We start from the raw sequence: 114,513 nt of genomic DNA, 5'->3' as shown, positions 1-114,513 counted from the left end.
GCTGCTCGCACTGGTGCTGCTGCCGGTGTTCGTGCTGCCCGCGCGGGCCATGGGGCGCCGGCTGGCCGGAATCCAGCGGGAGGCGGCCGGACTCAATGCCGCCATGAGCACGCAGATGACCGAACGGTTCTCCGCCCCCGGCGCGACCCTGGTGAAGCTGTTCGGGCGACCGACGCAGGAGTCCTCGGAGTTCGCGCTGCGGGCGGGTCGGGTGCGCGATATCGGCGTGCGCACGGCCATGTTGCAGACCGTGTTCATCACCGCGCTGACCCTGGTGTCGGCGCTGGCCATCGCGCTGGTGTACGGCCTGGGCGGGTTCTACGCCCTGCGCGGACAGCTGGAAGCCGGTGCGGTGGTGTCGCTTTCGCTGCTGCTGACCCGGCTGTACTCGCCGCTCACGGCGCTGGCCAGCGCCCGGGTGGACATCATGTCGGCGCTGGTGAGCTTCGAGCGGGTCTTCGAGGTGCTGGATCTGAAGCCGCTCATCGAGGATGCGCCCGATGCGCGGGCGGTGCCGGACGGACCGGTGTCGGTGGAACTGGACGCGGTGGACTTCGGCTATCCGTCGGCGGACAAGGTGTCGTTGGCCTCGCTGGAGGAGGTGGCGACGCTGGACACCCGCGGCGGCGAACAGGTGCTGCACGAGGTGTCGCTGCGCGCCGAGCCGGGTCAGATGGTGGCGCTGGTCGGCTCCTCGGGGGCCGGGAAATCCACCATCGCGCAACTGGTTTCGCGGCTCTACGACGTGGACTCCGGAGCGGTGCGGCTGGGCGGGGTGGATGTGCGGGAGCTGAAGGGCAGCTCCATCCAGGCCACCGTCGGGCTGGTCACCCAGGACGGGCACCTGTTCCACGACACCATTCGCAACAATCTGCTGCTGGCCCGGCCCGAGGCCGACGACGAGGAACTGTGGGACGCGCTGCGCCGGGCGCGCCTGAGCGAGCTGATCGCATCGCTGCCCGACGGCCTGGACACCGTGGTCGGCGAGCGCGGTTACCGGCTCTCGGGCGGTGAACGGCAGCGGCTGACCATTGCCCGGCTGCTGTTGCGGCAGCCGCGCGTGGTGATCCTGGACGAGGCCACCGCCTCGCTGGACTCGACCTCGGAGGCGGCGGTGCAGGCGGCGCTGGCCGAGGCGCTCGACGGGCGGACGGCCCTGGTCATCGCGCACCGGCTGTCGACGATTCGCCATGCCGATCAGATCGTGGTGCTCGAGCACGGGCGGATCGTGGAGCGCGGCACGCACACTCAGTTGCTGGCGGAGCAGGGGCGGTACGCGGAGCTGTACCGGACCCAGTTCGCGGACGACAGCCAACCGGCGGCGGCCTGAATTCGGCTGCGCGACGCCACTTCTCCTCCGGGCGCGGTGCCTTTCGGCACCGCGCCCGTGCTGTTCGGGGGGTTGCGGGCGTCCTTCTCGGCATTTATTATGACTGAACAGTCAGTCATAATAGGAGTGATCATGTCCCCCAAACGGGTCGACAAGACCGCGCGGCGACAGGAGATACTCGACGCCGCCGTGCGGGTCTTCGCACGGAAAGGGTTCGCCGCCTCCCGGATCGACGATGTCGCCGCCGCGGCGGGCATCGCCAAGGGCAGCGTCTACCTGTACTTCGACAGCCGCGACGCGCTACTCGAGGCAGCCTTCGAGCAGTACAGCGCCGAGGCACTGGCCGCCGTCCAGCGTGCCGTCGACGGCGATGCCCCGGCGCTGGACCGGCTCGCCGACTTGGTGCGCGGCGTCTTCGAAGTCTTGGCGGGCGCACCCGACCACGCCCGCATCCTCTTCGACCTGTGGGCCACCGACTACATGAAGGACGTGTACCGCGAGCAGCGGCGCGTCATCGCCGGACTGCTCGCCGACATCCGGCCGGACCTGGGGGAGGCGCATGCGACGGTGATCGTCGGCGTCATCGAGGGGGTGCTGTTGCAGTGGCTCGTCGATCCCGACGTGCCCATCGGAAAGCTGGCCCAGCCGATGCTGGATATCGTGCTCGACGGATTGCGAGAACGCCCATGACCTCCCGCTCCATCTCCGACTACCTCATCGCACCCGACGCCACCCGCGCCGAGCGCGTCCTCGGCTACGGCGCGGCCACGCTCGGCGCCGCCGGGGCCGCCGCACTCGCGGTGCACGCGGAATTGTCCGCGCTGGCCGTCGGGGTCATCGCCGTCATCGCCTTCGACCTGTTCGGCGGGTCGGTGGTCAATGCCACCGCCTCGGCCAAACGGCATTTCCACCGGCCCGGCCGCACCGCGCGGCACCACCTCGGATTCGTGGCCATCCATGTGCAGCCGTTCCTGCTCGCCCTGGTGGTGCCCGACTTCGCCTGGTACAGCGCGGCATTCGTGTACCTGCTGGCGCTGGGCGGCGCACTGGCCGTCCTGGCCGCACCCGCCGAGTCGCGCCGACCGCTCGGTTTCGCGTGGGTGACGCTCGCGCTGCTGATACCCCTCGACATTCCGGCCGTGCTGCTCTGGCTCACACCGGTGCTGCTGATCAAGCTGCTGCTGGCGCATCTGCAACCCGATGAGGTGCGCGGCACGGTCGCGCCGTCGGCCCGGTAGCCGCGTGTTGCCGAAACAGCAAGGAAAATTGCCATACCGGCGGAGGCGATTAGCGTCGTAGCCATGGGCGCACAGACACACGGACATACCCACGAACACGCGCACGGTGGCCACGACCACGGACACGGCGGCCACGGCCACCTGACCCACGACGGCATCGACTGGTCGACCCGCATCGGACACCTGCGGCGGGAGGACGCGGTGGCGGCCGAGGCCAGTGCCGGTATCGCGGCGCGCCTGGTCGGCGGCCTGCCCGCCGGGGCCACCATTGTCGATATCGGCTCCGGCGCGGGCGGTCAGGCGGCGGCCTTCGCGACCGCCCTCGCGGCCCGCGGCGGCGGGCGCATCGTGCTGGTGGACGCCGTCCCGGAGCTGCTGACCGCCGCCGAGGAGGCCGTGCACACCGCACTGGGCGGAGGCGTCGCGGCGGAATCGGTGCACGTGGACAAGGTGCACGCCGACGCGGCCGCCGATGAACTGCTGGACCGCGTACCCGCGGCCGACCTGGTCTGGGCGGCCCGTGCGGTCCACCATCTCCCCGACGAGCAGGCCGGTGTGCACCGACTCGCCCGGCTGGTGCGCGACGGCGGCTACCTGGCGCTGGCCGAGGGCGGATTGGCCACCCGCTATCTGCCCTGGGATCTGGGTCTGGGTGAGCCCGGCCTGCAGGACCGCCTCAATGCCGCTCGCGATATCTGGTTCGCGCGGATGCGCGCGGATATGCCCGGATCGGTGCGCATGCCGTACGGGTGGGGCGTCGCGCTGGCGAAAGCCGGTATGGCGGAGGTGACCTCGTTCAGCGTGCTCACCGACCATCCCGCGCCCGCCGCCCCGGCGGTGCGCGAGGCCGTGGTGGAGTGGCTGAGCATGATGAGCGAGCGCATGGACGAGGAGCTGTCCGAAACGGATCGGGACGCGCTGCGGGCGCTGCTCGACCCGGCGGCCGACACCTACGTCGGTCGCCGCGACGACATCTTCCTGCTCAGCGCCGCCACCGTGCACGTGGGCCGCCGCGGCTGAACCTCCGACGGCACTCGACGCGAGCGACCGCAGACCGTTGCGAGCGCCGTGCTCAGAACTCTCCGGCCACACCGAGGACGGTGCGCCCGGAGTGGGTGCCGTCCAGGATCGAGCGCAGCACCCGCGGGGCGTCGGTGACCGGCGCGTAGTTCTCCAGCAGCGAAAGATGGCGCGGTTTCAGGTCTTTCGCCAGTCGCGCCCAGAGTTCCCGCCGGGGTTCGATGGGCAGGTTCACCGAGTCCACCCCCAGCAGGGACACGCCGCGCAGGATGAAGGGCAGCACCGTGGTGGGCAGGTCCGGACCGCCGGTCAGCCCGGACACCGCCACGGAGCCGCCGTAGTTCACGGTGGAGAGAATGTGGGCGAGCGAGCGGCCGCCCACGCTGTCGACCACACCGGCCCACCGCGACTTGCCGAGCGGACGGATCTTGGCATCGGGATCCTCGGGCAGGCGGCCGATCACCGATGCCGCGCCGAGGGTGCCGAGCAGCTCACCGGCGTCGGTCTTGCCGGTGGAGGCCACCACCTCGAAACCGAGACCGGCCAGGATGTCCACCGCGACACTGCCGACCCCGCCGGTCGCGCCGGTGACCAGCACCGGCCCGGACTCGGGGGTGAGTCCGCGGTCCAGCAGGGCCTGCACGCTCAGGGCGGCGGTGAAACCGGCGGTGCCGAGTGCGGCGGCCTCGCGGGGGGTGAGGCCCTCCAGCGGTACCACCCACTCCGCCGGAACGCGGGCGTACTCGGCGAATCCACCATTGCGTGAAACACCGATCTCGTAGCCGTGGGCCAGCACCGGATCGCCGGGCGCGAAGGCCGGGTCCTCGGACGACAACACCTCACCGGTCAGGTCGATACCCGGAATGATCGGGTATTCGCGAACCACCCCGCCGCGCGGCGTAATGGCCAGACCGTCCTTGTAATTCGCACTGGAGAAGTGCACCTTGATCGTGACCGTGCCCGCGCCGAGGAAGTCGTCGCCGACCTCCTCGCGGGCCAGCACCACGGTGCCGTCGGATTCGCGTGCCACCATCGCCGAGAACGCCATGCAGCCGAGCATAGGCCGTCCGTCGAGTCGTGACGGAGTGGTAGCGGCGGTAGCGTCTGGTCCGTTATGCGCATTTCGAGGAAGTTCATCACGGTGGTCGCCGTGGGGCTGGCCGGGCTCGGACTCGGCACGGCACCCGCCCACGCGGAACCGGAAACGCCCTACGCACCGACCATGATCATTCTCGACGCCTCGGGATCCATGCGGCGTCCCGACCCGGCGGGCACCATGATGGACGCCGCCAGAAACGCCGTACGCACCTTCGTCGACAGCGCACCCGCCACGGCCCGCGTGGGGCTGGCCACCTACGGCACCGGCACCGGAAACGACGAGGCGGAGAAGGCGGCCGGATGTCGGGACGTCCGGATCCTGCGGCAGGCGGACACGCTCGACCGCGCGGCCCTCACCGATGCGGTGAACGGTATCGAAGCCCGCGGCTGGACGCCGATGGGCACCGCGCTGCGCGAGGCCGCCGCCGCGCTGCCGGCGGACGAACCGAGATCCATCGTGCTCGTCTCCGACGGCGAGGACACCTGTGCACCACCCGATCCCTGCGATGTGGCACGGGAATTGAAGCAGCAGGGCGTCGATCTGACGGTGCACACCATCGGCTTCGCCGTCGACGACGCCGCCCGCACGCAACTGACCTGCATGGCCGAGGCCACCGGCGGCAGCTACAGCGACGCCGCGGACGGGGCCGCGCTGGAACGGATGCTGCCGAAGGTCACCACTGCCGCACTGCGCGACTATCAGGCGGCGGGCACACCCATCACGGGCACCGCCGACTACACCGATGCGCCCGTGGCGCGACCGGGACATCATCTCGATACCCTGGGCCAGCACGAGAAACGGTTCTACGCCGTCGACGTGCCGCAGGGTGCGACCGCCTACTTCAGCGGCATCATGTCCTACCCCCGCGTATCGGACGTCTCGATCGTCGACGACTACAACACCCTCGAAACACGGGTCTACGGGCACGACGGCACCGACTGCCGGGAACGGGAGCGAGAACAGGCCGGACGCTCCAGCGATGGCGTGACGCTGACCGTCAGCGAGACGTGGCGCGGAGCCGCCGAGGAGGGCCGGGACGCCACCGACCAGTGTGCGGGCGCGGGCCGGTACTACTTCTCGGTGGAATGGGACAACGTCTCCGAGGGCGTGCCCGCCCGGCTGCCACTGGAGATCCTCGTCGGAATCGAACCCGCCGCGATCGATCCCGGACCCGTCGCGGTGCTCCCCGCCATCACCTTCGTGCCTCCGACCACCGCGGCGCAGCCGGTGACCGGCGGCGGCTCCTTCAATTCGGCTACCGCACTGGATGGTTCGGGCCGCTACAGCGACATCCTCCGACCGGGTGAGTACGTCTTCTACCGGGTGCGGCTGGGCTGGGGGCAGGGGCTGGCATATCGGGTGAACTTCGAGGCCAACGACGCCCGTGGGCTGTCGGCCATCTCGAATATCACCACCACCCTGTACTCGCCGCTGGCCGAGGAGATCGACTCGGACTCACACGTCTACACCGGGAGCGCCGGGGTGCTGCCCACCGGCGATTCGGCCATCGCGACGGTGCCGATCCGGTACAACAACCGGGCCGCCGACCAAGCCGACGTGCGCGAACAGTCGGTGGCGGGCTGGTATTACATCGCGGTCAAACTGGGTTCGGCCGCAGCGGACGGACAGACGCCGGTACCGGTCCACCTCGACCTGACCGTCGCCGGGACCGCGGAGAGCGGACCGACCTATGCCGACGACACCGGGAACGGCGTGCTCGGGGAGGGCAAGGCCCCGGTGACGAGCGCGCCGACCGCGACCGGCGCCGAAGCCGAGCCGCGGCGCGGCCTCGTGCTGGCGGCGGTCGGCGGGGTCGGCGCGGCCGTGCTTCTCGGCGGCGCGCTGCTGATCGCGCTGCGCAGGCGACGCGGCTGAGGTCCGAGCGGTCAGGAGAACTTCGGGGCGCGCTTGCCCAGGAAGGCGGCGATACCCTCCTGACCGTCCGCGGAACCGGCGGCTGCGGAGATGAAATCCGCCTCGGTGTTCATCTGCTCCTCCAGGGTGTGGCCATGCGTGACCAGGAGCAGCTTCTTGACGTGGGCGTTGGCGGTCCTCGGGCCCGCGGCGAACTGTTCGGCCAGGTCGTCGACGGTGGCGGCGAGGTCGGCGTCGGGGACCACGCGGTGCAGCAGGCCCCACTCCAGCGCCTCGGCGGCCCGCAGGGTGCGGTTGGTGAGCATGAGTTCCTGGGTGCGGCGCAGGCCGATCAGGCGGGGCAGGTAATAGGAGGAACCGCCGTCGGGGCTCAGGCCCGCGCGGGTGTAGGCCATGGCGAAGGCGGCCGATTCGGCCGCGACCACCAGGTCACCGGCAATGGCCAGGCTGAAGCCCGCGCCCGCCGCGGTGCCGTTGACGGCCACCAGGAGCAGGGCGTCCATCCGGGCGAACGAGGACATGGCCTGATGCAGATCCTCGGCGAGGGATTTCACGTACGCGCCCGGACCCTCCTCGGCGGTGGCCATCCCCTTGAGATCGCCGCCGGCGGAGAAGAAGCGGCCCGCGCCGGTGAGGATCACGACCTTCAGCGTCGGATCGTCGACGCACTGTCCGGCCGCGGCGGCCAACTCCCGGCCGAGGGCGGCGTTGATGCCGTTGGCGGCCTCGGGACGATTCAGCGTGATGCGGGCGATATCGCCGGTCCGCTCGAACCGGATCGTCTCGAACTCGGCCGTGATCTCAGGTCGCTCGCTGCGCTCGCTCATGGATGATCCCTTTCGTCGCTTGCGGACAGCATGGCAAATCCGGCTGCCGGAGGTGCTGCCGAGGCCCCGTTTCGCATTCGGTATCGGGGGCATAACAGTTCGTGTCCGATGGGTTCGGGCCGTCGTATGCTCGAGCGCAGTTTTTCGTGGAGGAGCATCGGTGAGCGGTTCCAATATGCAGCGGCACGCGTCGGCAGTGAAAACCTCCGAGTTGGAGCTGAGTTCGACCGGTAGTAGGCGAAAAGTCAACGGCGAGTGGGCCGTTCCTACCCATATTCGCGCGGAATCGCCGAAAGGCACTGTGACAGTGGACTTCACCCGCGCGTTCTGTCCACACCGCGAGATCGATATGCGAGTCGACGTCGGTTCCGGATCGGTGGTGCTGGTGGTGCCGCGCGGATGGCGGGTACACCTCGACGAGGTTCGCACCGACGCCGGACGCGTGGTGAACCGGGTCAAGCGCAAGCCGTTCCCGGGGGCCCGCGTGGTGCGGGTGAGCGGACATGTCGAGTCCGGCGTGGTGAAGGCCCGCTATCCGTACCGGTACCTCGGGACCTGGTTCAAGGGTCGCACTCCGCACTGAGCGGCGGCCGTGCGAGAGTGGGCCTTCCGGCCCATCCGACCCGAGGACCCGCATGCCGCACACTCTCGACCTGGACCTCGCCCGCAAAGTCCTGGACGCCCAGGCCTTCAGCCGACTCGTCGGCGCGCGGATCACCGCCTTCGGCGATGGGTCCGCCACGCTGGAGATACCCATCCGGCCGGAACTGAGCCAACAGTTCGGACTGGTCCACGGGGGCGTACTGGCCTACGCCGCCGACAATGCCCTCACCTTCGCGGCCGGAACGGTACTGGGCGCCAATGTGCTCACGGGCGGGTTCACCATCACCTACCTGCGTCCGGCCGCCGGGGTACTGCTGCGCGCGGTCGCCGAGGTCACCGGAGCAACCAGACGGCAAGCCGTATGCCACTGTGAGATCTACGCCGAGGACGAGAACGGTGAATCGGTGCTGTGCGCGGTCGCGCAGGGCACCACCCGGTCGGTCGAGCGAGAGCTCGACGGCAACGAGGGGTCCTGAGCGGCGGCGATAGCCGAAACGCATTCGGGCCGCGACTGTTTCATGTGAAACAGGCGCGGCCCGAATTATTCGCCGGGTGGTTGCCGTCAGGCGGTTCTGGCGAACCTGCGGTCGTCCAGCGCCGGTTCGGCTACCGGTTCGATGGCGTAGGCCAGGATGTCGGCCACATCGGCGACGGGCCGGACGTCCAGGGCCGCCAGCACTTCGGCCGGAACCTCGTCCAGATCCGGCTCGTTGCGGGCCGGAATGAAGACGGTCTTCAGGCCCGCGCGCTGGGCCGCCATCAGCTTCTGCTTGACGCCGCCGATGGGCAGCACCCGGCCGTTGAGGGTGACCTCGCCGGTCATGCCGACATCGGCGCGCACCTTGCGGTCCAGGGCCAGCGAGACCAGGGCCGTGACCATGGTGACGCCCGCCGACGGGCCGTCCTTCGGCACCGCGCCCGCCGGGAAGTGGATGTGGATATTGCGATCCAGCACCGACGGTTCGATACCGATCTCCTCCAGGTGGGAGCGCACGTAGGTGAGGGCGATCTGCGCCGACTCCTTCATGACGTCACCCAGCTGGCCGGTGAGCGTGAGCGAACGCTCACCCTCGGCGGCATTGGCCTCGATGTAGAGCACGTCGCCGCCCAGGCCGGTGACCGCCAGCCCGGTCGCCACACCCGGGACCGCGGTGCGTTCCACCGAATCCGGGGTGAAGCGGGGACGACCCAGGTAGTCCTTCAGGTTGGGCAGGTCGATGGTCAGCGACGGCGCCTCGGCGGCGTCCTCGTAGCCCAGTGACGTGTCGTAACCCAGTCCGGCGCCGACGACCTGCTCGACACCGTCTCCGGACAGCTTGGTCGCGGCCTTGCGCAGCGCCTTCGCGATCAGCCGTTCCAGCTGCCGCACACCGGCTTCCCGGGTGTAATCGGCCGCGATCTCGCGCAGGGCCGCGTCGGTGATCGAGACCTCCTGCGGGGTCAGGGCATTGCGCTCCAACTGCCGCGGGATGAGGAAGTCCCGGGCGATGGCCACCTTGTCGTCCTCGGTGTAGCCGTCGACCGTGATCAGCTCCATGCGGTCCAGCAGCGGGCCGGGAATGGTCTCCATGACATTCGCGGTCGCGATGAACAGCACGTCGGACAGGTCCAGATCCAGGTCCAGGTAGTGGTCGCGGAAGGTGTGGTTCTGCGCCGGATCCAGCACCTCCAGCAGCGCCGCCGCCGGATCGCCGCGGAAGTCGGAGCCGACCTTGTCGATCTCGTCCAACAGGACCACCGGGTTCATCGAACCCGCCTCCTTCATGGCGCGCACGATCCGGCCGGGCAGCGCACCCACATAGGTGCGGCGGTGACCGCGGATCTCGGCCTCGTCGCGCACCCCGCCCAGGGCGACGCGCACGAACTTGCGGCCCAGCGCCCGCGCCACGGACTCACCCAGCGAGGTTTTGCCCACGCCGGGCGGACCGACCAGCACCAGCACCGCGCCGGAACCGCGCCCGCCCACGACCTCCAGCCCGCGCGCGGCCCGCCGGGCGCGCACCGCCAGGTACTCGACCATGCGGTCCTTCACCTCGTCCAAGCCGTGGTGGTCGGCGTCCAGTACGGCCCGCGCGGCCGCCACATCGGTGCTGTCCGTGGTCTTCTCGTTCCAGGGCAGCTCCAGGACGGTGTCCAGCCAGGTGCGGATCCAGCCCGATTCGGGGCTCTGGTCGCTGGCGCGCTCCAGGCGGCCCACCTCGCGCAGTGCGGCCTCGCGCACGTCGTCGGGCAGGTCGGCGTTCTCCAACCGGGTGCGGTAGTCGTCCGCGCCGTCGGGCTCGTCCTCACCCAGCTCCTTGCGAATGGCGTTGAGCTGCTGGCGCAGCAGGAATTCGCGCTGGGTCTTCTCGACGCCCTCGCGCACATCCTCGCTGATCTTCTCGCTGACCTCGGTTTCGGCGATGTGCGCCTTGGTCCAGGCGATCAGGCTGGTCAGACGGGTTGCGGTATCCGGTGTTTCGAGCAGTTCGCGTTTCTGCTCATTGCTCAGCCACGACGCCCACCCGGCCGCGTCGGCCAGGGCGGACGGATCGGTCAGCTGGTTGACCGCGTCGATGACCTGCCACGCCTCACGACGTTGCAGCACGGCGACGACCAGCTTCTTGTACTCGTCGGCCAGTTCGGTGGTGCGACCGTCGGCGGCGGGCGTCTCGACCTCCTCGGCCTCCACCCACAGCGCCGCCCCCGGCCCGGTCACGCCGTGTCCGATCTTGGCGCGCCGCTCGGCCTTCAGCACCGCGGCGGGCGCACCCCCACGCATCCGGCCGACCTGTTCGATGGTCGCGACCACACCGTAGGTGGCGTACCCCTCCTCCAGCCGAGGCGCGAGCAGCACCTGTTCGACCTTGCCGGCCCGCGCGGCATCGATGGCGGCCTGCGCGGATTCGTCCAGCTCGATCGGCACGACCATGCCGGGCAGCACGATCGGATCGGTCAGGAACAGGACCGGCAGGTTCTGTGCAGTACTCACGTCTTCGACCCCTTCCAAGGTTGAGCGTTACCTACTCAACCCCGCACCCCACGGTCTTGTTCCGACCGACCGGTTCGCCCCTGGCGAACACGCGACGAGCTAGGAAACAGACGCCGAGCGCCCGGTCCGCAGCCGGGCAGTCCGATCCCGGTCGCTCCGGCCACCGGGTCCGTCGAATCCGCCTGGTCCACCGCACCGATTGTCTGGTTCGCCCAGCCGAAATGGGGGGATTCGTGGCAGCATGGCTTGGCATCCACGTCCTCCACCGTTCGGGGAGATCGACTATGAGCAACAGTCCCAATACTTCCGGTGAAGTGGTGTTCGATTACACCGCTTCGGCCGCTTATACCGCTGCCGCCGCCCAGGCTGCCGAGCTGCTGTCCGCGGCGTCCGGTGGGGCCGCGCGGGCTGCCGCGTTCGACCTGTCCGGGTTGGGTGCGCTCGGTGAGGATTTCGCTGTGGCGTGGGCGGCGGCCTGGGGGAATCTCGGGAAGACCGTGGGGACGGCGGCGGTGCTCACCGATGCCTACGGGCAGGCCGTCAAGGCTTGGGGGGAGGTCATGGCGGCCACGGACGCGCACAATGCCGGAGCGATCGGGGCCGCGGTGGCCGATACGACGGTGCGAGAGGTGTAGTCGTGGTCAGGAGCGACGCGGACACCACCACGGTGGTCACCGAGCCCACCATCGTCTCCACGCTGGTCGGACCGCTGCTGCGACTACGGGCGGCGCTCGGTGACGGCGCGCGGCCGGACGCGGCCACCCTGGCGGCGCTCGGGGCCGTGCCCGCCGCCATTCGGGATTCCGACGAACCGCATCGAGTGGGGGCCACCGGACTGGAATCGGCGCGGACGGCGGTGGCGGCGGTGCCCGCCATCACCCGCACGCGCGACGAGGTGGCGGCGCTGGCGGACACCTCGACGGGGCTGGGGGCGACCCTGGCCGCCGCCTACGCCACCCGCGACACCGCCGCGGCCGAACTCGATCAGCTCATCGCCGACTTCCGTTCCAAGGCAACGGTGTTGGCGAACAACGCGCGCTCGCAGGCCGACGCCGACCAGATCGTGGAACTCGCCACCGACTACATCCGCGACGGGGTGCGGGTGGTGCGGACCGCCAACGGCGAGATGGACTCGCACACCGCCACCGTCAACGCGCTCGGGCTGGGTGAGCACGCGCCCCGGGTCAGCGTGCCCACCGGTTTCCATCCCGGCGCGCCCACCTGGAACGGCGTCGGCGGCACCGGCGGCGGTTACTACGGCGCCCCGACGCTGACCTACCGCCCGGACACCGCCACGAACACCGATCCCGTATTGGCCGCGCAGCACGCGCTGCAACTGGCACTGATCAACGGCGGAGTCACCCTGGGCTCCAGCCTCATCGACGCCGGCGTCTCGGTCGGCACCCACCTGATCGACACCGTGGCCGGCGTGATCACCCACGCCATGGACAAGGGCGTGGAGGTGGCGACCACCGGCATCGACGCCCTCGCCACGGTCGGCACCACCGCCGTCACCCAGGCCGTCAACCCCGCCACCGCCAACCAGAACAACAACGGCACCGGCACCACGCCCGGCGGCGAACTGTTCCCCGGCCTGGCACCCGCGGAGCCCGAGATACCCGACGACACACCGGATCTGAGCTTCAACCTCGGCGACGAACCGGTGGAACTCGCCCCGTACCCGACCGCGCCGGATACCGGAAACAGTGCGCCGCAGCAGGATTCGGCCCCGTCGGCGGGACTGCCGGAGGAAGACGCCGGTCCCGGCCCCGGCGGGGTGCTGCCGCCCCCGATCGTCGCCCAACCCGCACCCCAGGAGGAACGCCCACCCCGGCGCGACGGCCAGCTCGGCGTGACACCGGCGGCCCGCACCAGCTGAACCGCCCGCGGACCCCAGGGGGAATCACGTGACCAAGGATCAGACCCCGAACCCATTCGTCCTGGGCGGCGGAACGGGCCTGCCCGCCTACGCCGGAATGCCCGACCTCGCACCGGCTCCCGCACCCGAACCGGAGCCCGCGAAATCCGAGGAGCCGGAACCGGATTACGGCGGCCCCGCCGCCAGCGTCACCGACAACGGCGACAACTGGGGGCAACCCACCAACGCCCACTACGCGGACCACGACCACGAGGACGGTCCCGCCGCGAGCGTGACCGACCGGGGTGAGAGCTGGAACGTGCCCACCGGCCGCGGACGGCACGCCCTACCCGACCCCGAGGACGAGGAATTCGTCTACGGCGCACCGAACCGCGCCGTCGATCCCGTGCTCGGAGCCGACACCACCGGCGTGGACCCGCCCGCGCCGATCCCGGCCAAAGTCGCCGCCCACACCGGCAATTGGGATGAATGGCTCGCCGGACCCGCCCGGGGCCGCGGCGCGGAACACCTGGCGCGTGACACCACCGCGCGCGCCGACGACGACGAGCAGGCCACCCCCGACGACGACACCGGCTACTCCGGTTACAGCGCCACCGCGCGCCGCAGCGTCGTCGACCGGACCGGTCGCATCAAACCGGTACTCGGCCGCCTGACCCCCCGCCGCGACCACGACGACTACGAGGGCACCCGGACGCGCGGCACCCTGGTGGCCGTCGCCACGGTGGGCGCCGCCGCCCTGCTGATCGGTGTCATCGTGGCGGTCAACGTGAACCTCCGCGACACCGCCGACACCGCGGCCGTCACCAGCACGGTCACGCTGGTCCCCGCCACCACCGACAGCGTCGCGCCCGTACCGGAGAACTATCCGCACGCCACCGCCAACTGCTTCGCCACCCGCACCGAGACCACCGTCGTCGGTGCGGGACCCGGCGACCCCGCCACCGCGCCCGGCGCGATCCTGGCCTTCGAATGGGCGTACTACGTCGATCGCAATGCCGCCCGCGCCCGCGAACACGTGGCCGCCGACGCCACCGTGCCCGACGCCGCCACCATCCAGGCCGGAATCGACGAGGTGCCCGACGGCACCCGCTACTGCGTATTCCTCACCCGCGCCGACGCCGACGGCAACACCTGGCAGGTCGAACTGCACGAGCAGTACCCCACCGATCCCAGCCCGCAGAAGTTCGCGCAGATCGTCACCACCCGCACCGACGGGGAACGGGCCCTGATCACCGCCATCTCGAAGCGCTGACCGGGCGAATCTCACTCCCAGACGGCGGTTTCCGGGTCGATGCCGTGCGCCCGGGCATTGCTCTCGACGATGGCGCGCAGCCAGGCGGCCAGACCGGGCGCCATGGCGTCGTAGTAGGCCGCGAAGCCCGGATCCTCGGTGTAGCCGCGCGCCAGCAGCACGTGCATGGAGTGGGTGCAGTGGAAGTACGCGCACAGGGAATCGCGATGGCGTTCGGCAAGTTCGGCGGCCGCGGCGCTGCCGGGGGCGACGCCCGCGCGGAACGCTTCGGCCAACTCGGCGTGCAGCGCCTCCACGGACGCGACTATGTTTCGCCACTGTTCGGGCGAGCGTTGCGCCGACTGTTCGGCGTACTGCGCCCACTGCGGCGTGTCGCCCCAGCGTTCCCGCGCCTCGCCCACCCAGGCCGGTTTCCAGTCACCGCCGAATATCGCCACCTGCTCTTCCGGGGAGAGCAGCAGCCCGGACTCGCGGGCTTCGATCAGCCGATCCAGGGCCGTGCTCATGCGCTGTAGTTCGGCAATGCGCTCACGCAGATGATCCCGTTGGCGCAGGAGCGATTCCAGGGCGTCGTCGGCGTCGGCCTCCAGTAGCGCCGCGATCTCGGTGAGGGGCACGCCGAGCTCCCGGTAGACCAGCACCCGGTGCAGACGGGCCAGATCGGCGGACGTGTAGAGGCGGTAGCCGGAGCCGCTGCGCTCGGAGGGGCTGACCAGGCCGATGGAATCCCAGTGGTGCAGGGTGCGGACGGTGACGCCGACCAGGGCGGCGACGGCACCGACCGTGAGAGCCCGCTGGGGTTCGGTCACTCGGATGGCCCTTCGATTCCGACGGAGCGCAGATATTCGGCGGAGGCGCTGTTCGGATCGTACGGACGTGCGGCGGTCATGATCACACGGGCGCGCTCGGGGGTGACGACCTCGAGTTCGACCGAGTTCCAGGGCATGACGCGCGGCCCCGTGGTGCAGCCGGGCAGCAGCCGCTCACACGCCTGGGCGATCCCGTCGAGCTGCCCGAGCACACAGGAGAACGTGACGCTCTGCACCGGTGCCGCGGCCGGTGGTTCGCCCGGAACCAGCAGCACGTCCTGGAACATCCAGCGCCGCAGGTGGGTGACCTGCCCGGGCACGGTGAACAGGTCGAAGAAGCCGAGGCCACGCTCCCAGAAGTCCACCGACGCGGACAGGTCCGAGGTCGGCAGGGTGACGAACATGGGCATGCCGTAGATACCGCGGAACAGTTCCGGCGGCTGGGCGTCCGGACCGGGCATGGGCACGGGGCTGACGTCGAAGGCGGGGTAGGTGTCTGTCATGACCACAGCGTCGGGCCTGACGTCGCGTGAGGGTCAAATCACGTCGTTTCCTGAGAGAAACCGTAGGAAACGCACAGGCTATGTCCAGACGCGCCGGGCACCCTGGGCAGTGATGGAACGTGCCGATGTGAGCTAGGGGTGCCGAATGGTCGAGCTGGAGATCGAGGGAACCACCGCGACGGTGCATGTCACCGGTACCCACCGGGTGCTGGCCCTGCGCGAACACGTGCGCTTCGACCTGGCCCACGTCACCGGGATCGGTCCCGCGCCGGTGGATATGCGGCCGCCGTGGCTGCGCGCGCCCGGCACCTTCTTCCCGGGTGTGATCGCCGCGGGCATCTTCCGGGGCAAGGGCCGCAAGGAATTCTGGGACACCCGCTTCGACGGCCGCGCCGTGCTCGTCGAACTGGCGGGCACCGACTTCACCCGCCTGGTCGTGGACGTGGAGGATCCGGAGGCGACCCTGCGCACGCTGACCCGCGCCGCCCGGGCCGCCTGAGGCCCGCCGGTGCCGATCAGATCGGATCGGATCAGGCCGGTGCGGCCCGGTGCAGCTCCAAGGTGCAGCATTTGACGCTGCCCCCGGCCTTGAGCAGCTCCGACAGGTCGATGCCGACCGGGTGGTAGCCGCGCTCGCGCAGCTGATCCGGCAGCGTCGTGGCGCGATCGGTCAGGAATACGTGGTAGCCGTCGCAGACTCCGTTGAGCCCCAGCACATTCGCGTCGGCCTCGGTGGCGATCAGGGCGTCGGGGAACATGGCGTGCAGCAGGCGCGCACTGTCCGCCGAGAAGGCCGGGGGATGGAAGGCGATGGTGTCGCCGAGTGGCATGAGCGCGGTATCCAGGTGATAGAAGCGGGGATCCACCAACTCCAGCGAAATCACCGGACGACCGAAGAACCGCTCGGCCTCGCGATGCGCGGCCGGTGCCGTGCGGAAACCCGTGCCCGCCAGGATGCGCCCGCCGACGACCGCGAAATCGCCTTCGCCCTCGTTGATTTCGGTCGCGGCGCGCACCCGGGTCAAGCCGCGGGCGCTGAACCAGCGGTGATAGGCCGGGCCCTCGGGCACCCGTTCGGCATTGGCGAAGCGGGCCGAGAGCGCCGCGCCGCCGACCACCAGGCCGCCATTGGCGGCGAAGACCATATCGGGCAGCCCCGGTTCCGCGGCGATGACGTCCACCCGATGGCCGCACCGCTCGTAGGCGGCGCGCAGGGCGTCCCACTGGGCCAGAGCCAGTGCCCGGTCCACGGGGGCGGAGACGTCCATCCACGGGTTGATGGCGTAGGTGACGTCGAAATGCTCGGGGCGGCACATCAGGTAGTGCCGGGAGATCGGGCGACGCGCGCCGGGGGGTTCGGGGGCGCGCAGCGTGGCTATCGAGGTCATCGACACTCCGTCCGAATCGGTGACACAGCAGTGATCACGACGGTATTGGGCGTATCGTTGCGTGGAAAACACTGATCTGTTGCGCAGATTCGGACAAGAACAGCGAATCATTGCGCACCGACGAAACGGACGGCGCCCGTGGACGAGATCGACCGCCGCATCCTCGCCCATCTGCTGCGGCACGCCCGCGCGTCCTTCCAGGAGATCGGCGCGACCGTCGGACTCTCGGCCCCGGCGGTGAAGCGGCGGGTGGACAAGCTGGTGGCGGGCGGCCAGATCACCGGATTCACCGCCCTGGTCAACCCGTCGGTACTGGGTTGGCGCACCGAGGCGTACGTCGAGGTCTACTACCGCGACAACATCACCCCGGCCGAACTCAAACGCAGTCTCGAACCCATCCCGCAGGTGGTGGGCGTGTGGACCATCGCGGGCGAGGCCGACGCGCTGGTGCACGTCATGGCGACCGATATGGCCGAGATCGAGCGGACCGTGGAACGCATCCGGGAGAACACCCGCGTCGGACGCACCCGCAGCAGCATCGTCATGTCCCGCATCCTGGAACGACCGCGCACCTGACCGCGTCGCGCATACGCTGGGCCCGGCGGGGGACGACCGTCGGAAGGAGCCGATGACCATGCTGGCCGCGCGACTACACCTGGGACCGCAGCGACGACTGGAACTCGACGAGGTGCCGGTTCCGGAGCCGGGCCCCGATCACGTGCTGATCAAGGTGGAGGCCGCGGGCGTATGCCTGTCCGACGTGCATCTCATCGACGGCACGCTGACCCCGCTGTTCCTGCAGGGCGACGTGGTGACCCTCGGGCACGAGGTCGCGGGCACCGTGCACGCGCTCGGCCCCGGCGTCACCACCGCCCGGGTCGGTGACCGAGTGGTGTTGCAGGCCGGGGAACTTCGCGACGGAGCCACCTTCACGCGGGGCGTGGACTACGACGGCGGCTGGGCCGAGTACACCCTCGCCCGCATCGACACGCTGGTGCCGATCCCGGACGATCTGCCGTTCGAGCAGGCGTGCTTCATCCCCGATGCGGTCTCCACGCCGTGGGCCGCCATCACCGCCACCGCCGAGGTGAAACCGGCCGAGCCGGTGGGTGTCTGGGGTGTGGGCGGGCTGGGCGTGCACGGGGTGCAGCTGCTGCGCATGATCGGTGCCGCGCCCATCATCGCCGTCGATCCGCTGCCCGCGGCGCGGGAACGGGCGCTCGAACTCGGTGCGGACCTGGCTCTCGACCCCGCCGATCCGGAACTGCGGCAGCGGATCTGGGCGGCGAGCGAGACCGGACTGGCGGCCGCCTTCGACTTCGCCGGGGTCGCGGCGGTGCGCGAACAGGCCGTGACCTGCCTGGCGCCGCAGGGGCGGCTGGTGCTGGTCGGGCTCACCGACAAGCCGATCACCATCAAGGGCGGCACCGCGTTCAGCTTCTTCCAACAGCAGTTGCGCGGGCATTACGGTTCCCGGCCGGAGCATGTGACCGAGCTGGTGCGGTTGCGGCGACTGCACCGGATCGACTTCGCGCGCTCGGTCAGCGCGGTGCTGCCGCTCGCGGACGCCCCGAAGGCCGTGCACGCGCTGGAGGCCAAGGAGGGCAATCCGATTCGGCTCGTCCTGAAGCCGTGATCGGGCCGGGCTAGGACAGGCGGCGCTGGAAGGCGGTGGTGCCCGCACCCGTGGCGAGGTCCACCGTCACCACGCTCAGGTCGGCGGCGGCGCGGTTCAGGTCCAGCACCATGAAGCCCAGGTCGTCGTAGTTCTCGTAGAGCGCGGGCGTCGGCTGCTGTCCACGCGCGCGGTCGCCGTGCACGGATTTGGCGGCCGCGCCGGAGATGAGCTGGCGGGTGCCCTTCGAGCCCGTGGTCGGGTCGAGGACCTGGAGCGAATGATCGTGGCCGGACAGGATGAACTGGCAGCGGCCCAGCACATGGTTCTCGAAGAAGCGCTGAACGTGGATCCCGTTGATGGGATCGATATTCAGGCCCTCGTAGTTCCCGGCGTTCCCGTGCGGGCCGTTGTTCAGGTACGGGTGATGCGTGCAGGCGATCTTCCACGTGGCCGGTGAGGCGGCGAGGGCGCTGTCCAGCCACGCGGCCTGCTCGGTCATGAACTGGCCGTCGGCCGCCCAGTAGGGCGCGAACAGCGGCGGCAGGTAGGCCGCGATGGGATTCAGATCCAGCACGAAGAATTCGACGACCGGATTCTCTTCGGGGACGCGCACCGAGTAGTAGCGGGCGGGCATGTACCAGCGGGCCGATCGCGCGTGATAGGCCACCTCGTGGTCGCCGCGCAGCAGCCAGCCGCCGTCGCCGGGCAGAATCGAACTGTTGTCGTGATTGCCCTGCACCATGAGCCAGGGGAAGTCGAGCCCGTGATTGGGATCCTCGAATTTCGCGGCGAACTGGGCGTCCTCATCCGACCAGGGGCCGTTCTCGTACACATTGTCGCCGAGCGCCAGGGCCAGCGAGAACGGAGTGCGGGCGTGCAGGACGCGAGCGGCGTCGGCGACCTGCCACTGCGGGCGGGCACCCGTGCCCGCGTCGCCGGTGACCAGAACGCGCAGCGAATCGCCGGTGGGGAAGGCGGCCTTGGTCACCACGGGAACCGGTGCGGCCTGCGCGGTCGCGGTTCCGGCCAATGTGGCGATTCCGGCGGCTGCGGTGGCTCCGGTGAGGAAGCCGCGGCGGTCCAGACTCATCCTGTTCACCCCTACCTCTCATAGCTTTGACACCACCCCGGCCCGGTGAGAGTGTTATGCGCACTATTTCTCACCCACCGGCACCGTAGGGGGACGCTGCGATGACCATACTGGCCTCGGGGCTCTTCATCGATTGGGAGCACCTCACCGGCCAGTCCAAACTCGTCGTCGACCTGGTGAGCTTCCCCCTGTTCAGTGCGGTGGCCGGCTGGCTCACCAACTGGACCGGCGTGCTCATGCTCTTCTGGCCGGTCTACTTCCGCGGCTTCCGGGTGCCGGGCCTGGATGTGCTCTATCCCTACTTCCCGCGCCGGGTGCAGGTGCTGCCCACCTTCTCCGGTGACGGCAGACAGCTCGGCTTCCAGGGCTTCATTCCCGCCCGCGCCGAGAAGATGGCCAGTATCTGCGTGGACAAGGCGCTCATGCGGATCGGCAGTCCGCGCGACTTCATCCACGAACTCGATCTGGACGGCATCGCCGACTACATCGCCGAGATCGCCCGCAAACAGGTGCAGCCCATCGTGGACGAGATCATGATGCGGGAGAACCCGGATCTGTGGGCCACCGTGCCGCGCGCGGTGAAGCAGATCATCTATCAACGGGTGGAACGCGAGCTGCCGCTGCTGTCCCGGCGGGCCTTCGATCACCTCGGTGACAATGTCGAACAGCTCATCGACATCAAGGATTTCGTCATCCGCTACCTGCGGGACAATCCGACCATCCTCAAGGATCTGACCACCACCATCGCCGCGCCGGAACTGCGCTTCATGGTGCGGATCGGCCTGCTCGGCGCCCCCTTCGGCCTGCTGCTGGCGCTGTACCTGCATGTGCACCACGACATTCCGGTCATCGGCTGGCTGCCCGGCTGGTTCGTGGTGCTGGTCGCCACGGCGGCCATCGGCGTGATCGTCAACGTGATCGCGGTGAAGATGGTCTTCGAACCCGGCGATCCGCAGCCGCGCTACAAGTACGTGTGGAAACAGGCGCTGCTGGCCAAGCGGCAGCCCGAGGCGGCGCAGGATCTCGCCAAGATCCTGGCCTACCAGGTGCTGACCCTGCCGAATCTGGCGAAGGAGCTGCTGGACGGACCCAATGGGGACAAGACCCGGCGGCTGCTGGAGCGGCTCATCTCCGATTCCATCCATCGACAGCTGGGGCCCACCCGGTCGGTGGTGCGGGCGGCCTTCGGACGGCGGCAGTTCGACAATCTGAAGGTCGGGGCGGTCGGCGCGGCGGTGGGGCTGGCCCCGAGCCTGGTCGAGGACGAAGCCTTCGCGGCCGAACAGGCCGAGAAGATCGACGAGTTCGCGGCCCGCAAACTCCAGCAGCTCACCCCCGGCGAGTTCATGGAGATGTTCTACGCCTCGGTGGAACAGGACGCCTGGTTGCTGTACCTGCACGGCGCGGTGCTCGGCCTGGGCGTCGGTGCGATCCACCTGATTCTGTTCGGCTGGTAGGGGCGGCCACACAAATACAAGCACGCATGCTTGCATTTTTCTCGGCGCACTGCGATGCTGACCGACATGGCCGACGTGGAGGCGCTGCTCGACGATTTCGCCGCCGAGTGCGCGGAGCTGGATGCACTGGTGGCGGATCTCGATCCCGCCGAGTGGGAGCGGGACACGCCCGCGCCCGGGTGGAGTATCGCGCATCAGATCGCGCATCTGACCTGGACCGACGAGGTGGCAGCAGTCGCCGCCACCGACCCCGAGCGGTTCGGGAAGCTGGTCGAGGAGGCCGGACCCCGCGCGCTGACCTTCGTGGACGAGGCGGCGGCGGAGAAGGCCCGCACTCCGGCGCCGGAACTGCTGGCCGAATGGCGTTCGCGCCGAACGGCACTGATCGACGCCCTGCGACAAGTGCCCGCGGGAACGAAGCTGCCCTGGTTCGGGCCGCCCATGAGTCCGGCGTCCATGGTGACCGCGCGCCTCATGGAGACCTGGGCGCACGGGCAGGACGTGGCCGATGCGCTCGGCGCGGTGCGCACCCCCACCGCCCGGCTGCGGCACATCGCCCACCTCGGCGTGCGCACCCGGAATTACGCGTACCTGGTGCACGGTCGCACCGCACCCGCCGAGGAGTTCCGGGTGGAGCTGACCGCGCCCGACGGCAGCCGGTGGGCCTGGGGTCCGGCGGACGCGACGCAGCGAATCAGTGGTTCGGCATTGGATTTCTGCCAGCTGGTGACCCAGCGCCGCCATCTCGACGATCTGGATCTCGCGGTGGTCGGTGACGATGCGGCCGAATGGCTGAGCCTCGCACAGGCTTTCGCCGGTCCTCCCGGAGCCGGTCGTACGGCGGGCCAGTTCGCCTGACCCGCCCTACGTTTCGACCTCCGACCGCGGCGTAGACGAGAGCGGGCGAGCGTCACTGTAGATGCGCCGTGCCTGGTGCCGACCGGACGCCGTTGGCCGGAGGTCTTCGTGGCAGTCGAGATGACGCTCGCCAGCTACCCGAATATTTACCCCGCCGTCAGACGGCGGAAACGCACTAATGCGTTCAGTTGTCGAGCTGTGATCCTGCTCTCACGAGGGACATGTGTAACCCGACGGCACCGTAACCTGGACGGGCGTACGACTTTCAACGGTGCGGGTCGTACGCCGCAGGGGAGCAGGGGGACGAGGGGAGATGGAAAGGACCGCACCAGATGTCGCACGATCCGGCGACGCGGGGCGCGGCTACCAGTAACACTCGGCGCGCCGCACAGATCCTCCGCCACACCGCCGTCGTCGGCGCGGGCATGGCCAGCATCGGCCTCACCGTCGCCGCGGGCACCTATATCGCCAACGAGCTACCCGGGGCACAGCGTCCCGACCCCGTCATCGCCGCACCACCCGCACCGCCGCACCCGCGCGGGGGCACCGGGACCGTCCCGGGACTGCCGGAACGCCCGGTCGTCACACCCATTGCCGAAAAGATCGAACTCGCTTCGCTTTTCGGTCCGCTGACCGACTCGCCGACCCAGTCGGCGGTGACGGCCGCGCGCCCCAGCATCCTGACCTCCGGCCAGCAGCCCGCGGATGGGCCCGGCCTGGCCGGACGCATTCGCGTGGGCGACACCTTCGTGGGTGCGCAGGTCGTCCCGGACCCACGCAATTCGGTCGCCATCACGGTGGACACCAATGTCTTCGGCACCGTCGCCGATCTGGTGCTGCCCGCCACCCGCGGCGATGGGATCGACCTCGGACCGGCCGGTACCACCCGACTGCACACCGAGCTCGACACCAAGAGCGGTGAGCTCACCCTCACGCTCTCCGACACCGAACTCGGCGAGGTCGGTGTGCGGCTGACCCGCTATCCGGCACCCGCCGCGGCGACCGCACCGGAACCGGCCGCGCCCCCGGGCACGGCGAACGCATCGGCCCCGCCGGAGCCGAACACCGCACCCGGCGGTGGGCCCGAGCCGGACACCGCGCCCGGCAGTGCGCCCCAGCCGGACACCGCGCTCGGGCACACCGGCGCACCCCAGCAACCCGTCACGGCCGAGGCTCCCGCCCCGGCCCCGGTCGCGCCCTTGGAAACCCGAGCCGAGCGGCCGCGCACCCCTGTCGCACCGGAGGTCGGCGACCTCACCACTGTGTGACACTTGCTGCGTGTACGACTACTGCGTGATCGGTGGCGGCATCGTCGGCGTGGCCACGGCCCACCGGCTGCTGTCCCGCCACCCCGGGGCGAGTCTGCTGCTGGTGGAGAAGGCCGCCGCGCTGGGCACCCATCAGACCGGGCACAACAGCGGCGTCATCCACTCCGGCATCTACTACGCGCCGGGCAGCCTGAAGGCGCGGCTGTGCCGGGAGGGGGCGCGGCGCACCAAGGAATTCGCGGCGGCACACGACATTCCGTTCCAGGTGTGCGGAAAACTGCTGGTGGCGACCGATTCCGCCGAGCATGCCCGGATGCTGGCGCTGTACGAGCGGGCGGTCACCAATGGCGTGGACGTGGAACTGCTCGACGCCGCCGAACTGCGGCGGCGCGAGCCCCGGGTGACCGGGGTGGGCGCGCTGTTCGTCCCCGACACCGGGATCATCGACTACTCCCGGGTGACGGCCGCGCTGGCGGCGCAGGTGCGGGCCGCGGGCGGCACCGTGATACTCGGCGCGGAGATCACCGCCATCGACGAAACCGGCGACGCGGTCACCGTTTCCGGCCCGGCCGGAAGTTGGCGGGCCCGGCGGCTGGTGGTGTGCGCGGGTCTGCAGGCAGATCGGCTGGCACGGCTGGCGGGCCTGCGGACCCAGCTGCGCATCGTGCCGTTCCGGGGCGAGTACTACCAGCTGCCGCCGGCCCGCAAAGATCTGGTGCGCACCCTCATCTATCCCATCCCGGACCCCGAATTGCCCTTCCTGGGTGTGCATTTGAGCCCCACCATCGACGGCGACCTGACCGTCGGGCCGAACGCGGTACTGGGCCTGGCCCGCGAGGGCTACCGCAAGGGCAGCGTCGATCTGCGTGATGTGCGGGAGATCCTGGGATTCCGGGGTTTTCACCGGGTGGCGGCGGCCAATGTGCGGACCGGCGTTCGGGAGCTGCGCAATTCGCTGTTCAAGCGCGGCTACCTGGCCGAATGTCGGCGCTACTGCCCGGAGCTCACGCTCGACGACCTGCTGCCGCGCGAGGCGGGCATCCGGGCGCAGGCGGTGCTGCGCGACGGCACGCTCGTCCACGACTTTCTGCTCGAGAAGACGGAGCGGTCGGTTCACGTCCTGAACGCCCCCTCACCCGCCGCGACATCGGCGCTGCCCATCGCGGCTCACATCGTCAATGAATTGGACGGTTGATCACATATCGGGAATGCGGCAAAGGCTCGGTAACCCTGACAATAAAGAGGACGGATGTAGTACTTTTAACCGCAGCCGTGGGACAGGGAGCACCTATGGGCCATATCAAACTCGCGAGCGACGTCGGAGCGCCCGTGGAGGTCGCGTTCAGATACACGGACAACCATCAGTTCGTGCCGGACTGGGCCTTCGCCGTCGCCGCCTTCGAACCCGTCGGGGAGACCGACCACGGTGCGGGGGCGACCTTCGCGTGCACCCTCCGGGTGGGCCCGTGGCATCCGACGGTCGAGTGTGAGATCACCGAGTACCGCCGCAACGCGGTCATCGAGTACACACTCCGCAGGCGCCGACCGGGGAAGGCGGCGCCTGCGGACTCCCCGCTCGCGGTGATCAGCCTGCGATTCGATCCACTGGGCTACGGTCGTTCGGTGATCACCTCCGAGGCGGAGTATTTCAAACCGCCAGGTCTTCTAGGCCGCCTGTGCTCGCGAATGCTGCATCCGGCCGTACAATCGGCGGTGCGACGGACCGAATCGCAATTGCGAAGGGAGATAGAGGGATTCCACGGAACGGATCTTGTCGGCCGGATTGCGTAGGGTGCCAAGCATGATCATCGTGAGCACCGACGGATCGTGCCTGCGTAACCCGGGTGGCGCCATCGGGTGGGCCTGGGTCAATCACGCGGGCGGATCGGCCAGTGGCGGGGCTCCCACCGGCACCAATCAGATCGCCGAGCTACGCGCGCTACTCGAGGCGGTACGCGCCCATCACGGATCCGAACCCCTGCTCATCGAGAGCGATTCCCTCTACGCCATCAAATGCGCCTCGGAGTGGATCAACGGCTGGCGACGCAATGGCTGGCGCACCTCCACCGGTGGCGCGGTCAAGAATGTCGAACTCATCCGCCTGATCGACGAGGCCATCTCCACCCGCCCCGGGCCCGTGCGCTTCCGCTGGGTCCGCGGACATGTGGGCAACTACTTCAACGAACAGGCCGACACGCTGGCGGGCCAGGCCGCGCGCAAGGTGGCCGCGGGCGCGCTGCCCGATCCGGACCTCCCCGAACCGGACCTCGCCGAACCCGCCGCGGCGGAGTCCGCGACACCGCCCCAGACCCGCGCCGCCGACGCCACCCCGCCGACCACCCCGATTCCGGTGGTGCCCGCCCATGCGGCGACCACGGCCGCGACCGTGGCCGATCCGGCCGCATTGCAGGACACCATTCCCGCCCCGCCGCCGATGCGCCGCCGACCGGCCACCGCGGCACCCGACCCGGACGCCCTGACGCTGTTCTGAGGCGACCGCCCCCGGACGACAGACGCCCCACCCGCCTGGTTGCGAGTGGGGCGTCCGCTTTCGGGTGTGGTCAGTTACCGGGTGCCGGGGTCTCGGCGTCGGGGGCGGGCTGCTCGGGCTCGGTCTGGTCGGGCTGCGGGCCGGTGGGGGCGACCGGGTTCAGGCCCTTGAGCGTGGGGGAGTCGAAGTTGGCCACCAGCCACTTGCCGTCCTTCTTCTCCATCTCCGCCACACCGGGCACGGTCAGCATGTCCGGCTGCGGCACCACCGAATTGGAGCGGACCTGGGTGATGATCAGCACGATGGACGCCTTGTTCTCGTCGCCGGACTCGTAGGCGCAGTGGATCTCGTCCAGGGTGGAGCGGGCGTTGACGCTCTTCATGGCCGTTTCGAGGGTGTCGGCCGCACCGCTGAAGAACTGGCCCCACTGTCCGGTGGACCGCGACTTCACATTGTCGAAGTAGTCGCCCAGATTCGCGGCGTCATAGCTGGAGACCGCCTTGCCGAATTCGCAGGCGGCCGCGGTGGCCTCGTCGCGGGCGGCGAGTTCGTTCTCGTGCGTGCGGTTCTGCAGGAAGAACCACACGCCGGTGGCGATGGCCGCGACCAGCAGCACACCCGCGGTGAACGCGGCGATGAGCGGTAGCGACCCACCACCCGATCCGGCACCGGCGGCGGGGGCCTGCGGAGCCCGCGGCGGGGGCGGCGGAGTCGGCTGGGCGCTCTTGGCTGTCGAGACCTTCGCCTCGGCGGCCTTGGGCTCGCCCGCATCGGCCTTGCTCAGATCGGCCTTCGGCTCGGCGGCGGGCTCGGCGGCGGCCTCGATCTTCTCCGTAGCAGCAGTGTCGGCGCTGCCCACGGCATCGGCCCCGGCCGTCGAATCGTCTTCGTTTGTCTTCTTCTGGGCAGCGTCATCCGACATGGAAATTGCTCTCACTTTTCCCGGTGCGCTGCGGACGCACCGTCTAGGTTCTGCTCGGCGAGTAAGCCCGGCCCGGTGACCCACACCACCGTACCGGGATACCCGCGCTCACTTCACAGGCGGCAGGGTGCGCTCGTTCAGGTCGATATCCGTGGGCGGATTGGCGCCGTTGTTCGGCACATCCGGCCGCGGTGCGTTGGCGGAACCGCGAATCTGCTGATCCGCCGGGGGGTTCAGGCAGGTGCCCGTCCACCGGGGGAAGGTGTTGTCGGTGGCGACCTCGGGCCGCACCGTCTTGGCCGGGTACTGGCAGTACGGGCGCGGCCAGATATCCACGATGGTATAGAACTCGCCGTCGTGCGCGGGTACGCCCATGGCCGAGGTGCCCACCACGAGCGAGGGGAACAGTGCCCGCAACGCGGGAACCCGCAACTGCGCGGCCTTGGTGATGGCCGCGAAGTTCTGGGCCAGGCTGGTCATCGGATCGGCGGTCTTGTCGAGCACCGCACCGAGGGTTTCCATCTGGCCCGGCGCCTGCTCCAGGATCCGCTGGAGTTCGGCGTTGGCATCGTTGAACTGCTGGAACAGCACACTCGAATTCGCGGTCAGCGTACCCAGATCCGGCTGGGCGAGCGACGTGGTCTGGGTGATGGTGCGCAGATTCGCGATGAGATTCGTGGTCTGCGGCAGCAGTCCATCCAGACCGGCGGCGGCCAGGCTGATGCCGTTGATCATGGCGCGCAGCTGGTCCTGGCCACCGGACAGGGCGATGTCCAGCTCGTTGAGGATGACGCTGAACTTGTCCGGATCGACCTGGGCGATCAGCTCGCTGGAGTTGTCCAGCACCGCCCACACGGGCGTGGGGGTCCGCACGGCCTCCGGATCGAAGGCCACCACCGAGCCGTCGTGCAGGTACGGGCCCTGATCGGTATTCGGCCGGAAGTCGATGTACTGCTCACCGGCGCCCGAGAGCGCCTGCACGGCGATCCGGGTGTCGGAGGAGATCTTGTACTTGGTGTCGATCTCCGCGATGGCGGCGATGCCCGCGCCATTGTCGACCAGCGAGATCTCGGCGACCTTGCCGACGCGGTAGCCGCGCAGGGTCACGTCGTTGCCCGGTTGCAGACCGCCGGAGCGGTCCAGGTTGACCGTCACCCGGTAGGTATCGCGCAGCGGGTTCACCCGCATGACGCTCACCGCCAGGTAGGACGCGCCCACCAGCAGAATGAGCACCAGCGCGGCGTTCGACACCAGATTCTTGTGCGCCTTCACCCAGCTCATCGGTGGCCCCCCGAGATCCGGCCCTGGACGATCTGCAACACCTGGATGAGGCTGCCCGCGAAATCGCTGAAGTCCTTCAGATCCGGGAACTTGCTGTTGGCCGGATCGGTGAGCAGGCCGATGTCGAGCATGGTCAGGGTGGCGGCCACCGCGAGGGTGTTGCCCTTGAAGGACGCGTCGGCCATGGGCCGGATCTCGCGCAGGGCGTCGAGCGCCGGGCCGAGATTCGGTTCCGTCTGCGCCAGTGCGTCCATGAGCTGCTGCACGTTGTCGAGCAGGCTGGCCAGTTCGGCGGAGGTGGTGTTGGCGTAGTCGCCCAGGGCCGCACTGGTTGTCGAGACCTTGGTGAGCAGTTCGCCGAGGGCCTGGTTGTTCTCGGCGATGGCGCCGATCATGTTCGGCAGGCTGTCGGCCACCTGGCCCAGTTCGTTGTGATTGGCCTCGAGGGTGGTGGCCAGCGCGCTGAATCCCGCGAGGGTCTGGTCCACCCGGGCGCTGTTGTCGTTGAGGCTGGCGGTGATGCCGGTCATCTGGGTGATGAGGTGGGCCAGCTGCGGACCCCGCCCGCCCACAATGGATTCCAGCTCGTTGGTGATCTTGGTCAGGCTGGCGATGCCGCCGCCGTTGAACAGCAGCGAGACCGACAGCAGCAGTTCCTCGACCGTCGCGCCCGCGGAGGTCTGCTCGCGGCTGAGGGTGTCGCCGTCCTCCAGGACCTGCTGCCCCGGTTCGTCCTTGGGCTTGGACACCGCCACGAAGACATCGCCGAGCGGAGTGGCCTGGCGGAGTTCGGCGGTGCTGTTGGCCGGAAGTTCGATATCGGTGCGGATGGCCAGATCCACATGCGCCTCGAAGTTCTTGGTCTCGATCTTGGTGACCACGCCGACGTCGGAGCCGCCGATCTTGACCTTGGCCTGATCCGGCAGATTCAGCGCATTGTCGAAGACCGCGTGGATCGTGTAGGTGTCGCGCCCAGCGCCGGGTTTCGGCAGCGGCAGGTTCTCGACCGTGACGCCGCAGCCGGAGACCGCCAGGGTGGAGACGGTCGCGGCCAGTGCGACCACGCCGCGGCGGATCCGCTTGGCGCGCCGGGTGTCCCGGCTGAATCGGTTGCTCATCGTGTCAGTCCCAACATTGCCGCGGTGAGCCCGAGATCGGGTCCGAAATCTTCTATCTTGCCGGTGCGGCAGCCGTCCGCCCGCATCTGGATGCGCTCGCAGAACAGGCTGACGATCTCACCGGAGAGCGCGGTGCCGAGCACGGCGTGCAGGCGGATGAACCGGCCCTGACGGTTGACCGAGCGGTCCAGGTTCTGCATGAGCAGCGGTGCCACGTCCACGATCTCGACCACGCCGGCCGCATTGTCGCGCAGCTGCTGGGTGACATTGGTGAGACCGGTGAGCGTGCCGTTGAGTTCGTTCTGGTACTCCGCGAACGCACCGCTGGTATTGGCCAGGAAGGCGTTGAGCTGATCCAGCGTGGCCTGCAGGCCGGGCGCCTGCTCGGCCAGCAGCGTGGACATCTGGGTCATCTTGTCGCTGAAATCCCGGACCGCCTGGTCGTTCTCAGCCAGCATGGTGGTCAGCTCATTGAGCTTGATGATGATGCTGGAGACCGCGTCCTTGTTGTCCACACCCACCTTCAGCGCACCGGAGAGGGCGTTGAGGGTGTCGCGCATCTTCTCGCCCTGGCCGTTGAGCATCGGGTAGAGCACCCGACCGGACAGCGGGCCGATGCCCTCCTGTCCCTCCTGCGGTTTGAGCGCCTCGGCGAAGGCGTCGATGGTCTTGATCATCTGGTCCAGCTCGACCGGCGTCCGGGTCTGCTGGGTGGTCAGGTGCGCGTCCTCGGGCAGGGTCTCACCGCCGGTGTACACCGGGGTCAGCTCGATGTGCCGGTCGGTGACGATGGAGGGCGAGATGAGCGCCGCCGTCACGTCCTTCGGGATCTTGATGCCCTTGTCCACGGTCATGTGGACCTCGACGTACTCACCCTTGGGCACGATCTTGTCGACCTTGCCGACCTCGAGGCCGAGCACGGTGATCGGGTTGCCCTCGAACATGCCCGCGATATTCAGGAAGTCGGCGGTGAAATGCTGGGTCTGCCCGACGGCGTCCTTCACCCCGATGGGCACGACGGAGCAGCTGCCGACGGCCAGGGTCGCCGCGCCGATCATGACGGCCTTGGCGATTCGCGTGAACTTGGTCATTACTGGCACCCCTCTGCCACATGCGCGAAGCACAGCCAGTTGTCCGGGAACAGCCACGGCAGACCGACCTCGCCGTAATTGCCGTTGCCGAACACATTGTTGAACTGCCGAACCGACGGCGGCATGATCGACAGCAGCCGGTCCAGGTTGTCCTTGTTCTTCTGCAGACCCTCGGCCATGGTGTTGAGCTGCTGGAGTGTCGGGCCGAACTGGTTGTCGTTCTGCGCGCCGATCTCCTGCAGCTGGCGGCTGAGGGTGGCGATGTTGTCCAGCAACGAGCGCAGCAGGCCCTGTCGCTCCATCACCCGATTGGCGATGGCCTCACCCTGGGTGATCACCAGCAGCACGCTGTTGCGGTTGTCGGCCAGAATCCTGGTGACCTTGTCCAGATCCTTGAGCAGCTGGTCGACGTCGTTCTTGCGGTCGTTCATGGTCTTGGCCAGCGCGCCGACCGCGTCCAGGGCCTGCACCGTGAGCTGCGGGGTGTCGCCGAGCTGCTGGTTGATCAGGTTCAGCGATTCGGCCAGCTTCTGGGTGTCGAGGGCCGCGAACTTGGGCGTGCCCTCCTGCACCACGTCGGCCAGGTTGTAGGGGACATCGGTGTTGTTCACGGGAATCCGGTCGCCCGGCAGTCCGGAGCCGTCGCCCGGATCGAGGTCGATGTAGCGCGCGCCCAGCAGGGTGGCCATCTTGATGGCCGCCCGCGCGTCGGGCCCGAGCTTCACGTCATCGCTGATCTGGAGGGTGATCAGCACGTGGTCACCCTCGAGTTCCATACCGGCCACCCGGCCGACCGGAACGCCGGAGACGTCCACCTTGTCGCCGACCTTCACACCGGCGGTCTGGGCGAACTCGGCCTCGATGGACTGCTCGCCCACGCCGATCAGGCGATAGGCATTGGAGGCCAGCAGCAGCGCCACGATGACCAGCGCGCCGATCAGGCCGAGCCAGAAGTTGCGATTGCTGTTGAAGCGGTTCTTGATTGTCTCGATCATGGCCGGCACACCGCCGAGTGGGAGTTGCCGCCGATCTGGTTGAACAGACCGCGCGGGAAGAGCACGCCGTACAGGGACACGTCCAGGGAGCACACGTACGCGTTGGCGTAGGTGCCGTTCTGGGTGAACTTGCCGACGTTGGACAGGATGGCGGGCAGGTCGATCGCGGCCTGGTCCAACTTCGCGCCATTGGCGAGCAGCAGGGTCAGGGCGTCGCGCGTGGAGCTCTGCGCCAGCGCCAGTTTCGGCTGGATCACGCCGAGCATGTTCACCAGCGAGCCGGTGGCGTCGGCGATCTGCACCGTGGACGCCTGCAGCGACTGACCCTGCGCGTACAGCCCGCCGATCAGCGCCCGGGTCTGGGCGACCAGGGTCTCCAGTTCGCCGCCGCGCCGGGCCAGGCCGGACATCACGCCGGACAGATTCGTGATCACGTCCGACAGGATGGCGTCGCGGCGCTGGAAGTCGGTGGCCAGGGCCGCGGCCTGGGTGATGAAGGCGCTCAACGAGACTCCGTCACCCTGCAACGCCAGGATGAAGGTCTCCGACAGGTTGTTCACCTGTTCCGGGGACAGCACCTGGAACAGTGGCTGGAAACCGTTGAGCAGACCCGAGATGTCGAAGGACGGCTCGGTGCGCTCGATCGGGATGGACCCGTTGTTCTTCAGCTGCGAGGTGTCGCCGCCCTCGCCCGGGGCCAGCGCGATGTAGCGCTGGCCGATCAGGTTCTGGTAGCGCACCAGTGCCTTGGTGTTGTTGAACAGCGACTGGTCGCGCTGCACGATGAAGCTCACCCGGGCGTTGTTGTCGGAGTCCAGCTCGATCGACTCGACCTTGCCGACCCGCACGCCCGCCATGCGCACGTCGTCCCCTTCGCGCAGCCCGAGGACATCGGAGAAGGTGGCGTTGTAGGTGTTGGTGGAGCCTTCCACGGTGCGCGCGAGGGTGTTCCAGATGACCGTGGTCACCAGGATCGCGACGACCGCGAAGAGACTGAACCCGATCAGCGGTTTGCGAATGCTCATCGGCCGCCTCCGGTTTCGGTCACTTGCAAGGTTCCACCCCTCAGGATCGAGCTCAACAGCAGGTACTCGGCGATGGTCGGCTTGCGACCCAGCAGGGCCACGATGGCGTCGTCACCGGCGTAGGAGATCGGCCCGGCCGCGGCCGGCGTCGTCTGCGGCTGCGCTGCGGGATCCGGCGCGGGCGCGGGCGCGGGGGCCGGTGCGGCGCCGAACAGGTTCGGGAACAGCCCTTCCAGCGGCGTGCCACTCAGCGGGTTGCCCGGCTGCGCGCCCGGCGCACCGGGCACACCCGGCTCGGTGGTCTCGGCGGTGGTCAGCCCCGGAATGCCCGGGAAACCCTCCGGCAGCTGCACCGGCGGCAGTCCGGCCGCCGACTCCAGGGCCCTGGGCCGCAACGACTCCGGCAGCTCGCCCGGACTCGACTCCACCGGCGCGGTGGCGCAGCTGGGCGCGGCCAGCTCGCCGTAGCGCGGGCAGTCGGCCTGGGTGTAGGGCTTGTACGGCGTGAAGGTGAGGCCCATGTTCCACACCATCTGCCGCTGCGGACCCCAGTGGAAGGTGCTGGCCAGCGCGCGCACCGAGTTGTTCAGATTCTCGATGGCCTGCGGAATGGCGCCGGGATCGTCGGACATCGCGCCGAACAGCGCACTGGTGCCGACGGTGACCTCCTTGCCCACATCGGGGTTGCGGGCGAACAGGTCGTTGACCTTGTCGACGGTGCCACCCGTGCCCGTGATGAGCGCGGCCAGTTCGCTGCGCCGGTCGGAGATGGTCTGCGCGGTCTGCACCGAGTCCGCCAGGACGTTCATGAGTTCGGGCGCCGACTGGTTCAGTGCCCGGAACGACTGCGAGAAGTCGTCCAGCATGACGCCGAGGTCCGGAATGGACTCGTCCACCGCCAGCAGCCAGCGGTCCACCCGTTCGACGGTGGAGCCGGGTACACGCCCGCTGCCGTCCAGGGCGTAGGACAGGGTGCCCAGCACTCGGCCGAACTGGATCGGATCGATCTTGCTGAGGATGTCGCGCACCGTGGTGAGGGTGTCCTGCAGCGCGATGGTGCCCTTGGAGCGGTCCTCCGGGATCTCCGAACCCTCCTTCAGGTGCGCATTGGCGGGATCGGGTCCGTTGTAGACCAATTCGACCGAGGTCACGGCGAACAGGTTGGAGGGCACCACCCGGGCGGTCACATTGGCCGGGATGCCGGAGACGTACTCCGGCTTCATCTCGATGTGCACCTTCTGCAGCTCGCCCTTGGCGGCCACCGACACCTCGTCGACCACGCCGACCAGCACACCGCGGAACTTCACGTCGGCGTTCTGCGGCAGGCCGTCACCGGTGGTGGTGAGATTGGCCGTGACATTGACCTTCTCGACGAAATAGCCCTGATAGCGCGCCATCAGGAAGCCCAGGATCAAGGCGAAGACGGCCAGCCCGCAGATACCCGCGATGAGCAGCTGGCGCATGGTCGGTCCACGCCCACTCGGATCGATGATCATGCTCGCCCCCTATCCCGAGATCCGAATGCCGGGGTCGACGCCCCAGATGGCCAATGTCATGAACAGGTCGGCGAATACCACCGCGATGATGCAGAGCTTGATCGCGCGACCGGCCGCCACGCCCACGCCCTCGGGACCGCCGGAGGCGAAGAAGCCGTAGTAGCACTGGATGAAGGTGGTGATGGCGACGAACAGGATCGCCTTCAGCATCGAATACAGTACGTCCTGCGGTACCAGGAACTGGTAGAAGTAGTGCTGGAACGTGCCCGCGGCGGTGCCACCGATCAGCTGCACGGTGATCGAGCAGGAGATGTAGGCCACCGGCAGCGCCAGGCAGTACAGCGGCACGATGGCGATCATGGCCGCGATCATGCGCGTGCTGACCAGATACGGCAGCGGCCGAATGGCGACCGATTCCAGTGCGTCGATCTCCTCGGAGATGCGCATGGCGCCCAGTTGCGCGGTGAAGCGGCAGCCCGCCTGGGCCGCGAAGGCCAGCGCCGCCAGCAGCGGCCCCAGCTCGCGGGTGGTGGCGAAGGCCGAGATCGCGCCCGTGATCGGGCTCAGGCCCAGCAGGTTCAGGGAGGTGTGCCCCTGGATGCCGACGGTCATACCGCCGAAGGCCGACAGGATGATCACCACGCCGATGGTGCCGCCGCCCACGACGAGATTGCCGTTGCCCCAGGTGACGTCGGACAGCAGCCGCCAAACCTCCTTGGGGTACTGCTTGAAGGCCAACGGGATGGAGGCGAGCGAGCGCAGGAAGAAGAAGACCTGGTGGCCCACCCGCGCGATGAAGTCGACCGGGGCCCGCCCGGTGCTCCTGATCTTCTGGAACGGCCGCAGCAGCGGCGGAACATACGTTGCTGACACGACTCAGACCATCTGTGGGGGGAAGAGGGTGTTGTAGACCTGGGTGAGGATCAGGTTCACGCCGAAGAGCATCACCGCGGACATGACGACCGCGGTGTTCACCGAGTTCGCGACACCGCCCGGGCCGCCCCGGGTGTTCAGGCCGGTGTCGCAGGCGATGATAGCCGCGAGCAGGCCGAAGATGAGCGACTTGATCAGCGCGACAAGCAGATCCAGGGTCACCGCGAAGGACGAGAAGGTGCCGACGTAGGAACCCGGCGTACCGCCCTGGGCGAAGATGTTGAACACGTAGCCGGTGAGGAAGCCGACGAAGACCACGAAACCGCACAGCAGCACCGACACCAGCATGGCCGCGCCCAGGCGCGGGGCGACCAGGCGGCGCATGGGGTCGACCCCCATCACCTTCATGGCGTCGATCTCCTCGCGGATGGTGCGCGAACCGAGATCGGCGGTGATGGCCGAGCCGACCGCGCCCGCGATCATGAGCGAGGTGACCAGTGGCGCGCCCTGTTGAATGATGCCGAGGCCGTTGGCCGCGCCGATGAACGAGGTCGCACCGACCTGTCCGGCCACCGAACCGACCTGGATCGACACGATGACGCCGATGGGAATGGCGACCAGCAGGGTGGGTGCCGCGGCGACATTGGCCATGAAGGCGCACTGCCGGACGAACTCACCGAACGGAAAACGTTTGCGGAAGATGGCGATGAAGAGTTCGGCGACGGCCGAGACCCCCATGGCCATCATGCGGCCGCCGGTCTCCAGGGACCGCTTCGGATGGTCTTCCCAGTACCTCTTGGTCCAGTCAACCGCTGTGTTCAGACGTGATTCCGTTGATGACCCCGCCCCGCCCGGACTCTTGGTCAACTGCACCACTGGCTACCCCTCTCGACGCCGGTGACCTGCCTCCGGCGACTGTTGCTTGACGCACCTTACTACGGAGTTAGGAAAAACACATCACGCTCTTGTGCCGTCCGTCATAGAGCCGGATCACTTTCCGTGAACTGATGTGAACAGCGACAACATGGTTGGGAAATATCACAAAGAACCAGGCAGCAGTCTGGAACCGGTTCTAGTTTCTGAATAATTGTTCACCGATCTCAACACAATCACGAACCCCGCCCTGCAATTAATCGGAAAGAATTTATCTGAAATCCACCCGGTGTGCGTAATGATTCCGCGCGTTGATGTCGAGTCGGCAACATCCGACCGGTCCGCAGCGATGAGTCAGGACACGGCTACGCAACATGTGGCAGTACAAGCGGCGATCGGGGACGAATACTGACAGGATGTGCTGACACCGTTGACAGATCGGCATCCGACGTCTGGAGGGACATGATCAGGAAACTCGCCAAGGTGGCCCAGGCCACCTTCGCCGTCGCCATGAGCGCGGCGCTGCTCGGGTCGGGAGCCGGGACCGCACTAGCAGACCCCGCGCCCCCCGTGTTGGGCGGCGGCTCCGGAATCGTCATCGACAACGAGTACGAATGCACCCTCACGACGATCGGGCACGACGCCGCCGGCCGACTGGTCGGACTGACCGCCGGACACTGCGGTGACCCGGGCGCGCAGGTGTACGCCGAGGCGGCCCGCGGCTACGGCGTGATCGGGAAGTTCGTGTACTCCAATCACGCGCTCGACTACGCCGTCATCGAATTCCAGCCCGGTCGGGTCATCCCGGTCAACCGGATCGGAAACGTGACCATCACCGGTCTCGGCGCACCGCCGCAGTTCCCGATGATCGTCTGCAAGGAGGGCCGGACCACCGGCAACACCTGCGGTGTCGCCTGGGGCGACGTCTTCGCCACCAACTACGAGACCTGGACCCAGATGTGCGTGGTCGAGGGCGATTCCGGTGCGCCCGTCGTGGTGGGCAGCACCCTCGTGGGCATGGTGAACGCCTACCTGGCCATCGCCTGCTTCGGCCCCGAGGTGGGCACCAACATGGACGCCATCATGGCGGATATCAATGCCCGCGGCGGCGCGGGCGCGGGCTACCACCCGATCTGAGCGGCGGGCGGCAGTACCGACGAAAGCCGAGCGGGGCGGTGATCCATCCGGATCACCGCCCCGCTGCTGTGCGGACCCATCCGGCCCGACGCAAGCCTGTCTCAGAGCGGCGTCACGCAGACGACGAAGCGCCGCTCGTCGTAGACGTAGCCCTGGTCGCCCTGGGTGCAGTCGTCGACGCTGGTGGTGTTGCGCTCGATGGCCAGCACCTGCACGCCCTCGATGGCGGTGGTGGTGGAGCAGTCGATGCGCTCGGGATCCTCACCGCCGAGTTCCAGGCAGCCGCCGATGACCCAGTCGATGTCCAGGCACAGCGCGCCGGTCTCGATGCCGTTCAGCGTCTCGTAGTACGCCTGGTCGACGTCGGTGGGGCACTGGTCGTTGGTGCGGGCCTTGCCGACCACCTTGTAGTTGGAGCTCTGCGAACCGCAGGACGCCCGCTCGATGGTGGCGTTGTCGGTGGTGCCGCCCAACTGCACGCAATCACCGATATTGGCCTGGAAGTCGGTGGACCCGCCCTTGTTCACACCGGTGGTGGGCGCGGCACTGGTGGTGGTCGGAGAACCGGCCGAGGTGGTGGGCGCGGTGCTGGCGGGTCCGGCGTTGTCGGCCGCCAGCGGAGTGCCGGTCACGGTGGACCCACAGCCCGCGAGGACCAGGGCGGCCGCTGCTGCGAACGCGGAAACGGCGACCCGGAGAGAGAACGACTGTCGCGACACGATGAGTCCTGTATTTCCTTAGTAACGTCAAGGTTCTGCTTCCTGGAATGCATACACCACTTGCCGGGGAACCGTCACCCCGAGAATCTCGGGGCAGGTGAGCATCCCGCGACCGGTGGCGGACCCGCGGTTCTCGATCGAGAACCGCGGACCACTCGGTAATCGGGCGCGGCCGGGCGGATGTGAACACCGCGGCGGAGAACGTGCCCGGCGTGGTCCGGATTCGAACCCGCGCGGGGCCCACAACGTAGTGGAGGACATGAGCGCTGGAGCCGGGATCCGAGGGACCCCGTCGGTCGCACCGTTGCGGGGGCCGCGGCCGGTGCTGTGGCACGCGCTGCGGGCCGGTGTGGATTTCGAGGGGTACTTCCGGTGGCGGCGCGGGCGCGACGGAGATCCGTTCGCGGTGGGGTTTCCCGGCTTCGGGACGGCACTGTTCACCGGGACGGCGGCGGGGGCGCGGGAGCTGTTCCGGGCCCCCGCGGACTCGGTCGAACCGCCGCTGCCGAATCCGATCGAGCCGATGGTGGGGACGGGCTCCCTGATACTGACGGCGGGAGCGCGCCACCGGCGGGATCGCACCATGCTCGCGCCCGCCTTCCACGGCAGCCGAATTCGCGCCTGGGGCACCGTCATCCAGGATGCGACGGTGGCGGAGCTGACCGGCGAGCGCACCGGCGCGCCATGGCGGGCGGGCGCCCGGGTGGATGCGCGGGCGGCCGCGCGCGCCATCACCCTGCGGGTGGTGCTGGCCGCCGCCCTGGGCGTGCACGATGCTCGCGCGCGCGATGAATATACGAGCGCGACAACGGAATTCCTCAACGCCTACGGCGGGCCGCTGATGCTGCTGCCCGCGCTGCGGCGCGGCGCGTTCGGGCTGTCGCCGTGGGATCGGTTCATGGCCGCGCGCGAGCGGCTCGACGCCCTGATCGACACCGAGCTCGCCGCTCGCCCCGTCGATGCACCGGGTGCGGACGTGCTCGGCACGATTCTCGCCGCCCGGTGCGCGGACGGCGGCCGCCTCGGTGCGGCCGAGGTGCGTGATCAGGTGCGCACCCTGCTGGTGGCCGGACACGAGACCACGGCGACCGTCCTGGTGTGGGCGCTGTACCGACTGCACCGGCATCCGCCCGTCCTGGCGCGGCTGCGGGCCGAACTGGCGGCACATGCGGGAGCCGAACCCGCCGAGCTGGCGCGGCTGCCGTACCTGGACGCGGTGTGCCAGGAGACGCTGCGACTGCATCCCCCGGTGCCGATCGTGCTGCGCCGATTGCGGACGGGGTACACGCTGCGCGGCCGGGAATTGGCGGCGGGCGACACCATGGGCCTCGCGGTGCCGCTGCTGCACTCCGATCCTCAGGTGTGGGAGCGACCGGAGCGGTTCCGGCCCGAGCGGTTCCTGGAACGGCGGTACGGCCCGTTCGAGTTCGCGCCGTTCGGGGGCGGGCATCGACGCTGCATCGGTGCCGCGCTGGCGGATTACGAACTGCGCATCGTGCTCGCGACACTGCTGAGCCGGGTGCGGCTGCGGCTGTCGCCGCGGTTCGACACGGGCCGCGTCCCCATCTCGGTGCCGCACAATATCGCCACCGGCCCGCGGGCGGCCATCACCTTCGATGTGCTCGAATCCGACGGCGCTAGCGGTGATTTCGATCACATGGAGGTTTGAGATCACATCGGTGGGGTTCATGCCCGCCACCCGGGACGTGACGGCGAATCGCCGGGGCGAACAGCGTGTCGCCTCACGGTGAGTCACCCACCTCCGTGAGTGTGTCGCGATTCACACCAGTTGGTCGGTATGCATAACCGCCAGAACGTGATTGGAATGCCGGTGATCGCACGGTAGGAATGAATGCGGGGTTGGGGCCTGCCGCGAGATACCTGCTCGCGCTCTGCGCGCGTGGCGCACATCCGCGCGCGAACCGAAAGACCGGAGAGGACACCGCCTTGCGCACGACCACGTACCGGAGAACGGGACTGCTTTCCCTCGCCGCCACCGCGGCCGCCGGACTGGTGCTCGCCGCCCCCGCACAGGCCGCCCCGCTGTGGCCGGGCGGACCCGACATCCCGGGCGTTCCCTCGGCCGTCATGCCGCAGCCGGAACCCGGTGACACCCCGAACTCACCCAATGCCAAGGCTCCGGTGCCGCCGGCCAACTTCGCCGCGCCGAACATCAGCCCCGGCGACGGTGAGGTGGTGGGCGTCGCCCAGCCGATCATCATCAACTTCAAGGAACCGGTCACCGATCACGAGACCGCCGAGAAGGCCATCCGCATCACCTCCACCAACAAGGTGAGCGGCCACTTCTACTGGTTCGGCGACAAGCAGGTGCGGTGGCGGCCCGAGTCGTTCTGGCCCGCCGGTTCCCAGATCACCGTGGAGGCGGGCGGCACGCACGTCGCCTACGAGATCGGTGACGAGTTCATCGCCACCGCCGACGACAGCACCCACGAGATCACCGTGACCCGCAATGGCGAGGTGGTGCGGGTGATGCCGACCTCGATGGGCAAGCCGGGTCACGAGACCCCGAACGGGACCTACATCACCAGCGAGCGCAATCGCAAGATGATCATGGATTCCTCCACCTACGGGGTGCCGGTCACCGATCCGGAGGGCTACAAACTCGAGGTCGAGTACGCGGTGCGCATGTCCAACAGCGGCATCTTCGTGCACTCCGCCCCGTGGTCGGTGGCGCAGCAGGGCGTATCGAACGCCTCGCACGGATGCCTGAACGTCAGCCCCGCCGATGCCCAGTGGTTCTTCGAGAACGTGAAGAAGGGCGACCCGGTGGTCGTGGTGAACACCAACGGCGGCACCCTCAACCCGGGTGACGGCTACGGCGACTGGAACTAGTTCCGGAGCGACTGCGGCGCTGAGATTTTCGTGCCCCCTGCCCTGTCGGGCAGGGGGCACTTTCATGGCGGGGCCGCGGTCTTCCCGCCCTGACCGGCAGGTACCCGTGTTGTTCGCGGTCCGTACATTTCAGATTCCGGGCATCGAGTGGTAACCGCGCGTTTGCCCGCACCCGTCAGGCTGCGCCGGTGCGATCGAGGCCCGAGCGAGTACTGCCGCAACCGAAGGTCCGCGGCTGGCGGGGTCGGCCGTGGTCGGACTACGCGCTATTCGTCGTGCTGGTCGCGCCGAATCTGATCCTGCTGTCGGTCTTCGTGTATCGGCCGCTGCTGGACAATATCCGGCTGTCCTTCTTCGACTGGAACATCTCCGACACCACCGCTACCTTCATCGGTTTCGACAACTACCGGGAGTGGTGGGGCCGCGCCGATTCGTGGGAGGTGGTCACCAATACGGTGATCTTCACCCTCGCCGCGGTGGTCGGCAGCATGGCCCTCGGCCTCGCGCTGGCGCTGCTGCTGGACCGGAAGCTGTTCGGCCGCAATGTGGTCCGTTCCGCGGTGTTCGCGCCGTTCGTCATCTCCGGCGCGGCCATCGGCGTCGCCTTCCAGTTCGTCTTCGATCCGGGATTCGGCCTGGTGCAGGACCTACTGCACAAGGTCGGGCTGCCGGTGCCCGACTTCTACCAGGACCCGGACTGGGCCCTGTTCATGGTGACCGTCACCTACCTGTGGAAGAACCTGGGCTACACCTTCGTCATCTATCTGGCGGCGCTGCAAGGGGTTCGGCAGGATCTCATGGAGGCCGCAGAGATCGACGGCGCGAGCCGCCGGACCACCTTCACCCGCGTGCTCATGCCGCAGCTGCGGCCCACCACCTTCTTCCTGTCCATCACCGTGCTGCTCAACTCGCTGCAGGTGTTCGACATCATCTACACGATGACCCGCGGCGGGCCGCTGGGCACCGGCACCACCACCATGGTGGTCCAGGTCTATCGCGAATCCTTCGTCAACTTCCGTGCCGGATACGGCGCGACCGTGGCCACCATCATGTTCGTGGTGCTGCTGATCGTGACGCTGGTCCAGGTGCGCATCATGGATCGGGACGAGCGATGAAGCGGCTCGGCAGCACAGGGCGGGCCATCGACAGGGCCCGGTGGGCAACGATTTTCGGCTATTGCGCCATGGCGTGCGTGCTGATCGTCATCGGGGTGCCGCTGCTGTGGATTCTGATCACCTCGTTCAAGGACCGCGGCGACATCTACGTGCAACCCGCCGTGTACTGGCCGAACACCTGGCATCCGGAGAACTACTCCTACTCCACCACCACGCTGCCCTTCTGGACCTTCCTGAAGAACTCGATCATCGTGACCGCCGTGGTGTCGGCGGTGAAGTTCGCGCTCGGCGTCTTCAGCGCGTACGGGCTGGTGTTCCTGCGCTTCCCGGGCAAGAACGTGGTCTTCCTGGTGATCATCGCGGCGCTCATGGTGCCCAACCAGATCACCGTCATCTCCAACTACGCGCTGGTCTCCCAGCTGGGTTGGCGAAACACGTTGACCGGCATCATGGTTCCGCTGTTCGGCGTCGCCTTCGGCACCTTCCTCATGCGCAACCACTTCCTGTCGCTGCCCGGCGAGATCATCGAGGCGGCGCGCATGGACGGGGCGGGCTGGTGGCGGCTGCTGACCCGGGTGGTGCTGCCCATGTCCGGGCCGACCATGGTGGCCTTCGCGGTGATCACGCTGGTCAACGAGTGGAACGAATATCTGTGGCCGTTCCTCATGGCCGACGGTCCCGAGGTGGCCACGCTGCCGGTGGGCCTCACCCTGCTGCAGAACACCGAGAACCCCAGCGTCACCAACTGGGGTCCGGTCATGGCCGGAACGGTCATGACCATGCTGCCGATCCTCGTCATCTTCCTCGCCCTGCAACGTCACATGATCAAGGGCCTCACCTCCGGTGCGGTCAAAGGCTGAGTTCCACAAGGAGATTCCCGTGTCCGATCCACGTTTGCCGTCCCTGTCGCGGCGCGGCTTCCTCGGCCTGGCCGGTGCCACCGCGGCCGGTCTCGCCCTGACCGCGTGTGCGGGCACCGGAGGCGGCGGCTCCCAGGGCGGTGACCCCAACCAGCTCACCTTCTGGTCCAACCACCCGGGCACCTCCAAGGACCTGGAGGCCGACCTGATCGGCCGCTTCCAGCAGCAGTTCCCGGAGATCACCGTGAACCTGGTCGACGCGGGCAAGAACTACGAGGAGGTGTCGCAGAAGTTCAATGCGGCGCTGTCCGGCGGTGAACTGCCCGATATCGTGGTGCTTTCCGATGTCTGGTGGTTCAACTACGCCCTGAACGGCACCATCGAACCGCTGGACCACCTCTTCGCCGACGCCGGGGTGGACTCCTCGGACTACGTCACCTCGCTGCTCGAGGACTACAGGTTCGACGGCAAGTACTGGGCGCTGCCGTACGCCCGCTCGACCCCGCTGTTCTATTACAACAAGGACGTCTGGGCGCGGGCCGGACTGCCGGACCGGGGCCCGGAGACCTGGCAGGAGTTCGACGAATGGGGTCCGAAGCTCCAGGAGGTCGTCGGCGAGGGCAAGCTCGCGCACGGCTGGGGCAATGCCACCGACTATCTGGCGTGGACCTTCCAGGGGCCGAACTGGACCTTCGGCGGTGCGTACTCCGACGAATGGCAGCTCACCTTCAACGAACCGGATTCGCTGACCGCCGGAAACTTCCTGCGCGACATGATCTATGCCAAGAAGTACGCGGGGGTACGCAAGCAGATCGCTCCCGACTTCAGCGCGGGTCTGATCGCCTCCACGCTGGCCTCCACCGGCAGCCTGAGCAGCATCGTCAAGGACTCGAAGTTCGAGCTGGGCACGGCGTTCCTGCCGCATCCGAACGGCCCCGGCTGCACCACCGGTGGTGCGGGGCTGGCGATTCCGTCGCGCATCTCCGATGAGCGGAAGGTGAACGCGCTCAAGTTCATCAACTTCCTCACCGGTACCGAGGGCACGGTCGCCTTCTCTCAGGGCACCGGTTACATGCCGGTGCGCAAGTCCGCCCTCGCGGATCCGAGCGAGCAGCGGTACCTGGCGCAGAACCCGCACGCCAAGACCGCGATCGACCAGCTGCCGCTGACCAGGTCGCAGGATTACGCACGGGTGTTCGTGCCCGGCGCGGACCAGATCATCGGCGCGGGTTTCGAGAAGATCTGCCTGCAGAACGCCGACGTCACCACCACCTACGCCGACGTCACCAACCAGCTGCAAGCCATCCTCGACCGGCAGATCCTGCCGAAACTGCCCAAGTAACACTCTCTTTCGGAAGAAGGTCCGGCCACTATGGCGACTGTGCGGTTCGACGGTGTCACCCACCGGTACCCGGGAGCACCCCATCCGGCGGTCGAGGAATTGGAACTCGATATCGCCGACGGGGAATTCCTGGTGCTGGTGGGGCCGTCCGGCTGTGGGAAATCCACCAGTCTGCGCATGCTGGCCGGACTCGAATCCGTGGAGAGCGGGCGGATTCTCATCGGCGACCGGGATGTGACGGCGCTGCCGCCGCGCGCCCGCGATGTCGCCATGGTGTTCCAGAGCTACGCGCTCTACCCGAATATGACCGTGGCCGAGAACATGGGCTTCGCGCTGCGCAATGCGGGAATGAGCAAGGCAGACACCAGGGCTCGGGTGGCGGAGGCCGCGGCCATGCTGGAGCTGGAACCGCTGCTGGACCGCAAGCCCGCGCGGCTGTCCGGAGGTCAGCGCCAGCGCGTCGCCATGGGGCGCGCCATCGTGCGGCGGCCCCAGGTGTTCTGCATGGACGAGCCGCTGTCCAATCTGGACGCCAAGCTGCGGGTGAGCACCCGCTCCCAGATCGCCGCGCTGCAACAGCGTTTGGGCACCACCACCGTGTACGTCACCCACGACCAGGTCGAGGCCATGACCATGGGACACCGGGTGGCGGTGCTGCGCGACGGCGTCCTGCAGCAGGTGGCCGCGCCACGCGAACTGTACGACGACCCGGTCAACACCTTCGTGGCCGGATTCATCGGCTCACCGGGGATGAACCTGCTCACCGCGCCGATTCGCGACGGCCACGCGGTGCTGAACGGACTCTCGATCCCGGTGCCGCGCAACGCGATCACCGGTGAGCGGATCGTGGTGGGTATCCGGCCCGAGTCCTGGGAGGTCACCACCGATCCGGCCAACGCGCTGGCCGTGGAGGTGGAACTGCTCGAGGAACTCGGCGCCGAATCCTTCCTCTACTCGCACGGCGTCACCGACGCATGGTCCAGCCGCTCGGGCAAGGTCGTGGCGCGGGTGGACCGCCACTTCCAGGTGGCCCTGGGTGACCGCCTCCGGCTGACGCCGAAGCCGGACGAGGTGTTCTTCTTCGACGCCGAGACCGAGGCGCGGCTGCGCTAGGACCGGACTTACCAGATCTTCACGCGCTGTGCGGGTTCCAGGTAGAGGGCATCGCCCGGCTCGACGCCGAAGGCTTCGTGGAAGCTGTCGAGATTGCGGATGACGCCATTGCAGCGGAACTCCGGCGGCGAGTGCGGATCCACCGCGAGGCGGCGGATCGCCTCCTCGGGGCGCGCCTTGGTGCGCCACACCTGCGCCCAGCCGAAGAACACCCGCTGCAACCCGGTGAGCCCGTCGATGACCGGCGGCTCCGTGCCCTCGAGCGAGATCTTGTACGCCTCCAGGGCGATCGAGAGGCCGCCCAGGTCACCGATGTTCTCGCCGATGGTGAACTCGCCGTTGACCTTGTGATCGTCGGAGAGGTCCTTGGGGGAGAGGGCGTTGTACTGGTCGATCAGCGCCCTGGTGCGCTTGCCGAATTCGGTGCGATCCGATTCGGTCCACCAGTCGACCATATTGCCGTCGCCGTCGTATTTGGAACCCTGATCGTCGAAGCCGTGCCCGATCTCGTGGCCGATGACCGCGCCGATGCCGCCGTAGTTGGCGGCGTCGTCGGCGTTCATGTCGAAGAACGGCGGCTGGAGAATGGCGGCAGGGAAGACGATCTCGTTCATGCCCGGGTTGTAGTAGGCGTTCACGGTCTGCGGGGTCATGAACCATTCGCCGCGGTCCACCGGGCCGCCGAGCTTGTTCAGGTCGCGGTCGTGTTCGGCGGCGTAGCCGCGGCGGAAGTTGCCCACCAGGTCGGTCGGGTCGATGGCGACGGCCGAGTAGTCACGCCAGGTGTCCGGATAGCCGATCTTGGGGGTGAATTTCTCCAGCTTGGCCAGCGCGGCCTTGCGGGTCTCCGGACTCATCCAGTCCAGCTGGGCGATATTGCGGCGGTATGCCTCCTGGAGGTTGCCGACCAGCTCCACCATGCGGGCCTTGGCCTCGGGCGGGAAGTGCTCGGCCACATAGAGTTTGCCGACCGCCTCGCCCAGCAGCTCCTGCACCAGCGAGACGCCGCGCTTCCAGCGCTCGCGGTTCTCCTGCGCGCCGGTGAGGGTGCGGCCGTAGAAATCGAAGTTCTCCTCGACCAGATCGGCGGTCAGGTAGGCGGCACGGCCCTTCAGCACCCGCCAGGTCGCCCACGCCTGCCAGTCGGCCAGCGGCTCGGACGCCCACAGCCGGGCGAAGGTGCGCACGAAATCCGGCTGGCGCACCACGATTTCGGCGAACAGCTCCGGACCCGAGCGGTCCAGGCCCTCGGCCAGCGCGGACGTCCATGCCGCCCAGTCGAATTCCGGATGCTCGGCGGCGAGGGCGTCGAAGGTGGTGAGGTTGTAGGACAGTTCGGCATCGCGGCGGCGCACCACATCCCAGTGCCCGGCGGCCAACTTCCGCTCCAGTTCGAACACCCGCTCGGCGTCGACCTCCAGGCCCGCCAGCTCGAACATGCGGCGGATATGGGCGACATACTTGTCGCGGATCTCCGCGTAGTCGTCCTGGCGGTAGTAGGACTCGTCGGGTAGCCCGATCCCGGACTGGGTGGCGTGCACCAGGTAGCGGGTCGAATCCTTGTCGTCGGTGTCGACGTAGTACGCCAGCGCGCCGCCCACACCGGTGCGCTGCAGTCGGCCGAGCAGGGCCGCGAACTCACCGCGGTCGGTGACCGCGCGCACGGCCTCGAGCTCCTCGGCGATCGGGGTCAGTCCCGCGGCGGCCACGGCCGTCTCGTCCATGAACGACGAGTACAGGTCGCCGATCTTGCGCTCCTCGGTGCCCGGTTCGGCATTCGAGGCCGCGGCGTTCTGGATGATCCGCTGCACATCCAGCTCGGCCTGGTCGTAGAGGGTGCGGAAGGCGCCGTCCACCGCCCGGTCGGCCGGTATCTCGTAACTGTCCAGCCATTGGCCGTTGACATGCGCGAACAGGTCGTCCTGCACCCGCACGCTCGCGTCGACATGGGAAAGATCGATACCGGAGGGAGCCTGCTGCGTAGTCACGATCTCCAGTATGCCCAGGGCGGGCCGAGTCGGCCGTTCGCGCTCAGGCGACGAGGGCGATCCGGTCGAATTCGCCGTCTCGGGCTCCGGCGGTGAATGCCGCCCATTCGCCAGGGGTGTAGACGAGGGTGATCTCGCCGTCGGTGAGGGTGGTCGAGCCGTCCGCGGCGGTGTGGTGGGTGAGGGTCGAGGGGGCGGACGGTCGGCCGGTCACGGCGGCGAGGAAGCGCATCCATTCGGTCGCGGTGACGGTGATGATGGGCTCGTCGTCGAGGCGGTGCGCCGGATCGCGGCGGTACTTGCTGTCCCGAATGAGCACCGCAGCACCGTCGAAACGGACCTCGACGCATTGATTGCCGTTGTTGGTTCGAGACGATGTGAACCATCCGGTGGATTCCGGATGAAGCCTCGCTGTGGTGGACATGGGCTGCATTTTACGGTACGAAATGCTCTCATTCCCCTTTCGCATAAATTCTGATCATCTCCAAAGATTCTGCGCGATCGAGAGATTGGTCGAGCGCACGCACATAGGCGAACGACAGATCCCGCACCTGGTCGGGATCGTCCACCGCACCGCCGAACACCGCGCTCTCCACCCAGCCGAAAGTGGGCAGGGCCGCGGCGGTGAAATCGAGCAGATGGAAACTCGAGCCGCCCAGCACCGCACCCGCCGTGGCGGTGAACGGAATGACCCGCACGGTCACCGCGTCATTGTCGTCCAGCAGCCGGGCCAGATGTTCGAGCTGGCCGCGCAGCACCTTCGGACCGCCGATCTGCTGACGCAGCGTCGCCTCGCCGACCACCGCGGTGACCTCCGGCCGGTCGTCGTCGAACAACCGCTGCTGGCGGCGCATCCGCACGGCAACCAGCTGTTCCACCTGCACCGGACGAATCATGACGTCGGCGCTGATCAGTGCCCGGGCGTACTCCTCGGTTTGCAGCAGGCCCGGAATCACCAGGCTGTCGTAGCTGCGGATGGCCTCCGCGCCGTACTCCATGCCGTAGTAGCGCTGCAGTTCGGTGCCGATCAGGGCCGAGGACTTGGCCCACCAGCCGCGCTCCTTGCTGGCGGCCAGCAGGGCCAGCAGTTCCTCGCGTTCCTCACCCTCCACCTCGAGCAGTTCCAGTACCGGACCGATGGTGTTGACGGTGAGGACGCGGCGGCCCTTCTCCACGTGGGACCAGTTGGCCGGGGTGAAGCCGACCCGCTTGGCGAAGGTGGCGGAATCGAACCCGTGCTGCTCGCGTAGTTCGCGCAGACGCAGGACCAGTTCCCAGCGGGCGACGGTCGGAGACACGGGTGCCATGACTGCCGATGCTACGCCTGGCAACTCCCCAGCGTGTGACTATTGTCATTTCGATTGCCGGGGGTTACGGTCTGATAACCCATCCCGACGAGTGGTCCGCACCGAGACGAGTTCGCCCATGAGCACGCTCGACCCCACCTTCCATACGGACACCGAGGACGCCTTCGCCCGCTGCCGCGGCTACCGCGCCGAGCACGGTCTCTACGGCGTCGTCGACCCCGGCCTGGGCCGGATCATGCTGGAGGTCGGCGCGGTCGGAGCCGTCACCATGCCCGCCGAACTGGGGCATCGTGTCCGCGCTCGACTGCGCGCCCGCTGCGGGCCGGTCATCGCGCATCCGCGCTCGGCGCGCTGGACCTTCCTCACCGGCCCCACCGACAACTCGTATCTGGATATGACGCTGGTGGCCGACCTGTTCCGGGACTGCGCGGGCGTGGCGCTGCCCGGCAGCCGCATCGTGCTGCCCTCACCCGCCGACGAGCGCGGCGGCTACCGCCGCTGGATCTGTCCGCCGGAAGGGGACTTCCGGCCCGAACTGGCGGAGGTGCTCGACGCGACGCGGGCCTGCCGCATCACCAACGCCGACCGCGAGGGTTCGGCCTGACCGTCAGCGGGTCGGCTCCGGGGTGATGGTGATGCCGAACCGGTCGTCGAGATTCTGCTCGAAGTCCCGCTGGCACTGCTCGATCTTGGCCTGATCATTGCCCGCGGCATTCATGCAGTCGAGGAAGTTGTCGAAGCCCGCCTCCTTGGCGACGCCCCAGAAGAACAGACCCACGACCAGGGAGACAACCACGCCGATCAGACCGAGGACGATACCGGTCACGGCCATTCCGGTGCCGCCGGACTTCTTGCTCAGCAGGGCGATGAGGCCGAAGATCACGGCCAACGGGCCGAAGAGGAAACCGAGCAGGATGAAACCCGTCGGAATGGCGATGATGCCGAGCACCAGCGCGGTAATGGCCAGGCCCTTACCCTTCGGGGGCTCCTGCCAATACTGCTGGCCGGGCTGGGGCTGATAACCGCCCGGCGGCGGATAGTCACCAGGGGGCGGGTATTGGCCGGGCGGCGGATACTGCGACATGGTGGCATCCTTCCATCGGTGCTCGCTCCCGGTATCGCGCGGCCGCGCGGAGACCGTTAACGCAGGTGACGCACACCGACCATGGTATTGGCGCGACCGCCCCGACGACGGCTACTGCCCGCCGAGCCGCGCGTGCATTTCCCAGACCAGCACCTCAGCGGGCATATTCGCGGTGATGCGCTGACCGCCGCTGCGTGTCATGCGCACGGCGTCGCCCTCGTAGAGGGTGCCGACGCCCTCCACCTCCACCTCGCCCCGCGCCACGAAGACATGCAGGTACGGGGCCTCCGGTAGGCGCACCTCGGTGCTCGGTTCGGCCACCGTGCTCGGTTCGGCCATCCGCGCGACATGCAGCGCGGAATGACTGCTGGCGATGGCGATGGCGGTGCGGTCGCGGTAGCGCGGCAGTCCGGAGGCCACGGTCACCAGACCGCCGCCCGCCAATTCGTCGTCGATCTCCAACTGCTGATAGCCCGGTTCGATGCCGGGTTCGTCGGGCACCACCCACATCTGGACGAAGTGCACCGGTTCCTCGTGTTCGGCGGCATTGCTGATCCGCCACGCGTCGTTCTTCTCCGAATGCAGGATGCCGGTGCCCGCACTCATGCGCTGGGCCAGGCCGGGATAGATGACACCGGCGTGCCCGAGCGAATCCTGATGCACCAGGCTGCCGCTCAACACCCAGGTCACGATCTCCATATCCCGATGCGGGTGGGTGTCGAAACCCTCGCCGGGCAGCACGATGTCCTCGTTGTTGACCAGCAGCAGGCCGTGGTGGGTGTTGTCCGGATCGTAGTGTTCGCCGAAGGAGAAGGAATGCTTCGAATCCAGCCACGCCACACGCGTTTTCATGCGGTCGCCGCCCCGATGGACATCGATGTGTGGTGTCGTGAGCGTGGACACCGCCGTCTCCTCTCACCGGCGAGCACCGATCGACTTCCAGGGTAGAAGCCCGTTCGGAACCCCTGCCTGAATTCCCGGTAAATTCTATCGTGCGGGCAGCAATCATCCGCACGGCCCCGACCAGGCATTACCGAACGGCGCATCCGGCCGGCGAATTGTCGCCCTGCGGGCGCGCCGGAAAGCCGCCCGCCGTGCCGCACCGGGGCGGCGACCGTAACATGATGTGCCGCAAGCAGAACCGGAGGGAGGGGGACGGATGAGACCTGAGGTACTCGCGGGTATCGAACGCGAACTCCGGCAGCAGGCGGGCAGCGAGGGCATCACCCATTTCGTGGTCGGCGTCGCCGTGTTCCGCAATGGCAAACTACTGGTCGTACGGCGTGTCGCCGATGACTGGCACGGTGGAATGTATGAACTGCCGGGCGGCGGCGTGGAATCCGGGGAAACATTCGCCGAATGCGTGGAACGCGAACTTTTCGAGGAAACCGGACTTCGCCTGGTGCGAATCACCGACGTACTCGGCGGATTCGACTACGCCACCCGCACGAAATCCCGCGTCCGCAAATACAGCTTTGTGGTGGAAGCCGAATACGGTGAGATCGCACTCGATCCGAGCGAACACGATCAATACCAGTGGGTCGACGCCGACGGACTGGACAACCTGCCGATGGCCCCCGATATGCGCGCCGCCGTCTACGCCCTCGTGACCACGCATCCCGCCCGGTGAACGTCCCGGCGACGGGGCGAGGATTCGGATCGGGGCAGGGTTTCGGCGCACTCGCGCGCACGGTCCGCGCGGCGCTGCGCGGCAACCCGGGGGTACTGCGACTGGCGGTCGTCCGACTGGCCGGTCCGTTCGGCGACGGCATGTTCCAGGCGGCGCTGTCGGGGGCGATCCTGTTCAACCCGGAACGGCAGACCGATCCGGCGGATATCGCGGCCGGATTCGCGGCCCTGCTGCTGCCGTACTCGATCATCGGCCCCTACGCGGGCGCGCTGCTGGACCGCTGGGACCGGCGCACCGTCCTGCTGCTGGCCAATGTGCTGCGGGCCGGGCTGATCGCGGTGACGGCCGCACTGCTGGCGGGCGGGATCGCCGCCACGCCACTACTGCTGTTCGCGCTCGCCGTGGTCGGCATCGGACGGTTCGTGGGCGCGGGCTGCGCGGCGGCGCTGCCCAAGGTGCTGGAACAGCGCTGGCTGGTGCCGATGAACTCGATCATGGCGACGATGGCGGCCGGCTGCGCCATCGTGGGCGCGAGTCTCGGCTTCGGGATCATCGGGCTGATCGGGCCGGGCGACACCGGATCGGCGGTCGCGGTCGCGGGCAGCGCCGTCGGATCGGTGCTCGGCGTCGCCGCGGCAGCCGGATTCCGGGGCCGAATACTCGGACCCGACCGGGCCGAACGCGACGCCCGCAGCTCGGTGCGCGCCATCGCGGGCGGGCTGCGCGGCGGCGCGGTGGCGGCCGGACGGTCCCGCCAGGTCACCACCGCCATGATCGGCATCGGCGCGCACCGCATGGTGTTCGGGGCGGACACGCTGCTCATGGTGCTGGTGTTGCGGCGCGGCGTCGAGGACGGCTCCGGGGTCGCCGAGCGGCTCGCCGGTTTCGGTGTCGCCATCACCAGCACCGGGGCGGGCATGCTGAGCGCGGCCGTGCTGGCGCCGCTGCTCATCCCGCGCCTGGGCCGCATCCGCACCGTCGTGGCGGGGCTGGTCACCGCCATCGTCGTGCAGCTGACGCTGGTCACGCCGATCACCGTGGCCACCGGTGACGACGAGGCACGCGCCCGGCTGGCGCTGCTGGCCGCCGCCTTCCTGCTCGGCCTGGCCGGACAGACCATCAAACTCACCGGTGATGCCGCCATGCAGATCGAGATCGACGACGCGCACCGCGGGCAGGTGTTCGCCCTCCAGGACACCGTCTTCAACATCGCCTTCGTGCTGGCGCTGGCGGCCACCGCGACGGTGATACCGGCCGATGGGCGTGCACCCGCGGTGGTGGTGGCCGCGGCCGGGATCTACGCCTGCGGACTCGCCGCCATCGCGTTCGACACGCGGTGGCGGGGCGGGGGCTCGTGCTAGACCGGTCTCGTTTCGGTCGCAAATCGGTTGACGGCGCGGACGACTCGCGCGTAACCGCACGCGGACCGATACTGTGACACGGTTGTCGATCTCGAGTGACGCGGTACGCCGCGCCCCCGGACAGGAGACGCACAGAGCAATGGGATTTCCGCAGCGCGCGCCGATCCCGACCCCGCTCCGCACCGCATCCGTACTGACCGGCGTCGTCGCGGTCGGTCTGGCGCTCACCCCGCCGGCGGCCGCGGCCCCCGCGCCGTGGGCGCCCGCCCCCGTGAACAGTTGCGGTGAGGTGGGATTCGACCCGCTGGCCCGCGAACCCCAACCGGATACCACGCCGTGGAGCCCGCCGCCGACCATCCGAATCCCGGTCCCGGTACCGGAGTTCGTGCCGGTGCCGATACCCGGGCCCGCGCCGGACGACACCCGGATCGACCCGGCCCCGCTGCCGCCGGACCCGTGCGCCTCACCGTGCCCGGACCTGCGGCACAATCCCAGTGCCACAGGGACTCCCGCCACCCCGAGCGGTACGCCGCCGGAGCTTCCCGACAGCGAGCGCCCGCCGGAACCGACACCGACGCCCACCGCGCCGCCGGAACCGGCACCCGAACCGCAGACCTCGCAACCGCCCGTACCGGCCCTGCCGCGGCTGCCCGAGATCGAGATCGTCCCGGAGACCGAGCCGATTCCCATCCCGGTCCCCGGCGGGGAGCCGCCGGAGCCGCAGCCCGCGCCGACGCCGACACACGTCCCGCCCGCACCCGGGCCGCTCGCCGCACCCGTCGCACCGCCGCGCGTCACCGACGTCCGGTTGGTCGAGCAGCTCACCGGTCCGGGCTCGGAGAACCGCACCGATATCCGCTGGCAGGTGGACGGCACCGACCTCGGCCTCATGTGGGAGAACCGGCCCGGCGAGGTGGCCGTGGTCTTCGGCGACACCTTCGGCGAGGGCTGGGTCCCCGACAGCGTGGGAGGCCCGGACTGGCGCAGCAATGTGCTCGCCTACAGCACCGACCGCGACCTCTCCGACGGCCTCACCCTGGACTCCTTCGTCCAGGACAGTCGCTGCCACGCGGCCGAACTGCTGGGCAGCCGCAAGATCAAGAACTTCGAGACCACCACCATTCCCACCTCCGGATTCGCGCTCGGCGACCGGCAGTACCTGACCTACATGTCGGTGAACCGGTGGAGCCGGATACCGGGCATGTGGTGGACCAACCACGGCGGCCTCGCCTGGTCCGACGACAACGGCCGCACCTGGGTGAAGTCCCAGCATGCGCAGTGGGACAACCTCTTCGGCATCGGACGCTTCCAGGTGGCCACCATGGTGCCGCACGGCGACTGGGTGTACATGTTCGGAACTCCCAACGGGCGCATGGGCGTTATCGGCCTGGCCCGGGTGCCCGCCGCCGAGGTGCTGAACAAGACCGCCTACCAGTACTGGGTGGGCGGCAACTGGGTGCCCGCCGACGGACCCAACGAATTGCTCGCCACCCCACTGGTTCTCGGCACCGCCAGTGAACTGTCCATCCGCTACGACCAGGGCAGCGGGCAGTGGCAGATGGTGTACCTGGACGCGCCCGCGCACCAACTCGTGCTGCGCACCGCCGCCGAACCCCAGGGCACGTGGAGCGATCCGATCCCGCTGGTGAGCACCCGGGACTATCCGGCCACCTACGGCGGATTCATCCATCCGTGGTCTACCGCCGAGGATCTGTACTTCACGCTGTCGGCGTGGGGGAGCTACAACGTGTATCTCATGCACGCGAAGCTGGAGCACTGACGGGGTTCCGCCGCGTGCGAGCCGACCACCGCTCGACGGAAATCAGCACCGCCGGAATCGGATTCGGCTGCCGGGGCGCGCCTGCGCCAGCGCGTCGACGTCGGCGTCGACCACCACCGCGATCACCGGGTAGCCGCCGGTGATCGGATGATCGGCGAGGAACACCACCGGCTGGCCACTGGGCGGCACCTGGATGGAGCCCAACGCGACGCCCTCCGTGGGCAATTCGCGGTCGTCGCGGCGGCGCAGCGGTGGGCCGGTGCGACGGTCCAGCCGCGCGCCGATGCGGTCGGTGTCGGCGGACACCGTCCACTCCCCGGCGCACAGATCGCCGGGGGCGGTGAACCAGTCGTCGCGGGGTCCGAGCAGCACCCGGACGGTCAGCGGGTCGTCGCCGGGCGGTGCGACGGGGGCGACATCGACGATCGGATGGGTGCGCGGGGGAGCGCCGACCGGCAGCACATCTCCGGGCCGCAGCGGTTCCGGGCCGATGCCCGCCATGGTGTCGCGACTGCGCGACCCCAGCACCGGCGGCACGTCGATACCGCCCCGCACGGCCACATAACCGCGCAGTCCGGTGCGCGCCAAGCCGAGCCGAAGACACTGGCCCTCATCGATTTCCAGCACACTGGCAATGCCGACGGGGCGGTCGTCCACGAAGGTGGGTACGGGCGCACCCGTGACCGCCACGGTCAGGTGGCGCTGCGCACGCAGTTCCACACCGCCGAGCAACACCTCGATTCCGGCCGCGCCCTCCGGATTGCCGACCAGCCGGTTGGCCAGGCGCAGCGCGGCGCGGTCCGCCGCACCGGCCGTGCCCACGCCGGAGCCGAACCAGCCGGGACGGCCCAGATCCTGAATGGTCGCGAGCGGTCCGACCCGCTCCACCCGGATCATCGGTCCACCGCCGCGAACCGCACCCGGGTACCGGCGCGGATGAGGGCGGGCGGATCGCGATCGACATCCCACATGCGCGATTCCGTGGTGCCGATGAGCTGCCAGCCGCCCGGACTGCGGCGCGGATACACCGCCGAGTAGCCGCCCGCCAGCGCCACCGCACCCGGCGGAATGGCGGTGCGCGACTGGGCGCGGCGCGGCACGGCCAGTCGGTCGTCCGGGGCTTCCAGGTAGCCGAACCCGGGCGCGAAACCGACGAAGGCGCACTGCCATTCGATACCGGTGTGCTGGGTGATCACCTCGTCGACGGTCAGCCCCAGCAGCTCCGCCACCTGCGGCAGATCCGCGCCGTCGTAGCGCACCGGGACCACCAGCGGTTCGGTGCCGGCATCGGTACCGCCCACCACGTCGGTATCGCCCACCGCGTCCGCACCCGGCTCGGCGGGATGGGGTGGCGTCGGTTCACCGGCCGCGCCACCGGCGGAAGCGGCGAGATCGGCCAGCACGCCGGACAACCGACGGCGCACCGGTTCGGCGGCGGCGGGCGCGGTCAGCGTCACCAAAACCGTCTCGGCGGCGGGCAGCACATCCACCATTCCCGGGGGCCGTGCCCCGAGCGCCGCGAGCAGACGCGGGATGAGGGCGCGCGAAGGCGGAATCACCAGCAGCGCCCGGTCGCCCGCCGCACGGATCTCCCCGGCGGATGCCTCCCGCGCGAGCGCGGCGCGGTGCGTACCCGGCCGGGCCGACGCTGCGGCGCCGCTACCGGAGGCGGTGGGACTCGGACGCGGGATCCGACGATCGACGTTGTCGCCTGCCGCCTCGCGTGGGGCATCGTCGCCGGGCATGTGCGTGGGATCGTGCCGGGGCACTACGACGCACCTCCGCGAAACGCCGTCGTCGGTCCGGAAGGAGGTCGGGGGAGCGGTGGTACAGCCGTCATGGGTGGTCTCCCACTCAGCAGAACGCGCCGACGGGGATGCCCGCGTCGTCCAGGGTCGAGCGGATCCGGCGCGCCATCTCCACCGCGGCCGGGGAATCGCCGTGGACGCAGATGCTCGTGGCGCGCACCGCCACCGCGCCGCCGTCCACCGTGACGGCCTTGCTGTCGCGGGCGATCGACAGCGCCTGGGTCACCGCGTCGTCGGGCCACAGCACCGCGCCCGGCTGGCTGCGCGGCGCCAGCCTGCCGGAGGACAGGTAGGCGCGATCGGCGAAACCCTCACCGACGAACGCGATTCCGCGCGCCCGGGCCGCCGCCTCCAACTCGGTCCCGGCCGGTCCGAGCAGCGACAGCTCCCCGCCGAATTCCGCCATGGCCGACAATACGGCCTCGGCCAGCTCCCGATCCGCGGCCGCGGCGTGATACAGCGCGCCGTGCGGCTTCACATATCGCACCCGGTCACCCGCGCTGCGGGCGAAGACATCCAGACTGCCGACCTGATACAGGGTTTCGTCGCGCAATTCGTCCGCGGTCACCGCCACATGTCGCCGCCCGAAACCCACCAGGTCCCGGTAACCGATGTGCGCGCCGATCCGCACACCCTTGGCAACCGCCAGCTCACAGGTGCGCCGCATGATCGACGGATCACCGGCATGGAAGCCACAGGCGATGTTCGCGCTGGTCACGATGTCCAGCATGGCCGCGTCGTCGCCCATGCTGTACGCACCGAAACCCTCACCGAGGTCGCTGTTCAGATCGAACGCCATGGCTCCAGCATGGCACCGCGGCGGCCACCGACACACCCCACGACCGAATCCGCGCCACTACCGCCGCCCCGACCTCGCCGCACGCCACCGACACTGCCTGAATCGTCGCACCGCCACCGCTACCCGATCTCGCGCCGCCACCACCCGATCTCGACACGCCTCAGCAGGGGTACACCTGTACCTCGGCAGCTTTGACCGAGAAGTAGACCTCCGTATCGGGGGCCAGCCTCAGGTCCGCCACCGCGCCCGGCGTCAGGTCCGCTGTCAATGCGACGGGGCCGCTCGCGGCGACACCGTTCGCCGCCGCGTCGCCGCGCTTCCGGCCGCTTCGGCCGGTTCCGGTCAGATCGGCCCGGATCCGGATGATTCCGCCGCGATCGGTCAGCTCGGCGATCCGCACCGGAAACACATTGCGGGGGCTGCCTTCCGGTTGTGCGCGGTACACCGCCACCGCCGTGGGCGCGAAGACGGCGGCCGCCCGGCCGGTGGGCGTCCACCCCGCATCCGCGCACCCGTGGACGCGCATCCCGTCGGCATCGACGGCGTGCACCGGGTCGGCGGCATCGGCCGCCGCGACCGCCTCTCCCACCACCAGGTTCATACCGGCGATCCGGGCCGCGAAGGCGCTGCGCGGGCGGGCCAGCACGGCGGCCACCGGACCCGACTCCACCACCCGGCCGGATTCGATCACCACCAGGCGATCCGCCAGGGTGAGCGCGTCGATCATGTCGTGGGTGACCAGCACCGTGCCGGTCGGGGCGTGCGGGCTGTCGCGCAGCACCCGGCGCAGCAGGGCGCGCATGGCGGGAGCCACGGTCACGTCCAGCGCCGCCATGGGTTCATCCAGCAGCAGCACCCGCGGTCGCACCGCCAGCGCCCGCGCCAGCGCCACCCGCTGGGCTTGCCCACCCGACAGCGAACCCGGTGCGCGATCGGCGAATTCCTCGGCGTCGACGGCGCGCAGCCAGTCGCGCGCCACCCGTTCGGCCGCCCGACCCCGCAGTCCCTTGCTGCGCGGCCCGAATGCCACATTGGCCAGCACCGACAGGTGTGGGAACAGCAGCGCTTCCTGCGCGAGCAGGCCGATATCGCGCCGGTGCGGTGGCACCGCGATGCCACGCGCGGTATCGGTCAGCACCCGCCCGTCGAGCCGAACCGTGCCCGCGTCCGGCGGCAGCATTCCCGCGATCACGTCCAGCAGTGTGGACTTCCCCGCACCGTTCGGTCCGAGCACCGCCAGCACCTCACCCGGTGCGACCTCGAACTCCACATCCAAGGCGCGGTCGGCCACCCGCGCCGATACGTGCAGGCCGCTCATGAATCCTCCGCCAAGTCCCGGGCGTGCGGTTGCACGATGACGTCGCGCTGTTTCCCGCGCGCACAACCACCCATACGGTGTTCTCTCCCGTGCGATCGGGGCCGCTGCGCAGTGGTCCCGCGCTGCCTGCCGCGTACCCGCCCGCTCATGCGGTGCCCTGTCCGGCACGAGCGGCCACCCGCGCCGCCACATACAGCCCACGCGCTGTGCCCTTTCGGCGCGAGCAGGGACGCTGCGCGGTGTCGCCGTGCTGCCTCGTCCGTACCCAACCACTCACACGGTGTCCGTTCGCGTGCGAGCGGGATCGTTGCGCGGTGGTCCCGCGCTGCGTGGCGACGCCGCGCTGCCTCCTCCGCGCCCGACCGCTCATGCTGTCCGCCCGTTCGCCGCGGCACCCACGCGCCGGTAGGCGATGAGCACGATGAGCACCGCGACCAGTACCAGTAGCAGCGAGAGCGCCACCGCGGCGTCGGCGTCGGTCTCGCGTTGCAGGTAGATCTCCAGGGGCAGGGTGCGGGTGCGGCCCTGGAGGCTGCCCGCGAAGGTGAGCGTCGCACCGAATTCCCCCAGGGCACGGGCGAAGGCCAGCACCGAACCCGAGATCAGGGCCGGGCGCAGCAGGGGCAGGGTCACCCGCCACCACACCACGGTGGGGCGCGCGCCGAGGGTGGCGGCGATGCGCTCGAAGCGGTCACCGGCGGTGCGCATGGCCCCCTCCAGGGTGATGACCAGAAACGGGAGGGCGACGAAGGTCTGTGCCAGCACCACCGCCGTCGTGCTGAAGGCGATGCGGATGCCCGCCGCCTCCAGTTCCCGACCCAGCAGACCGTTGCGGCCGAACAGGTACAGCAGCGCCAGACCGCCGACCACCGGCGGAATCACCAGGGGCAGCAGCACCAGCGAGCGCAGTACGGGCAGCGCCCGCCAGCGGGCGCGGGCCAGCAGCACCGCCATCGGCACACCGAGAGCGATGCACAGCAGCGTCGCGGCCGCCGCCGTCCGCACGCTCAGCGTCAAGGCGTCCCGCGACGCGGGCGAGGTGATGAGGCCGAAGAAGTTCGCCCAGTCCACGGCCGTGGTCAGGGCCAGCAGCGGGCCGATGACCAGTGCGAAACCGATGACGGCGGGCAGCAGCAGCCACGCGGGCACCCCCGGCCCGGGGGAGACCGAACCGGACAGGCCGCGCGGTCGCATCGAATGTTTCACGGGGAACCGAACCCGGCCTCCGCCAGCAGCTTCCGGCCCTCCGGCCCGGTGACCAGGTCGAGGAACTCGCGTGCGCCCTCGGGGTTCGGCGCATCCGCGACCACCGCGATCGGATAGCTGTTGACCGCCGCCGCGGCCTCCGGGAAGGGCACCGTCACCACCCGGTCCCCGGCCGAGGCCGCATCGGTGACGTACACCAGACCGGCGTCGGCCTGCCCGGTGGTGACCTTGGCCAACACATCGGTCACCGCGGACTCCTCGCTCACCGGGGTGATGGCGACGCCCGCGGCGGCGGTCACCGTCCGTGTCGCCGCACCGCACGGCACCTGGGGGGCGCAGACGACGAGCCGCAGGTCGGGGCGGGACAGGTCCGCCAGCGTCGCGATACCGGCCGGATTGCCGGGCGGGGTGACGATGGTGAGCGTATTGGTGGCGAAGGTGGTCGGCGTCTCGGTGATCCGGCCACCGCGCACCGCCTTGTCCATATTGGCCGGATTCGCGCTGGCGAAGACGTCGGCCGGGGCGCCCTGCTCGAGTTGTGCTGCGAGCGTGGACGATCCGGCGAAGGAGAATTCCACCGCGGTGCCCGGGTGCGCGGATTCGTACCGCGCACCGAGTTCGGTGAAGACGTGCTGCAGCGAGGCCGCCGCGAAGACGGTCACGGTCGTGCTGGACGTGGAATCGGAAGTGCCACAGCCGGACAGCGCCGCGACCCCGAGCACCGCCAGCGCGGCCGCTCCCGCTCCGGAGCGAAAACCTATGCGGCCCCGCCGGAATCGGCGTCGGTCTCGACCACCACGGTGGTCGCCTTCACACTCGCCACCGCCACGCTGCCGGGCCGCAACCCCAGCTCCCGCACCGATTCGCTGCTCATCAACGACACCACCGTGAACGGCCCGCATTGCATCTCCACCTGTGCCATCACCGTATCGGTCACCACCCTGGTGACCAGCCCGGGAAACCGATTGCGTGCCGAGGAGGCACTGCCCAGTCGCGCCCGCGGGGTCCGGGCGTGCTCGACGGCCAGGGCCGCCAACTGCTCACCGTCGACCACCAGGCGGCCCGATCCGTCCTTGTGGGCCGCGAGCGATCCGGCGTCGATCCAGCGGCGGACGGTGTCGTCACTGACACCGAGCAGCTGGGCGGCGTCGCGGATGCGAATATCGGGCATACGAGCACCATAGCTCCGCATATGCGGGTGCAACAAGGAGAAAGTCCCGCATCTGCGGATACTTTCCGGTCTGATGCGACCGGCGTCACAGCGTTCGACCTGGTGCTGTCACCTGCTGCCGGTACGCTCGGGGCAATCATGGCCACGTATTTCGATCCGAAGGCCTGGTCACCTCTGCGGGCGGTGGACCTCGGCATGGACCTGGGACGACGCCTGTTCGACCAGAGCTGGCTGGATCAGTGGACCACCTTCACCACCGCCTGGCTGGATCCGGTCGCCGACTTCGGTGCGGGCACCGTCACCGCGCTCATGCCCGATGTACTCATGACGCTGCTGTCCGAGGGCATCCTCAGCCAGTTCGGCGGGCAGGAGGTGAGCGCCACCGTCCTCGGCCACGACCTGCGCGCCACCCTGCACACCCTCAAGGTGCGACGGCGCGGGGCGCACTTCCAGTCGAAAACCGTGCTGACCGATCTGTATTGGAACGAGCAGCCGATCAAGGAACTCACCGTCATCGCGCACGGCGTGCGGCTCATCCCGGGGGTGCCCACCAAAATCCGCTCCGCCCAATTGGATCTGCGCGGCACCATCCACATCGAGGCGCTGGTGCGGTGGATCAACAGCTGGCAGCCGGACTGGCTGCTACGAACCGCGCCGGACGGAATGATCCTGGCGCGGCATCGAAAACGAAGATTGCGGGCCCTGGCCACCGCGGAGATCAAGGACAATGTCCTCACCATCACGCTGCACCGGGCCAACTGGTGGGGCATCCGGATGCCGCGGCGCGCGGTGCGGTTACAGCCGATCCCGCTGACCGATCTGCCGAATCACGCGCGCATCACCCGCGCCGAGAGAATCGGCGACGACGTACTTTTCGAGGCCGATCTGCCCGGCCTCACCGGTTCCTTCGACCTGGCGCAGATCCGCGCCGCCATCGTGGCGGGCACCACGCTCATCGTCTTTTGACAGCGGCGATCAGGACGCGGACTGCTGGCCCTTCCACCACTTCAGCAATTCCGTCTCGGCTTCCTCGCGGGTGAGTGGGCCGCGGTCGAGCCGCAACTCCTTCAGGAACTTCCACGCCTTGCCCACCTCGGGGCCGGGCTGGATGCCGAGCAGTTCCATGATGGCGTTGCCGTCCAGGTCCGGGCGCACCCGCGCCAGATCCTCCTGCTCCTGAATGCGGGCGATCCGCACTTCCAGATCGTCGTAGGTGGATTGCAGCATGGCCGCGCGACGCTTGTTGCGGGTGGTGCAGTCGGCGCGCACCAGTTTGTGCAGACGCGGCAGCAGCTCACCGGCATCGGTGACATAGCGGCGCACCGCCGAATCGGTCCACTGCCCCTTGCCGTAGCCGTGAAAGCGCAGGTGCAGATACACCAGACGCGCCACATCCTCGGTGAACTGCTTGGGGTACTTCAAGGCGCGCATGCGCTTTCGCACCATCTTCGCGCCCACCACCTCGTGATGGTGGAAGCTCACCCCGCCGCCCGGCTCGTTCTTCTTGGTGGGCGGCTTGCCGATATCGTGCAGCAGCGCGGCCCAGCGCAGGATCAGGTCCGGGTCGCCCTCCTCCTGATCGATGGCCTGGCGCAGCACCGTCAGCGAATGCTGGTAGACGTCCTTGTGCTGGTGGTGCTCGTCGATCTCCAATTTCATGGCCGGCACCTCCGGCAGCACCCGCTCGGCCAGGCCCGTCTCGCACATGAGGTCGATGCCGTCGGTCGGGTACTCGCCGCCGATGAGCTTGTCGAGTTCGGTACGCACCCGCTCGGCGGTGATGCGGTCGAGCTCCGGGGCCATGGCGACAATGGCCTCCCGCACCCGCGGCGCCGGGGTGAAACCGAGCTGTGCGACGAAGCGCGCCGCACGCAGCATGCGCAGCGGATCGTCGTGGAACGAATCCTGCGGCGCCGCAGGGGTATCCAGCACCCCCCGGAGCAGGGCCGACATCCCGTCGAGCGGATCGACGAATTCCAGTTCGCCCAGCGCCCCGATGCGCACCGCCATGGCGTTCACCGTGAAGTCGCGACGCACCAGATCGCCCTCGAGGGAGTCGCCGAAGGTGACCTGCGGATTGCGGGACACCCGGTCGTAGCTGTCGGCGCGGAACGTGGTGATCTCCAACTGCTGCCCGCCCTTGGCCGCGCTCACCGTGCCGAAGACCAGGCCGCCGGTATCCCACAGGTGGTCGGCCCAGCCGCGCATCAGCTCCTGCACCTGCTCGGGGCGGGCGTCGGTGGTGAAGTCCAGATCCGTGCCCAGCCGGCCCAGCACCGCGTCGCGCACACTGCCGCCCACCAGGTACAGGTGATGGCCGTGCGCGGCGAAGAGCTCGCCGAGCGGGGTCAGAACCTCGGACAGCCGTCCCAGTGTGATCGCCGCCGCCGCGAGCAATCGGGTACGGCGTTCCTCGTTTGCTGCGTCGGACTCAGGCGAAACCACGAAAACGCAGCTTAGTGGAGTGGCGCAATCCGGTAGTCGCCCCGTCGGGCCGAAGCCCGGCGCGACGCGCCGCCGAACCCGGTGGGCTGCCCGCGAAGGTGCTTCCGGACGGCGCGGGGGAGCGGTCGCGACACCCCGGCCGAGGGGTGTTTACAGCGGCGTTCCGGCAGCTCGACGCAGCGAGGCGGCACCTGCGCCCGTGCCCGCTAGACTGACGCAGTGTCTCCTCCGGCCGATCGCGCGAACAGTCGACGCCGCCAGCCCCGGCGCCGCGGTTCGGCCGGTAATGCGGCGAAACCCCGCATGCGTACCGTCCGGGAAACCTCGGCGGGCGGACTCGTGGTCGACGGCCTCGACGGCCCCCGCGACAAAGCCTCCGCCGCCCTCATCGGACGCACCGATCGGCGCGGCCGCCTACTGTGGTCGCTACCGAAAGGACATATCGAAGAGGGGGAGACGGCCGAACAAACCGCGATCCGCGAGGTCGCGGAGGAGACCGGTATCCACGGCACGGTGGTCGCCGAACTGGGCAGCATCGACTACTGGTTCGTCACCGAGGGCCGCCGGGTACACAAGACGGTGCATCACTACCTCATGCGGTCGATCGGCGGGGAACTGTCCGACGCCGACGTGGAGGTCACCAAGGTGGCCTGGGTTCCCTTGAGCGAACTCGATTCCCGGCTCGCGTATGCCGACGAACGCAGGCTGGCGGAGGTGGCGAACCGGCTGATCGATCGGATGGAGAACGGCAGACAATGACGCGTGCGGGGTCCCTGCGTCCGAACAGGCCGCTGCACCGCTGGCTGCTGTCGCTCGTCACGGTGATTCTGGCCGTCGTGGCGACCGGCGTCTGCGCCGTGCCCGCCGTCGGCCAGCCCGACGGCAACGGCTACGGCAGCAGTACCGGCCCGAAATTCCTGAAGCTGTCCCTGGATTCGGTGACGCCCACGGTCATCACCACCACCAGCGACCCCTACTTCGTGGTCTCGGGCACCGTCACCAATATCGGCGACCGCGTGGTCGACGACATCAGCATCCGCGTCCAGCGGGCCCGGCCCGTGACCGCGGCCGGCGAACTGCGCACCGCGCTGCAACTGGATCAGATCAACTACGACGTCACCGGTGCCTTCCAAGCGGTGTCCGACCGGCTCAGCCCGGGCGACCACCAACAGTTCAGCTTCACGGTGGCCCTGCGCGGCGGCGGCGATATGCCCAGCGACGTCACCGACCTCCAGATCACCGAGCCCGGCGTCTACCCGCTGCTGCTGAACGTCAACGGCGAACCCGCCTACGGCAATCAGGCCCGCCTCGACGACGCGCGCTTCCTGCTGCCCGTACTCGGCGTTCCCGCCACCGCCGACACCTCGGTCGACGCGCCGCCGCCGGTTCCGGCCACCCCCGCCGCGCCGCCGGTGGCCACCACCATGCTGTGGCCGCTGGCCGACCGGCCCCGGCTGATGGCCGGCATCCCCGGCTCGGTGGACGGTCAGGCGCTGCTCACCGACGACGAGCTGGCCTCCTCGCTGAGCGCCGGCGGGCGTCTCGACCAGCTGCTCTCGGCCCTGGAATCGGCGCTGCGCAACGACAGCCGCTCCGGCGGCGGGCTGGCCTCGGCGCTGTGTCTGGCCATCGACCCGGACCTGCTGGTCACGGTATCGGCGATGATCACCGGCTACCGCGTGCTGGCCAGTCCCTCGGATCCGGACGGACCCACCCGCGTGGGCTCCGGCGCGCAGGCCGCCAAGACCTGGCTGGACCGGCTGCGCACCATCGCCTCCGGATTGTGCACGGTGGCACTGCCGTTCGCGCAGGTCGACGAGACCGCGCTGGCCGCCGTCAACGATCCGGCCCTCACTCATCGGGCGCTGGTCGCCCCCGCCGACGTGGTCGACTCCCTGCTCTCGGTCACCTCGCTGCGCGGGGTGAATCTGCCCGACGCGGGCACCATCGACGCCGAGGCGGCGAATCTGCTGGCCGCGCACGGCGTCACCACCGCCGTCCTCGCCGACAACGCGGTCGTCCCCACCGACGGCCGGTCCACCGCCACCGCCGACGACACCATCGACGCACCCGCCCCGGCCGGGAATCCGGACATGGTGCGGCTGCCCGACATCCCGCTGAATCCGGTGGCGGGCGCGCCGCCGCCGATCGATCCCGGACTGCGGGTGGCCACCTTCGACATCTGGTCGGCCACCGCGCTGGCCGCCATCGGCTCCCATCCGCCGACGCCGTCGTTCACCCCGCAGTCGGTGCGCTACGACGTCAACGCCGACTCCCGCCCCGCGCGACTCCAGGACGCTCTCGGCGCCATCTCCTGGTCGGCGTTGAACCCGCGGCCGGACCGGCCGGGGGCGGCGCTGTTCATGCCGCCGCAGCAGTGGGGCGCGAATCGGGAGGAGGCCACCGCGCTGCTCGAGCAGCTGCAACTGCTCTTCCGCGACAATCTCGCCGTCCCGCGCCCGTTCACCGATCTGCTGGCCCAGCCCGCCGACCCGCAGCCCTACGAGCTCGACTATCTGAGCCAGGCCGCCGACGAATCGGTGCCGCGGCATTTCGTGGACCCGGTGCGGGCGCAGGCGCATCGCATTACCGAACTGATGAACGCGCTGGTGGAGGTGCCGCAGCAGGAGCTGAGCCCGCGCGCCTTCCTCACCCCGCTGCGCGACGATCTGATCCGGACGCTGACCCTGTCGGATCGGCGCAGCGGCGGCCAGCCCGACACCGTCGCCCAGCGCCGCCTCGACCAGACCACCGGCACCCTCGACGAACTGTTCGGATCGGTGACCGTGCTGCCGCCGGGCGGCGTCTACACCCTCGCCTCCGAACAGAGTCCGCTGCTGCTGGTGGCGCGCAACGACCTGCCGGTCGCCATCCGCATCAAGTTCCGCATCGACGCGCCCGCCGAGACGAAGATCACCGATGTCGGCGAGGAGGTATTGCCCGCCAAGGGCACCCGCTCCTTCCAGATCCCCACCGAGGTGAGTGACAGCCGAAACCTGGTGATACCCATCGCACTCACCACGTCGGACGGGGTGCCGCTCGGCAATGCCGTAACGGTATCGGTGCGTTCCAACGCCTATGGTCAGGCGTTGGCGATAATTACCGGGTGCGCGGGCGCGCTGCTGTTCCTGCTGGCCGGACGCCGCCTGTGGCACCGCTTCCGCGGGCAGGCCGATCCGGCCGATGAGGGGTTCGATCCGGAGACCCGACGTCGGGTGAATCGGTTCCGGCGTGCCCGCAAGCGGGAGATGCAACGACAGGAGGACCGATGAGCGAACACGGTGAACCGCGCTCATCGGGCCGCGAACCCGAGGGGCCGCCGTCGCGGCGCGCCCCCTCCGCACCCTGGGAGCGAGGCGTGGGACGACAACCCGGTGGACCCGGAATGCCGCCGGGCCGACCGCAACCGCGGCAAGGACAGCCGGGGCAGCCACAGCCCAGACCGGAGCAACCCGCACATCCGCAACCGAGACCGGGACAGCCCGGCCACCCGCAACTCCGGCCCGGCCAGCCCGGTCAGCCGCAGCCACGGCAGGGGCAGCCGGGGCGACCGCAGCCGCGCCCCGGCCCGCCACCGGGTCAACCGTCCGGTCCCCCTTCGGGACCGGGATACCCCGCGCCCGAACCGCCCATCATGCGGCGACCGGCCGGCGTACCGCCCCGGCCGCAACCACCCCAGCGCCCGGAATCCCAGCACCCGGAACGCCCGCGCCCCGAACCCCAGCGCCCCGAACCCCAGCGCCCGCGCCACGCCGCCCACGGGCAGGTGCCGCCGGAGGAGCGCTACCACTGGGGACACGTCACCCCGCCGCCGCAGCGGCCCGTGCAACCCCAGCGCTACCCGACGCCGCCTTCGGACCGCCAGCCGCTACCGCGCACCACCGTGGTGAAAACGGCCGAGCAGGCCGAGAGCTCGAACGCCCGCCTGGTCAAGGAGTCCGGGTCCATCGCGTTCGCCACGCTGATCAGCCGCATCACCGGATTCGGCAAACAGCTGCTGCTGCTCACCGTGCTCGGCCCGGCCATCGCCAGCGCCTACACCGTCGCGGCCACCATCCCGACCATGATCTCCGAACTGCTGGTCGGCGCGGTGCTCACCGCCATCGTGGTGCCGACCCTGGTGCGTGCGGAGAAAGAGGACCCCGACGGCGGCGCGGCCTTCGTCCGGCGGCTGTACACCGCCGCCCTCACGGTGCTGGGCATCGGCACCCTGCTGGTGACGGCCGCCGCGCCGGTGCTGGTCACGCATGTCTTCCTGTCCGACGACGGTGAGGTGAACGTCGCCCTCACCACCGCGCTGACCTTCCTGCTGCTGCCCGCCATCGTCTTCTACGGCATGACGGCGCTGCTCACGGCCATCCTCAATACCCACCAGGTGTTCAAACCCGGTGCCTGGGCTCCGGTGCTGAACAACGTCGTGGTGCTCGTCGTCCTGGTGCTGTACGCCGTGACGCCGGGGGAGATCACCCTCGACCCGGTGCGCATGGGCGAGCCGAAACTGCTGCTGCTCGGACTCGGCGTCACCATCGGCGTGATCGTGCAGGCGATGAGCCTGCTGCCCGCCATCCGCCGCGAGGGCATCAGCCTGAGACCGCTGTGGGGTGTGGACGACCGGCTCAAGATGTTCGCCGGCATGGGAGCGGCCATCATCCTGTACGTCCTGATCAGCCAGGCCGGATGGGTGATCGCCACCCGCATCTCCTCGCATGTGGACGCCGCGGGTCCGGCCATCTACCAGAATGCCTGGCTGCTGCTGCAACTCCCGTACGGCGTGCTCGGCGTGACCGTGCTGACCGCGATCATGCCGCGGCTGTCCCGCAATGCCGCCGCCGACGACACCCCCGCCGTGGTGGACGATCTCGGCGCGGCGACCCGGCTCACCATGATCGCGCTGCTGCCGGTGGTCGTCTTCATGACGCTGGCCGGACCGCAGATCGGTCAGGCGCTCTACGGCTACGGCAACTTCGGCGGCGACGCCCGACGGCTCGGCGAGGCCGTGGCCTGGTCGGCGTTCACGCTGATTCCCTACGCGCTGGTGCTGATTCATCTGCGCGTGTTCTACGCCCGCGAACAGGCGTGGACGCCCACCTGGATCATTCTCGGCATCACCACGGTCAAGGTCGTGTTCTCCGCCATCATGCCGATGGTGCTGGGACCCGACCAGGTGGTGGTCGGCCTGAGCCTGGCCAATGGTCTGGGCTTCGTGGCGGGTGCGGTGATCGGCGGCTTCCTGCTGCACCGCAGCCTCGGCGACCTGCGCATGACCAATGTCGGCCGCACCATCACGCGGGTGCTGCTGGCGTCGCTGGCCGGTGGCGCTGTGATGTGGATCGTGGACCAGGTGCTGGGGCTGCACCGGCTGACGGACTCCTTCGGCGGGCTGGGCTCGCTGGTGCGGGTCGGGCTCACCGCCATCGTCATGTTCGCGGTGGCCTTCGGTCTGATGCGACTGGCCGGCATTCCGGAGATCGTGGCCATCACCGTCGCCATCTCGCGCCGCCTGGGCTTCGCGCCGCCCGCACCCGATCTGGATCTGGAAGGTCCGGCGGACGGCGTCGACGCCACCATGGTGCTGCCCATGGCCGATCTGCGGGCCGCGCCGTACTACTACCGGTACGACCCATACCTGGACGCGCAGACCATGGTGCTGCCGGTCGTTCGACCCGAGGCGGTTGACAACACTGGAAAGGGTCAATTCCCGTACCCTGTTCCGGAGAGAAACGCAACCGCCGGATCCGGCGTTCGCGGCGAGACCGGTTCGGGTACTCGCGCAGTGTCGGGCGGCGACGCCCGCGCGGCGTCGGAGGCCGACGATCGCGCCGTCGGCGACCCGATCCAGGAGCGGACTTCGACATTTTACGGCGAAGGAGGAACGAGGGTGAGCGACGACGCGGCGGGCGGCGCCCCGGCCGCCGAATCTGCGACGGCCGCGGGAGGCGGGCTCTCGACCGACGTTCCTCCGGGTTCGCAGACCGGAGCAGCGCCGGAGAGAGCCGAGGCGGCGGACACCGCCGACGCCCCGGCCCAGCAAGAGCGGCAAGCGGATTCGGGCCACGAGGCACCGGCCGATCCCACGCAGACCGGTGTCATGCCCATGCCGCCGCTACGTGTGGAGGCACCGTCCAAACGAGTTCAGCGCGGCCCCAAGCTGATCGCGGGCGCATCCGTGGCGGGTGGCCGCTACCGGCTGCTCGCCGGACACGGCGGCGCGCGCGGACTGCGGTTCTGGCAGGCCCTGGACGTGAAGCTGGACCGCGAGGTCGCGCTGACCTTCGTGGACGCCGACCAGAAGGCCGCCGACAACTCCGGACACGATGGGCCGCAAGCCATTCTGTCGCGCACCCTGCGCCTGGGCCGGATCAACTCACCGGGTCTGGCGCGCGTGCTCGACGTGGTGCGCGGTTCCTCCGGCGGCATCGTGGTGGCGGAATGGACACCGGGCCGGTCGCTGCGCGAGATGGCCGAGACACAGCCCTCGCCCATCGGCGCGGCCCGCGCCATCCGGGCACTGGCCGCGGCGGCCGAACTCGCCCACCGCGGCGGCGGCTCGCTGTCCATCGATCATCCGGACCGGATTCGCATCAGCGCCTCCGGTGACGCGGTGCTCGCCTTCCCCGGCACCCTCGCCGACTCCGACGCGCAGTCGGACGTGCGCGGACTCGGCGCCATGCTCTACGCCCTCACCGTCGCCCGCTGGCCCATCCGCACCGGCGGGATGACGGGCAGCGCGGCCACCGTGGGCGGGCTCCGGCTGGCCGATTTCGGACCCGACGGCACGCCCGTGGAACCCCGCCAGATCCGCCCGGAGGTGCCGTTCGAGATCTCGGCGGTGGCGGTGCGCTCGCTGGAGTCGAACAAGGGCGTACGCACCGCCGCGACCGTGCAGCACGTGCTGGAGCAGGCGTCGGTGGTCGATCAGAAGACCGACTTCATTCCGGTGCTGCGACTCGGACAGCGCGCCCCCAGCGCACCCGACGAGACGCTCGCCGATCCGGAGCTGCTCGCCGCCGAGAAGGAACGCTCGCAGCGGATGATGTGGATCCTGGTCGGACTCGGCGTGCTCGCGGCGCTGGTGGTCGGCGTGGTGATCTGGTGGCTGCTGAGCATCTTCGCGCCGGGGGCGTCCGATCAGCCGCTCAACGAGCAGCGCAATATCGGCCTCACCACGGCCACCTCGGCACCGGCCGTCCCCGGCGGCCCCGCGCCGGAGCCCACTCCGGCCGCGCCGACGGGCGGGGTGCCGATGCCCATCACGGGCGTCTCGGTGTACTCCCCGGAGGGCACGCCCGACAATATCGGCGGTGTGTCGGCGGTGCTGGACAATGATCCGGCCACCTTCTGGCGCACCGACCAGTACTTCCAGCAGTTCCCGGCCCTGAAGAACGGGGTCGGGGTGCTGGCCACCCTGGGCAGTCCGGGCAAGCTCACCAAGGTGGTGATCGACTCGCAGACCCCGGGGACGATGGTGGAGATCCGCAGTTCGCCGACCGCGGCGCCGACCCTCGATCAGACGCAGCTGATCGGGTCGGCGACGCTCGGCGAGGGGGTCACCGAGATTCCGGTGAGCTCCGAGCAGTCGACCCGTTACGTGCTGATCTGGATCACCGCCCTGGGCAACAACGGGGGCCAGTACCAGTCCTCGCTCTCCGAAGTGCATTTCGAAGCCGCGCCCTAGCCGCGCCACCGCGCCCGCCGACTCCGGGCCGCCCGCACGTCACAGCGCCGTGACCACACCGGCCTTCCGCACCGCCCCGCAACCGCCCGATTCGCCCGAAAACGCCCGCTAGCTGCGTCTTTCTTCGCCGGATCGTTGCTGTCGAATCGTGACGCTGGATATGATCAGCCGAACTCTTCGGCAGGGGTTTGTATTGTCGCAATCGAACGAACGCCACGAGGGCTTGTCCGACACGCCCGACCATGCGCTGCTCTCCGCACACGCCCGAGGGGACCGGTACGCGTTCGCGGAACTGCTGCGCCGCCACCGGGATCACCTGTGGCAGACCGCCGTCCGCGCCTCCGCCACCCCGGAGGACGCCGCGGATTCGCTACAGGACGCCCTGCTGTCCGCCCACCGCAAGGCCGCCTCCTTCCGCGGCGACGCCGAGGTGCGCAGTTGGCTGCATACCATCGTGTTGCACGCGTGTCTGGATCGGATTCGTCGCAACAAGCTCCGCCGCACGGTACCGTTACCCGACGAGACGCTGTACGAACCCCCTTATGCCCGAGATGATTTCGCGGCCCGGGAGGCGACGCTGATCGTGGACGCGGCCCTGTTCGGCCTGCCCGCCGATCAGCGCACCGCACTGGTGGCCGTTGAGCTGGAAGGGTATTCGGTCGCGGATGCCGCGAAACTGCTGGGCGTACCGGAGGGCACGATCAAGAGCCGGTGCGCCCGCGGTCGACGGCGGCTCGAACAACAGTTGAAATCCCTGCGCGAGGACGGGAACCGAACCTAGCGCAGCTGCGTCCTACATAGAAGCGAAGTGAATGTCGATGTTCTCGCGGACCCCGGTACCGGTCCGCGACTTCCCATGACAGGCCCGACCTGGAGGGGCAATGGACGAGCACGAGACAGCTGGAGGCGTGATGGCGACCGACACCGTGCCGCAACCTCCCTACTCGCCCGAACTGCTCGCCGACCTGCACGCCGGGAATGTGCCCGAGCAACTGTCGCGGCGGCTCTGGCCGCAGGTGCGCCGCGACCCGAACGCCATGCGCTACCTACGCTCGCTCGACCGGGTGAACGGCGACCTGCGCGCGCTGGGCCGTGACGACCGCATCGTCCACCCTATGCCCGCCGAGGTCACTACCCGCCTGGAGCGCATGATCGACGACCTCGTGAATACCCCCGATCCGAGCGAACGAATGGCCACCGTGCACCGCCTGCATCCCGACCGCGCCAACCCCGCGGCCACCGCCCCCATGCCCGCCGTCTCCCCGTTCGACACCGGCGAACTCACCGCCACCGATCTCGACCCCATCGAAACCGACAGCGACAGCGACGATTTCGACGACACTCCGAGCGAGCCCGCACCGTGGACCGCCCGGCTGCGCTGGATCACCGCCGCCGCGGCAGCGGTCGCACTCGTCGCCGGGGCCTTCGTCGCCGCGGACGCCCTGCGCGGCAACGACGCCACCCCGATGGCCGATCCGGCCCCCCTGCGCTTGACCGGCGACCTCTCCTCCACCACCGTGCTCAGCGCGCTGGGCCGCTACGACGTCACCGGCCCGCTCGCCGCCCGGGAAACCCTCACCGGATGCCTCGCGGCCGCGGGCCTGGACCGCGCCATCCTCGGCTCCCGGGATGTGATCTTCGGCGGGCAGAACGCCGCCCTCGTGCTGCTCACCGGTCCCGAAGCTCCCACCATCACCGCGGTGGTCCTGGGGACCGACTGCACGCCGGACGATCCGCGCCTGCTCGCCAACGCCGATATCGGCTGACCTGCCCGCTCAGCAACCGCGGGAACAACAGCGTTTAGGCTGTTGTTGACCGACACGCTGAGTTTCACACTGCCTCGGAGGGCCCCTTGAGCACGCCTGTACGCGACCTGATCATCGTCGGTTCCGGACCAGCTGGCTACACCGCAGCCGTGTACGCGGCGCGCGCGGAACTCGAACCCCTGCTGTTCGAGGGCACCCAGTTCGGCGGCGCGCTCATGACCACCACCGAGGTGGAGAACTTCCCCGGCTTCCGCGACGGCATCATGGGCCCGGATCTCATGGAGGAGATGCGCGAGCAGGCCAAGCGGTTCGGCGCCGACATCCGCACCGAGGACGTCGACGAACTCGACCTCACCGGTCCGATCAAGAAGGTCGTGGTCGGCGGCGAGACCCACGAGGCCTACGCGGTCATCCTGGCCATGGGCTCGGCCGCCCGCTACCTGGGCGTGCCCGGTGAGCAGAAGCTGCTCGGCCGCGGCGTCAGCGCCTGCGCCACCTGCGACGGCTTCTTCTTCAAGGGCCAGGACATCGTGGTGGTCGGTGGCGGCGACTCCGCCATGGAGGAGGCCACCTTCCTCACCAAGTTCGCCTCCAGCGTCACCATCGTGCACCGCCGCGAGGAGTTCCGCGCCTCCCGCATCATGCTCGAGCGCGCCAAGGCCAACGAGAAGATCCGCTTCGTCCTCAACAGTGAGGTGGTGGAGGTCAACGGTGAGAACAGCGTCACCAGCCTGACGCTGCGCGACACCCGGACCGGGGAGACCTCGGAATTCCCCGCCACCGGCCTGTTCGTCGCCATCGGCCACGACCCGCGCAGCGAGCTGGTGCGCGGCCAGGTGGAGCTGGACGGCGAGGGCTACGTGCAGGTGAAGGGGCAGAGCACCTACACCTCGCTGCCGGGCGTCTTCGCCGCGGGCGATCTGGTCGATCACACCTACCGGCAGGCCATCACCGCGGCCGGGACGGGCTGCCGCGCGGCCATCGACGCCGAGCGCTGGCTGGCCGAACAGGGCGACATCACCAGCAACACTCTCGATCACGCCGGTCAGCCGGTCGAAGTAACCCAGTAGGAGAATCATGTCCGACGCCAAGACCTCCGCGACGATCACCGTCACCGACCAGACCTTCGCGGATCAGGTGCTGATCAGCGACAAGCCGGTGCTGGTCGACTTCTGGGCGACGTGGTGCGGTCCGTGCAAGATGGTCGCCCCGGTGCTGGAGGAGATCGCCGCCACCCACGGCGACAAGATCACCATCGCCAAGCTGGACGCCGACGCCAATCCGGAGACCTCGAAGCACTACGGCATTCTGTCGTTGCCTACCATGGTGCTGTTCCAAGGGGGCAAGGAAACCAAGCGAATTGTCGGAGCGAAGGGCAAAGCGGCCCTTCTGCGCGAACTCGAAGGCGTCATCTGACGACGCTGGATAGGATCTGGCGCGAGTAGGAGCCCGTGGTTCACTGCGGGCTCCTACCTCCGGCCCCTGCCGCTACCGCCGGGGTAGGATTCCTGCACTCGACAGATTGCCGAAATTCGGTCCGGGTCTGAGACAATCGACCGACGCTCCGGTCGTGCGGAAGGTGTGAACCAACGCATGAGTGGGTACCCGGGTTGGCGGAAGGAAAGGGCTCTCACGCATGCACCGACTTCGTCACGGCGATAGTGGACCAGCCGTAGCAGAGGTTCGGAGCACCCTCGCAAGTCTCGGATTCCTGCACACTCACCCGCATTCCGATCAGTCGGGACCGAATGGTGAGTACTGGAAGGATTCGGACGCTGTTTTCGATCATGATTTGGATTCCGCGGTCCGCGCCTTCCAGCAGTATCGCGGTCTGCTCGTGGACGGCGTCGTCGGCCCGGCGACCTATCGGGCGCTGAAAGAGGCGTCCTACCGACTGGGTGCGCGCACCCTCATCTACCAACTGTCCGCTCCGCTGTACGGCGACGATGTCGCGACGCTCCAGCGCCGGCTGCAGGACCTGGGCTTCTACGTGCACCGCGTGGACGGGTATTTCGGCCCGCACACCCACGACGCGCTCACCGCCTTCCAACGTGAGATCGGTCTCGCTTCCGACGGCATCTGCGGCCCGGACACCCTGCGGTCGCTGGATTTGCTGGGCGCTCGCGTGACCGGCGGCAACCCGCACCGCATCGCCGAGGAAGAGGTGGTGCACCGCGCCGGACCGCAGCTCACCGGCAAGCGCATCGTCATCGATCCCGGCCTCGGCGGCCCGGACAAGGGTTTCGCCGTACCCACCGAATTCGGTGATGTGTACGAGTCGGAGATCCTGTGGGACTTGGCCTCCCGGCTCGAGGGCCGGATGGCGGCCACCGGTATGGAGACCTTCCTGTCGCGGCCGTGGGGAGCCAACCCCTCCGACGCCGATCGCGCCGAGACCTCCAACACCTTCGACGCCGATCTCATGATCTCGCTGCGCTGCGCCACCAATCCGAGCCCGTCGGCCAGCGGGGTGGCGAGCTTCCACTTCGGCAATTCGCACGGCTCCACCTCGATGATCGGCCAGGTGCTGGCCGGTTTCATCCAGCGTGAGATCGTGGCGCGCACCTCGCTGCAGGACTGTCGCACCCACGCCCGCACCTGGGATCTGCTGCGGCTCACCAAGATGCCCACTGTGCAGGTCGACATCGGCTATCTCACCAATGATTACGACGCCTCGGTGCTCACCAATCCGCGTATGCGGGACGTGATCGCCGAAGCGATCCTGATCTCCGTGAAACGCCTCTACCTGCTCGGCCAGGACGACCAGCCGACCGGCACCTACACCTTCGCGGAACTACTGGCCGAGGAACTGGCCGCCGCCGACCGCATCTGAGTCGCGAACAGTCACGAAAGACGAGAGCCCCCAGGACATCCTGGGGGCTCTTTCGTCATCCGGGACTGTGCGTCGCGCGGGTAGTCAGAGCGTGAGCACCCGTCCCGGGACGGTCATGGACGCGGCCGCGAGCAACTGGTCGAGCGCGCGCTCCACGTCTTCCTTCCACAGGTGATCGCTGTCGAGCTCCAACCGCAGCCGGGGAAAGCGGTGATGGGAGGCAATGACCTTGAAGCCGACATCCTCCAGGAAGTCGGCCTCGATCATGCAGTTGTCCGGGGTGCAGGTGTGCGACGACGAGGCGGCCGGAATGCCGTGCGGGGGAGTGGAGATGCGCTCCATCAGCCGCATGGAGCCCAGCAGCCGATCCGGCATGGCGGTGCTGGGCGGCTCCCGACGAATGCCGAACGCCTCGATGGCCCGTACACCGCGACGCACCAGATCGGCCACCACGGCCTGGATCAGCTGATGGGCTATGTCGTTGTCCTGGTACGGCATTTCGGACCGCAGCGTGGTCAGCAGGACCGCGTCCGGGCTCACCGGCGAGGTGGGGAAGAGTCCGGCGCGCGGCACCGCGCTCGGCGGCGAGTACAGCGCACAGCCGACGGACTGCCCGTCCACCAGGGCCACCTGTCCGCACGAACCCCACTCCAGCATGACGGTGGACAGCCAGGCTTCCTTCTCGAAGACCGGATCGCTGAATTCGTAGCAGTCCGCGGCCACCGCCGGATCGATCTCCCAGAACACGCAGCGGCGCGCGTGCCCCGGCAGCTTGTCGAGTCCGTCGAGAGTCAGTGCGGTAACACTGCTGGACACCGCGCTCATCCACCTCTCCGCGCGGTCGGCGCGCAGCCACGAGCCGCTGCGAGGCTTACCCGGTGAGTTACCACGACCCTGACGAGATCAGTTGTCACCTACCGAACCTTTCGTTTGGGTCATCCGGAGCGCGCACTATCAGTCCATTCTGGTCCAGGCTCGAGGCAGCTCGGCGAGCACCCCGACGAACAAGACCGTCACTGTGACGTTTCGGCTCCGGGCCCAGGGTTAGGGCTTTGTCTGCTCCATCAGGCTCACAATTCGCTCCAGATCGTCGATGGATCCGAACTCCACGACGATCTTGCCCTTGCGCTTGCCCAGTGCCACGGTGACCCGAGTGTCGAAGGATTCCGACAGCCGCTCCGCCACGTCCTGGAGACCCGGCATCTGGATGGGCTTACGCTTCGGCGCCGGGGGAGTGGCGGCGGTATCCGGGTTCCGGTTGGCGAGGGTGACCGCTTCCTCGGTGGCCCGAACCGAGAGCCCTTCGGCGACGATCCGCGCCGCGAGCGCCTCCTGTGCTTCGGCTCCCGCCTCCAGGGACAGCAGGGCGCGGGCATGTCCGGCGGAAAGCACGCCGGCCGCGACCCGGCGCTGCACCGGGATGGGGAGCTTGAGTAGGCGGATCATATTGGTCACCACCGGACGGGAGCGGCCCAGTCGCGCGGCCAATTCCTCGTGGGTGACGCCGAACTCCTCCAGCAGCTGCTGATAGGCCGCCGCCTCCTCGAGCGGATTCAGCTGCACACGATGGATGTTCTCCAACAGCGCATCGCGCAGCAGCGAGCCGTCGGCGGTCTCGCGCACAATCGCCGGAATGGCAGTGAGCCCGGCCTCCTGGCTGGCCCGCCACCGCCGCTCGCCCATGATGAGCTGATAGCGGGGCGTCGGCGACTCCGCCAACTGGCGCACCACGATCGGCTGCATGAGGCCGAACTCCTTGATGGAGTGCACCAGTTCGGCCAGCGCCTCTTCCTCGAAGACGGTGCGCGGCTGCTTCGGATTGGGCTCGATCAGCTCCGGCGGGATCTCCCGGTACACCGCGCCCGCATCCGCGCCCGGCTCCGCGCCCGCATCCACCGCGGCCTCGCCGTCGGCCGGATCGGGTACGCGATGCAGGTATGCCGTAGCGGGTTGCGGCCCAATGGGGTCCAGGCCGATGACGACATTGGCGGCGGCACTGCCGAGGCCCTGGGTCGCCGCGGGCCCGGTCGGGATCAGCGCGGCGAGACCGCGTCCCAGTCCACCTTTCTTCGCCTGACTCATCGGCCTATCGACCCCTTTCATCCGTGTGTGATTCTCCCGCCGCGGCCGGGGTGGCCCGAGCCGCGATCTCGCGCCCGGCGTCGAGGTAGCTCATCGCTCCTCGTGAACCGGGATCGTAGTTGAGCACCGTCATGCCGTAGCCGGGCGCTTCGGACACCTTGACGCTGCGCGGGATGACCGACTTCAGCACCGCGTCGCCGAAGTGGCCGCGCACCTCCTCGGCCACCTGGTCGGCCAGTTTGGTGCGGCCGTCGTACATGGTGAGCACGACGGTGGAGACATGCAGAGCGGGGTTGAGGTGCGATTGGATCAGGCTGATATTGCGGAGCAGCTGACCCACACCCTCCAGGGCGTAGTACTCGCACTGGATGGGGATCAGCACCTCCTTGGCGGCCACCATCGCATTGACGGTGAGCAGACCGAGCGAGGGCGGGCAGTCGATCATCACGTAGTCGATGTCGTACCCGGCGAGATTGGCGTCCTGGATGGCGGTCTTCAGGCGGCTCTCGCGCGCCACCATGGAGACGAGTTCGATCTCCGCGCCGGCGAGGTCGATGGTCGCCGGAATGCACAGCAGCCGCTCATTGTGCGGGCTCTGTTGAATCGCATCCCGCACCGACACCTCGCCGATGAGTAGCTCGTAGCTCGACGGCACCCCGGAGTGGTGTTCGACGCCGAGTGCGGTGCTGGCATTGCCCTGCGGATCGAGGTCGATCACCAGCACCCGCATCCCCTGCAGGGCGAGGGCGGCGGCGAGGTTGACCGCCGTGGTGGTCTTGCCGACACCACCCTTCTGATTGGCGATGGTGATGACGCGCTGTTCCTTGGGGCGCGGAATGCTGGCCGTGCCCGGATGCAGGATCTGGCTGGCGCGGTGCGCTTCCGCCGCTATCGGGGTTTCGGCGGGGGAGATGTTCCCGAAGGCAGTGCGGCCGAACTCTTCAGCGCCGGTGCCCCCACTCTCCAGCAATCCGGGGACCCGCGACGTTGTTTCCCGTGAAACATTCGCCGGACCGTTCGACATACAGGCTCCTAACCCCGAGAACTTCAAGACACGTGGTCGAGCTGAATTGCGCACCCATGCCACCGCAGCCACGCTCGTGGGCGAGTGGGCGGTGTCGCCACTTGCCTACGATCACGCGACGCTGCGTACTCACCGAGAGGATGCGAGGTGCGAGATCGATACCCATTCCGAAGCCACTTCCGAGCCGGGTGCCGGGCATCGCGGGTCTGCGCTCGCTCGACGCTCCTAGCTTGCCAGCACCGAACACAATACGGAAGCTGAACGGCACTGATCACTCAATGACACGCACTCGCATCGCCGAAGTTCGGGTTTCGCGCACACTTTTCGCGGTGTTTCACATGAAACATGCTCCGCGCACTCGGCTTCGGGAGGCCGATCCGGTCAGTCCGAGTCGGGAGCGATCAGCTCGGCATCGGTCGATGTTTCCCGTGAAACAAGGTCGTGGGTGTAGACGGAGATCGCGATGCGGGCATCGATGGCGGCGAGTCGAGCGAGTGTCGCGGGGGACAGCACGGGCTGCCCGACGTGTCCGTCCACGGCGGCATCGAATCCGAGATCGAAGACTCGATCCTCGGCCTCGTTCCAGCGCGCCCGTGCCGCCGGGGGCAGGTGCTCGATGGCCGCGCAGCACGCCTCCGCGACCGCGTCCGGATCGTCCATCGTGTCGAGGTACGCCTCGAACGAGAGCATCCAGCGCCCCGGCTCGATCTCCCCGCAGTAGAGGAGCGAGACATCGCGCCCGAGAGCTTCCAGCGCCGCACCCAGACTCGTCAGGTCCGCGCTGTCGCGAACCTCCACATCCACATTCAGAAATCGAACCGACATCTCGACACCTCCGCCCGACTCAACGCCCGCGCCGCTGCTGCCGACGCTCGGCGCGGGGGAGCCGCTCGGCACTGATGACGACCGTCGGCGTGGACAGCACGCCCACCCCGCATTCCAGCACCTGCGCCCGCCCGGCCCCGGCGCGGGTCAGCTCGTCGCGATCGCGCGCCAACTCCTCCGCCGCACTGGCTCCCTTGAGCGCGAGCATCCGGCCGTGCTCGTGCACCAGCGGCATGGACCAGCCCGCCAGCTTCGCCAGTGGGGCGACCGCACGGGAGGTGACCACATCCGCACCTCCGGCTTCCTTCTTCACACCGGACTGTTCGGCCCGACCGCGCACAACGGTGACCTCCAGTCCGGCCGACTCGATGAACTCGGCGAGGAACACGGTCCGCCGCAGCAACGGCTCCACCAGAGTGATGCGGAGGTCCGGGCGCGCGATGGCGAGCGGGATGCCGGGCAGCCCCGCGCCGCTGCCGACATCGACGACGGTCGAGCCCGCAGCGATGAGCTCGCCCACCACCGCGCAGTTGAGGATGTGCCGATCCCACAGCCGCGGCACCTCGCGGGGTCCGATGAGCCCGCGCTCCACGCCCGCACTCGCGAGCGCCCGGCAGTACTTCTCGGCCAGCGCGAGTCGATCACCGAAGACCGCCGCCGCCTCAGCGGGTGGCGCGAGATCGGGAGCGGTCACATCGGCATCCGGTTCCACGTGAAACATCCTTCCGAAGAAGTGGAATCAAACTTCCCCGCAGTGAAGCGGCGGGGCGGGGGACTAGAGATAAGCGTAGGGCCCCCGGTTCTCGGAACCAGGGGCCCTACGGGTTTCGCGGCTTCCGTGTCAGCCCGGGAGGACGACCACGCGGCGGTTCGGTTCCACGCCTTCGCTCTCGCTGACGACACCGTCGACGGCCGCCACGGCATCGTGCACGATCTTGCGCTCGAACGGGGTCATGGGAGCGAGGGATTCACGTTCCCCGGTCTCCGCCACCCGGCGGGCCGCCTCGGTGCCCAGCGCGCTGAGCTCCGAGCGGCGCTTCGCCCGCCAACCCGCCACATCGAGCATGAGGCGACTGCGCACACCGGTCGTCTGCTGCACGGCCAGCCGGGTCAGCTCCTGGAGGGCATCGAGCACCTCACCGCGCCGACCGACGAGCTTGGTCAGATCCTTGCCGCCGTCGATGCTCACCACCGCGCGGTCACCCTCGACATCGAGATCGATATCGCCGTCGAAGTCGAGGACGTCCAGTAACTGCTCGAGGTAGTCGCCCGCGATCTCACCCTCTTCGATGAGCGCTTCCTCGGCGTCGTTCACGACATCGGCCTCGGTGTCCGCGGCAGCAGCCGTCACAGTGGAATCCCCTCCGTCGGTCTCAACAGTCATTGTCGTTTCCTTAATCTGCAATTGTCCGGCGCAGCCTCACGCCGATGAAAGCTGGTGACTCAGCGCCGCTTCTTCTGATTGGCGCGACCGCGATTGCCGGAACGCTTCTTGCCGCCGCCGCTCGACTTGGCGGCGGGCTTGGCGGTCGGCTTGGCGCCGTTCTGCGCCGCGGGGGGAGTGGTGTCGGCGGACTCGTCGGAGTCGGCGGCCGCATCGGAAACGGCGGCAGACTTCTTGCGGGTGTCGACCGGCTTCGCGCCCGGCTTCGGAGCATTCGCGGCCCGACGCTCGATGGCGGCGGCCTTCTTCGCCTCTTCTTCCTTCTCCATATGACCGAAGACGAGGTGCTGCTGCACGTAGGTCCAGATGTTGTTGGACACCCAGTAGACCAGGATGGCGACGGGCAGGAACGGACCGCCGACGAGCACACCGAGCGGGAACACGTACAGCGCCAGCTTGTTCATCAGCGCGGCCTGCGGGTTGGCGAGCGCCTCCGGGCTCTGCCGGGCCACCGAGGCGCGGGCGTTGAAGTGGGTGGCGACACCGGCGATGATCATCAGCGGAATCGAGACGGCCGCGATGGCGATGCGGGAGGGCTCCGGGCCGGAGGCGGTGAAGGCCGCCATCATGCTGTCCGGCATGGTGATCATGGCCGACAGCGGCGCTCCGAAAATGCGTGCGCCGAGGAAGGACTGGACGTCGGCCGCGCTGAAGATGTAGTTGGCGGTGTTGGCGTTCTCCTCCACCGACAGGCCCAGCTGACCGAACCCGTGGCCGGTTCGGTTGAACGACCGCAGCACATGGAACAGGCCGAGGAACACCGGCACCTGCAACAGCACCGGCAGGCAACCCATGAGCGGGTTGAAGCCGTGGTCCTTCTGCAGCTTCTGCATCTCGAGCGCCATCTTCTGGCGATCGTTCTTGTACTTGGCTTGCAGCGCCTTGATCTGCGGCTGCAACTCCTGCATCTGCTTGGTGGTGCGCACCTGCTTCACGAAGGGCTTGTACAGCACCAAGCGCAGCGTGAAGACGAGGAAGACCACGGCCAGGGTCCAGGACCATCCGCTGTCGTAGCCCAGCACGAAGCCGAAGGCACGGTGCCAGAACCACAGAATGGCCGACACCGGGTAGTAGATGAAGTCGAGCACGGCTCTATGCACTCCCGTCGTTCGTATCGCCGGTCACCGCGGGCGGTGACCCTTTACAAGTCGATGCCTCGTCCGGAGCAGACGTGCGGGCGTCCTTCCGTTCCGGTACGGGGTCCCACCCACCAGGGTGCCAGGGCGCACATTTGGCCAGCCGCACGGCTGTCAGTCCGAGTCCCACGACGAGACCTCGGGTGCGCAGCGCCGTCACCGCGTACTCGCTACAGGTGGGGGTGAACCGGCACACCGGCATGCGAGTGGGGGAGATGTAGGTCCGATACAGCTCGATGAGGAAGATCAGGGCCCGGGCCGGGAATCGCGCGACCGCGCGCAGCACGGTCATGACTCGCTGCCGGTGAGAACGCCGAGCTTGCGGAGACCGGCGCGCAACTGCCGCTGCAATTCGTCGGACGCGGTGTCCGCGGCGCCGGGCAGGGCGCGCAACACCACATCCGCGCCCTCGGGCAGATCGGCGGCCACGCTTGCGCAGATATGACGCAGGCGGCGGGCCACCCGGTGGCGTACCACCGCGTTTCCCACCGCCTTGCTGACGATCAATCCGAATCGCGGCCCGCCCACCCGAATACTCGGGTGGTCACGGTTCGCCTCCTGCCCGTCGGCTAGTAGTACATGCACGACAAGATCCCGCCTCCCGATCCGTCGGCCTTGGCGCACCGTCCGGGCGAAGTCGGTACGCCGGTGCAGCCGATAGGGCTCAGGCAGCACCTGAGCATCCGAGCGGGGAGGAGTGAGCGGGAGTCCGGAGGAACGATCCGTACGGCGAGCCGGTCATGCGACGCCGAGTCCGGGTAGGACCGGAATCAGGCCGTGAGCCGCGCGCGGCCCTTGGCACGACGCGCGGAAACGATGGCGCGGCCCGCACGGGTCCGCATCCGGAGGCGGAACCCGTGGACCCGCGCCCGACGACGGTTGTTCGGCTGGAACGTCCGCTTGCCCTTGGCCACGGTCAACACTCCTCTAGGTGGTGGGCGCCTGGTGACGCCCGAAGCTTGTCGGTGAAACGTGTCGCGAGAGACTCGCGCGCAATACCCTGGCGGCACGGGCAGCAGACAGCCGCCACCGCACCATAGGGTGACTGTACGAGTGTACTGACCCAGTGATCGGGGGTCAAACTCGGGGTTACGTGATGGCTGTCGCTGTGTTCAGCGTAGGGCCGTCGACCGACGACATGCCGATTATCGCCGCCTCTCCTGGGGGTTCGTGTCGAGCGGGGGTCGTCGTGTACGGTCCTTGGCACCGGCTTTCCTGCGAGTCGCCCGACAGTTGCTGATCGGTTGCTGAAGAACCGCAGGTCCACGCCTGATTTGGGGGCTCACCCGCGGCGACACGCGTATCCCCAGGTTGTCCACATCTGTGGATAATTGTGTGGAAAGACCCCTGGAGTGGCATATTCGTAGGGCCGACGCGTCCTCGCTGTGTCCGGAATGTGGGAGTTCCGAGCAGTGCCCGACCGTCTGCTCCATTCGACCTACTCCGGGGAGGACGACCGTAAGTGGACGCCGAGCAGAACGAGCTGACCGCCGTATGGCCCGAGGTCGTGGCCGAACTCACCACCGGTTCCTCCGATGGTGACATCCAGCCCGTCTCCAAGGCGCTCAAGGCCTGGCTGGGGCTCATTACGCCGATCACCTTCGCGCAGGGATTCGCCCTGCTCTCGGTATCCGGTCCGCTCGCTCAGCAGGTGGTGGAACGCGATCTGCGCGAACCCATCCTGCGCTCGCTCGCCCGTCGGCTCGGCCCCCAGGTCGAGGGTCTCGGCGTGCGGATAGCCGCACCGCAGCACCCGCCCGCCGACCGCGCCCCGAACCCCCGCCACGCCCGGATGACCTCCCGCCCGGAGCGTCCGCGCGAGCCCCGACCGGCTCCGCCGCAGTACGCTCCGGTGCCCGAACCGCCACCCGCCGAGCATCCGGTGCCGCGCTACCAGAGCGCTCCGGACTATCCCGAACCCCCGCGCTACGGGGAGCCCTCGGACTATCAATCCCGAGAAAACTATCCACCTGTGGATTACGGTCAGGGTCCGCTCGATCCGATGGCCGAAGAATTGCCGGACCCCATGCCGGAGCGCATGCCGGAGGCCATGTCCCAGCCGATGACGCCGCCCGCGGCTCCGGCGCCGCGTCGTCGGGAGAGCACGCACCGCACCCCGCCCATGCCGCCCGGACAGGAATCGCTGTTCCCCACCGAACCGGAGCCGGAGCCCGAGTCCATGCCCGCGGCGCGGCGTCCGGTGGACGACGAGGAGCCGGTGGTCAACGTCCGCAACTCGTGGCCCACCTACTTCAACAAGCCGCCCGAGCGCGACACCCCCGCCCCGTCCTCGGCCAGCCTGAACGCCAAGTACACCTTCGAGACCTTCGTCATCGGCGCCTCCAACCGTTTCGCGCACGCCGCCGCGGTGGCCATCGCGGAGGCTCCGGCCCGCGCCTACAATCCGCTGTTCGTTTGGGGCGCTTCGGGTTTGGGCAAGACCCACCTGCTGCATGCGGCCGGCCACTACGCCCAGCGGCTGTTCCCTGGCATGCGGGTGAAGTACGTGTCCACCGAGGAGTTCACCAACGACTTCATCAACTCGCTGCGTGACGACCGCAAGGTGGCCTTCAAACGGCGCTACCGGGAAACCGACATCCTGCTCGTCGACGACATCCAGTTCATCGAGGGTAAGGAAGGTATCCAGGAGGAGTTCTTCCACACCTTCAATACGCTGCACAACGCCAACAAGCAGATCGTGGTGTCCTCGGACCGGCCGCCCAAGCAGCTGGCCACGCTGGAGGAGCGGCTGCGTACCCGGTTCGAATGGGGCCTCATCACCGATGTGCAGCCGCCGGAGCTGGAGACCCGGATCGCCATCCTGCGCAAGAAGGCCCGGATGGACCGTCTCGATGTGCCGCACGACGTGCTCGAACTCATCGCCAGCCGGGTGGAGCGCAATATCCGCGAGTTGGAGGGCGCGCTCATCCGCGTCACCGCGTTCGCCTCGCTGAACGGGCAGCCGTTGGATCTGTCGCTGGCCGAGGTGGTGCTGCGCGACCTCATGCCCGACACCGCCACGCTGGAGATCACGGCGGCCACGATCATGGCCGTGACCGCGGAGTACTTCAACACCACGCTGGAGGAACTGACCGGCCCGGGCAAGGCGCGGCCGCTCGCGCAGGCCCGGCAGATCGCCATGTACCTGTGCCGCGAACTCACCGATCTATCCCTGCCCAAGATCGGTCAGGCGTTCGGCCGCGACCACACCACGGTCATGTACGCCGAGAAGAAGGTGCGCAAGGAGATGACCGAACGCCGCCGGGTGTACGACCAGGTGCAAGAACTCACAGCCCGAATCAAGCAGCGCTCCCGCTGATCCACAGCTAACAGGCCCCCACGTCACTTGACGTGGGGGTCTTCTGTTTTCGGGGTTGTGGATTCCTCGAGGAGTCCTCGAGGAAAGCATGTGGATTCCTCGAGGAATCCCACTGTTGTCCACGGGTTTGCCCCCAGGGCTCTACTCACAGCGGTGCACAGGCGGTAGTGCACAGTTCCCACAGGCCGATTCATCCACGGGGCCTGACCTGCCAGGACACGAGTTGTGCCCTGTGGATTCCTCGAGGACTCCCTGTCAGGTCCTCGAGGAATCCACGAGTTGTCCCCGGATTCGCTCAGATGTGGGCAGAGTGGGGTGGAATCGTGGAACAACTCGAGGACGACTCGAGGATGGATGTTGGACAACTTCGGGCGGTCCACAGACGCTCCCCGTTCATCCTCGAGACACCCCACGGACATCCCCACGCCGCCACCCGCTCTCAGCTGCGGAAACGAGCGGAGTCCACAGAATCCACAGCCCCTATTACTACTTAGATTTCTCTTCTAGAGATCTCTTCTTTAAAACAGGCGGTGTGGAAACTCGGCTCGGGAGCGCACGGTGCGCCCCGGCCCCCTCCACACCCGAACGAGCGGCAGGGAGAAGAAGGACGGTCCGAAGATCGACACCCGAAGACGCCGGAGGGTCGACGTTGGCGACGACGCCTCGCGCGGGTACGGTTTGGTGTCGGTCGTCTATGCCAGACTTCGAGGCGGCCGATTCACCAGCTGCCCTAGGCGTCGAGCCGACGCTGGACGAGCCGAGACAGATCACGAACGATCGAGACTGGGAGAGGACAGACCGGGCGATGGACCTTGCAAGCATGAAGTTTCGGGTCGCTCGCGAGGATTTCGCCGAATCCGTTGCGTGGGTGGCTCGCAGCCTGCCCTCGCGGCCTCCGGTACCGGTTCTCGGCGGCGTACTCCTCGTGGCCGATGAGGGCGGGCTGACGGTCTCCGGCTTCGACTACGAGGTCTCCGCGCAGATGCGGGTGGCCGCCGAGGTCGCCGGACCCGGACAGGTCCTGGTCTCCGGTCGCCTGCTGGCCGATATCACCAAGGCGCTGTCCAACAAGCCGGTGGACGTCTCGGTGGACGGCACCCGGGTGCTGATCCAGTGCGGCAGCGCCAAGTTCTCCCTGCCCACCATGCCGGTCGAGGACTATCCCCAGCTTCCCGAACTTCCTCCCCAGACCGGTGAACTCGCGGTCGACGTGTTCTCCGAGGCGGTGGGCCAGGTGGCCGTCGCCGCCGGGCGCGACGACACGCTGCCCATGCTCACTGGCATCCGGGTCGAGATCGAGGGCCCCAAGGTCGTGCTCGCGGCCACCGACCGCTTCCGCCTCGCCGTGCGCGAGCTGGAGTGGAATCCGGGCCGCCCCGATGTGGAGACCGCCGTGCTGGTTCCGGCGCGCACCCTCTCCGAGGCCGGTAAGACCCTCGGTCCGTCCGACGCGCCCGTGCAGCTGGCGTTCGGTACCGGCACCGACGGCCTGCTCGGCATCGTGAACGGCGGCCGCCGCACCACCACCCGGCTGCTCGACGCGGAATTCCCCAAGTTCCGCCAGCTGCTCCCCAAGGAGCACACCTCCATCGCGACCCTGTCGGTGAGCGCGCTGACCGAGGCCATCAAGCGGGTGGCGCTGGTGGCCGAGCGCGGTGCGCAGGTGCGGCTGGAGTTCAACGAGGAGGGCCTGCTGCTCTCCGCGGGCGGTGACGATGCCGGTCGCGCCGAGGAGTGGCTGGTGGCCGACTTCCGCGGCGAGCCGCTGACCATCGCCTTCAATCCGGGCTACCTGGTGGACGGCCTGTCCGCGCTGCGCTCGGACCGGGTGGCCTTCGGCTTCACCACTCCCAGCCGTCCGGCGGTACTGCTGCCCGCCTCCGACGACGCGCCGGAGCCCTCGGAGTCCGGCGCGTTCGCGGCGCTGACCGGTAATTACATCTACCTGTTGATGCCGGTCCGGCTCCCGGGCTGATCCGCGGATCGAACGTTTGTGCACAGTGTTGACAAACCTGTGAAAAACTCGGCGAGAGCGGGGATTTCGTCGTACGTCGGCGGATATCCCCAGCTCGCTGCACATTTCCACAGGGCGACGGGCACGGTGGAGTAGATGTACGTTCGGGCGCTGTCGCTGCTCGATTTTCGATCCTGGGAGCGGGCCGACCTCGAATTGCCGCCGGGGGGAACGGTTTTCCTCGGCTCCAACGGCAACGGCAAGACCAACCTGGTCGAGGCCGTCGGGTACCTGGCCACGCTCGGATCGCACCGCGTGGCGGCCGATGCGCCCCTGATCCGGATCGGGGCGTCGCGGGCGCGGATCGGGGCCACGGTGGTGAACTCCGGCCGTGAGCTGCGGGTCGATGTGGAGCTCAATCAGGGGTCGGCCAATCGGGCGCAGATCAACCGTTCGCCGGTGCGCCGCACCCGGGAGATCCTGGGGATTCTGCAGACGGTGCTGTTCGCGCCCGAGGATCTGTCGCTGGTGCGCGGCGATCCGGGGGAGCGGCGGCGCTTCCTGGACGAGCTGGCCACCGCACGGCTGCCGCGGCTGGCCGGGGTGCGGGCGGATTACGACAAGGTGCTGCGGCAGCGTTCGGCGCTGTTGAAATCGGCTGGCCGCCATGCCCGTTCCCGTGGCGGTTCCGGGGCGGAGCTGAGCACCCTGGACGTGTGGGACGGACATCTGGCCGCGCACGGCGCCGTGCTGCTCGCGCAGCGGCTGCGACTGGTGCACGAACTTCATCCACATCTCGCACAGGCGTATTCGGGGATCGCGCCGGAATCCCGGCCCGCCACGATCGGTTACCGCAGCGCCACGCTGCCCCCGGAGTTCCTGGACCCGGCGCGAGCGCCACGTGACGATGACGTGGAGGTGCTGGAGACCATCCTGTTGCGCGAGTTGTCCACAGCCCGTCCCAAGGAATTGGAGCGCGGGGTCTGCCTGGTCGGCCCGCACCGCGACGACCTGGATCTCATGCTGGGTTCCGCGCCGGCCAAGGGGTTCGCCAGTCACGGCGAATCCTGGTCCTTCGCGCTGGCGCTGCGGCTCGGCGCGTTCGAGCTGCTGCGCACCCAGGGCAGCGATCCGGTGCTCATCCTGGACGACGTCTTCGCCGAACTCGACCGCCGCCGCCGCACCGCCCTGGCCGCCGTGGCCGCCACCGCCGAACAGGTGCTGATCACCGCCGCGGTGCCGGAGGACGTACCGCCCGAACTGGACGCCAACCCGCTGCGGGTGGAGACCTCCGGGGATGCGGATCGCCGCACCTCTCACATCGCGGTTCCGGCACGGTGAGCGATACCTTCGGCCGCGCCGATTCCACGGGTCCGAATCGGCCGCCGAATGACGGTCGCCCGGTGCTGTCGCGCGGCGCGGTGGCCCGAGCGCCACGCTGCCTCCGGAGTTCCTGGACCCGGCGCGACCGCCACGTGACGATGACGGTGCGGTCGCGGTGCCCGCGCGCTGCCGAGCGTCCGGTGACGCACGTCCGCGATAGTCGTGCCGCCGGGAAAACCTTCCCCTGAGTTGCGCGGGAACCGGTCGCGGTCCGGAGTGCTCCGGCTGTCGAACCCGACCGGGGGTAGCGAATCGAGGTATCCGGTGAACAGCGACACGGGAATAGCGACTCTGTCGGACCGGTACGGCAGAATCGTTGCGACGTGCGGCTCGGAGAGGAAGGCATCGGATGGGTGACCAACCGGAACGGTCCGACGGCGCTCCGGCGGCAGGGGGAGGGTCGGACGGCGAGCTGCGGGGCATCGACCTCGCTCGGCGTGCACTCGAGGAAGCCCGTGCCGCCGCCCGCGCGGCCGGGAAGTCCGTCGGCCAGGGGCGGGCCTCACCCCGCAAGGGCGGCGTGCGGGCGCTGCGCCGCCGCCGCTCGGGCTGGTCGGGCGCGCATCCCGACGACCGCGACCCGCAGGCGCTCTCGGCTCTGACGGGATCGCTCGCGCGCAGCCGCGGCTGGTCCGGAAAGGTCGCCGAGGGCATGGTCTTCGGCCGCTGGGAGTCGGTGGTGGGGGAGGACATCGCCTCGCATGCGCACCCGGTTTCCTTGGAGAACGGCGTGCTCAACATCCAGGCCGAGTCCACCGCCTGGGCCACACAGCTGCGCATGCTGCAATCCCAGATCCTCGCCAAGATCAATCGCGCGGTCGGCCAGGGCGTGGTCACCTCGCTGCGCATCAACGGCCCGGTGGCCCCCAGCTGGCGCAAGGGCGACCGCCACATCAAGGGCCGCGGCCCGCGCGACACCTACGGGTAGTCACCACCGTCCACCCGCGCCGCCGCGGCTTCGGCGGACGGGAGAGTTCCTGGTCAGCGGCGAGTTTCACGTGGAACGTGGGCTGAATTCGTCGGTGCTACCGGCTAGGCTCGGGGGTATCCCGGCGCCGCGTGACACCGGAATCCCTCCGGCTGTCCAGCGAGTCGCTGGTGAACTTTGTCGCGTCGTCTGTGGCGACGTTCCAGTTGCCCGCTGAACGCTTTGGAACCCGGCCCGCCTATCTCCTGACCCTTCGCCGATCGATTTCATGCATCTGTGGCCCACTCAGGGGTGTCATAGGTGCATTCTGTGTCGGGTCTGCCAGTAGGATGGTGGGGTAACTAGCGGCGATATCTCCGGCGCGTTCCGCAGAGCCCGCGCGTGGACCCGTAATTCTCGAGCAGACAGGATTCGGGGCCCCACGTGTGTCGTCTCGCGCTGTGTCGAGAGGATCAGCAAGTAAGGAGAGCTACCGAGCAGTGGCTGCCAACGACTCCAACGCAAGCGGCTCCACCCCGGGCAAAGCGGGAAACCAGGACTACGGTGCCTCCAACATCACGGTCCTGGAGGGCCTCGAAGCCGTCCGCAAGCGTCCCGGCATGTACATCGGCTCCACCGGTGAGCGCGGTCTGCACCACCTGATCTGGGAGGTCGTGGACAACTCCGTCGACGAGGCGATGGCCGGATACGCCTCCCGCGTCGATGTGACCCTGTTGGCCGACGGCGGCGTCCGAGTCGTCGACGACGGCCGCGGTATCCCGGTGGAGATGCACGCCCAGGGCATTCCGACCGTCGAGGTCGTCATGACCCAGCTGCACGCGGGCGGCAAGTTCGACTCCGACGCCTACGCGGTGTCCGGCGGCCTGCACGGCGTCGGCATCTCGGTGGTGAACGCGCTGTCCACCCGCATGCACGTGGAGATCGACCGCGACGGCTACCACTGGAGCCAGGAGTACAAGGACTCCAAGCCGGGCAAGCTCATCAAGGGCGACCCCACCAAGCGCACCGGCACCACCCAGACCTTCTGGGCGGATCCGAACATCTTCGAGACCACCGTCTACAACTTCGAGACGGTCGCGCGCCGCCTGCAGGAGATGGCGTTCCTGAACAAGGGCCTCACCATCACCCTGACCGACGAGCGGGTCTCCGAGGGCGAGATCACCGACGAGGTGGTGAGCGAGACCGCCGAGGCGCCCAAGCATCTCGACGAGAACACGCCGCCCGCCGAGCCGAAGGTGAAGACCCGGACCTACCACTACCCGGGCGGTCTCGAGGACTACGTCAAGCACATCAACCGGACCAAGACGCCGATCCACAACTCGATCGTGTCGTTCACCGGCAAGGGCACCGGGCACGAGCTCGAGGTGGCCATGCAGTGGAACTCCGGTTACTCCGAGTCGGTGCACACCTTCGCCAACACCATCAACACCCATGAGGGCGGCACCCACGAGGAGGGTTTCCGCGCTGCGCTCACCACGGTGGTGAACAAGTACGCGAAGGACAAGAAGCTCCTCAAGGAGAAGGACGGCAACCTCACCGGCGACGACATCCGCGAGGGTCTGGCCGCCATCGTGAGCGTGAAGGTCGCCGACCCGCAGTTCGAGGGCCAGACCAAGACCAAGCTCGGCAATACCGAGGTCAAGTCGTTCGTGCAGCGCACCTGCAACGAGCATCTGACGCACTGGTTCGAGGCCAATCCGGCCGATGCCAAGACCATCGTGCAGAAGGCGGTGTCCTCGGCGCAGGCGCGCGTGGCCGCGCGCAAGGCGCGTGAGCTGGTGCGGCGCAAGAGCGCGACCGATCTGGGCGGACTGCCCGGCAAGCTGGCGGACTGCCGCTCCAAGGATCCGAGCAAGTCCGAGATCTACATCGTGGAGGGCGACTCCGCCGGTGGCTCGGCCAAATCCGGTCGCGACTCCATGTACCAGGCGATCCTGCCGCTGCGCGGCAAGATCATCAATGTCGAGAAGTCGCGCATCGACAAGGTGCTCAAGAACAACGAGGTCCAGTCGATCATCACGGCCTTCGGCACCGGCATCCACGACGAGTTCGATATCAGCAAGCTGCGCTACCACAAGATCGTGCTGATGGCCGACGCCGACGTGGACGGTCAGCACATCTCGACCCTGCTGCTGACCCTGCTGTTCCGCTTCATGCGGCCGCTGGTCGAGCACGGGCACGTCTTCCTGGCGCAGCCGCCGCTGTACAAGCTCAAGTGGCAGCGGTCGGATCCGGAGTTCGCCTACTCCGACCGGGAGCGCGACGGTCTGCTGGAGCGCGGCCTGGCGGCGGGCAAGAAGATCAACAAGGACGACGGCGTGCAGCGCTACAAGGGTCTCGGCGAGATGAACCCGAAGGAGCTGTGGGAGACCACCATGGATCCGAGCGTGCGGGTGCTGCGCCTGGTCACCCTGGACGACGCGGCGGCCGCCGACGAGCTGTTCTCGGTGCTCATGGGTGAGGACGTCGAGGCGCGGCGCAGCTTCATCACCCGCAATGCCAAGGACGTCCGCTTCCTCGACGTGTAGGGGCGGTGGTCCCTAGGGGTTCGATTCCCCTAGGCCCCGCATCCGCCACCACCCCACCAGACTTCCCACGGAGACCAATTCATGACTGAGACCTCCCTGCCCCCGTCGGGTGGCGACCGGATCGAACCGGTCGACATCCAGCAGGAGATGCAGAACTCCTACATCGACTACGCCATGAGCGTGATCGTGGGCCGCGCGCTGCCCGAGGTGCGCGACGGTCTGAAGCCGGTGCACCGCCGGATCATGTACGCGATGTACGACAACGGGTATCGGCCCGATCGCAGCTATGTGAAGTCGGCTCGCCCGGTCGCCGACACCATGGGCAACTACCACCCGCACGGTGACACGGCCATCTACGACACCCTGGTGCGCATGGCGCAGCCCTGGTCGCTGCGCTACCCGCTGGTGGACGGTCAGGGCAACTTCGGTTCGCGCGGCAACGACGGCGCGGCCGCCATGCGCTACACCGAATGCCGCCTGACCCCGTTGGCCATGGAGCTGCTGCGCGAAATCGACCACGAGACGGTCGATTTCCTGCCGAACTACGACGGCAAGACGCAGGAGCCGGTGGTGCTCCCGGCCCGCGTGCCGGTGCTGCTCATGAACGGCAGCAACGGCATCGCGGTCGGTATGGCGACGAATATCCCGCCGCACAACCTGACCGAACTCGCCGAGGCCATCTACTGGGCCCTGGACAATCACCTCGCCGACGAGGAGTCCACGCTCGCCGCGTGCATGGAGCGGGTGAAGGGTCCGGACTTCCCGACCGCGGGTCTGATCGTGGGCACCCAGGGCATTCACGACGCGTACACGACGGGCCGCGGCTCGATCAAGATGCGCGGCGTGGTGGAGATCGAGGAGGACAATCGCGGTCGCACCACGATCGTCATCACCGAGCTGCCCTACCAGGTCAACACCGACAACTTCATCAACTCGATCGCCGAGCAGGTGAAGGACGCCAAGATCGCCGGTGTCGCCGACATCCACGACGAGTCCTCGGATCGCGTGGGCATGCGCATCGTCATCACGGTCAAGCGTGACGCGGTCGCCAAGGTGGTGCTGAACAACCTCTACAAGCACACCCAGCTGCAGACCAGCTTCGGCGCGAACATGCTGTCCATCGTGGACGGCGTGCCGCGCACGCTGCGCCTGGACCAGATGATTCGCCTGTACGTGAATCACCAGTTGGACGTGATCGTCCGGCGTACCAAGTACCTGCTGCGCAAGGCCGAGGAACGCGCCCACATCCTGCGCGGTCTGGTGAAGGCCCTGGATCAGCTGGATGCCGTGATCGCCCTGATCCGCCGTTCGGCCGACACCGAGACGGCCCGTACCGGCTTGATGCAGCTGCTCGATATCGACGAGATCCAGGCGACGGCCATTCTCGATATGCAGCTGCGCCGCCTGTCCGCCCTGGAACGGCAGAAGATCCTCGACGAGTTGGCCAAGATCGAGGCCGAGATCGCCGATTTGAAGGACATTCTGGCGCGGCCGGAGCGGCAGCGTGCGATCGTGCGCGACGAGCTGGCCGAGATCGTCGACAAGCACGGCGACGACCGGCGCACCAAGATCATCGCCTCCGACGGTGACGTCGCCGACGAGGATCTGATCGCCCGCGAGGACGTGGTCGTCACCATTACCGAGACCGGTTACGCCAAGCGCACCAAGACCGACCTGTACCGCTCGCAGAAGCGCGGCGGCAAGGGCGTGCAGGGCGCGGGTCTCAAGCAGGACGACATCGTCAAGCACTTCTTCATCACCAGCACGCACGACTGGCTGCTGTTCTTCACCAACAAGGGCCGGGTGTACCGGGTCAAGGCGTACGAGCTGCCCGAGGCCAACCGCACCGCGCGCGGCCAGCACGTGGCGAATCTGCTGGCCTTCCAGCCGGACGAGAAGATCGCCCAGGTCATCCAGATCAAGTCCTACGAGGACGCGCCCTACCTGGTGCTCGCCACCCGCAAGGGGCTGGTGAAGAAGTCCAGGCTGACCGATTTCGACTCCAACCGCAGTGGCGGCATCGTCGCGGTGAATCTGCGCGACGAGGACGAACTGGTCGGTGCCGCGCTGTGTGCCGCCGATGACGACCTGCTGCTCGTCTCCGCGCACGGCCAGTCGATCCGTTTCGCCGCCAACGACGAGGTGCTGCGTCCCATGGGCCGCGCCACCTCCGGTGTGCAGGGCATGCGCTTCAACACCGACGACGAACTGCTGTCGCTCAATGTGGTGCACGAGGGTGAGCAGGGCTTCCTGCTCGTCGCGACCTCGGGCGGCTACTCCAAGCGCACGGCGCTGGACGAGTACACCGCGCAGGGTCGCGGTGGAAAGGGCGTATTGACCATCCAGTACGACCAGAAACGTGGCAGTCTGGTCGGAGCGCTCATCGTCGACGACGACGACGAGCTGTACGCCATCACCTCCGGCGGCGGTGTGATCCGGACGGCGGCCAACCAGGTGCGCAAGGCCGGACGCCAGACCAAGGGCGTGCGATTGATGAACCTGGGCGAGGGCGCTACGTTGCTCGCAATCGCGCGCAACGCCGATGAGCCCGACGCGGTTTCCGGTGAAGAAGATGCCAGTGGTTCGGCGAAGCAGTAGTTTTCTCGACAGCAGCGGCGGCACAACGGATCGAAGGATTCACCATTGACCACTCCGAATCAGCCGAATGACCAGCGGCAGCATGCCAACGGTGTGACCGAGCGAATCGCACCGTCCCCGATTCCGCCGCGCCCCATTCCGCGGCCGGGATCGCCGGAAGGGCAGCCGCAACCGCCTGAAATGTCGGGCCAGTCCGGTGATTTCGCGCAGGATGGCAACGCCGGACGTCGGAGCGATCCGGAGCAGGCCGCCCCGGATCAGGGCGCCGAGCAACCGGCATCCGGTGACGGGCAGACCACGTCCCGGTTCGAGGAGGGCGGCTGGTCCCAGCTACCGCAGCGGGAGCCGCAGTCCAACCTCTACCGTCCCGGCCAGGCTCCGGTGGCGGGACGCCCGGGCTCCGCGCCCGGGGTCGGCCTGAACGCGGGCGCGTCCAATGCCCGCACCACGGCCGACCTCGCCGCCAAGGCGGCCCGCAAGGAGGCCGCCATGGTGAAGTCCGTCGGCATCGACGGACCGACCCGCAGCATCGCGCGGCCGGAACTGGTCAAGGACATGCCGGACCTGTCCGATCTGCGGCATCCGCTGCCGCAGCACGTGGAGGCTCCGGCGGCGGTCGCCGGGGGTCCGGTGTCACCGTCGGCTCCGGCGGCCGTGCAGCAGGCCGTCTCCAGCGGTGAACCGCTGCGGGCGACCGTGCAGCTGCGCCATATCGATCCGTGGTCCACGCTGAAGGTGTCGCTGGTGATCAGCGTGGCGCTGTTCTTCGTGTGGATGCTCGCGGTGGGCCTGCTGTACCTCGTGCTCGAGGGCATGGGCGTGTGGGAGCGGATGAACTCCACCTTCACCGACATCGTCTCCGACGGCGGCTCGTCCTCGGCGATCGTGGACGCGGGCACCGTCTTCGGCTACGCCGGTGTGATCGGCATGATCAATGTGGTGCTTTTCACCGCCCTGTCCACGGTCGGCGTGTTCGTCTACAACAACTGCACCGATCTGGTCGGCGGCATCCAGGTGACCCTGGCCGATCCGGACTAGCCCACCCGGCATCCGGAGTACCTCTCGAAGCGGCCGGCGGCGGGCTCGTACAAGCCCGCTACCGGCCGTTTTGGTTACTCGGGGAGTCGTACGGTAATCTCATGCCTCGGTTCGGGTGAGACACCCGGAACCGAGATGAGGGCCTATAGCTCAGGCGGTTAGAGCGCTTCGCTGATAACGAAGAGGTCGGAGGTTCAAGTCCTCCTAGGCCCACTCCCGAATATCTCTGTAGGGTGGGATTCATGAAATTTTTCCTCACGATCGGCCTCGTCGCCGCGGTGATTTTCGGAATCAGCAAACTGCGTCAGCGCAACGACGCGGACCTCTGGCACGAGGTAACCACGCGCTGAACAACTTTCGGGGATTCTTCCCCGTCCGGGGCCTTAGCTCAATTGGCAGAGCACTGCCTTTGCAAGGCAGGGGTTAGGGGTTCGATTCCCCTAGGCTCCACAACTATCAGAGCAGGTCAGATAGGGTTTCTGCCCTACTGGTCTGCTTGTGTCCACACTCCGTGTCCACACTTTGTGGATAGCGGGGTAGCGGTCCACCGTGAATCTGAGGGGATTCGGCGCAGACCACGAGGTTGAGTCATGCCCGCACCTACCCCCAATCCCATTCCCCGACCGCGCCCCCGCAAAGACGGCACGGTCTGCTGGCAGGTCCGCTACCGCATCACCCGCGACGGTCGCCGCGTCGCCGCCTCCCAACCATTCGACGATCTCGCCGAGGCCGAACGCTTCGCGAAGATCCTCGCGCGCGTCGGCGCCGAACAAGCCGAGAAGTACCTCGCCGCCCGAGTCGCCGCCGACGCCGCGCCCGCGATCACCATCTCAGAGTGGTTGCGCCGCTACGCCGACCGTCTCACCGGCATCGAGGACGAGACCCGCCGCAAGTACCACCGGATGATCGACCTCGACGTCGACCCGTTCATGGGCGAGTTGCCCATCGACGCCTACACCGACGATCTCGACGCGGCATGGGTCGACCACCTCGTCAACGAGACCGGCAACGCACCGAAAACCGTTGCCAACAAACACGGATTCGTCTCGGCGGCGATGGCCGCCGCCCGGCACCGGCCCACACCGCTGGTGCCGTCGAATCCGTGCGCATATACGCGTCTGCCGCCCGTTCACGGCCGCCGCCGGGACTATTTCACCCTGCTGGATATGGGCTGTTTGAGGCGGCTCGGCCGGTAGCCATGCCCAGCAAGCCGCTCCGCGTGTGCATCCGCTGTCGCAAGCCGGCACCCGCCGGGCGACGCTGCCCATGCGCCCCCGCATGGACCGGACGCAACGGCTACACCGGCAGCGGCAGTACCCGCAAATGGCGCACGCTGCGTGAGGCCAAGCTCGCGACCGACCCGATATGTGAACGGCCCGGCTGCGTCGCCCTGGCCGACGAAGTCGACCACATCGAACCCGTAGGCGCGGGCGGCGACCGGTACGACTGGTCGAACCTGCAATCGCTGTGCCGCCCCTGCCACCAGGCCAAGACCGTTCGCGACTGCTCTGCGGCGCGATAGGCAAGCGCGCCTGCCCGGCTCCATTCGGCACATGTTGTCAACCAGCTTGTCGACAACAGCGGCGACTGTAAAGCTGGTTTACACTTGGTGTCGTATCACTTGCGGTTGTACAGCAAGTGGTTTTACAGCAAGAGGCCCTGGCCCCGCTGCCACGGAACCAGGGCCGACCGGATGGTCTACAACCACCCGGTCTCTTGTACAGCGCGAACAACGCGGTAGAGCGCATACCCAGCGTTTACCAATGAGGCCGTTGCGGAAAGCAAAACCGCAGCGGCCTTCACTTTGTCCACAACCGCTTGAGGCAGTCGCGGCAAGCGATCGAGTCTCACGATCATCGACCTCCATCCTGTGTACCGGGACCGCAGGCCCCGAGTGCCGCGTCTCTCGGCGAGAGACAGTCTGACGACACCGGACGGAGGTCGACGCATTCGACTTCGCTTGTGTCAGCGCTAGATTCGATACTACGCGGGCCGGGCAACTGTCGATTCCCTGCAGACCCCTCAAGTTGCCCCTCAGTTTCGCCACGGCTGCCGAGAACGTCGACAACCGGGACGGGGTGGGGGGTCGCGATCGCTAGCCTGCGAGGGACGGACCACGCCGCGGTAGCCTTCATTTTCCGCGCTCAGCTCAGCGCGTAGGGGGGCTGAGGTGGCACAATGGTGGTGTGCCCTCGCAACGCTTCGGCCTCATTGGACTCGGCGTTCTGGGAGCCTGCGCAGTGGGCTCGCAGGTGGCTGCCGGGTTCACCGGCACGCCGACACTCTCTCAAGTCGGATTCCTTGTTCTGGCGGTGCTTTTCGGCGGTTCTGCTGTCTCGTTCGCAGGCCACCTGAGCGGCAAAGAATTTGCCCCGGCCACTTCGCAAACAAAAAATGTGGCTTTATAACTAAGTGGCATCCATCTATCGTTTAGCGAGGTCAACGCGGTTTTTGGCGTGGATCGGAGGTGCAGCGATGGCAGCTCCGAACCCTCGACCAGCCGCTCTGCGGCTGCTGACGGGCCGTTCCGAGGGCCGTGACAGTGGCGGCCGGACGGTCACGCCACCCCCGGCGTTCCGTCGCATCCCTCCTAAGCCGCCGACGTGGCTCTCGCGTGAGGCCGCGGCCGAGTGGAAGCGCATCGTGCCCGGTCTGGCCCGCCTCGACCCGCTCAAGGAGGAGGACCGTGCCGCGCTGGCGGCGTACTGCGAGACCTGGGCGACCTGGGGCACCGCGATTCGCGACGTGCGGCGTAATGGGCTCACGGTCGAGAATCACTCGACCCGCAAGGACGGCACCGAGTCGACCTGGGTTACGAAGAACCCTGCGGTCGCTGTGGCCGAGACCGCCTCGCAGCAGTTGTGCGCGTGGTGCCATGAGTTCGGTCTGACGCCCTCGGCCGAGGCCCGCGTCTCGCGCGGGGGGCGGCGACGATGGCGACGAAGACAACCCGTTCGAGTAGCCCGAGCCCGCACGGTGTCGAACTCCCGGACGCCGAGGAGCTCGACCGCCTCAAGCTCTCACCCGAGGTCGCCTACTACCTGACCAGCCGCGGCATTCCGCTGCCGGATTGTCCGCCACGGTGGAAGACGCCCGAGCCGCGTGACGAGCCCGGCGCGCGGTTCGATCCCGAGCGAGTCGACAATGTGCTCACGGTGTTCCGCAATCTGCGCCACACCAAGGGCCGTCTCGCCGGGCGCCCGCTGATCCAGGACCCGTGGCAGGTCGCCTACCTGCTCGCGCCGGTGTTCGGATGGGGCCACTACGACGACGACCTCGCCATGTACGTGCGCATCATCCGCACGGTCTATGTCGAGCTTCCGCGCAAGAACGGCAAGTCGACGATCGCGGGCGGTATCGGCATCTACCTGACCACGGCGGACGGCGAAGAGGGCGCGCAGGTGATCGCCGCGGCGACCCGCCTCGATCAGGCACAGTTCGTGTTCGCGCCGATCAAGCAGCTCGCCGAGAAGGCCCCGGCGCTGCGCCGCCACGTCAAGACCTACAAGGCCAAGATCGTGCACCCTCGCACCGGCTCGTACGAACGGCGATTTCATCGCCTCCCGCACCAGCCCGGCCGGACCGCTCCCGCCGGGCACGACCGCCGAAATCGAATGGGACACCACGCCGTCACAAACCACATGGACCGCCACCGTGGACGGCGCCACCGTCTCATGGCGCGAGGAAGCCGCGGCAGTCGCCGCCATCCCGGCCGGAACGCCGTTCGTGATGTGGATTCACTACCCGAACACCGTCACCAGCACCACCGACGATTACGAGTGGGATCAAGGGCGTCGCGCGCCGCTGATCCTGAGCCGCAAGGAGACCATGTGCTATTTCGCGGTCAGCACGGCGACCGGGTGCGCGATCCTCACTCAAGCCGGACTACCGCCCGCATCCGGCGCCACCTCCGGGCAGACCGGGCAAACGATCCGGCAGTCGACGACGACGAATATCGCCGTGGGCGACCTCATCGAGTTCCGGCGCGTCGGCAACGTGTTCACCGCCTAGCGCAACGGCAACGAATTCCTGAGCTGGACCGACACCGGCAACATCGTTGCCAGCGGCCCGACGAATCGCCGGTGGGGGCTCGTCGTCGAGGGCAATTTCCCATTCCTTAATGCCGAGTACCGCTCACCCGCCATCGACTCAATCGAGGCGTACGACCTCTGACATCCGAACACGAACCGCCCCGGCCGGAAGTCTCCGGCCGGGGCGGTTTCGTCGTTTTCGAGCAAGTCAGTCGGTGAGCACTTCCCAGGCCTGTTGCTCGGCCTCCGGCGACGGCTCGCCATTCCACAAGTGAGACTTGAACTGCGAGTCCTTCACCTCGGCGAGCGTCTCGGCCTCGCCGCCTCGTTGAACGAAGTTCTCGACCCACATCGCCTCGGCGCGTTCGCTGAGCGGGGTGGCTTTGACTGCCTTCGCGAGCTGAGTCGCAATAGGGCGCAGCGCGTCGGCAGTGTCGGCTTGCGGCGCGCAGATATCCACCGCTACACCGACCGCCTCGCCATTGCCCATCTTGGTTACGCGACCGCCGAGAACCTGCACCCCCTCGGGGAGGGCTGCGGCCTCGACGGCAGCGGCGAGGTCAGGATCGGATATCGGATGAGAAGCCGAGCAGCTCGTCGCCGCTGTGTCCGACTCTTCAGAAGAGACCGCGCCAATAATGACGACGAGCAACACGACCAGCAGAGCGCCGCCGAGAAGCGCGAGAATCATCTTGTTTGTGCGGCGGCGATTCGCCATCGGATCGTCTGGCGGCGGTACGGGATTGGACAAGGGAACCCCCTAGTGGGTGATCAAATCGTCGAGTCCTGGATCGGGCCGAGAATGCGGGGCGTTATCCAGAAACCGGCGTATGGCACGAAATGTCATGCGCAGGGCTGAGATAGAAATCGCCCCGCCAGTCTTTCGGTCGACTCGGCGGGGCGACTTCATGGCCGCGTTCTTCACTCGATGCCGAGAACGCCCATCGACCAGGTAGCGGCGGCGTCGGAGTCGTCAGGCCCGAACGCGGTCGTGGCGGCCACCGGCGGCAACCATGACAGGGTGCGCAGCCCGGACGCGGGCCGGATTACCCAGCCGCGGCGAGACTCCCACAACAGGTCATGTCCTTTTGACGAGCCCGGCACGAGGCGGCGTGCCCGCCCCACCATGCCGCGGACGCTCGATCGGACCGCGGACCTGATTCGAACATTGATGGGCAGATGGTCCACATCCGCATATCGCCTCATTCGTAGATCCTCTCTCAGCAGTCGCCGGTCGAGACGAGCCTCGGCGTGGTCACATCGGTGAACGTGAAGTCGTTGGATTGCAGGCTACCGGTGACGTGCACCATTCCGCGCCACAACCCGGCGCGGCACTCGGCCGATGCTCGCAGTGTCAGGCGCGGATTCGGGATGGCCGGGGATGCTTGCGTGGACTGCGTGACCCATGACCCGTCGGTGTCTCGCCGCTGCAAGAGCAGCGTGAGGTTGTGGCTGGCAGGCGGTTCGTCGCAGATGACGAGTACCTCGATCCAGATAGTCGGCGGCTGCACCTGCACGCGGCCGTCGGGCTGGAACTCCAGTCCGCACGATTTCGCGGCCGTGGCGGTTCCGGTGGAGATCGTCAGCAGTGCCGCGACGATCAGCAGCACCGAGGTTGCGGCTGCGAGCGCACGCGACGAGTGGGATAGCGGAGCAGTACGCATGATGTTGTCCTGTTGGTTCAGTTGTGGGCGTGGAGGATTCGGCAGCGCATCGACCTGTGGCGGCGCTCTGGCTGCGAACACGACGTCACCGGTTCACCGGCCGGAGATACGGCCGCAGTTGGGGCCGCCGGGACGCATGGCCTCACGCTCGGCGAGCACCTGCCAGAACAGCTCGCGATGTTCCGGGAACAGATCGAAGCACTTCCCGAGGTCGACACCGTCCTCACCCGGCGGCATAGACAGGCTGCGCCGACCGCTGCGCACCGCGAATACCGTTGCGACGCCGTCGACGATCGCCCAGCGCGCTGTGCCGCTCGCGTTGGTGGTGGCGTACATCGTTGGTGTGGTCGGTGCGTTCACGCGGGCCACCCAGCGGGCACGAGCTTGCCGTCGCCGACGAGCTTCTTGTACGCGATCGTCTTCGTGAGGCACTGGCCTACTTGGCATTCGCGGTGTGCCTGCATGGCCTCGTGCGGGTGCTCGGCCGCCCATCGAAAGCTCGCGTGGCTGATGATCTGGGCAATCGTGGCGGCGTCGATATCCGATGGCAGATGAATTTCCATGGCTACCCCCGGATCGGAATAAGCGTGCGGGCGGCCTCGGCGTCGAGGCGAGCCCGGATCTCGGCAACGGTGGGGCCGCGGTGGTGACGTGCCTGCACGGTGCGATCGGCCGCGGCCGCGACGCAGACCAGGAGGAGTAGCGCGATCACCATGATTGCGAGGATGATTTCCATGTCGGGTGCCTCCAGTTCCCTGGAACGGATGGAGTGCACCCGACGCCAGGAGATGGTGAGGGGCGTCGACCTGGCATCGGGTGCTGATTTCACCCTCGCGCGCGGGTTGCTCCGAATGAAGTGGACGGCGGTACACGCCGGTATACGCTCGGTCTACGCATCTCCCACCAAACAGGGGTAACGGGTATGCAAGAGGCATGGACAGGTGCCGACGTGACAGCGCTGCGGAAAGCGCTGGACATCTCGCAGAAGGAATTCGCGAGGAAAATCGGCATCCACGAGAGCACGGTCAAGAAGTACGCCGCCCGCGGCGAGACGATCACGTTGGACGCCGAACTCGCGGAAGCGATGGACACGGCCCTCGCGCTGGCGACGCCCGAGCAGCGGGCGCGATACCTCGCCGCTAGGCAGACCTGTGTCTCGATAGTCCTGCTCAGCGATTCAGACGGCCCGACCGAACCCGTTACGCAGCAATTGGAGCCGGGCGTCTGGACTGCGGACTGCACCGCGATAGCCCACGCCCTCACCCGAAAGGATCTAATGGTGGACCGGCGGCAAGCCACCCGCGCGTTACTCGGCGTCATTGTCGGCGCGAACCTGCTCGAGCCCCTTGAGCGCTGGTTAGGTGCACCGGACGGGCAGTGCGAGATAGCGGCCAGCGCCGCGGAGATCGGCATCCAAGAGGTGGAGCAACTCGAGACCGCCGCGCGGGTCTTCCGCGAGTGGGACGACCAGTACGGCGGTGGGCTGCGCCGCAAGGCGGTCGTCGGCCAGCTCGACGAGGTAACCGACCTGCTCGACCGCACTAATTCGCCAGGATTGCGCCGCCGTCTGACCGCTGTACTCGCGCAGCTGGCCGAGACCGCAGCCACGATGTCATGGGATTCTGGACAGCAGGCCGTCGCGCAGCGGTACTACATCCTGGCGGTCCGGGCCGCCAAGGCCGCCAGCGACGCACCGTTCGCTGCGCACGCGCTTTCCGGTATGGCCCGGCAGTTGCTGTGTCTCGGCCGCGCACACGACGCGCTCGAACTCGTGCGCCTGGCGCAGGATATCGCCGCAGAGGAGACAGCACCCGCAGTCCGGGCAATGCTCGATACCCGCGAAGCGTGGGCATACGCACAGCTCGGTAGACCGACCGCGTTCCGACGGACTTCCGACCGCGCGTTCGAGGCACTCGCCGCGACCAAGCCCAGCGAAAACCCATACTGGATTGGCTATTTCGATGCCGCCGAGCTCGCAGGCACCACAGGTGGCCGTTTGCTCGAGATGGCACAGCGCAACCCTGAGTACGCTGCACCGGCCGCCGAATACATCGGGCAGGCCATCGCCCTCCGCAGGCCGGACCGCTTACGCAGCACGGCCCTCGACCAGCTCGGCATCGCCGAGGCTCGCCTGATCGAGGGCGAGGCCGAGGAAGCGTGTCGACTCGGGCACGAGGCTCTGACCACCGTGGAACGGACCGCATCCGACCGCGTACGGGTCAAGCTCGGCGAGATGTACCAGCGAACCAGCGCACTCGCCGACGTCGCGGTCGTGGCAGAGTTCCGCGACAGGATGCGCCCTTTCATCGCCGCACCTGTATAGAGGTGGGCATGACTCGCATCGGTGTGACCGGACATATGAACATCGCCGCCAACTCGGTTCCGCTCATCTACGACGAGATCCGCAGCGTCCTTGACGAGCACGGCGATGCAGCCGATCTCGTCGGAATCAGCTGCATCGCCCGTGGCGCCGACTCGGTATTCGCGCAGGCCGTACTCGATGCGGGCGGTCGCCTCGAGGTCGTGCTGCCATCGCGAAACTACCGCGAGCGCAAGGTCAAACCCGACCATGCGCAGCAGTTCGACGAGCTGATCCGGCGCGCCGACACCGTGCGAGTGATGGAGTTCGACGAGGCAGGCCGCGACGCATACGAGGCCGCGAACGAGGCAGTCGTCGGTACCTGCGACGCGCTTATAGCCGTATGGGATTCCCAGCCCAGCGCGAAGGGCGGCACCGGGACCGTCGTCGATTTGGCACGCGACAAGGGCGTGCCCGTCGTCATCATATGGCCCGACGGCGCTGCACGTGGCTGACCAATAGGCCGACCACGGACTAGCTACGCGCCCACCCCGCAGAAGGTGGGGGCGTATGCCAACAGCGGCGCATAGCAACGGCGATGCTGCGGCCTACCCATTACGAACATGACCGGCGCGCCGAGGCAGGGATTTCTGCGTCTCGTGAGACGATGTTGTGTTCGCTTGCTGCTGAAGGAGTTATCCGTGCCGACCTTGACGCCAGCTGATCAGGTTGGCCTGCACATCTCCACCCTGAAGAGTGCACAGTTGCAGATCTACAGCAGCAGCGCCGGTCGCCACCCCTTCCCTCTAGCGGTCCTGATCAAGCAGATAGTCTCAGACAGGCTGATCCTGGCAGGAGATCGTCTCAGGGACGGTGATCGACTAATTCTTGGGAAGAACTATCGATCGGCGATCAGTCGGCACTACTACGCGATGTACCTTGCAGCCCGAGCGGTTGTGTTCGCCGAGGAAAAGGGTGACGACTACGAGAAACATAGCGTCTTGCCGCGACACTTACCGCCGAGTATGTCAAACGTAAGTCAATACGAGAACGAGTTGACTGACGCTAGATTGCTCCGTAATCAAGCCGATTACGATATCTATCCGGTAAGTGAAGCGGGCTGGGAAGTCGAAGCTCGCTCCCTTGCAGTTACGGCCGCCCGGTTCGTAAACGCGTTCGAACACTTCGCACTCACGAATGGACATGTTTAAATGCCAACGCCGGATCCCGCACATGAAGCACGGCGACTTCTTCGTGACGCCGACATCGAAGTCATTAATATTGAAGAACGTATGTTTCCGGGCGAGCGCTGGCTTGTTGTTTTCGTTCCAGCGGAGTTTCTTACGATTGCTCAGAGTCTGGCTGGCGCGATCGAGCTGCGCTTGAATACTCTATTCTCGAATGATTCGAGCCTATTTACTATCGTTTTTCGTGTTCCTCCGAAGGTCGATCAAGATATTGAAAGTACGATCGATGGAGGGCGTCTTGCTCGTGAAGACGTGACACGGCTAATCCAACTCCTTGAGGCGCGTTCACGGACATCAGACGCTCTACCAAGCTTGTCTTTTGTGGAGGATCCGAGAGCCAGCCTTGCTGCAGTTGTTGCGTCTCGTCATCATCTTATTTATGGTCGACGAGGCGTAGGAAAGACCACTTTGCTACTCGAAGCGAAGCGTATTGCGGAAAATTCGGGATATATTGCAGTTTGGATCAACGCTCACGTCTTTCGTCAACTTGACGCCACTCGCAGCTTTATGGAAGTTGCAACATCGGTATTAGACGCACTGATTAATCATGGAGGATCGTCGGGATCCCCCGCATTTCGCGATCTGAGCAATTTGCGATCGAAGCTCGGGGAATTCAGCGGTGAGTCACTGACTGGCGGTGACATCGCTGGAGTTATTCCTAGCATCAACCGGGGGTTGCGTAAGGTTCTTGCCTACGATGTTCTGCGCCTGTACTTGTTCGTGGATGATTTCTATCTTTTACCAGCCGATATTCAGCCACAATTCTTGGATTATGTCTTTGGTATGCTTCGGGACACTGATGGATGGATAAAAGTTGCTAGTATTGAGCGGCTTACGCGGCCATTTGAGCCCTCCACGAAGACGGGTTTGGAGATACCGCATGATGCGTCTCGAATTGACCTTGACATTACGTTGGAAGATCCGAAGGCTGCCCAGAATTTTCTTGAGTCAGTGCTAGCTAGCTACACTGCTACGGCAGGCGTGAAGCGGCCATCTTCAATTGCAAAACCAGAAGCGTTAAGTCGGTTAGTGATCGCTTCTGGTGGCGTTCCACGCGACTATCTAAATCTCTTCGCCTCTTCGATAGTTGCGGCAAGAGGGTCGCGTCCACAGGCGAGAGAAATCGGGCGCGAAGATGTCGCCAAGGCGGCCAACGAATCGTCTCAGAGCAAAAAGCGAGATCTGGAGCAAGATGTTTCTTCGGAGGCTTCGGGCCTTCTGCTCGCGGCGCTGGAACGAGTATCAGGCTTCGTGAAAGGAGAGGGATATGCCTATTTCAGGGTTGATATGGCAGAAAAAAATCGGTCGGGATACAAGATACTCGCCCAATTGGTGGACCTACGTTTTATGCACTTGATTCAGGCAAGCCTCTCCGACCAGAGTAAGGCTGGCGTTAAATATGAGGCATACATTCTTGACCTAAGCGAATATGCTGATGTCAGGTTGAAACGAAGCCTTGAAGTTCTAGACCTTGAGGCTGGAGCCTGGTTCTCAAGGCTAACAGGAAAGGCTGGGTCAAAGGAAAAGCTAGTTGGAACTAAATTGCGTGACAAACTGCGTCGTGCCCCGCTGGTTCATGTCGATGAAGTACTGCTCAACGATTGAGGGTGACTTCGGGTAGTTCGGGCGCCCGAGCCATTCGGTCACCGTGTTGGCGTTGCTGGTGTTCAGCAGGCGCGACGGGTCGAGGTGAATTCCAAGTTGGCCATCTGGTCGGTGGTCAGCACCTTGTGTTCGGTCAGGAGTGAGAGAAGGCGACGGTCACGGTCGAGCAGGCGGAATCACGGACCCGCGTCCGGATGCCCGCCGCAGTGCGCAGCACGGCCGCCGCGCCGCGTCCTGCGCGATGAACCTCGGTATTGATACTGAGTCGGTATTTCGCGTCGGCTCCTGGATTGTGGGGTTGAGCGGCGCGGATGCAGACTCTGTGTTCGGCGTTGGGGGTGGCGACTATAGGACGCCGAGCAAACGCCGACCCACCCGTGCCGCCATCTGCGGACTCAAACGCAGCCCTGCGATCGTGGTGGCCGGTCACCGGGTACCACCGCCCGTGACCGGTCGGGCACCCACCGCACGAATCATTATGTCCTGCCCGTCGACCAGCACCGCGCGGTTCGTATGCTGGTCCGTCAGGTCCACTCATCGATAGGCGCGTGCTCACGAAGAGCATGAGCCTTTATTCGTGCCATGTTGTGATCGGTCACCAGGCGGGTCGTGGCGGCGGCGTGGTGGGGGGTGTGCGCCGTAAGGTGGCTCCATGGCCTCCACTGAGATCTCCAAGTTGGTTCAGTCGGTGGTCGAGCCTTATCTGCTGAGCGGGGAGCGTAAGTACAACCGGCGGCAGGTGGCCGACCGGACCGGGGTGCCGTCGACGCTGTCGCGGCGGCTGTGGGTGTCGTTGGGGTTTCCGGCGGATCCGGATGATGAGGCGATCGAGTACACCGACGCCGATGTGCAGGCTGTTCGTGCCTTCACCAAACTGAATGTGCTTGCGCGGGCGGATGTTCCGCGGCAGACGGCGGCGGCGCGGCAGTTGGGGCAGTCCATGGCGCGGCTGGCGGAGTGGCAGGTCGATCTGGTCACCGAGGAGATCTTGGACCGGATCGCGGCCATTACCGAGGCCGATCCCGCGGCCGATCCGCAGGAGGCGGCGCGGGCGGCCACCGAGGAGGTCGTCTCCGAACTCGAGCAGTTGCTCTCCTATGCGTGGCGGCGGCAGTTGGCCTCCTCGCTGGCGCGGTCGCTGGACGGCGGTGCGGTGGCGGGGGACCAGGTGCGGCAGCTGGCGGTCGGGTTCGCCGATATGGTCAGTTACACGCGTCTGACCCGGCATCTGGACCCCGAGGAGCTCTCGGCGCTGCTGGAATCGTTCGAGACCGTCACCAGCAACGCGATCACCGCGGGAGGCGGCTGGGTGATCAAGAATGTCGGCGACGAGGTCATGTACGCGGCCGGGTCCGCCGAGCAGGGCGCGCGCATCTCCCTGGCCATTCAGGAGGCCGCGGAGGCGTCGCCGGGCATCACCACGCAGTTGCGCATCGGGCTGGCCTACGGGCCGGTTCTGCAGCGCTTCGGCGACCTCTACGGCGATGTGGTGAACGTGGCCGCGCGGCTCACCGGTGTGGCGCGGCCGGGCACCGTGCTCATCGACGACGGCGCGGCGGCGCGACTCGACGGCGATTCGGAATTCACGCTGCGGCATCTGCGCAGTGTGCGGGTGCGCGGTATCAGCCGACTGCGCGGGCATGTGCTGCGCCGCAACGAGATTCGCCCACTCATCTAGATCATATTGGTCTAGTCCGGTGCGCCGACTCCAGAAAGGGGGGCGGGCCTCGGCGAAGGGGGGGAGTTAGCCGAGGCCCGCGATAGGTCGGCCCGGGGGGGAGGGGCCGACGGGAACGATCCTACGCGACGATTCGAGTTTGTGTGCGCACGGGGACCATCGCGTTGGAAGAATTTTTCGCCGAACCTGTCGTACCCCGCTGCGAACATGTGTTCGTGCACGAGCTGTCGAGGACCGCGCGCCGCCGCATTCCCCGGGGATGCGGCTCCTCGTGTGCGACAGGCGTTTCGAAACGGGGTAAATGGGATGAAATCACGATCAGCCTGGGCAATACTGGGGCCATAGCGTCCCGGTCACGGTCGACAGTATCTGCGCAGCTCACACACCTACACGAGCTCAGAACCCAAACGACACCAGGAGAATCATGCCCGACGCAATAGTCGCAGAGGGGCTGGTCAAACGGTACGGCCGTGTGGTCGCACTGGACGGACTCGACTTACGGGTGCCGGAAGGCACCGTCAAAGCCCTGCTGGGTCCCAACGGCGCGGGGAAGACCACCACCGTCCGCGTGCTGACCACCCTGCTCATCCCCGATTCCGGCCGCGCCACCGTCGCGGGGGTCGACGTGCTGAAGGACCCGCAGCTGCTGCGCTCCCGAATCGGCACCTCCGGCCAGTACGCGGCCGTTGACGAATACCTCACCGGCTTCGAGAATCTCGAAATGGTCGGTCGGCTGTACCACCTCGGGGTGCAGCGCAGTAAGCAGCGCGCCCGGGAGCTGCTGGAGCGCTTCCGGCTGTCCGACGCCGGCGACCGCCCGGTGAAGGGCTACTCCGGCGGTATGCGGCGGCGGCTCGACCTCGCGGGCGCACTGGTCGCCAATCCGCCGGTGCTGTTCCTGGACGAACCGACCACCGGTCTCGATCCCCGTGCGCGCCTGGACCTCTGGGATGTCATGGAGGAACTGGTCGCGGGCGGCACCACCCTGCTGCTGACCACCCAGTACCTGGAGGAGGCCGACCGGCTGGCCGACTCCATCGCCGTGATCGACCACGGCACGGTGATCGCCGAGGGCACCTCCGACGAGCTGAAGTCCATGGTCGGCGGCGACCGCATCGAATTGACCGTCGACCATGTGGACAATCTGGCGGTCGCCGAACAGGCGCTGTCCGGGCTGGCGCACGGCGAGATCCGGCTGGAGCCGGGGCTGCGGCGCATCATCGTTCCGGTCAGCAATGGTTCGCAGGCGCTGGTCGACGCCATCGGCCAGCTCGCCAAGCACGAGGTGGCGATTCACGACGTGGGTCTGCGGCGGCCGTCGCTCGACGACGTGTTCTTGACCTTGACGGGCCATGAGGCCGAGGAATTGGTGAACGGCTCGGGTTCGGCGGAGCTGGAGAAGGAGGGACAGGCCCGATGAGCGCCATGCTGACATCCGTCGAGAAACCGTCGCTGGCCCAGCGGGCCACCATGTTGGCGAGCGACAGCCTCACCATCACCAAGCGCAATGTCATCAAGATCAAGCGCGTCCCGGACGTGCTGATCTTCACGACGCTGTCGCCGATCATGTTCGTGCTGCTGTTCGCGTACGTGTTCGGCACGGCCATCCAGGTGCCGGGTATGGAGGGCGGCTACCGCGAATTCCTCATCGCGGGCATCTTCGCCCAAACGGTCGTATTCGGCGGCACCTTCACGGGTTTGAGCCTGGCCGAGGATATGCAGAAGGGCATCATCGACCGTTTCCGCTCACTACCCATGGAGCCCGCGGCGGTCCTCATCGGACGCACCGGCGCCGACGTGGTGATCAATGTGGTGAGCCTGGTGGTGATGTCGCTGGCCGGTCTGGTCGTCGGCTGGCGCATTCGCGGATCGTTCGTGGACGCGGTGCTGGCGTACCTGCTGCTGTTGCTGTTCGCCTACGCGATCTCGTGGATTATGGCCGTGATCGGCCTGATAGTGCGAGCGCCCGAGGTGTTCAACAACGCGGTGTTCATCGTGATCTTCCCGCTCACCTTCCTCGCCAACACCTTCGTGCCGATGGAGAATCTGCCCGGACCGCTGAAGCTGTTCGCGGAATGGAATCCGGTGTCGGCGCTGACGCAGGCCACTCGCGATCTGTTCGGCAATACCAGCCCGGCCATGCCGCCGCCGGACACCTGGTCCATGCGGCATCCGGTGGCGACCACGCTCATGTGGGTCGCGGTGATCCTGGTGATCTTCGTTCCGTTGGCCGTGCGGCAGTACAAGCGCTCGGTGAGCCGGTAGGAACGCTCAGCGCGTGGTTTCCGTGCCTGCCCCGGCGAGCGGGGTGGGTGCGGAACCATTGCGGGAATAGCCCAGGCGCGGCGGCTCCGGGGCGGGGGCGGGCGGCTGCGGGCGGCGGTTCAGGACGACCGCGACAATGCTGCCCACCGCTCCGAGTAGTGCCGCCGCGATGATTCGGTTGCGAAAACTCCCCAGCTCCATCCGACCACTGTGACACAGCACGCGTTTTCGCGCAGCAAGGGGTGGTGACCGCAGGTCGCTGGGGGTTCTCTCGCTGGCTACGGCATAGCATGGGCGGCGTGACCTCACCGAATCAGACCGCCGTGGCGACGCTGCACACCAACCTCGGCGATATCAAGATCTCGCTCTTCGGTAACCACGCCCCCGCGACGGTGCGGAACTTCATCGGCCTGGCCGACGGCTCCGCCCCGTACACGACGAAGAATGCCGCGGGCACCGATTCCGGGCCGTTCTACGACGGGGCCGTCTTCCACCGCGTGATCGACGGCTTCATGATTCAGGGTGGCGACCCGACCGGTACCGGGCGCGGCGGACCGGGCTACGAGTTCAAGGACGAGTTCCATCCCGAACTGCGCTTCGACCGCGGCTACCTGCTGGCCATGGCCAATGCCGGGCCGGGCACCAATGGTTCGCAGTTCTTCATCACCGTCGGCGCGCAGCCGCATCTCAATCGGAAGCACACCATCTTCGGAGAGGTGGTGGATCCCGACTCCCGCAAGGTGGTCGACACCATCGCCACCACCGCGACCGATCGCAACGACCGGCCGAAAGATCCGGTCGTGATCAACAGCGTCACCATCGACTGAATTCGAAAGCAGTAGAGATGAATCCGCACCCGCCCGCACCGTCGTGTTACCGCCATCCGGACCGGCCCACCGGTCTGGCCTGCACGCGGTGCGGGCGGTCCGCCTGCCCGGAATGTCTGCGCTCGGCCTCGGTCGGGCAGCACTGCGTGGACTGTGTGGCACAGGGGCAGAAGGATGTTCGGCAGGTGCGCACGGTGGGCGGGGCGACGCTGTCGCGCAATCCCGTGCCGTTCGTGACCTACGCGCTGATCGCCGTGAATGTCGTCATCTACGGCATTACCGCGCTGGAAGCCGGGAACCTGATGGACAATCGGGCCTCCTCGCTGTTCAGGGCATGGCGGTTGGTGCCCGCCTTCGTCGGCGACGGCGAGTGGTTCCGGGTGGTCGGCTCCGGCTTCCTGCACTACGGCCTGATCCACCTGCTGGTGAATATGCTCGCGCTGTACCTGCTCGGCCCGTACTGCGAAGTGGCGCTGGGACGTACGCGCTTCCTCGCGGTGTATCTGGCCTCGCTGCTGGGTGGCTCCGCGGCCGTCATGGCGCTGGTCGATCCGCTCACCGCCACCGTCGGCGCGTCCGGCGCGATCTACGGTCTGTTCGGCGCGGTCGCGGTGATCATGCTGCGCACCAGGCAGAACATGACGCAGATCGCCGTGCTGTTGGCGATCAACCTGTTCATCAGCGTGTCGGTGCCCGGCATCTCGCTGTGGGCGCATCTGGGCGGACTCGCGGCGGGGACGCTGTCCACGGCCGGGATCCTGTACCTGCCGCGCCTGCTGCGCGCCCGCACCCAGTCGACCGCCTCCGCGATCGGTTGGGGATCGGTGGCGGCCGTGGTGGTGCTCGCGCTGGTGGTGAGCGTGCTGGCCGCGCCGACGGTGATAGTGATCAACTGACGTCGCGGCGGCCCGGCCGGATCGATTCGCGGAGCGACCGGAGCGACTCGGGTGAACTACCGGTCAGTGGCCCAGATGGGTGCGCAGGGTTTCGAGGACCTCGTCGGGTGCGGCCCCGAGATCCCAGCGGCCGAAGATGAGCAGCCGCTCTTCGCCGCCGTCGTTCACATCCAGTTCGAGCATGGGCATCCGGCGGCCGAGTCGCCGGTAGGAGACCACACGCGCCCGCAGCACCTGCTCGGGTGTGTAGCGCTTGGGTCCGGCCACGCCGCGCACCACGACCGGATCGGGGGTGCCCGGCTCGACGGCCAGGCGCGGCCGCTGCCGCAGGCCCACTCCGGCCATGACGAGCAGGGCGACGGCGGCCAGGCCGATGAGCAGCCGTCCGGGCGGATCGTCGGACAGGAAGGCCGCCACGGCGAGCACGATCCCGCCGAGGGCGCAGACCGCGAGGGCGGCGGGTGGGGTCGACCACGCCAAGGCGCGGGAATCGGCTGGCGTCACTGTCCCCAAACCCTCCTCGAGTTGTCCACAGATTCATCCACAAGTGTGTATGAATAACACTGTTGTAAGGCGATAGAGCTCACTAGCAGCCGCTATATGTAGCGGTCGTATCCATCCACACCCCGCTCATCTTGTGGAGACTGGGGAGAACTAGCGCCAGCGCATGGTCATGATCAGGCCCACGACCATGAGGCCGAAGCCGATCAGGAAGTTCCACGCACCCAGATCGCTCATCCAGCTGATCTGCTCCGCGGCCAGGTAGTACACCAGCAGCCACACCAGCCCGGCCAGCATGAAACCGAGCATGATGGAGACGTACCAGACCGGCGAGGGGCCCGCCGCCTTCACCTTGACGGGTGTCCGGCTGGCCGGGTTGATCGTGTAGTCCGTCTTCTTCCGGACCTTCGACTTGGGCATGGGTGGCTCTCCTCCGCCTCTCCGTGACTTCAGCGCATGGCTGAGGTATGCGTCCATACTAGGTATTGCCTGCGACGATCGCGGCCGCGCCCAGCTACTCTCGAACCATGCGTGTTCTGGTCGTCGACAATTACGACAGCTTCGTGTTCAACCTGGTTCAGTATCTGGGGCAGCTGGGCGTGGACGCGACGGTCTGGCGCAATGACGATCCACAGCTCGCGGACGTGAACGCGGTGGTGACCGAATTCGACGGGCTGCTCATCAGCCCCGGACCGGGGACGCCGGAGCGCGCGGGGGCCAGTATCGACCTGGTGCGCGCCTGTGCGAAGCACGAGGTACCGCTGCTCGGGGTGTGCCTGGGGCATCAGGCCATCGGTACGGCCTTCGGCGCCACCGTCACGCGGGCCCCGGAGCTGCTGCACGGCAAGACCTCCGACGTCTACCACATCGGCGCGGGGGTGCTGGCCGGACTGCCCGACCCCTTCACCGCCACCCGCTACCACTCGCTGACCGTGCTCGAGGAGACCATGCCGCCGGAGCTGGAGGTGCTCGGCCGCACCGAGAGCGGGATCGTCATGGCCATGCGGCATCGTGAGCTGCCCATTCACGGGGTGCAGTTCCATCCCGAATCCGTGCTCACCCAGGGCGGGCACCGGATGCTGGCCAACTGGCTGGGCGTCTGCGGCGCCCGGCCCGACGAGGGCCTGGTGCGGACCCTCGAGGCGGAAGTCGCGGCGCTGGTGTGAATCGCCCCGACGATGTGGTGCGCCGCCGACCGCATGTGCTGTTGTCGGTGGCGGTGAGCATCGACGGATACATCGACGACGCGCGCACCGATCGGCTGCTGCTGTCGAATTCGGCGGATTTCGACCGAGTGGATCGGCTGCGGGCCGAATCCGACGCCATTCTGGTCGGCGCGGAGACGCTGCGCCGCGACAATCCCCGGCTGCTGGTGAACAGCGCCGAACGCCGCGCCGCCCGGGTCTCGGCGGGGCGATCCGAATACCCGCTGCGGGTGGTCGTCTCGGCCAAGGGCGAGCTCGACCCGGGGTTGCGCTTCTGGCGCAGCGGCGGGGAGCGCATCGTCTACACCACCGAGGCCGGTGTGGTGCGGCTGGGTGATCGCCTCGCGCGGGCGGCGACGGTCGTATCCCTGGGCGGTGCGGTCGATTTCGCCGCGCTGCTGGACGATCTCGGCGCGCGCGGCGTCGAACGGCTCATGGTGGAGGGCGGCGGCGCGATCCACACCGCCTTCCTGTCGGCGGGACTGGCCGATGAGATGCTGATGGCAATCGCCCCGATCCTGGTCGGCGATACGGCCGCCCCGCGATTCCTGCGTGCCGCCGCGTATCCGGGTGGGCCGCATCGGCGGCTGCGGCTGGCCGAGGTCAGCCAGGTCGGTGATATCGCCCTGCTGCGCTACCTGCCGAAGGAGGAGGGTCCCCGTGTCGGATGAGCAGCGCCTGCACCGGCAGTGGATGCGCCACGCCATCGGACTGGCCCGACTGTGCCCGATCAGCGCGACCGCGTTCTCGGTGGGCGCGGTGATCGTCGGCGAGGACGGTGTGGAGATCACACACGGTTGGTCGCGGGAGACCGACGAGAAGGTGCACGCCGAGGAATCCGCGCTGAACAAACTGGAACCGGACGACCCGCGGTTACCGCACGCCACCCTCTACAGCACCCTGGAACCCTGCTCGCAGCGCGCCAGCCTCGACCGCGCCCCCTGCACGGATCGCATTCTGCGCGCGGGCATTCGGCGGGTCGTCATCGCCTGGCGTGAACCGGCCACCTTCGTGGCCGACTGTATCGGCGTCGAGAAACTCCGCGAGCACGGCATCGAGGTGATCGAACTGCCCGACCTCGCCGACGAGGCCATGTCGATGAACCGCCACCTGCGGCTCTGACGAGAATGGCCGCGCTCCTCGCGGGGCGCGGCCATGTCGGTGGTGCAGGTCGGCGGATCTCACGGGGGTCCGAGGGACAGCACGCCGGTCGTGATGGTCACCGTCGCGGTCTTGCCGAGCGAGGAGCCGACCGCGGGCTGCTGGGCGATGACCCGGCCCACACTGCCCGCGTCCAGGGTGGCCTGGGTGTTCTGGCTGATCTGGCCGACCCAGCCGCGCGAGCGCAGGGTGTCGGCGGCCTGGGCGGGGGTCATACCGCGCAGGTCCGGCATGGTGATGGCGTCGCCGGTGGAGACCTGGACGATGACCGTGGAGCCCCGGTCGGCCATGGATCCGCCCGCCGGGTTGGTGCCG

Annotated in this window: 111 protein-coding genes, 2 tRNA genes and 2 pseudogenes (2 of these 115 cut by a window edge); 66 read left to right on the top strand and 49 right to left on the bottom strand. The window is 68.0% G+C overall.

What is annotated here, in order from left to right:
• From FOH10_RS31920 to FOH10_RS31905, 4 genes are all read left to right on the top strand, one after another.
• Positions 1 to 1,330: the 3' portion of an ABC transporter ATP-binding protein gene (locus FOH10_RS31920; RefSeq protein ID WP_143983433.1), read on the top strand. 551 nt of this gene lie to the left of the window's left edge; only the last 1,330 of its 1,881 coding nucleotides appear in the window; its start codon lies off the left edge, out of view; the stop codon is at positions 1,328 to 1,330.
• Positions 1,331 to 1,462: 132 nt separating this feature from the next.
• On the top strand, positions 1,463 to 2,020 hold the full coding sequence (locus FOH10_RS31915) for a TetR/AcrR family transcriptional regulator (RefSeq protein WP_143983432.1): 558 nt from the start codon (positions 1,463 to 1,465) through the stop codon (positions 2,018 to 2,020).
• Positions 2,017 to 2,568 carry a hypothetical protein gene (locus FOH10_RS31910; protein WP_143983431.1) on the top strand — a complete coding sequence of 184 codons (552 nt, stop codon included), beginning with the start codon at positions 2,017 to 2,019 and terminating at the stop codon, positions 2,566 to 2,568. The genes FOH10_RS31915 and FOH10_RS31910 overlap by 4 nt, the downstream gene beginning before the upstream one ends.
• A 63-nt stretch (positions 2,569 to 2,631) precedes the next feature.
• A complete protein-coding gene (locus tag FOH10_RS31905) occupies positions 2,632 to 3,588 on the top strand; it encodes a class I SAM-dependent methyltransferase (RefSeq protein ID WP_143983430.1) in 957 nt (318 codons plus the stop codon).
• A gap of 52 nt (positions 3,589 to 3,640) precedes the next feature.
• Here the strand turns inward: FOH10_RS31905 and FOH10_RS31900 are convergent, their stop codons facing one another.
• Positions 3,641 to 4,636: an oxidoreductase gene (locus tag FOH10_RS31900; protein WP_143983429.1), complete on the bottom strand. Its 996-nt coding sequence runs from the start codon at positions 4,634 to 4,636 to the stop codon at positions 3,641 to 3,643.
• Between the two features lie 66 nt (positions 4,637 to 4,702).
• Between FOH10_RS31900 and FOH10_RS31895 the strand changes: the two genes are divergently transcribed.
• The gene (locus tag FOH10_RS31895) at positions 4,703 to 6,562 is read left to right on the top strand and encodes a vWA domain-containing protein (RefSeq protein WP_186000644.1); all 1,860 of its coding nucleotides are present in this window, start codon (positions 4,703 to 4,705) and stop codon (positions 6,560 to 6,562) included.
• 11 nt (positions 6,563 to 6,573) lie between these two features.
• Here the strand turns inward: FOH10_RS31895 and FOH10_RS31890 are convergent, their stop codons facing one another.
• A complete protein-coding gene (locus FOH10_RS31890) occupies positions 6,574 to 7,389 on the bottom strand; it encodes an enoyl-CoA hydratase/isomerase family protein (protein ID WP_143983428.1) in 816 nt (271 codons plus the stop codon).
• A gap of 160 nt (positions 7,390 to 7,549) precedes the next feature.
• Between FOH10_RS31890 and FOH10_RS31885 the strand changes: the two genes are divergently transcribed.
• A complete protein-coding gene (locus FOH10_RS31885) occupies positions 7,550 to 7,972 on the top strand; it encodes a hypothetical protein (protein WP_143983427.1) in 423 nt (140 codons plus the stop codon).
• 52 nt (positions 7,973 to 8,024) lie between these two features.
• Positions 8,025 to 8,468, top strand: a complete 444-nt coding sequence (locus FOH10_RS31880; RefSeq protein ID WP_143983426.1) for a PaaI family thioesterase — start codon at positions 8,025 to 8,027, stop codon at positions 8,466 to 8,468.
• 86 nt (positions 8,469 to 8,554) lie between these two features.
• Here FOH10_RS31880 and lon read toward each other — a convergent pair whose 3' ends face one another.
• Positions 8,555 to 10,903 carry an endopeptidase La gene (gene lon, locus FOH10_RS31875; RefSeq protein WP_303628132.1) on the bottom strand — a complete coding sequence of 783 codons (2,349 nt, stop codon included), beginning with the start codon at positions 10,901 to 10,903 and terminating at the stop codon, positions 8,555 to 8,557.
• A 344-nt stretch (positions 10,904 to 11,247) separates the two neighbouring features.
• Here lon and FOH10_RS31870 point away from each other — a divergent pair, with 344 nt between their 5' ends.
• The 3 genes from FOH10_RS31870 to FOH10_RS31860 are packed head-to-tail and all read left to right on the top strand — an operon-like array spanning position 11,248 to position 14,094.
• Positions 11,248 to 11,598 carry a hypothetical protein gene (locus FOH10_RS31870; RefSeq protein WP_143983424.1) on the top strand — a complete coding sequence of 117 codons (351 nt, stop codon included), beginning with the start codon at positions 11,248 to 11,250 and terminating at the stop codon, positions 11,596 to 11,598.
• 2 nt (positions 11,599 to 11,600) lie between these two features.
• Positions 11,601 to 12,842: a hypothetical protein gene (locus tag FOH10_RS31865; RefSeq protein ID WP_143983423.1), complete on the top strand. Its 1,242-nt coding sequence runs from the start codon at positions 11,601 to 11,603 to the stop codon at positions 12,840 to 12,842.
• Positions 12,843 to 12,870: 28 nt separating this feature from the next.
• Positions 12,871 to 14,094, top strand: coding sequence for a DUF8176 domain-containing protein (locus FOH10_RS31860; protein WP_143983422.1), 1,224 nt, complete (start codon positions 12,871 to 12,873; stop codon positions 14,092 to 14,094).
• 11 nt (positions 14,095 to 14,105) lie between these two features.
• Here the strand turns inward: FOH10_RS31860 and FOH10_RS31855 are convergent, their stop codons facing one another.
• Positions 14,106 to 14,903 (bottom strand): MerR family transcriptional regulator, encoded by a 798-nt coding sequence (locus FOH10_RS31855; protein ID WP_143983421.1) that lies wholly within the window; start codon positions 14,901 to 14,903, stop codon positions 14,106 to 14,108.
• Positions 14,900 to 15,406, bottom strand: a complete 507-nt coding sequence (locus FOH10_RS31850; RefSeq protein WP_143983420.1) for a VOC family protein — start codon at positions 15,404 to 15,406, stop codon at positions 14,900 to 14,902. The genes FOH10_RS31855 and FOH10_RS31850 overlap by 4 nt, the downstream gene beginning before the upstream one ends.
• A 145-nt stretch (positions 15,407 to 15,551) precedes the next feature.
• Here FOH10_RS31850 and FOH10_RS31845 point away from each other — a divergent pair, with 145 nt between their 5' ends.
• Complete coding sequence (locus FOH10_RS31845) at positions 15,552 to 15,905, top strand: hypothetical protein (protein ID WP_029932418.1); 354 nt, start codon at positions 15,552 to 15,554, stop codon at positions 15,903 to 15,905.
• Positions 15,906 to 15,936: 31 nt separating this feature from the next.
• On the opposite strand, the gene ddaH is transcribed toward FOH10_RS31845, so the two are convergent.
• The gene (ddaH, locus tag FOH10_RS31840; RefSeq protein ID WP_186000643.1) at positions 15,937 to 16,794 is read right to left on the bottom strand and encodes a dimethylargininase; all 858 of its coding nucleotides are present in this window, start codon (positions 16,792 to 16,794) and stop codon (positions 15,937 to 15,939) included.
• Between the two features lie 138 nt (positions 16,795 to 16,932).
• Here ddaH and FOH10_RS31835 point away from each other — a divergent pair, with 138 nt between their 5' ends.
• Together FOH10_RS31835 and FOH10_RS31830 are read left to right on the top strand one after the other, a co-directional pair.
• Positions 16,933 to 17,370 carry an Lrp/AsnC family transcriptional regulator gene (locus tag FOH10_RS31835; RefSeq protein WP_143983419.1) on the top strand — a complete coding sequence of 146 codons (438 nt, stop codon included), beginning with the start codon at positions 16,933 to 16,935 and terminating at the stop codon, positions 17,368 to 17,370.
• Positions 17,371 to 17,422: 52 nt separating this feature from the next.
• Positions 17,423 to 18,430, top strand: coding sequence for a zinc-binding dehydrogenase (locus FOH10_RS31830; RefSeq protein ID WP_029932421.1), 1,008 nt, complete (start codon positions 17,423 to 17,425; stop codon positions 18,428 to 18,430).
• A 10-nt stretch (positions 18,431 to 18,440) separates the two neighbouring features.
• Here FOH10_RS31830 and FOH10_RS31825 read toward each other — a convergent pair whose 3' ends face one another.
• The gene (locus FOH10_RS31825) at positions 18,441 to 19,502 is read right to left on the bottom strand and encodes a metallophosphoesterase (protein ID WP_143983418.1); all 1,062 of its coding nucleotides are present in this window, start codon (positions 19,500 to 19,502) and stop codon (positions 18,441 to 18,443) included.
• 101 nt (positions 19,503 to 19,603) lie between these two features.
• Between FOH10_RS31825 and FOH10_RS31820 the strand changes: the two genes are divergently transcribed.
• The 6 genes and pseudogenes from FOH10_RS31820 to FOH10_RS35970 all read left to right on the top strand — a co-directional run.
• Positions 19,604 to 20,959 (top strand): DUF445 domain-containing protein, encoded by a 1,356-nt coding sequence (locus tag FOH10_RS31820; protein ID WP_143983417.1) that lies wholly within the window; start codon positions 19,604 to 19,606, stop codon positions 20,957 to 20,959.
• 66 nt (positions 20,960 to 21,025) lie between these two features.
• Complete coding sequence (locus FOH10_RS31815; protein ID WP_143984441.1) at positions 21,026 to 21,817, top strand: TIGR03084 family metal-binding protein; 792 nt, start codon at positions 21,026 to 21,028, stop codon at positions 21,815 to 21,817.
• A gap of 332 nt (positions 21,818 to 22,149) precedes the next feature.
• Positions 22,150 to 23,085 (top strand): hypothetical protein, encoded by a 936-nt coding sequence (locus FOH10_RS31810; RefSeq protein ID WP_143983416.1) that lies wholly within the window; start codon positions 22,150 to 22,152, stop codon positions 23,083 to 23,085.
• A gap of 10 nt (positions 23,086 to 23,095) precedes the next feature.
• Positions 23,096 to 24,280, top strand: coding sequence for an L-2-hydroxyglutarate oxidase (gene lhgO, locus FOH10_RS31805; protein WP_143983415.1), 1,185 nt, complete (start codon positions 23,096 to 23,098; stop codon positions 24,278 to 24,280).
• Positions 24,281 to 24,375: 95 nt separating this feature from the next.
• Positions 24,376 to 24,876, top strand: a complete 501-nt coding sequence (locus FOH10_RS31800; RefSeq protein ID WP_029932427.1) for an SRPBCC family protein — start codon at positions 24,376 to 24,378, stop codon at positions 24,874 to 24,876.
• A 10-nt stretch (positions 24,877 to 24,886) separates the two neighbouring features.
• Positions 24,887 to 25,408, top strand: a pseudogene (locus FOH10_RS35970) (ribonuclease H family protein); the annotation flags it as partial.
• Between the two features lie 238 nt (positions 25,409 to 25,646).
• Here FOH10_RS35970 and FOH10_RS31790 read toward each other — a convergent pair.
• The 9 genes from FOH10_RS31790 to FOH10_RS31750 all read right to left on the bottom strand — a co-directional run bounded on the left by FOH10_RS31790 (position 25,647) and on the right by FOH10_RS31750 (position 35,199).
• Entirely contained in the window at positions 25,647 to 26,498 is an 852-nt protein-coding gene (locus FOH10_RS31790; protein ID WP_143983413.1) for a hypothetical protein, read from the bottom strand.
• A 108-nt stretch (positions 26,499 to 26,606) separates the two neighbouring features.
• On the bottom strand, positions 26,607 to 27,779 hold the full coding sequence (locus FOH10_RS31785) for an MlaD family protein (RefSeq protein WP_143983412.1): 1,173 nt from the start codon (positions 27,777 to 27,779) through the stop codon (positions 26,607 to 26,609).
• On the bottom strand, positions 27,776 to 28,897 hold the full coding sequence (locus FOH10_RS31780) for an MCE family protein (RefSeq protein ID WP_143983411.1): 1,122 nt from the start codon (positions 28,895 to 28,897) through the stop codon (positions 27,776 to 27,778). Before FOH10_RS31780 ends, FOH10_RS31785 begins: the two co-directional genes overlap by 4 nt.
• The gene (locus tag FOH10_RS31775; RefSeq protein ID WP_143983410.1) at positions 28,894 to 29,988 is read right to left on the bottom strand and encodes an MlaD family protein; all 1,095 of its coding nucleotides are present in this window, start codon (positions 29,986 to 29,988) and stop codon (positions 28,894 to 28,896) included. The genes FOH10_RS31780 and FOH10_RS31775 overlap by 4 nt, the downstream gene beginning before the upstream one ends.
• Positions 29,988 to 30,983: an MCE family protein gene (locus FOH10_RS31770; protein WP_029932433.1), complete on the bottom strand. Its 996-nt coding sequence runs from the start codon at positions 30,981 to 30,983 to the stop codon at positions 29,988 to 29,990. The genes FOH10_RS31775 and FOH10_RS31770 overlap by 1 nt, the downstream gene beginning before the upstream one ends.
• Positions 30,980 to 32,008, bottom strand: coding sequence for an MCE family protein (locus FOH10_RS31765; RefSeq protein ID WP_039808042.1), 1,029 nt, complete (start codon positions 32,006 to 32,008; stop codon positions 30,980 to 30,982). The genes FOH10_RS31770 and FOH10_RS31765 overlap by 4 nt, the downstream gene beginning before the upstream one ends.
• Complete coding sequence (locus FOH10_RS31760) at positions 32,005 to 33,504, bottom strand: MCE family protein (protein WP_143983409.1); 1,500 nt, start codon at positions 33,502 to 33,504, stop codon at positions 32,005 to 32,007. The genes FOH10_RS31765 and FOH10_RS31760 overlap by 4 nt, the downstream gene beginning before the upstream one ends.
• Before the next feature lie 9 nt (positions 33,505 to 33,513).
• Positions 33,514 to 34,377, bottom strand: coding sequence for an MlaE family ABC transporter permease (locus FOH10_RS31755; RefSeq protein WP_029932436.1), 864 nt, complete (start codon positions 34,375 to 34,377; stop codon positions 33,514 to 33,516).
• A gap of 3 nt (positions 34,378 to 34,380) precedes the next feature.
• Positions 34,381 to 35,199, bottom strand: coding sequence for an MlaE family ABC transporter permease (locus FOH10_RS31750; RefSeq protein WP_029932437.1), 819 nt, complete (start codon positions 35,197 to 35,199; stop codon positions 34,381 to 34,383).
• A gap of 513 nt (positions 35,200 to 35,712) precedes the next feature.
• Here FOH10_RS31750 and FOH10_RS31745 point away from each other — a divergent pair.
• Complete coding sequence (locus tag FOH10_RS31745; protein ID WP_029932438.1) at positions 35,713 to 36,387, top strand: S1 family peptidase; 675 nt, start codon at positions 35,713 to 35,715, stop codon at positions 36,385 to 36,387.
• Positions 36,388 to 36,488: 101 nt separating this feature from the next.
• Here the strand turns inward: FOH10_RS31745 and lppU are convergent, their stop codons facing one another.
• Positions 36,489 to 37,109, bottom strand: coding sequence for an LppU family putative lipoprotein (gene lppU / locus FOH10_RS31740; RefSeq protein ID WP_186000940.1), 621 nt, complete (start codon positions 37,107 to 37,109; stop codon positions 36,489 to 36,491).
• 256 nt (positions 37,110 to 37,365) lie between these two features.
• Here lppU and FOH10_RS31735 point away from each other — a divergent pair, with 256 nt between their 5' ends.
• The 6 genes from FOH10_RS31735 (at position 37,366) to FOH10_RS31710 (ending at position 44,389) form a co-directional block, all read left to right on the top strand.
• On the top strand, positions 37,366 to 38,775 hold the full coding sequence (locus tag FOH10_RS31735; RefSeq protein WP_143983407.1) for a cytochrome P450: 1,410 nt from the start codon (positions 37,366 to 37,368) through the stop codon (positions 38,773 to 38,775).
• Between the two features lie 278 nt (positions 38,776 to 39,053).
• Entirely contained in the window at positions 39,054 to 39,959 is a 906-nt protein-coding gene (locus FOH10_RS31730; protein ID WP_039808055.1) for a L,D-transpeptidase, read from the top strand.
• A 212-nt stretch (positions 39,960 to 40,171) separates the two neighbouring features.
• Positions 40,172 to 41,074 (top strand): carbohydrate ABC transporter permease, encoded by a 903-nt coding sequence (locus tag FOH10_RS31725; protein ID WP_186000939.1) that lies wholly within the window; start codon positions 40,172 to 40,174, stop codon positions 41,072 to 41,074.
• Positions 41,071 to 41,934: a carbohydrate ABC transporter permease gene (locus tag FOH10_RS31720; protein WP_143983405.1), complete on the top strand. Its 864-nt coding sequence runs from the start codon at positions 41,071 to 41,073 to the stop codon at positions 41,932 to 41,934. The genes FOH10_RS31725 and FOH10_RS31720 overlap by 4 nt, the downstream gene beginning before the upstream one ends.
• A gap of 19 nt (positions 41,935 to 41,953) precedes the next feature.
• Positions 41,954 to 43,276 carry an ABC transporter substrate-binding protein gene (locus FOH10_RS31715; RefSeq protein WP_425326116.1) on the top strand — a complete coding sequence of 441 codons (1,323 nt, stop codon included), beginning with the start codon at positions 41,954 to 41,956 and terminating at the stop codon, positions 43,274 to 43,276.
• A 30-nt stretch (positions 43,277 to 43,306) separates the two neighbouring features.
• Positions 43,307 to 44,389: an ABC transporter ATP-binding protein gene (locus FOH10_RS31710; protein WP_143983404.1), complete on the top strand. Its 1,083-nt coding sequence runs from the start codon at positions 43,307 to 43,309 to the stop codon at positions 44,387 to 44,389.
• A gap of 8 nt (positions 44,390 to 44,397) precedes the next feature.
• Here FOH10_RS31710 and FOH10_RS31705 read toward each other — a convergent pair whose 3' ends face one another.
• Genes FOH10_RS31705 through FOH10_RS31695 form a run of 3 tightly spaced genes read right to left on the bottom strand, consistent with a single transcriptional unit; the run spans position 44,398 to position 47,684 of the window.
• Positions 44,398 to 46,377 (bottom strand): M13 family metallopeptidase, encoded by a 1,980-nt coding sequence (locus FOH10_RS31705; RefSeq protein ID WP_143983403.1) that lies wholly within the window; start codon positions 46,375 to 46,377, stop codon positions 44,398 to 44,400.
• 43 nt (positions 46,378 to 46,420) lie between these two features.
• Positions 46,421 to 46,801, bottom strand: a complete 381-nt coding sequence (locus FOH10_RS31700; RefSeq protein WP_029932447.1) for a DUF397 domain-containing protein — start codon at positions 46,799 to 46,801, stop codon at positions 46,421 to 46,423.
• A 28-nt stretch (positions 46,802 to 46,829) separates the two neighbouring features.
• Complete coding sequence (locus tag FOH10_RS31695) at positions 46,830 to 47,684, bottom strand: helix-turn-helix domain-containing protein (protein WP_143983402.1); 855 nt, start codon at positions 47,682 to 47,684, stop codon at positions 46,830 to 46,832.
• Positions 47,685 to 47,802: 118 nt separating this feature from the next.
• Between FOH10_RS31695 and FOH10_RS31690 the strand changes: the two genes are divergently transcribed.
• The gene (locus FOH10_RS31690; RefSeq protein ID WP_143983401.1) at positions 47,803 to 48,288 is read left to right on the top strand and encodes a hypothetical protein; all 486 of its coding nucleotides are present in this window, start codon (positions 47,803 to 47,805) and stop codon (positions 48,286 to 48,288) included.
• A gap of 3 nt (positions 48,289 to 48,291) precedes the next feature.
• On the opposite strand, the gene FOH10_RS31685 is transcribed toward FOH10_RS31690, so the two are convergent.
• Positions 48,292 to 48,768: a DUF4190 domain-containing protein gene (locus FOH10_RS31685; RefSeq protein WP_029932450.1), complete on the bottom strand. Its 477-nt coding sequence runs from the start codon at positions 48,766 to 48,768 to the stop codon at positions 48,292 to 48,294.
• A gap of 111 nt (positions 48,769 to 48,879) precedes the next feature.
• Positions 48,880 to 49,671 carry a pirin family protein gene (locus tag FOH10_RS31680; protein ID WP_039808075.1) on the bottom strand — a complete coding sequence of 264 codons (792 nt, stop codon included), beginning with the start codon at positions 49,669 to 49,671 and terminating at the stop codon, positions 48,880 to 48,882.
• 256 nt (positions 49,672 to 49,927) lie between these two features.
• Between FOH10_RS31680 and FOH10_RS31675 the strand changes: the two genes are divergently transcribed.
• From FOH10_RS31675 to FOH10_RS31665, 3 genes are all read left to right on the top strand, one after another.
• Complete coding sequence (locus tag FOH10_RS31675; RefSeq protein WP_039808078.1) at positions 49,928 to 50,398, top strand: NUDIX hydrolase; 471 nt, start codon at positions 49,928 to 49,930, stop codon at positions 50,396 to 50,398.
• On the top strand, positions 50,395 to 51,759 hold the full coding sequence (locus FOH10_RS31670) for an MFS transporter (protein WP_425326115.1): 1,365 nt from the start codon (positions 50,395 to 50,397) through the stop codon (positions 51,757 to 51,759). The genes FOH10_RS31675 and FOH10_RS31670 overlap by 4 nt, the downstream gene beginning before the upstream one ends.
• Positions 51,760 to 51,898: 139 nt before the next feature.
• Entirely contained in the window at positions 51,899 to 53,539 is a 1,641-nt protein-coding gene (locus tag FOH10_RS31665; protein ID WP_143984438.1) for a glycoside hydrolase family 183 protein, read from the top strand.
• 42 nt (positions 53,540 to 53,581) lie between these two features.
• On the opposite strand, the gene FOH10_RS31660 is transcribed toward FOH10_RS31665, so the two are convergent.
• The 7 genes from FOH10_RS31660 to FOH10_RS31630 all read right to left on the bottom strand — a co-directional run bounded on the left by FOH10_RS31660 (position 53,582) and on the right by FOH10_RS31630 (position 59,841).
• A complete protein-coding gene (locus FOH10_RS31660) occupies positions 53,582 to 54,436 on the bottom strand; it encodes a 5-oxoprolinase subunit C family protein (protein WP_143983400.1) in 855 nt (284 codons plus the stop codon).
• The gene (locus FOH10_RS31655; protein WP_244961462.1) at positions 54,433 to 55,308 is read right to left on the bottom strand and encodes a 5-oxoprolinase subunit B family protein; all 876 of its coding nucleotides are present in this window, start codon (positions 55,306 to 55,308) and stop codon (positions 54,433 to 54,435) included. Before FOH10_RS31655 ends, FOH10_RS31660 begins: the two co-directional genes overlap by 4 nt.
• Positions 55,309 to 55,393: 85 nt before the next feature.
• Positions 55,394 to 56,146: a LamB/YcsF family protein gene (locus tag FOH10_RS31650; protein WP_143983399.1), complete on the bottom strand. Its 753-nt coding sequence runs from the start codon at positions 56,144 to 56,146 to the stop codon at positions 55,394 to 55,396.
• Positions 56,147 to 56,306: 160 nt separating this feature from the next.
• Entirely contained in the window at positions 56,307 to 57,464 is a 1,158-nt protein-coding gene (locus FOH10_RS31645; protein WP_143983398.1) for a sulfate/molybdate ABC transporter ATP-binding protein, read from the bottom strand.
• Positions 57,465 to 57,830: 366 nt separating this feature from the next.
• Entirely contained in the window at positions 57,831 to 58,658 is an 828-nt protein-coding gene (locus FOH10_RS31640; protein ID WP_039808095.1) for an ABC transporter permease, read from the bottom strand.
• Between the two features lie 8 nt (positions 58,659 to 58,666).
• Complete coding sequence (gene modA / locus FOH10_RS31635) at positions 58,667 to 59,431, bottom strand: molybdate ABC transporter substrate-binding protein (RefSeq protein ID WP_143984436.1); 765 nt, start codon at positions 59,429 to 59,431, stop codon at positions 58,667 to 58,669.
• A complete protein-coding gene (locus FOH10_RS31630) occupies positions 59,428 to 59,841 on the bottom strand; it encodes a TOBE domain-containing protein (RefSeq protein ID WP_039808098.1) in 414 nt (137 codons plus the stop codon). The genes modA and FOH10_RS31630 overlap by 4 nt, the downstream gene beginning before the upstream one ends.
• Positions 59,842 to 59,979: 138 nt before the next feature.
• Between FOH10_RS31630 and FOH10_RS31625 the strand changes: the two genes are divergently transcribed.
• Positions 59,980 to 60,807, top strand: coding sequence for a hypothetical protein (locus FOH10_RS31625; protein WP_143983397.1), 828 nt, complete (start codon positions 59,980 to 59,982; stop codon positions 60,805 to 60,807).
• Positions 60,808 to 60,816: 9 nt separating this feature from the next.
• On the opposite strand, the gene FOH10_RS31620 is transcribed toward FOH10_RS31625, so the two are convergent.
• Complete coding sequence (locus FOH10_RS31620) at positions 60,817 to 62,286, bottom strand: CCA tRNA nucleotidyltransferase (protein ID WP_143983396.1); 1,470 nt, start codon at positions 62,284 to 62,286, stop codon at positions 60,817 to 60,819.
• Positions 62,287 to 62,589: 303 nt separating this feature from the next.
• Here FOH10_RS31620 and FOH10_RS31615 point away from each other — a divergent pair, with 303 nt between their 5' ends.
• From FOH10_RS31615 to FOH10_RS31580, 8 genes are all read left to right on the top strand, one after another.
• Complete coding sequence (locus FOH10_RS31615; RefSeq protein WP_029932464.1) at positions 62,590 to 63,045, top strand: NUDIX hydrolase; 456 nt, start codon at positions 62,590 to 62,592, stop codon at positions 63,043 to 63,045.
• Positions 63,042 to 65,558, top strand: a complete 2,517-nt coding sequence (locus FOH10_RS31610) for a DUF6049 family protein (protein ID WP_143983395.1) — start codon at positions 63,042 to 63,044, stop codon at positions 65,556 to 65,558. The genes FOH10_RS31615 and FOH10_RS31610 overlap by 4 nt, the downstream gene beginning before the upstream one ends.
• 362 nt (positions 65,559 to 65,920) lie before the next feature.
• The gene (gene murJ / locus FOH10_RS31605) at positions 65,921 to 69,961 is read left to right on the top strand and encodes a murein biosynthesis integral membrane protein MurJ (RefSeq protein WP_244961460.1); all 4,041 of its coding nucleotides are present in this window, start codon (positions 65,921 to 65,923) and stop codon (positions 69,959 to 69,961) included.
• Positions 69,962 to 70,154: 193 nt separating this feature from the next.
• Complete coding sequence (sigM, locus tag FOH10_RS31600) at positions 70,155 to 70,742, top strand: RNA polymerase sigma factor SigM (protein ID WP_228807442.1); 588 nt, start codon at positions 70,155 to 70,157, stop codon at positions 70,740 to 70,742.
• A gap of 130 nt (positions 70,743 to 70,872) precedes the next feature.
• Positions 70,873 to 71,727, top strand: a complete 855-nt coding sequence (locus FOH10_RS31595; protein WP_143983393.1) for a hypothetical protein — start codon at positions 70,873 to 70,875, stop codon at positions 71,725 to 71,727.
• Between the two features lie 86 nt (positions 71,728 to 71,813).
• Complete coding sequence (trxB, locus tag FOH10_RS31590) at positions 71,814 to 72,797, top strand: thioredoxin-disulfide reductase (protein ID WP_039808114.1); 984 nt, start codon at positions 71,814 to 71,816, stop codon at positions 72,795 to 72,797.
• A 7-nt stretch (positions 72,798 to 72,804) separates the two neighbouring features.
• Entirely contained in the window at positions 72,805 to 73,143 is a 339-nt protein-coding gene (gene trxA, locus FOH10_RS31585; RefSeq protein WP_029932470.1) for a thioredoxin, read from the top strand.
• 220 nt (positions 73,144 to 73,363) lie between these two features.
• Positions 73,364 to 74,560 carry an N-acetylmuramoyl-L-alanine amidase gene (locus tag FOH10_RS31580; protein ID WP_143983392.1) on the top strand — a complete coding sequence of 399 codons (1,197 nt, stop codon included), beginning with the start codon at positions 73,364 to 73,366 and terminating at the stop codon, positions 74,558 to 74,560.
• 84 nt (positions 74,561 to 74,644) lie between these two features.
• On the opposite strand, the gene FOH10_RS31575 is transcribed toward FOH10_RS31580, so the two are convergent.
• The 10 genes from FOH10_RS31575 to rpmH all read right to left on the bottom strand — a co-directional run bounded on the left by FOH10_RS31575 (position 74,645) and on the right by rpmH (position 81,985).
• Positions 74,645 to 75,376: a hypothetical protein gene (locus tag FOH10_RS31575; protein WP_029932472.1), complete on the bottom strand. Its 732-nt coding sequence runs from the start codon at positions 75,374 to 75,376 to the stop codon at positions 74,645 to 74,647.
• Positions 75,377 to 75,604: 228 nt separating this feature from the next.
• Positions 75,605 to 76,642: a ParB/RepB/Spo0J family partition protein gene (locus tag FOH10_RS31570; RefSeq protein WP_143983391.1), complete on the bottom strand. Its 1,038-nt coding sequence runs from the start codon at positions 76,640 to 76,642 to the stop codon at positions 75,605 to 75,607.
• A gap of 4 nt (positions 76,643 to 76,646) precedes the next feature.
• Complete coding sequence (locus FOH10_RS31565) at positions 76,647 to 77,666, bottom strand: ParA family protein (protein WP_051036572.1); 1,020 nt, start codon at positions 77,664 to 77,666, stop codon at positions 76,647 to 76,649.
• A gap of 381 nt (positions 77,667 to 78,047) precedes the next feature.
• A complete protein-coding gene (locus FOH10_RS31560; protein WP_143983390.1) occupies positions 78,048 to 78,491 on the bottom strand; it encodes a hypothetical protein in 444 nt (147 codons plus the stop codon).
• 19 nt (positions 78,492 to 78,510) lie between these two features.
• Positions 78,511 to 79,212 (bottom strand): 16S rRNA (guanine(527)-N(7))-methyltransferase RsmG, encoded by a 702-nt coding sequence (gene rsmG / locus FOH10_RS31555; RefSeq protein WP_029932476.1) that lies wholly within the window; start codon positions 79,210 to 79,212, stop codon positions 78,511 to 78,513.
• Positions 79,213 to 79,332: 120 nt separating this feature from the next.
• Positions 79,333 to 79,875: a Jag family protein gene (locus FOH10_RS31550; protein WP_029932477.1), complete on the bottom strand. Its 543-nt coding sequence runs from the start codon at positions 79,873 to 79,875 to the stop codon at positions 79,333 to 79,335.
• Between the two features lie 59 nt (positions 79,876 to 79,934).
• On the bottom strand, positions 79,935 to 81,023 hold the full coding sequence (gene yidC / locus FOH10_RS31545; protein WP_143984435.1) for a membrane protein insertase YidC: 1,089 nt from the start codon (positions 81,021 to 81,023) through the stop codon (positions 79,935 to 79,937).
• Between the two features lie 4 nt (positions 81,024 to 81,027).
• A complete protein-coding gene (yidD, locus tag FOH10_RS31540; protein ID WP_081592122.1) occupies positions 81,028 to 81,363 on the bottom strand; it encodes a membrane protein insertion efficiency factor YidD in 336 nt (111 codons plus the stop codon).
• The gene (gene rnpA / locus FOH10_RS31535; RefSeq protein WP_143983389.1) at positions 81,360 to 81,746 is read right to left on the bottom strand and encodes a ribonuclease P protein component; all 387 of its coding nucleotides are present in this window, start codon (positions 81,744 to 81,746) and stop codon (positions 81,360 to 81,362) included. The genes yidD and rnpA overlap by 4 nt, the downstream gene beginning before the upstream one ends.
• A gap of 95 nt (positions 81,747 to 81,841) precedes the next feature.
• Positions 81,842 to 81,985: a 50S ribosomal protein L34 gene (rpmH, locus tag FOH10_RS31530; RefSeq protein WP_081592136.1), complete on the bottom strand. Its 144-nt coding sequence runs from the start codon at positions 81,983 to 81,985 to the stop codon at positions 81,842 to 81,844.
• 548 nt (positions 81,986 to 82,533) lie between these two features.
• Here rpmH and dnaA point away from each other — a divergent pair.
• The 15 genes and pseudogenes from dnaA (at position 82,534) to FOH10_RS36370 (ending at position 98,830) form a co-directional block, all read left to right on the top strand.
• Positions 82,534 to 84,390: a chromosomal replication initiator protein DnaA gene (gene dnaA, locus FOH10_RS31525; protein ID WP_143983388.1), complete on the top strand. Its 1,857-nt coding sequence runs from the start codon at positions 82,534 to 82,536 to the stop codon at positions 84,388 to 84,390.
• Positions 84,391 to 85,195: 805 nt separating this feature from the next.
• Positions 85,196 to 86,365 carry a DNA polymerase III subunit beta gene (dnaN, locus tag FOH10_RS31520; protein WP_029932481.1) on the top strand — a complete coding sequence of 390 codons (1,170 nt, stop codon included), beginning with the start codon at positions 85,196 to 85,198 and terminating at the stop codon, positions 86,363 to 86,365.
• Positions 86,366 to 86,500: 135 nt separating this feature from the next.
• Complete coding sequence (gene recF / locus FOH10_RS31515; protein ID WP_143983387.1) at positions 86,501 to 87,685, top strand: DNA replication/repair protein RecF; 1,185 nt, start codon at positions 86,501 to 86,503, stop codon at positions 87,683 to 87,685.
• Between the two features lie 391 nt (positions 87,686 to 88,076).
• Positions 88,077 to 88,655: a DUF721 family protein gene (locus FOH10_RS31510; protein WP_143983386.1), complete on the top strand. Its 579-nt coding sequence runs from the start codon at positions 88,077 to 88,079 to the stop codon at positions 88,653 to 88,655.
• Between the two features lie 479 nt (positions 88,656 to 89,134).
• Positions 89,135 to 91,183, top strand: a complete 2,049-nt coding sequence (gene gyrB, locus FOH10_RS31505; RefSeq protein WP_029932484.1) for a DNA topoisomerase (ATP-hydrolyzing) subunit B — start codon at positions 89,135 to 89,137, stop codon at positions 91,181 to 91,183.
• Between the two features lie 81 nt (positions 91,184 to 91,264).
• Entirely contained in the window at positions 91,265 to 93,781 is a 2,517-nt protein-coding gene (gene gyrA, locus FOH10_RS31500; RefSeq protein WP_029932485.1) for a DNA gyrase subunit A, read from the top strand.
• Between the two features lie 45 nt (positions 93,782 to 93,826).
• On the top strand, positions 93,827 to 94,819 hold the full coding sequence (locus FOH10_RS31495; RefSeq protein WP_228813181.1) for a DUF3566 domain-containing protein: 993 nt from the start codon (positions 93,827 to 93,829) through the stop codon (positions 94,817 to 94,819).
• Positions 94,820 to 94,958: 139 nt separating this feature from the next.
• Positions 94,959 to 95,032 (top strand) — tRNA-Ile (locus tag FOH10_RS31490).
• Between the two features lie 164 nt (positions 95,033 to 95,196).
• Positions 95,197 to 95,269: transfer RNA gene (locus FOH10_RS31485), tRNA-Ala, on the top strand.
• Positions 95,270 to 95,409: 140 nt separating this feature from the next.
• Positions 95,410 to 96,015: a hypothetical protein gene (locus FOH10_RS31480; protein ID WP_143983384.1), complete on the top strand. Its 606-nt coding sequence runs from the start codon at positions 95,410 to 95,412 to the stop codon at positions 96,013 to 96,015.
• Between the two features lie 2 nt (positions 96,016 to 96,017).
• Positions 96,018 to 96,341: an HNH endonuclease signature motif containing protein gene (locus FOH10_RS36175; RefSeq protein WP_143983383.1), complete on the top strand. Its 324-nt coding sequence runs from the start codon at positions 96,018 to 96,020 to the stop codon at positions 96,339 to 96,341.
• 664 nt (positions 96,342 to 97,005) lie between these two features.
• On the top strand, positions 97,006 to 97,227 hold the full coding sequence (locus tag FOH10_RS31470) for a hypothetical protein (RefSeq protein ID WP_143983382.1): 222 nt from the start codon (positions 97,006 to 97,008) through the stop codon (positions 97,225 to 97,227).
• A 67-nt stretch (positions 97,228 to 97,294) separates the two neighbouring features.
• Positions 97,295 to 97,864: a phage terminase small subunit P27 family gene (locus tag FOH10_RS31465; protein ID WP_244961459.1), complete on the top strand. Its 570-nt coding sequence runs from the start codon at positions 97,295 to 97,297 to the stop codon at positions 97,862 to 97,864.
• Positions 97,753 to 98,289: pseudogene (locus tag FOH10_RS36375) on the top strand (terminase large subunit domain-containing protein); the annotation flags it as partial. The gene FOH10_RS31465 and the pseudogene FOH10_RS36375, both read left to right, overlap by 112 nt.
• Positions 98,246 to 98,830, top strand: coding sequence for an LtfC-like domain-containing protein (locus FOH10_RS36370; protein WP_425326170.1), 585 nt, complete (start codon positions 98,246 to 98,248; stop codon positions 98,828 to 98,830). The pseudogene FOH10_RS36375 and the gene FOH10_RS36370, both read left to right, overlap by 44 nt.
• 228 nt (positions 98,831 to 99,058) lie before the next feature.
• Here the strand turns inward: FOH10_RS36370 and FOH10_RS31455 are convergent, their stop codons facing one another.
• The 5 genes from FOH10_RS31455 to FOH10_RS35110 form a co-directional block, all read right to left on the bottom strand.
• A complete protein-coding gene (locus tag FOH10_RS31455) occupies positions 99,059 to 99,601 on the bottom strand; it encodes a hypothetical protein (protein ID WP_143983381.1) in 543 nt (180 codons plus the stop codon).
• A 469-nt stretch (positions 99,602 to 100,070) separates the two neighbouring features.
• Positions 100,071 to 100,595 (bottom strand): hypothetical protein, encoded by a 525-nt coding sequence (locus FOH10_RS31450; RefSeq protein WP_143983380.1) that lies wholly within the window; start codon positions 100,593 to 100,595, stop codon positions 100,071 to 100,073.
• Positions 100,596 to 100,607: 12 nt separating this feature from the next.
• Positions 100,608 to 100,874: a hypothetical protein gene (locus FOH10_RS31445; RefSeq protein WP_143983379.1), complete on the bottom strand. Its 267-nt coding sequence runs from the start codon at positions 100,872 to 100,874 to the stop codon at positions 100,608 to 100,610.
• The gene (locus tag FOH10_RS31440) at positions 100,871 to 101,077 is read right to left on the bottom strand and encodes a hypothetical protein (protein WP_143983378.1); all 207 of its coding nucleotides are present in this window, start codon (positions 101,075 to 101,077) and stop codon (positions 100,871 to 100,873) included. The genes FOH10_RS31445 and FOH10_RS31440 overlap by 4 nt, the downstream gene beginning before the upstream one ends.
• Positions 101,078 to 101,079: 2 nt before the next feature.
• Entirely contained in the window at positions 101,080 to 101,250 is a 171-nt protein-coding gene (locus FOH10_RS35110; protein WP_186000642.1) for a hypothetical protein, read from the bottom strand.
• 213 nt (positions 101,251 to 101,463) lie between these two features.
• Here FOH10_RS35110 and FOH10_RS31435 point away from each other — a divergent pair, with 213 nt between their 5' ends.
• From FOH10_RS31435 to FOH10_RS31405, 7 genes are all read left to right on the top strand, one after another.
• Positions 101,464 to 102,837, top strand: coding sequence for a helix-turn-helix domain-containing protein (locus tag FOH10_RS31435; RefSeq protein ID WP_186000641.1), 1,374 nt, complete (start codon positions 101,464 to 101,466; stop codon positions 102,835 to 102,837).
• 8 nt (positions 102,838 to 102,845) lie between these two features.
• Positions 102,846 to 103,328, top strand: a complete 483-nt coding sequence (locus FOH10_RS31430; RefSeq protein ID WP_186000640.1) for a hypothetical protein — start codon at positions 102,846 to 102,848, stop codon at positions 103,326 to 103,328.
• Between the two features lie 186 nt (positions 103,329 to 103,514).
• Positions 103,515 to 104,024, top strand: coding sequence for a HEPN domain-containing protein (locus tag FOH10_RS31425; protein ID WP_186000639.1), 510 nt, complete (start codon positions 103,515 to 103,517; stop codon positions 104,022 to 104,024).
• Positions 104,025 to 105,665, top strand: coding sequence for a P-loop NTPase family protein (locus FOH10_RS31420; protein ID WP_143983375.1), 1,641 nt, complete (start codon positions 104,025 to 104,027; stop codon positions 105,663 to 105,665).
• A gap of 652 nt (positions 105,666 to 106,317) precedes the next feature.
• Entirely contained in the window at positions 106,318 to 107,343 is a 1,026-nt protein-coding gene (locus tag FOH10_RS31415; RefSeq protein WP_143983374.1) for an adenylate/guanylate cyclase domain-containing protein, read from the top strand.
• Between the two features lie 424 nt (positions 107,344 to 107,767).
• Positions 107,768 to 108,763, top strand: coding sequence for an ATP-binding cassette domain-containing protein (locus FOH10_RS31410; protein ID WP_143983373.1), 996 nt, complete (start codon positions 107,768 to 107,770; stop codon positions 108,761 to 108,763).
• The gene (locus tag FOH10_RS31405; protein WP_081592124.1) at positions 108,760 to 109,608 is read left to right on the top strand and encodes an ABC transporter permease; all 849 of its coding nucleotides are present in this window, start codon (positions 108,760 to 108,762) and stop codon (positions 109,606 to 109,608) included. Before FOH10_RS31410 ends, FOH10_RS31405 begins: the two co-directional genes overlap by 4 nt.
• A gap of 6 nt (positions 109,609 to 109,614) precedes the next feature.
• On the opposite strand, the gene FOH10_RS31400 is transcribed toward FOH10_RS31405, so the two are convergent.
• Positions 109,615 to 109,809 carry a hypothetical protein gene (locus tag FOH10_RS31400; RefSeq protein ID WP_143983372.1) on the bottom strand — a complete coding sequence of 65 codons (195 nt, stop codon included), beginning with the start codon at positions 109,807 to 109,809 and terminating at the stop codon, positions 109,615 to 109,617.
• A 98-nt stretch (positions 109,810 to 109,907) separates the two neighbouring features.
• Here FOH10_RS31400 and FOH10_RS31395 point away from each other — a divergent pair, with 98 nt between their 5' ends.
• Positions 109,908 to 110,435 (top strand): peptidylprolyl isomerase, encoded by a 528-nt coding sequence (locus FOH10_RS31395; RefSeq protein ID WP_029930539.1) that lies wholly within the window; start codon positions 109,908 to 109,910, stop codon positions 110,433 to 110,435.
• A 17-nt stretch (positions 110,436 to 110,452) separates the two neighbouring features.
• Positions 110,453 to 111,331, top strand: coding sequence for a rhomboid family intramembrane serine protease (locus FOH10_RS31390; RefSeq protein ID WP_029930538.1), 879 nt, complete (start codon positions 110,453 to 110,455; stop codon positions 111,329 to 111,331).
• A 63-nt stretch (positions 111,332 to 111,394) separates the two neighbouring features.
• Here the strand turns inward: FOH10_RS31390 and FOH10_RS31385 are convergent, their stop codons facing one another.
• Together FOH10_RS31385 and crgA are read right to left on the bottom strand one after the other, a co-directional pair.
• Complete coding sequence (locus FOH10_RS31385; protein ID WP_143983371.1) at positions 111,395 to 111,835, bottom strand: PH domain-containing protein; 441 nt, start codon at positions 111,833 to 111,835, stop codon at positions 111,395 to 111,397.
• Between the two features lie 150 nt (positions 111,836 to 111,985).
• Positions 111,986 to 112,252, bottom strand: a complete 267-nt coding sequence (gene crgA / locus FOH10_RS31380; protein WP_143983370.1) for a cell division protein CrgA — start codon at positions 112,250 to 112,252, stop codon at positions 111,986 to 111,988.
• A 107-nt stretch (positions 112,253 to 112,359) separates the two neighbouring features.
• On the opposite strand from crgA, the gene FOH10_RS31375 reads away from it, so the two are divergent.
• From FOH10_RS31375 to FOH10_RS31365, 3 genes are read left to right on the top strand one after another with little or no spacing between them, the layout of a single operon-like run.
• Positions 112,360 to 112,998 (top strand): aminodeoxychorismate/anthranilate synthase component II, encoded by a 639-nt coding sequence (locus FOH10_RS31375; RefSeq protein WP_029930535.1) that lies wholly within the window; start codon positions 112,360 to 112,362, stop codon positions 112,996 to 112,998.
• The gene (locus FOH10_RS31370) at positions 112,995 to 113,708 is read left to right on the top strand and encodes a RibD family protein (RefSeq protein ID WP_244961457.1); all 714 of its coding nucleotides are present in this window, start codon (positions 112,995 to 112,997) and stop codon (positions 113,706 to 113,708) included. The genes FOH10_RS31375 and FOH10_RS31370 overlap by 4 nt, the downstream gene beginning before the upstream one ends.
• Positions 113,698 to 114,159, top strand: coding sequence for a deaminase (locus FOH10_RS31365; RefSeq protein WP_244961456.1), 462 nt, complete (start codon positions 113,698 to 113,700; stop codon positions 114,157 to 114,159). The genes FOH10_RS31370 and FOH10_RS31365 overlap by 11 nt, the downstream gene beginning before the upstream one ends.
• A 59-nt stretch (positions 114,160 to 114,218) precedes the next feature.
• Here the strand turns inward: FOH10_RS31365 and pknB are convergent, their stop codons facing one another.
• Positions 114,219 to 114,513, bottom strand: the 3' end of a protein-coding gene (pknB, locus tag FOH10_RS31360) for a Stk1 family PASTA domain-containing Ser/Thr kinase (RefSeq protein ID WP_143983369.1). Its footprint extends 1,607 nt past the window's final position; 295 of the gene's 1,902 nt are visible here — the last part of the coding sequence; its start codon lies beyond the right edge, outside the window — the gene reads right to left on this strand; its stop codon occupies positions 114,219 to 114,221.

The organism is Nocardia otitidiscaviarum (assembly GCF_007362295.1).
Taxonomy (GTDB): Bacteria; Actinomycetota; Actinomycetes; order Mycobacteriales; family Mycobacteriaceae; genus Nocardia; species Nocardia otitidiscaviarum.
This window is presented reverse-complemented; position numbering and strand designations above follow the sequence as displayed.

Coding starts and splice junctions, on each gene's coding strand:
- FOH10_RS31915 (WP_143983432.1), top strand. CDS start 1,463: ATGTCCCCCAAACGGGTCGACAAGACCGCGCGGCGACAGGAGATACTC.
- FOH10_RS31910 (WP_143983431.1), top strand. CDS start 2,017: ATGACCTCCCGCTCCATCTCCGACTACCTCATCGCACCCGACGCCACC.
- FOH10_RS31905 (WP_143983430.1), top strand. CDS start 2,632: ATGGGCGCACAGACACACGGACATACCCACGAACACGCGCACGGTGGC.
- FOH10_RS31900 (WP_143983429.1), bottom strand. CDS start 4,636: ATGGCGTTCTCGGCGATGGTGGCACGCGAATCCGACGGCACCGTGGTG.
- FOH10_RS31895 (WP_186000644.1), top strand. CDS start 4,703: ATGCGCATTTCGAGGAAGTTCATCACGGTGGTCGCCGTGGGGCTGGCC.
- FOH10_RS31890 (WP_143983428.1), bottom strand. CDS start 7,389: ATGAGCGAGCGCAGCGAGCGACCTGAGATCACGGCCGAGTTCGAGACG.
- FOH10_RS31880 (WP_143983426.1), top strand. CDS start 8,025: ATGCCGCACACTCTCGACCTGGACCTCGCCCGCAAAGTCCTGGACGCC.
- lon (WP_303628132.1), bottom strand. CDS start 10,903: ATGGTCGTGCCGATCGAGCTGGACGAATCCGCGCAGGCCGCCATCGAT.
- FOH10_RS31870 (WP_143983424.1), top strand. CDS start 11,248: ATGAGCAACAGTCCCAATACTTCCGGTGAAGTGGTGTTCGATTACACC.
- FOH10_RS31850 (WP_143983420.1), bottom strand. CDS start 15,406: ATGACAGACACCTACCCCGCCTTCGACGTCAGCCCCGTGCCCATGCCC.
- FOH10_RS31845 (WP_029932418.1), top strand. CDS start 15,552: ATGGTCGAGCTGGAGATCGAGGGAACCACCGCGACGGTGCATGTCACC.
- ddaH (WP_186000643.1), bottom strand. CDS start 16,794: ATGACCTCGATAGCCACGCTGCGCGCCCCCGAACCCCCCGGCGCGCGT.
- FOH10_RS31830 (WP_029932421.1), top strand. CDS start 17,423: ATGACCATGCTGGCCGCGCGACTACACCTGGGACCGCAGCGACGACTG.
- FOH10_RS31825 (WP_143983418.1), bottom strand. CDS start 19,502: ATGAGTCTGGACCGCCGCGGCTTCCTCACCGGAGCCACCGCAGCCGCC.
- FOH10_RS31820 (WP_143983417.1), top strand. CDS start 19,604: ATGACCATACTGGCCTCGGGGCTCTTCATCGATTGGGAGCACCTCACC.
- FOH10_RS31815 (WP_143984441.1), top strand. CDS start 21,026: ATGGCCGACGTGGAGGCGCTGCTCGACGATTTCGCCGCCGAGTGCGCG.
- FOH10_RS31810 (WP_143983416.1), top strand. CDS start 22,150: ATGTCGCACGATCCGGCGACGCGGGGCGCGGCTACCAGTAACACTCGG.
- FOH10_RS31800 (WP_029932427.1), top strand. CDS start 24,376: ATGGGCCATATCAAACTCGCGAGCGACGTCGGAGCGCCCGTGGAGGTC.
- FOH10_RS31790 (WP_143983413.1), bottom strand. CDS start 26,498: ATGTCGGATGACGCTGCCCAGAAGAAGACAAACGAAGACGATTCGACG.
- FOH10_RS31785 (WP_143983412.1), bottom strand. CDS start 27,779: ATGAGCTGGGTGAAGGCGCACAAGAATCTGGTGTCGAACGCCGCGCTG.
- FOH10_RS31780 (WP_143983411.1), bottom strand. CDS start 28,897: ATGAGCAACCGATTCAGCCGGGACACCCGGCGCGCCAAGCGGATCCGC.
- FOH10_RS31775 (WP_143983410.1), bottom strand. CDS start 29,988: ATGACCAAGTTCACGCGAATCGCCAAGGCCGTCATGATCGGCGCGGCG.
- FOH10_RS31770 (WP_029932433.1), bottom strand. CDS start 30,983: ATGATCGAGACAATCAAGAACCGCTTCAACAGCAATCGCAACTTCTGG.
- FOH10_RS31765 (WP_039808042.1), bottom strand. CDS start 32,008: ATGAGCATTCGCAAACCGCTGATCGGGTTCAGTCTCTTCGCGGTCGTC.
- FOH10_RS31760 (WP_143983409.1), bottom strand. CDS start 33,504: ATGATCATCGATCCGAGTGGGCGTGGACCGACCATGCGCCAGCTGCTC.
- FOH10_RS31745 (WP_029932438.1), top strand. CDS start 35,713: ATGATCAGGAAACTCGCCAAGGTGGCCCAGGCCACCTTCGCCGTCGCC.
- FOH10_RS31735 (WP_143983407.1), top strand. CDS start 37,366: ATGAGCGCTGGAGCCGGGATCCGAGGGACCCCGTCGGTCGCACCGTTG.
- FOH10_RS31720 (WP_143983405.1), top strand. CDS start 41,071: ATGAAGCGGCTCGGCAGCACAGGGCGGGCCATCGACAGGGCCCGGTGG.
- FOH10_RS31710 (WP_143983404.1), top strand. CDS start 43,307: ATGGCGACTGTGCGGTTCGACGGTGTCACCCACCGGTACCCGGGAGCA.
- FOH10_RS31700 (WP_029932447.1), bottom strand. CDS start 46,801: ATGTCCACCACAGCGAGGCTTCATCCGGAATCCACCGGATGGTTCACA.
- FOH10_RS31695 (WP_143983402.1), bottom strand. CDS start 47,684: ATGGCACCCGTGTCTCCGACCGTCGCCCGCTGGGAACTGGTCCTGCGT.
- FOH10_RS31690 (WP_143983401.1), top strand. CDS start 47,803: ATGAGCACGCTCGACCCCACCTTCCATACGGACACCGAGGACGCCTTC.
- FOH10_RS31685 (WP_029932450.1), bottom strand. CDS start 48,768: ATGTCGCAGTATCCGCCGCCCGGCCAATACCCGCCCCCTGGTGACTAT.
- FOH10_RS31675 (WP_039808078.1), top strand. CDS start 49,928: ATGAGACCTGAGGTACTCGCGGGTATCGAACGCGAACTCCGGCAGCAG.
- FOH10_RS31665 (WP_143984438.1), top strand. CDS start 51,899: ATGGGATTTCCGCAGCGCGCGCCGATCCCGACCCCGCTCCGCACCGCA.
- FOH10_RS31660 (WP_143983400.1), bottom strand. CDS start 54,436: ATGATCCGGGTGGAGCGGGTCGGACCGCTCGCGACCATTCAGGATCTG.
- FOH10_RS31650 (WP_143983399.1), bottom strand. CDS start 56,146: ATGGCGTTCGATCTGAACAGCGACCTCGGTGAGGGTTTCGGTGCGTAC.
- FOH10_RS31645 (WP_143983398.1), bottom strand. CDS start 57,464: ATGAGCGGCCTGCACGTATCGGCGCGGGTGGCCGACCGCGCCTTGGAT.
- FOH10_RS31640 (WP_039808095.1), bottom strand. CDS start 58,658: ATGCGACCGCGCGGCCTGTCCGGTTCGGTCTCCCCCGGGCCGGGGGTG.
- FOH10_RS31630 (WP_039808098.1), bottom strand. CDS start 59,841: ATGCCCGATATTCGCATCCGCGACGCCGCCCAGCTGCTCGGTGTCAGT.
- FOH10_RS31625 (WP_143983397.1), top strand. CDS start 59,980: ATGGCCACGTATTTCGATCCGAAGGCCTGGTCACCTCTGCGGGCGGTG.
- FOH10_RS31615 (WP_029932464.1), top strand. CDS start 62,590: ATGCGTACCGTCCGGGAAACCTCGGCGGGCGGACTCGTGGTCGACGGC.
- FOH10_RS31610 (WP_143983395.1), top strand. CDS start 63,042: ATGACGCGTGCGGGGTCCCTGCGTCCGAACAGGCCGCTGCACCGCTGG.
- murJ (WP_244961460.1), top strand. CDS start 65,921: ATGCGGCGACCGGCCGGCGTACCGCCCCGGCCGCAACCACCCCAGCGC.
- FOH10_RS31595 (WP_143983393.1), top strand. CDS start 70,873: ATGGCGACCGACACCGTGCCGCAACCTCCCTACTCGCCCGAACTGCTC.
- trxA (WP_029932470.1), top strand. CDS start 72,805: ATGTCCGACGCCAAGACCTCCGCGACGATCACCGTCACCGACCAGACC.
- FOH10_RS31580 (WP_143983392.1), top strand. CDS start 73,364: ATGCACCGACTTCGTCACGGCGATAGTGGACCAGCCGTAGCAGAGGTT.
- FOH10_RS31570 (WP_143983391.1), bottom strand. CDS start 76,642: ATGAGTCAGGCGAAGAAAGGTGGACTGGGACGCGGTCTCGCCGCGCTG.
- FOH10_RS31565 (WP_051036572.1), bottom strand. CDS start 77,666: ATGTCGAACGGTCCGGCGAATGTTTCACGGGAAACAACGTCGCGGGTC.
- FOH10_RS31560 (WP_143983390.1), bottom strand. CDS start 78,491: ATGTCGGTTCGATTTCTGAATGTGGATGTGGAGGTTCGCGACAGCGCG.
- rsmG (WP_029932476.1), bottom strand. CDS start 79,212: ATGTTTCACGTGGAACCGGATGCCGATGTGACCGCTCCCGATCTCGCG.
- FOH10_RS31550 (WP_029932477.1), bottom strand. CDS start 79,875: ATGACTGTTGAGACCGACGGAGGGGATTCCACTGTGACGGCTGCTGCC.
- yidD (WP_081592122.1), bottom strand. CDS start 81,363: ATGACCGTGCTGCGCGCGGTCGCGCGATTCCCGGCCCGGGCCCTGATC.
- dnaN (WP_029932481.1), top strand. CDS start 85,196: ATGGACCTTGCAAGCATGAAGTTTCGGGTCGCTCGCGAGGATTTCGCC.
- recF (WP_143983387.1), top strand. CDS start 86,501: ATGTACGTTCGGGCGCTGTCGCTGCTCGATTTTCGATCCTGGGAGCGG.
- FOH10_RS31510 (WP_143983386.1), top strand. CDS start 88,077: ATGGGTGACCAACCGGAACGGTCCGACGGCGCTCCGGCGGCAGGGGGA.
- gyrA (WP_029932485.1), top strand. CDS start 91,265: ATGACTGAGACCTCCCTGCCCCCGTCGGGTGGCGACCGGATCGAACCG.
- FOH10_RS31480 (WP_143983384.1), top strand. CDS start 95,410: ATGCCCGCACCTACCCCCAATCCCATTCCCCGACCGCGCCCCCGCAAA.
- FOH10_RS36175 (WP_143983383.1), top strand. CDS start 96,018: ATGCCCAGCAAGCCGCTCCGCGTGTGCATCCGCTGTCGCAAGCCGGCA.
- FOH10_RS31465 (WP_244961459.1), top strand. CDS start 97,295: ATGGCAGCTCCGAACCCTCGACCAGCCGCTCTGCGGCTGCTGACGGGC.
- FOH10_RS31440 (WP_143983378.1), bottom strand. CDS start 101,077: ATGGAAATTCATCTGCCATCGGATATCGACGCCGCCACGATTGCCCAG.
- FOH10_RS35110 (WP_186000642.1), bottom strand. CDS start 101,250: ATGGAAATCATCCTCGCAATCATGGTGATCGCGCTACTCCTCCTGGTC.
- FOH10_RS31430 (WP_186000640.1), top strand. CDS start 102,846: ATGACTCGCATCGGTGTGACCGGACATATGAACATCGCCGCCAACTCG.
- FOH10_RS31420 (WP_143983375.1), top strand. CDS start 104,025: ATGCCAACGCCGGATCCCGCACATGAAGCACGGCGACTTCTTCGTGAC.
- FOH10_RS31415 (WP_143983374.1), top strand. CDS start 106,318: ATGGCCTCCACTGAGATCTCCAAGTTGGTTCAGTCGGTGGTCGAGCCT.
- FOH10_RS31410 (WP_143983373.1), top strand. CDS start 107,768: ATGCCCGACGCAATAGTCGCAGAGGGGCTGGTCAAACGGTACGGCCGT.
- FOH10_RS31405 (WP_081592124.1), top strand. CDS start 108,760: ATGAGCGCCATGCTGACATCCGTCGAGAAACCGTCGCTGGCCCAGCGG.
- FOH10_RS31400 (WP_143983372.1), bottom strand. CDS start 109,809: ATGGAGCTGGGGAGTTTTCGCAACCGAATCATCGCGGCGGCACTACTC.
- FOH10_RS31390 (WP_029930538.1), top strand. CDS start 110,453: ATGAATCCGCACCCGCCCGCACCGTCGTGTTACCGCCATCCGGACCGG.
- crgA (WP_143983370.1), bottom strand. CDS start 112,252: ATGCCCAAGTCGAAGGTCCGGAAGAAGACGGACTACACGATCAACCCG.
- FOH10_RS31375 (WP_029930535.1), top strand. CDS start 112,360: ATGCGTGTTCTGGTCGTCGACAATTACGACAGCTTCGTGTTCAACCTG.